101 protein-coding genes and 3 pseudogenes (2 of these 104 only partly in view) are annotated in these 115,343 nt (G+C 69.3%); 79 read left to right on the top strand and 25 right to left on the bottom strand.

Annotated elements, in window-relative coordinates; all coding sequences use genetic code 11:
* The 6 genes in view from BN4252_RS04435 to BN4252_RS04410 are tightly spaced (at most 56 nt apart) and all read left to right on the top strand, a layout consistent with a single transcriptional unit that may run on beyond the window.
* Positions 1-611, top strand: partial view of a glycosyltransferase family 4 protein gene (locus BN4252_RS04435; RefSeq protein WP_066526407.1) — the 3' portion only. The gene continues 529 nt to the left of window position 1, outside the view; 611 of the gene's 1,140 nt are visible here — the last part of the coding sequence; its start codon lies beyond the left edge, outside the window; the stop codon is at positions 609-611.
* 17 nt (positions 612-628) lie between these two features.
* Positions 629-1,621: an ROK family protein gene (locus BN4252_RS04430; RefSeq protein WP_066526402.1), complete on the top strand. Its 993-nt coding sequence runs from the start codon at positions 629-631 to the stop codon at positions 1,619-1,621.
* Between the two features lie 13 nt (positions 1,622-1,634).
* Positions 1,635-2,396, top strand: a complete 762-nt coding sequence (locus BN4252_RS04425) for a lysophospholipid acyltransferase family protein (protein WP_066526397.1) — start codon at positions 1,635-1,637, stop codon at positions 2,394-2,396.
* On the top strand, positions 2,397-2,621 hold the full coding sequence (locus BN4252_RS04420; RefSeq protein ID WP_066526392.1) for a hypothetical protein: 225 nt from the start codon (positions 2,397-2,399) through the stop codon (positions 2,619-2,621).
* Between the two features lie 15 nt (positions 2,622-2,636).
* Positions 2,637-3,170 carry a polyadenylate-specific 3'-exoribonuclease AS gene (locus BN4252_RS04415; RefSeq protein WP_066526385.1) on the top strand — a complete coding sequence of 178 codons (534 nt, stop codon included), beginning with the start codon at positions 2,637-2,639 and terminating at the stop codon, positions 3,168-3,170.
* Positions 3,171-3,226: 56 nt separating this feature from the next.
* Positions 3,227-4,615 (top strand): class II 3-deoxy-7-phosphoheptulonate synthase, encoded by a 1,389-nt coding sequence (locus BN4252_RS04410; RefSeq protein ID WP_066526374.1) that lies wholly within the window; start codon positions 3,227-3,229, stop codon positions 4,613-4,615.
* Positions 4,616-4,625: 10 nt separating this feature from the next.
* Here BN4252_RS04410 and BN4252_RS04405 read toward each other — a convergent pair whose 3' ends face one another.
* A complete protein-coding gene (locus BN4252_RS04405; RefSeq protein WP_066526371.1) occupies positions 4,626-5,816 on the bottom strand; it encodes a protein kinase domain-containing protein in 1,191 nt (396 codons plus the stop codon).
* A 63-nt stretch (positions 5,817-5,879) separates the two neighbouring features.
* On the opposite strand from BN4252_RS04405, the gene BN4252_RS04400 reads away from it, so the two are divergent.
* A complete protein-coding gene (locus tag BN4252_RS04400) occupies positions 5,880-6,254 on the top strand; it encodes an Rv2175c family DNA-binding protein (protein WP_066526365.1) in 375 nt (124 codons plus the stop codon).
* Positions 6,255-6,259: 5 nt separating this feature from the next.
* On the opposite strand, the gene BN4252_RS04395 is transcribed toward BN4252_RS04400, so the two are convergent.
* Together BN4252_RS04395 and BN4252_RS04390 are read right to left on the bottom strand one after the other, a co-directional pair.
* The gene (locus BN4252_RS04395; protein WP_066526702.1) at positions 6,260-7,336 is read right to left on the bottom strand and encodes a polyprenyl synthetase family protein; all 1,077 of its coding nucleotides are present in this window, start codon (positions 7,334-7,336) and stop codon (positions 6,260-6,262) included.
* A gap of 90 nt (positions 7,337-7,426) precedes the next feature.
* Positions 7,427-7,987, bottom strand: coding sequence for a GNAT family N-acetyltransferase (locus BN4252_RS04390; RefSeq protein ID WP_066526363.1), 561 nt, complete (start codon positions 7,985-7,987; stop codon positions 7,427-7,429).
* Between the two features lie 179 nt (positions 7,988-8,166).
* On the opposite strand from BN4252_RS04390, the gene BN4252_RS04385 reads away from it, so the two are divergent.
* From BN4252_RS04385 to BN4252_RS04285, 21 genes and pseudogenes are all read left to right on the top strand, one after another.
* A complete protein-coding gene (locus tag BN4252_RS04385) occupies positions 8,167-8,601 on the top strand; it encodes an SAV_6107 family HEPN domain-containing protein (RefSeq protein WP_066526361.1) in 435 nt (144 codons plus the stop codon).
* 114 nt (positions 8,602-8,715) lie between these two features.
* Positions 8,716-9,108 (top strand): DUF3040 domain-containing protein, encoded by a 393-nt coding sequence (locus BN4252_RS04380; RefSeq protein ID WP_066526357.1) that lies wholly within the window; start codon positions 8,716-8,718, stop codon positions 9,106-9,108.
* Positions 9,109-9,561: 453 nt separating this feature from the next.
* Positions 9,562-9,996 carry a division/cell wall cluster transcriptional repressor MraZ gene (gene mraZ / locus BN4252_RS04375; RefSeq protein WP_066526354.1) on the top strand — a complete coding sequence of 145 codons (435 nt, stop codon included), beginning with the start codon at positions 9,562-9,564 and terminating at the stop codon, positions 9,994-9,996.
* Positions 9,997-10,214: 218 nt separating this feature from the next.
* Positions 10,215-11,204 (top strand): annotated as a pseudogene (gene rsmH / locus BN4252_RS11045) (16S rRNA (cytosine(1402)-N(4))-methyltransferase RsmH); the annotation flags it as partial.
* Between the two features lie 868 nt (positions 11,205-12,072).
* Positions 12,073-14,040, top strand: a complete 1,968-nt coding sequence (locus BN4252_RS04365; protein ID WP_096877767.1) for a peptidoglycan D,D-transpeptidase FtsI family protein — start codon at positions 12,073-12,075, stop codon at positions 14,038-14,040.
* 40 nt (positions 14,041-14,080) lie between these two features.
* Positions 14,081-15,628: a UDP-N-acetylmuramoyl-L-alanyl-D-glutamate--2,6-diaminopimelate ligase gene (locus tag BN4252_RS04360; RefSeq protein ID WP_230208569.1), complete on the top strand. Its 1,548-nt coding sequence runs from the start codon at positions 14,081-14,083 to the stop codon at positions 15,626-15,628.
* Between the two features lie 5 nt (positions 15,629-15,633).
* The gene (locus BN4252_RS04355) at positions 15,634-17,187 is read left to right on the top strand and encodes a UDP-N-acetylmuramoyl-tripeptide--D-alanyl-D-alanine ligase (RefSeq protein WP_066526349.1); all 1,554 of its coding nucleotides are present in this window, start codon (positions 15,634-15,636) and stop codon (positions 17,185-17,187) included.
* A 14-nt stretch (positions 17,188-17,201) separates the two neighbouring features.
* Positions 17,202-18,308, top strand: a complete 1,107-nt coding sequence (gene mraY / locus BN4252_RS04350) for a phospho-N-acetylmuramoyl-pentapeptide-transferase (RefSeq protein ID WP_066526346.1) — start codon at positions 17,202-17,204, stop codon at positions 18,306-18,308.
* Entirely contained in the window at positions 18,305-19,702 is a 1,398-nt protein-coding gene (gene murD / locus BN4252_RS04345) for a UDP-N-acetylmuramoyl-L-alanine--D-glutamate ligase (RefSeq protein WP_066526341.1), read from the top strand. The genes mraY and murD overlap by 4 nt, the downstream gene beginning before the upstream one ends.
* A gap of 65 nt (positions 19,703-19,767) precedes the next feature.
* Positions 19,768-21,288, top strand: coding sequence for an FtsW/RodA/SpoVE family cell cycle protein (locus BN4252_RS04340; protein WP_066526339.1), 1,521 nt, complete (start codon positions 19,768-19,770; stop codon positions 21,286-21,288).
* Between the two features lie 31 nt (positions 21,289-21,319).
* Positions 21,320-22,408, top strand: coding sequence for a UDP-N-acetylglucosamine--N-acetylmuramyl-(pentapeptide) pyrophosphoryl-undecaprenol N-acetylglucosamine transferase (locus BN4252_RS04335; RefSeq protein ID WP_066526692.1), 1,089 nt, complete (start codon positions 21,320-21,322; stop codon positions 22,406-22,408).
* Positions 22,409-22,496: 88 nt separating this feature from the next.
* A complete protein-coding gene (gene murC / locus BN4252_RS04330; RefSeq protein WP_230208572.1) occupies positions 22,497-23,876 on the top strand; it encodes a UDP-N-acetylmuramate--L-alanine ligase in 1,380 nt (459 codons plus the stop codon).
* On the top strand, positions 23,876-24,526 hold the full coding sequence (locus tag BN4252_RS04325; protein WP_066526330.1) for a cell division protein FtsQ/DivIB: 651 nt from the start codon (positions 23,876-23,878) through the stop codon (positions 24,524-24,526). The genes murC and BN4252_RS04325 overlap by 1 nt, the downstream gene beginning before the upstream one ends.
* Before the next feature lie 147 nt (positions 24,527-24,673).
* Positions 24,674-25,930 (top strand): cell division protein FtsZ, encoded by a 1,257-nt coding sequence (ftsZ, locus tag BN4252_RS04320; protein WP_066526327.1) that lies wholly within the window; start codon positions 24,674-24,676, stop codon positions 25,928-25,930.
* Positions 25,931-25,947: 17 nt separating this feature from the next.
* Positions 25,948-26,676: a peptidoglycan editing factor PgeF gene (pgeF, locus tag BN4252_RS04315; RefSeq protein ID WP_066526324.1), complete on the top strand. Its 729-nt coding sequence runs from the start codon at positions 25,948-25,950 to the stop codon at positions 26,674-26,676.
* Complete coding sequence (locus BN4252_RS04310) at positions 26,677-27,372, top strand: YggS family pyridoxal phosphate-dependent enzyme (RefSeq protein WP_066526320.1); 696 nt, start codon at positions 26,677-26,679, stop codon at positions 27,370-27,372.
* A 48-nt stretch (positions 27,373-27,420) separates the two neighbouring features.
* Entirely contained in the window at positions 27,421-27,894 is a 474-nt protein-coding gene (locus BN4252_RS04305) for a cell division protein SepF (protein WP_066526315.1), read from the top strand.
* 9 nt (positions 27,895-27,903) lie between these two features.
* On the top strand, positions 27,904-28,212 hold the full coding sequence (locus BN4252_RS04300; protein ID WP_096877766.1) for a YggT family protein: 309 nt from the start codon (positions 27,904-27,906) through the stop codon (positions 28,210-28,212).
* Positions 28,213-28,273: 61 nt separating this feature from the next.
* On the top strand, positions 28,274-29,239 hold the full coding sequence (locus BN4252_RS04295) for a DivIVA domain-containing protein (protein ID WP_066526314.1): 966 nt from the start codon (positions 28,274-28,276) through the stop codon (positions 29,237-29,239).
* Positions 29,240-29,456: 217 nt separating this feature from the next.
* Positions 29,457-32,642 carry an isoleucine--tRNA ligase gene (gene ileS / locus BN4252_RS04290; RefSeq protein WP_066526304.1) on the top strand — a complete coding sequence of 1,062 codons (3,186 nt, stop codon included), beginning with the start codon at positions 29,457-29,459 and terminating at the stop codon, positions 32,640-32,642.
* A gap of 311 nt (positions 32,643-32,953) precedes the next feature.
* Positions 32,954-34,246, top strand: coding sequence for an HNH endonuclease signature motif containing protein (locus BN4252_RS04285; RefSeq protein ID WP_066526301.1), 1,293 nt, complete (start codon positions 32,954-32,956; stop codon positions 34,244-34,246).
* Here the strand turns inward: BN4252_RS04285 and BN4252_RS04280 are convergent.
* Positions 34,216-34,899: a metallophosphoesterase family protein gene (locus tag BN4252_RS04280; protein WP_066526299.1), complete on the bottom strand. Its 684-nt coding sequence runs from the start codon at positions 34,897-34,899 to the stop codon at positions 34,216-34,218. The two genes, BN4252_RS04285 and BN4252_RS04280, sit on opposite strands and share 31 nt — an antisense overlap.
* 24 nt (positions 34,900-34,923) lie before the next feature.
* On the opposite strand from BN4252_RS04280, the gene BN4252_RS04275 reads away from it, so the two are divergent.
* Positions 34,924-36,312, top strand: coding sequence for a DNA polymerase IV (locus BN4252_RS04275; protein ID WP_066526293.1), 1,389 nt, complete (start codon positions 34,924-34,926; stop codon positions 36,310-36,312).
* Here BN4252_RS04275 and BN4252_RS04270 read toward each other — a convergent pair.
* A complete protein-coding gene (locus BN4252_RS04270; RefSeq protein WP_066526292.1) occupies positions 36,309-37,211 on the bottom strand; it encodes an asparaginase in 903 nt (300 codons plus the stop codon). The genes BN4252_RS04275 and BN4252_RS04270 overlap by 4 nt on opposite strands.
* An 80-nt stretch (positions 37,212-37,291) precedes the next feature.
* Here BN4252_RS04270 and BN4252_RS04265 point away from each other — a divergent pair, with 80 nt between their 5' ends.
* Positions 37,292-37,855, top strand: a complete 564-nt coding sequence (locus BN4252_RS04265) for a hypothetical protein (protein ID WP_230208568.1) — start codon at positions 37,292-37,294, stop codon at positions 37,853-37,855.
* Here the strand turns inward: BN4252_RS04265 and BN4252_RS04260 are convergent.
* Positions 37,852-39,546, bottom strand: coding sequence for an ABC-F family ATP-binding cassette domain-containing protein (locus BN4252_RS04260; RefSeq protein ID WP_066526289.1), 1,695 nt, complete (start codon positions 39,544-39,546; stop codon positions 37,852-37,854). The two genes, BN4252_RS04265 and BN4252_RS04260, sit on opposite strands and share 4 nt — an antisense overlap.
* 4 nt (positions 39,547-39,550) lie before the next feature.
* Entirely contained in the window at positions 39,551-40,489 is a 939-nt protein-coding gene (locus BN4252_RS04255; RefSeq protein ID WP_143341164.1) for an oxidoreductase, read from the bottom strand.
* A 70-nt stretch (positions 40,490-40,559) separates the two neighbouring features.
* On the opposite strand from BN4252_RS04255, the gene lspA reads away from it, so the two are divergent.
* From lspA to dnaE, 6 genes are all read left to right on the top strand, one after another.
* Positions 40,560-41,054, top strand: coding sequence for a signal peptidase II (gene lspA / locus BN4252_RS04250; protein ID WP_066526278.1), 495 nt, complete (start codon positions 40,560-40,562; stop codon positions 41,052-41,054).
* Complete coding sequence (locus BN4252_RS04245) at positions 41,051-41,980, top strand: RluA family pseudouridine synthase (protein WP_066526274.1); 930 nt, start codon at positions 41,051-41,053, stop codon at positions 41,978-41,980. Before lspA ends, BN4252_RS04245 begins: the two co-directional genes overlap by 4 nt.
* 382 nt (positions 41,981-42,362) lie before the next feature.
* Positions 42,363-44,093, top strand: a complete 1,731-nt coding sequence (locus BN4252_RS04240; protein ID WP_066526266.1) for an efflux RND transporter periplasmic adaptor subunit — start codon at positions 42,363-42,365, stop codon at positions 44,091-44,093.
* Between the two features lie 121 nt (positions 44,094-44,214).
* Positions 44,215-44,913 carry an ABC transporter ATP-binding protein gene (locus BN4252_RS04235; protein WP_066526678.1) on the top strand — a complete coding sequence of 233 codons (699 nt, stop codon included), beginning with the start codon at positions 44,215-44,217 and terminating at the stop codon, positions 44,911-44,913.
* 1 nt (position 44,914) lies between these two features.
* Positions 44,915-46,186 (top strand): ABC transporter permease, encoded by a 1,272-nt coding sequence (locus tag BN4252_RS04230; RefSeq protein ID WP_066526261.1) that lies wholly within the window; start codon positions 44,915-44,917, stop codon positions 46,184-46,186.
* 80 nt (positions 46,187-46,266) lie between these two features.
* Positions 46,267-49,827: a DNA polymerase III subunit alpha gene (dnaE, locus tag BN4252_RS04225; RefSeq protein WP_066526670.1), complete on the top strand. Its 3,561-nt coding sequence runs from the start codon at positions 46,267-46,269 to the stop codon at positions 49,825-49,827.
* A gap of 6 nt (positions 49,828-49,833) precedes the next feature.
* Here the strand turns inward: dnaE and BN4252_RS04220 are convergent, their stop codons facing one another.
* Positions 49,834-50,202: a hypothetical protein gene (locus tag BN4252_RS04220; protein ID WP_143341163.1), complete on the bottom strand. Its 369-nt coding sequence runs from the start codon at positions 50,200-50,202 to the stop codon at positions 49,834-49,836.
* A gap of 136 nt (positions 50,203-50,338) precedes the next feature.
* On the opposite strand from BN4252_RS04220, the gene ilvA reads away from it, so the two are divergent.
* Positions 50,339-51,646 (top strand): threonine ammonia-lyase IlvA, encoded by a 1,308-nt coding sequence (gene ilvA, locus BN4252_RS04215; protein ID WP_187370919.1) that lies wholly within the window; start codon positions 50,339-50,341, stop codon positions 51,644-51,646.
* 25 nt (positions 51,647-51,671) lie between these two features.
* Here the strand turns inward: ilvA and treZ are convergent, their stop codons facing one another.
* Complete coding sequence (gene treZ / locus BN4252_RS04210) at positions 51,672-53,267, bottom strand: malto-oligosyltrehalose trehalohydrolase (RefSeq protein ID WP_078056758.1); 1,596 nt, start codon at positions 53,265-53,267, stop codon at positions 51,672-51,674.
* A 168-nt stretch (positions 53,268-53,435) separates the two neighbouring features.
* Here treZ and BN4252_RS04205 point away from each other — a divergent pair, with 168 nt between their 5' ends.
* From BN4252_RS04205 to BN4252_RS04195, 3 genes are read left to right on the top strand one after another with little or no spacing between them, the layout of a single operon-like run.
* Positions 53,436-54,077 (top strand): IMPACT family protein, encoded by a 642-nt coding sequence (locus BN4252_RS04205; RefSeq protein WP_066526255.1) that lies wholly within the window; start codon positions 53,436-53,438, stop codon positions 54,075-54,077.
* A gap of 35 nt (positions 54,078-54,112) precedes the next feature.
* Positions 54,113-54,349: a hypothetical protein gene (locus BN4252_RS04200; RefSeq protein WP_066526665.1), complete on the top strand. Its 237-nt coding sequence runs from the start codon at positions 54,113-54,115 to the stop codon at positions 54,347-54,349.
* Between the two features lie 18 nt (positions 54,350-54,367).
* Positions 54,368-54,757, top strand: coding sequence for an RNA-binding S4 domain-containing protein (locus tag BN4252_RS04195; protein ID WP_066526252.1), 390 nt, complete (start codon positions 54,368-54,370; stop codon positions 54,755-54,757).
* Between the two features lie 9 nt (positions 54,758-54,766).
* Here BN4252_RS04195 and BN4252_RS04190 read toward each other — a convergent pair whose 3' ends face one another.
* The 6 genes from BN4252_RS04190 to BN4252_RS04165 all read right to left on the bottom strand — a co-directional run bounded on the left by BN4252_RS04190 (position 54,767) and on the right by BN4252_RS04165 (position 63,377).
* Positions 54,767-55,828 carry a GTP pyrophosphokinase gene (locus BN4252_RS04190; protein ID WP_066526245.1) on the bottom strand — a complete coding sequence of 354 codons (1,062 nt, stop codon included), beginning with the start codon at positions 55,826-55,828 and terminating at the stop codon, positions 54,767-54,769.
* Positions 55,825-58,398, bottom strand: coding sequence for a malto-oligosyltrehalose synthase (gene treY / locus BN4252_RS04185; protein WP_066526241.1), 2,574 nt, complete (start codon positions 58,396-58,398; stop codon positions 55,825-55,827). The genes BN4252_RS04190 and treY overlap by 4 nt, the downstream gene beginning before the upstream one ends.
* A gap of 89 nt (positions 58,399-58,487) precedes the next feature.
* Complete coding sequence (locus BN4252_RS04180) at positions 58,488-59,081, bottom strand: hypothetical protein (protein WP_066526238.1); 594 nt, start codon at positions 59,079-59,081, stop codon at positions 58,488-58,490.
* A 60-nt stretch (positions 59,082-59,141) separates the two neighbouring features.
* Positions 59,142-60,560, bottom strand: coding sequence for an exonuclease domain-containing protein (locus BN4252_RS04175; RefSeq protein ID WP_066526235.1), 1,419 nt, complete (start codon positions 60,558-60,560; stop codon positions 59,142-59,144).
* Between the two features lie 62 nt (positions 60,561-60,622).
* Positions 60,623-62,785, bottom strand: coding sequence for a glycogen debranching protein GlgX (glgX, locus tag BN4252_RS04170; protein ID WP_066526231.1), 2,163 nt, complete (start codon positions 62,783-62,785; stop codon positions 60,623-60,625).
* A gap of 43 nt (positions 62,786-62,828) precedes the next feature.
* A complete protein-coding gene (locus tag BN4252_RS04165) occupies positions 62,829-63,377 on the bottom strand; it encodes a TetR/AcrR family transcriptional regulator (protein ID WP_066526229.1) in 549 nt (182 codons plus the stop codon).
* 176 nt (positions 63,378-63,553) lie between these two features.
* Between BN4252_RS04165 and BN4252_RS04160 the strand changes: the two genes are divergently transcribed.
* The 16 genes from BN4252_RS04160 to BN4252_RS04085 all read left to right on the top strand — a co-directional run bounded on the left by BN4252_RS04160 (position 63,554) and on the right by BN4252_RS04085 (position 79,317).
* Positions 63,554-64,285, top strand: coding sequence for a hypothetical protein (locus BN4252_RS04160; RefSeq protein ID WP_143341162.1), 732 nt, complete (start codon positions 63,554-63,556; stop codon positions 64,283-64,285).
* A 5-nt stretch (positions 64,286-64,290) separates the two neighbouring features.
* Positions 64,291-64,782, top strand: coding sequence for a hypothetical protein (locus BN4252_RS04155; RefSeq protein ID WP_066526223.1), 492 nt, complete (start codon positions 64,291-64,293; stop codon positions 64,780-64,782).
* A 289-nt stretch (positions 64,783-65,071) separates the two neighbouring features.
* Positions 65,072-66,382, top strand: a complete 1,311-nt coding sequence (hisD, locus tag BN4252_RS04150) for a histidinol dehydrogenase (RefSeq protein ID WP_066526220.1) — start codon at positions 65,072-65,074, stop codon at positions 66,380-66,382.
* The gene (locus tag BN4252_RS04145) at positions 66,379-67,476 is read left to right on the top strand and encodes a histidinol-phosphate transaminase (RefSeq protein WP_066526218.1); all 1,098 of its coding nucleotides are present in this window, start codon (positions 66,379-66,381) and stop codon (positions 67,474-67,476) included. Before hisD ends, BN4252_RS04145 begins: the two co-directional genes overlap by 4 nt.
* Complete coding sequence (hisB, locus tag BN4252_RS04140) at positions 67,469-68,071, top strand: imidazoleglycerol-phosphate dehydratase HisB (protein WP_066526210.1); 603 nt, start codon at positions 67,469-67,471, stop codon at positions 68,069-68,071. Before BN4252_RS04145 ends, hisB begins: the two co-directional genes overlap by 8 nt.
* Before the next feature lie 24 nt (positions 68,072-68,095).
* Positions 68,096-69,415 carry an MFS transporter gene (locus BN4252_RS04135; protein ID WP_230208567.1) on the top strand — a complete coding sequence of 440 codons (1,320 nt, stop codon included), beginning with the start codon at positions 68,096-68,098 and terminating at the stop codon, positions 69,413-69,415.
* 15 nt (positions 69,416-69,430) lie between these two features.
* Positions 69,431-70,075 carry an imidazole glycerol phosphate synthase subunit HisH gene (gene hisH, locus BN4252_RS04130; RefSeq protein WP_066526206.1) on the top strand — a complete coding sequence of 215 codons (645 nt, stop codon included), beginning with the start codon at positions 69,431-69,433 and terminating at the stop codon, positions 70,073-70,075.
* A 34-nt stretch (positions 70,076-70,109) separates the two neighbouring features.
* Positions 70,110-70,907 carry a bifunctional 1-(5-phosphoribosyl)-5-((5-phosphoribosylamino)methylideneamino)imidazole-4-carboxamide isomerase/phosphoribosylanthranilate isomerase PriA gene (priA, locus tag BN4252_RS04125; protein WP_066526203.1) on the top strand — a complete coding sequence of 266 codons (798 nt, stop codon included), beginning with the start codon at positions 70,110-70,112 and terminating at the stop codon, positions 70,905-70,907.
* 26 nt (positions 70,908-70,933) lie between these two features.
* A complete protein-coding gene (locus BN4252_RS04120) occupies positions 70,934-71,764 on the top strand; it encodes an inositol monophosphatase family protein (RefSeq protein WP_066526198.1) in 831 nt (276 codons plus the stop codon).
* Positions 71,755-72,528: an imidazole glycerol phosphate synthase subunit HisF gene (gene hisF / locus BN4252_RS04115; protein ID WP_066526195.1), complete on the top strand. Its 774-nt coding sequence runs from the start codon at positions 71,755-71,757 to the stop codon at positions 72,526-72,528. The genes BN4252_RS04120 and hisF overlap by 10 nt, the downstream gene beginning before the upstream one ends.
* Positions 72,529-72,891 (top strand): phosphoribosyl-AMP cyclohydrolase, encoded by a 363-nt coding sequence (gene hisI / locus BN4252_RS04110; protein ID WP_066526182.1) that lies wholly within the window; start codon positions 72,529-72,531, stop codon positions 72,889-72,891.
* Positions 72,892-72,894: 3 nt separating this feature from the next.
* A complete protein-coding gene (locus BN4252_RS04105) occupies positions 72,895-73,584 on the top strand; it encodes a TIGR02234 family membrane protein (protein WP_066526179.1) in 690 nt (229 codons plus the stop codon).
* A 64-nt stretch (positions 73,585-73,648) separates the two neighbouring features.
* A complete protein-coding gene (locus BN4252_RS04100; protein WP_066526172.1) occupies positions 73,649-74,479 on the top strand; it encodes an indole-3-glycerol phosphate synthase TrpC in 831 nt (276 codons plus the stop codon).
* Between the two features lie 46 nt (positions 74,480-74,525).
* On the top strand, positions 74,526-75,419 hold the full coding sequence (gene lgt / locus BN4252_RS04095; protein ID WP_066526170.1) for a prolipoprotein diacylglyceryl transferase: 894 nt from the start codon (positions 74,526-74,528) through the stop codon (positions 75,417-75,419).
* Between the two features lie 26 nt (positions 75,420-75,445).
* Entirely contained in the window at positions 75,446-76,873 is a 1,428-nt protein-coding gene (gene pyk, locus BN4252_RS04090; protein ID WP_078056757.1) for a pyruvate kinase, read from the top strand.
* A 26-nt stretch (positions 76,874-76,899) separates the two neighbouring features.
* Positions 76,900-79,317 (top strand): excinuclease ABC subunit UvrA, encoded by a 2,418-nt coding sequence (locus BN4252_RS04085; RefSeq protein ID WP_066526164.1) that lies wholly within the window; start codon positions 76,900-76,902, stop codon positions 79,315-79,317.
* Here the strand turns inward: BN4252_RS04085 and BN4252_RS11415 are convergent.
* The 5 genes and pseudogenes from BN4252_RS11415 to BN4252_RS04060 all read right to left on the bottom strand — a co-directional run bounded on the left by BN4252_RS11415 (position 79,314) and on the right by BN4252_RS04060 (position 85,927).
* A complete protein-coding gene (locus tag BN4252_RS11415; RefSeq protein WP_230208566.1) occupies positions 79,314-79,718 on the bottom strand; it encodes an aminotransferase class IV in 405 nt (134 codons plus the stop codon). The two genes, BN4252_RS04085 and BN4252_RS11415, sit on opposite strands and share 4 nt — an antisense overlap.
* Before the next feature lie 53 nt (positions 79,719-79,771).
* The gene (locus BN4252_RS11410; RefSeq protein WP_230208565.1) at positions 79,772-80,104 is read right to left on the bottom strand and encodes a hypothetical protein; all 333 of its coding nucleotides are present in this window, start codon (positions 80,102-80,104) and stop codon (positions 79,772-79,774) included.
* Positions 80,097-82,152, bottom strand: a pseudogene (locus BN4252_RS11630) (chorismate-binding protein). The gene BN4252_RS11410 and the pseudogene BN4252_RS11630 overlap by 8 nt, the downstream one beginning before the upstream one ends.
* Positions 82,153-82,162: 10 nt before the next feature.
* A complete protein-coding gene (locus tag BN4252_RS04065; protein ID WP_066526161.1) occupies positions 82,163-84,553 on the bottom strand; it encodes a glycogen/starch/alpha-glucan phosphorylase in 2,391 nt (796 codons plus the stop codon).
* Between the two features lie 51 nt (positions 84,554-84,604).
* On the bottom strand, positions 84,605-85,927 hold the full coding sequence (locus tag BN4252_RS04060) for a DUF4921 family protein (RefSeq protein WP_230208564.1): 1,323 nt from the start codon (positions 85,925-85,927) through the stop codon (positions 84,605-84,607).
* Between the two features lie 28 nt (positions 85,928-85,955).
* Between BN4252_RS04060 and BN4252_RS04055 the strand changes: the two genes are divergently transcribed.
* Entirely contained in the window at positions 85,956-86,354 is a 399-nt protein-coding gene (locus tag BN4252_RS04055; protein ID WP_066526648.1) for a hypothetical protein, read from the top strand.
* On the opposite strand, the gene BN4252_RS04050 is transcribed toward BN4252_RS04055, so the two are convergent.
* Positions 86,324-87,469, bottom strand: coding sequence for a glycerate kinase (locus tag BN4252_RS04050; RefSeq protein ID WP_066526160.1), 1,146 nt, complete (start codon positions 87,467-87,469; stop codon positions 86,324-86,326). The genes BN4252_RS04055 and BN4252_RS04050 overlap by 31 nt on opposite strands.
* Before the next feature lie 186 nt (positions 87,470-87,655).
* On the opposite strand from BN4252_RS04050, the gene gdhA reads away from it, so the two are divergent.
* The 8 genes from gdhA (at position 87,656) to BN4252_RS04010 (ending at position 94,411) form a co-directional block, all read left to right on the top strand.
* A complete protein-coding gene (gene gdhA / locus BN4252_RS04045; protein WP_066526158.1) occupies positions 87,656-89,002 on the top strand; it encodes an NADP-specific glutamate dehydrogenase in 1,347 nt (448 codons plus the stop codon).
* A 76-nt stretch (positions 89,003-89,078) separates the two neighbouring features.
* A complete protein-coding gene (locus BN4252_RS04040) occupies positions 89,079-89,912 on the top strand; it encodes an ATP synthase F0 subunit B (RefSeq protein WP_066526152.1) in 834 nt (277 codons plus the stop codon).
* A gap of 17 nt (positions 89,913-89,929) precedes the next feature.
* Entirely contained in the window at positions 89,930-90,466 is a 537-nt protein-coding gene (locus tag BN4252_RS04035) for a YceD family protein (RefSeq protein WP_066526144.1), read from the top strand.
* Entirely contained in the window at positions 90,463-91,227 is a 765-nt protein-coding gene (gene rnc / locus BN4252_RS04030) for a ribonuclease III (protein ID WP_066526143.1), read from the top strand. The genes BN4252_RS04035 and rnc overlap by 4 nt, the downstream gene beginning before the upstream one ends.
* A 3-nt stretch (positions 91,228-91,230) precedes the next feature.
* The gene (gene mutM / locus BN4252_RS04025) at positions 91,231-92,052 is read left to right on the top strand and encodes a bifunctional DNA-formamidopyrimidine glycosylase/DNA-(apurinic or apyrimidinic site) lyase (RefSeq protein ID WP_066526141.1); all 822 of its coding nucleotides are present in this window, start codon (positions 91,231-91,233) and stop codon (positions 92,050-92,052) included.
* Between the two features lie 22 nt (positions 92,053-92,074).
* A complete protein-coding gene (locus tag BN4252_RS04020; RefSeq protein ID WP_066526137.1) occupies positions 92,075-93,598 on the top strand; it encodes an alanine/glycine:cation symporter family protein in 1,524 nt (507 codons plus the stop codon).
* Positions 93,599-93,601: 3 nt separating this feature from the next.
* A complete protein-coding gene (locus BN4252_RS04015) occupies positions 93,602-93,898 on the top strand; it encodes an acylphosphatase (protein ID WP_066526130.1) in 297 nt (98 codons plus the stop codon).
* Positions 93,899-94,411: a flavin reductase family protein gene (locus tag BN4252_RS04010; RefSeq protein ID WP_222859806.1), complete on the top strand. Its 513-nt coding sequence runs from the start codon at positions 93,899-93,901 to the stop codon at positions 94,409-94,411. It begins immediately after the preceding gene.
* 83 nt (positions 94,412-94,494) lie between these two features.
* On the opposite strand, the gene BN4252_RS04005 is transcribed toward BN4252_RS04010, so the two are convergent.
* From BN4252_RS04005 to BN4252_RS03995, 3 genes are all read right to left on the bottom strand, one after another.
* Positions 94,495-94,956 carry a hypothetical protein gene (locus BN4252_RS04005; RefSeq protein WP_066526120.1) on the bottom strand — a complete coding sequence of 154 codons (462 nt, stop codon included), beginning with the start codon at positions 94,954-94,956 and terminating at the stop codon, positions 94,495-94,497.
* 2 nt (positions 94,957-94,958) lie between these two features.
* Positions 94,959-95,381 (bottom strand): helix-turn-helix domain-containing protein, encoded by a 423-nt coding sequence (locus BN4252_RS04000; RefSeq protein WP_230208563.1) that lies wholly within the window; start codon positions 95,379-95,381, stop codon positions 94,959-94,961.
* A 132-nt stretch (positions 95,382-95,513) separates the two neighbouring features.
* Positions 95,514-95,867, bottom strand: coding sequence for a type II toxin-antitoxin system RelE/ParE family toxin (locus BN4252_RS03995; protein ID WP_066526115.1), 354 nt, complete (start codon positions 95,865-95,867; stop codon positions 95,514-95,516).
* Between the two features lie 82 nt (positions 95,868-95,949).
* On the opposite strand from BN4252_RS03995, the gene smc reads away from it, so the two are divergent.
* The 3 genes and pseudogenes from smc to ffh all read left to right on the top strand — a co-directional run bounded on the left by smc (position 95,950) and on the right by ffh (position 103,562).
* Positions 95,950-99,447, top strand: coding sequence for a chromosome segregation protein SMC (gene smc, locus BN4252_RS03990; protein ID WP_066526112.1), 3,498 nt, complete (start codon positions 95,950-95,952; stop codon positions 99,445-99,447).
* Between the two features lie 576 nt (positions 99,448-100,023).
* The gene (gene ftsY / locus BN4252_RS03980; RefSeq protein WP_078056754.1) at positions 100,024-101,682 is read left to right on the top strand and encodes a signal recognition particle-docking protein FtsY; all 1,659 of its coding nucleotides are present in this window, start codon (positions 100,024-100,026) and stop codon (positions 101,680-101,682) included.
* A 243-nt stretch (positions 101,683-101,925) separates the two neighbouring features.
* Positions 101,926-103,562: pseudogene (gene ffh / locus BN4252_RS03975) on the top strand (signal recognition particle protein).
* Positions 103,563-103,569: 7 nt separating this feature from the next.
* On the opposite strand, the gene BN4252_RS03970 reads toward ffh, so the two are convergent.
* Positions 103,570-105,738, bottom strand: a complete 2,169-nt coding sequence (locus BN4252_RS03970; protein ID WP_066526102.1) for an acyltransferase family protein — start codon at positions 105,736-105,738, stop codon at positions 103,570-103,572.
* A gap of 372 nt (positions 105,739-106,110) precedes the next feature.
* On the opposite strand from BN4252_RS03970, the gene rpsP reads away from it, so the two are divergent.
* The 11 genes from rpsP to dprA form a co-directional block, all read left to right on the top strand.
* The gene (gene rpsP, locus BN4252_RS03965) at positions 106,111-106,614 is read left to right on the top strand and encodes a 30S ribosomal protein S16 (RefSeq protein WP_066526098.1); all 504 of its coding nucleotides are present in this window, start codon (positions 106,111-106,113) and stop codon (positions 106,612-106,614) included.
* Positions 106,615-106,696: 82 nt separating this feature from the next.
* Entirely contained in the window at positions 106,697-107,197 is a 501-nt protein-coding gene (gene rimM / locus BN4252_RS03960; RefSeq protein WP_066526632.1) for a ribosome maturation factor RimM, read from the top strand.
* An 8-nt stretch (positions 107,198-107,205) separates the two neighbouring features.
* The gene (gene trmD / locus BN4252_RS03955; RefSeq protein WP_066526095.1) at positions 107,206-108,282 is read left to right on the top strand and encodes a tRNA (guanosine(37)-N1)-methyltransferase TrmD; all 1,077 of its coding nucleotides are present in this window, start codon (positions 107,206-107,208) and stop codon (positions 108,280-108,282) included.
* Positions 108,279-110,531 carry a Tex family protein gene (locus tag BN4252_RS03950; protein ID WP_066526091.1) on the top strand — a complete coding sequence of 751 codons (2,253 nt, stop codon included), beginning with the start codon at positions 108,279-108,281 and terminating at the stop codon, positions 110,529-110,531. The genes trmD and BN4252_RS03950 overlap by 4 nt, the downstream gene beginning before the upstream one ends.
* Positions 110,532-110,643: 112 nt before the next feature.
* Positions 110,644-110,991, top strand: coding sequence for a 50S ribosomal protein L19 (gene rplS, locus BN4252_RS03945; protein WP_066526086.1), 348 nt, complete (start codon positions 110,644-110,646; stop codon positions 110,989-110,991).
* A gap of 82 nt (positions 110,992-111,073) precedes the next feature.
* A complete protein-coding gene (gene lepB, locus BN4252_RS03940; RefSeq protein ID WP_230208562.1) occupies positions 111,074-111,790 on the top strand; it encodes a signal peptidase I in 717 nt (238 codons plus the stop codon).
* Between the two features lie 4 nt (positions 111,791-111,794).
* Positions 111,795-112,454, top strand: a complete 660-nt coding sequence (locus BN4252_RS03935) for a ribonuclease HII (protein ID WP_066526080.1) — start codon at positions 111,795-111,797, stop codon at positions 112,452-112,454.
* Between the two features lie 6 nt (positions 112,455-112,460).
* Positions 112,461-112,769 (top strand): DUF2469 domain-containing protein, encoded by a 309-nt coding sequence (locus BN4252_RS03930; protein ID WP_066526074.1) that lies wholly within the window; start codon positions 112,461-112,463, stop codon positions 112,767-112,769.
* A gap of 118 nt (positions 112,770-112,887) precedes the next feature.
* Positions 112,888-113,352, top strand: coding sequence for a YraN family protein (locus BN4252_RS03925; RefSeq protein ID WP_230208561.1), 465 nt, complete (start codon positions 112,888-112,890; stop codon positions 113,350-113,352).
* A complete protein-coding gene (locus BN4252_RS03920; RefSeq protein ID WP_066526063.1) occupies positions 113,339-114,883 on the top strand; it encodes a YifB family Mg chelatase-like AAA ATPase in 1,545 nt (514 codons plus the stop codon). Before BN4252_RS03925 ends, BN4252_RS03920 begins: the two co-directional genes overlap by 14 nt.
* Positions 114,880-115,343, top strand: the 5' portion of a protein-coding gene (gene dprA, locus BN4252_RS03915) for a DNA-processing protein DprA (RefSeq protein WP_066526060.1). Its footprint extends 718 nt past the window's final position; 464 of the gene's 1,182 nt are visible here — the first part of the coding sequence; it begins with the start codon at positions 114,880-114,882; its stop codon lies beyond the right edge, outside the window. The genes BN4252_RS03920 and dprA overlap by 4 nt, the downstream gene beginning before the upstream one ends.

Raw genomic sequence — 115,343 nt, 5'->3', positions numbered from 1 at the left:
TCCGCCCCGCCACCCCGGCGCAGCGCGCCCGGACCCGGGAGGCGCTCGGGGTGGGGGAGGCCCCACTGATCGTCTGCGCGTCCCGCCTCGTCGCACGCAAGGGCCAGGACCAGCTCATCCGCGCACTACCGGAGGTGCGGCGACGCGTGCCCGGCGCGCGGTTAGTTGTTGTGGGCCAGGGCCCGTACCGTTCGCGCCTCGACCGCCTGGCCCGAGGGGTGGACGGCGTGTCCTTCACCGGCCCGGTTGAGCGCGAGCTGCTGCGCGACATTGTGGCTGCGGCCGATGTCTTTGCCATGCCCGCGCGCACCCGCGGCGGCGGGCTCGACGTTGAGGGCCTCGGCATCGTCTACCTTGAGGCGCAGTCTTGCGCCGTGCCGGTTGTCGCCGGCGATTCGGGCGGCGCGCCCGAGACCGTCACGCCGCGCACCGGGATCGTGGTGGGAGGCCGCGACATCCGCGCGTTGACCGAGGCTTTGAGCTCGTTGCTTGTCGACGCCCCCTTGCGCGCCGCCATGGGCTCCGCCGGCCGCAACTTTGTGGCGTCTGCGTACTCCTGGGAGGTGCTGGGCGACCGGCTGCGGGATGTGCTCGGAGGCGCGGCGCGGTGAGTCTACGATGTTGATTCATGGCTGGAGCTACGCGTGATCGATCTTCCCGGGAGCTGACCGTCGGATTCGACATCGGCGGCACGAACACCCGCGCCGGGGTGGTCACCCCCGACGGCGAGGTCCTGGACGTCCGCTCAGCGCACACGCCGCAGGACGCGGACGAGCTGGCCGCCACGATCGTGCGCATAGTTAACGAGCTGCGCGCTGAGTACGACATCGCCGCGGTGGGCTTGGCCATCGCCGGGTTCCTGGACCCGGACTGCGAGATCGTCCGGTTCGCACCCCACCTCCCGTGGCGCGACGACCGCCCGGTTCGCGCCGAGCTCGAGGCGGCCCTGGGCTTGCCCGTGCGGCTCGAGCACGACGCGAACTCGGCGGCCTGGGGCGAGTACCGCTTCGGCGCAGCGATCGACGCGGAGACCTGGGTGTTCTTCGCCGTCGGTACGGGTATCGGCGCCACGCTGATGCACCGGGGCGAAATCTACCGTGGCGCATTCGGCACGGCGCCGGAGTTCGGCCACCTCACCGTGGTTCCGGGCGGCCGGGTGTGCTCCTGCGGCAAGAAGGGCTGCCTGGAGCGCTACGCCTCCGGCACCTCGCTCGTGGACTGCGCCGTGGAAAAGGCCACCCAGGGCCGCTACGTGGACTGCGCCCTGTACCGCAAGGTGGTGGACAAGCGGGCCAGCGGGCAGGACGTGATGGCCGCGGCCCGGGCCGGCGACGCGCTCGGCCTGGCCGCCCTGTCCAGCTTTGCCACGTGGCTCGGCCGCGGCCTCTCCATCGTCGCGGACGTGCTTGACCCGTCGCTCATCGTCATCGGCGGGGGAGTGAGCGCGGACGCGGACCTCTTCTTGGACGCCGCGCGCGAGGAGATGGGGGCGAACATTGTCGGCGCAGGCTACCGGCCTGTTCCCCAGGTCCTGTGCGCGGAGCTGGGCCCGCAGGCGGGTATGATCGGCGTAGCTGATCTGGCCCGGGAGCGCCTGGGCCGCGCAACCGGTACGTGCTGAGGGAGTTCAACGCATGCACAACAAGTGGTACTCGTTCTTCAAAGCGACCCTCGGCCCGCCGCTCTGGTTGTGGAACCGGCCCACCATCGAGGGCGCCGAGAACGTGCCCGAGTCCGGCCCCGTCATCCTGGTGTCCAACCACCAGGCCGTGATGGATTCGTTCTACCTGCCGCTCATGCTTGCCCGGCAAATCCAGTTCCCCGCCAAAAAGGAGTACTTCACGGCACCCGGCATCAAGGGGCGGGTCCAGAAGTTCTTCTTCTCCTCGGTGGGCCAGATCCCCGTGGACCGCAGCAGCTCGAGCGCGGGCGGGGACCTGCAGCGCGCCGCCGAGGAGGTGCTCTCGCGCGGGGATGTCTTCGGCATCTACCCGGAGGGCACCCGCTCCCCGGACGGGCGCATCTACAAGGGCAGGACCGGCATGGCCAGGATCGCCATGTCCACCGGCGCGCCCGTTGTGTTGGTGGCCATGCTGGGCACCCGCGATGCGAACCCCATCGGCACGTCCGTTCCCCGTCCCGCCAAGGTGGGCATCAAGATGAGCGAACCGATCGATCCGCACGCCTGGGCGCAGCAGCACGGGTACGACCCGCACTCGCGCGAGGTGGCGCGCCCGTTCACCGACTACTGCATGCGCGCTCTGGCCGAGCTTTCCGGCAACCCGTACGTGGATCTCTACGCTTCGGACGTGAAGCGTGAGCTCGAGTCCACAGGCCGGTACCCGGAGGGCGCGGAGCCCGGCGGCCGCCTCGAAGAGCGTGGGGAGGCCAAGTAGATGAACAAGCAGCTCGGCATTCGGTTCGCGCTCGTCGCCGCGGTGGTGGCGCTCTACCTGGTTGCGTCGCACTACAACTTCCACAACTCTGTCCTCGCCCCCGCGTCCGTGGTGGCGGTTGCCCTGATCATGTTCTGGCCCCGTCGCGACCAGGAGGGTGGCGCGGGGGACGGGCGCTCCGCGCGCGCGGAACTCCACCGCGCCCAGGAGGAGGCCCGCCGTTAGGCCCGCGGGGAAGCGATGAGGTTCTTCTACGACACTGAGTTTATCGAGGACGGCTCCACCATCGAGCTCGTCTCCATCGGCATCGTGGCCGAGGACGGGCGGGAGTTCTACGCCGTCTCCACGGAGTTCGACCCGGCGGCCGCGAACGAGTGGGTGCGCCAGAACGTGCTGGACAAGCTTCCCGCCCCGGGCCACCGGGCGTGGATGCCGCGCACCCAGATCCGCGACGAGGTCTTCGCGTTCCTCACATCGGGCCGCACCCAGCCCGAACTGTGGGCCTGGGTTGGTGCGTACGACCACGTGGTGCTGGCCCAGTTGTGGGGTGACATGCGCGCGCTGCCGCGGGAGATGCCCCGGTACACCCGAGAGCTCAAGCAGTACTGGATCATGGCGGGGCGTCCGCGCCTGCCGCAGCTGCCGGCCGGCAACCACGATGCCTTGGTGGACGCGAGGCACAACCTGGCCAAATTCCGCGCATGCGCCGACGCGCTGCCGATGGACCGGGCCGGAAAAGTGTCCACACTGCGGAACGGCCATTCTGTACGGTGAAAAATAGCAGGTTATTAACCTGACTTTCGGCCCGCGTCCGTGGTACAACTGTATGCGTGAGTTGGACTGTAGATATCCCCAAAGAAGTGCTGCCGGACCTGCCCCCGTTGCCGGGCAACCTCAACGAGCAGTGGCTCGACGTCCTTTCCCGCGAGGCGAAGCAGCAGCCGTCTTGGGATCCGGATGAAGCGAACTACGTTCGCAAGATCCTCGAGTCGGTGCCGCCGGTTGTGCTCGCCCCCGAGGTGGAGAAGCTGAAGGCGCAGCTTGCCGACGTCGCCCTCGGCAACGCCTTCCTCCTCCAGGGCGGCGACTGCGCCGAGACGTTCGAGTCCAACACCGAGCCCCACATCCGCGCCAATATCCGCACCCTGCTGCAAATGGCAGCGGTACTCACCTACGGCGCCTCCCTGCCCGTGGTCAAGCTCGGCCGCATCGCCGGCCAGTACGCCAAGCCCCGCTCCTCTGACCGCGACGGCAACGGCCTGTTGAACTATCGCGGCGACATCGTCAACGGCGTGGAGCCCACGGAAGAGGCTCGCCGCCACGACCCGGCCCGCATGGTCCGCGCGTACGCGAACTCCTCGGCCGCCATGAACCTGGTGCGCGCGCTCGTGGGGTCCGGCACCGCCGACCTGCACAACATTAATGACTGGAACCAGGAGTTCGTGGCCAACTCCCCGGCGGGCGCGCGCTACGAGGCGCTGGCCCGAGAGATCACGCGCTCCCTGGCGTTCATGGATGCCTGTGGCGTGAACGACGAGCACCTGCGGTCCTCCGAGATTTACGCTTCCCACGAGGCGCTGCTGGTGGATTACGAGCGCGCGATGCTCCGCCTCTCCGAGAACGAGCGCGGGGAGAAGAAGCTCTACGATCTGTCCGCGCACCAGCTGTGGATCGGCGAGCGCACCCGCGGCATCGACGATTTCCACGTGAACTTCGCGGCGCTGATCGACAACCCGGTGGGCATCAAGCTCGGCCCGACCACCACCCCGGAGGAGGCCGTCGCCTACGCGGACAAGATCGACCCGAACCGCGAGCCGGGCCGCCTGACCATGATCACCCGCATGGGGCACGACAAGATCCGCTCCGTGCTGCCCGGCATCATCAAGGCGGTCGAGGCGTCCGGCCACAAGGTGGTGTGGCAGTCCGACCCGATGCACGGCAACACCTTCACGGCATCGAACGGGTACAAGACCCGCCACTTTGACAAGATCATCGACGAGGTGCAGGGCTTCTTCGAGGTCCACCGCGAGCTTGGCACGCACCCGGGCGGTATCCACGTCGAGGCCACCGGCGAGAACGTCACCGAGTGCCTCGGCGGCGCGCAGGACATCACCGACGTGGACCTACCGGGCCGCTACGAGTCCGCCGTTGACCCGCGCCTGAACACCGAGCAGGCGCTGGAGCTGGCGTTCCTCGTCGCTGAGATGCTGCGCTACTAGTAGCTGCCGGTTAGAGCCCGGCGATGAGGGGCGGAAGGATACCGTAGAGGCCCGAGCCGAACCACCATCCGCCTACGGCCACCGCCGCCGCCGCGACGATCGACAGCGCGAGAAACACGGCTAGGCCGACCCCGCTGCGGTTAGTCACCGGCTTGATCTGTGGCCGCGGGGCCGGCGGCGCCGCCGAGACTTCGGCGGGGGCTGCCGGCCGCGCCACTGGGGCTGGTGGCGTTGGCGGGGCTGGCGAGTCCGGGAAGAGGCGCGTCGACGCCACGTTTTCCGCAGCTTCCGGCAAGGGGTGGAAATGTGTCGGGTGCGCTGCGGCGCGATTCGCCGCCGAGTTGCGCGGTATCGGGACCGTAAAGGCGGGCAGCCCCAGCGCGCCCGCGACATCCTCCAACGCGGCGAGGAACTCGGCGGCGTCGCGGAACCGGTCTTGCGGGTGCCGGGCTGTTGCGGTGGCCACGAGCTCGTCGAAAAGCTTCGGCACACCCCCAATCAGCGCCGAGGGCGCGGGCACATCCCGGCTCAGCCGCGCGTACGCGTGCGCAAGCGGTGTCTCGCCGGCGAACGGCGTGCGGCCGGTGAGCAGCTCGAAGAGCACGATGCCGGCGGAGTACACGTCGGAGGCGCAGGTCATGGGCGAGCCGTCTACCTGCTCGGGGGAGAGGTACGCCACGGTGCCGATGATCTGGTCGGTGGAATGCGTCGCGTCCGCGGCGGCGCGCACCAGGCCGAAGTCCGCGAGCTTGACGCGGTGGTCCGCGTTGATCAGCACGTTGTCCGGCTTGATGTCGCGGTGGATCATTCCCTTCCCGTGAGCAACCGCCAGCCCGGTGAGCATGCCGCGCATCACGGCGGCCGCGGCGTGGGGCGGCATCGGCCCCCGCTCGTCCAAGAGCTCGCGGAGTGTGCCGCCGGTGATCAGCTCCATGATCAGGTAGACGGTCTCGCCCTGGGCGGAAAAGTCGTACACGTTGACCAGGTTGGGGTGGCTCAGCTGCGCCATCGCGCGCGCTTCCCTGCGGAACCGGTCGCGGAACACCGGGTCGTGCACGTACTGCTCGTGCATGACCTTCGCCGCCACCTCGCGGCCCAGCCGCACGTCCACGCAGCGGTACACGGTGGCCATCCCGCCGCGCGCGATCGCGCGGTCGATGACGTAGCGGTCCTCCAGATAGTCCCCAACTGCCAACTGCATGCAACCAGTATGGTCACAGCGCCCGTCGCGGGCCAACGCGAAACAGCGCTACACTTACGAGCCGTGACTTCCCCGCAGCAGCCCCAGCAGACCCTCGACGAGCTCCTCGCAGACGAGCAGCTCCTCACGTTCCCGGATGTCGCGGAGCTACTCGGCGTGCCGGTGACCCGCATCCACGACATCGTCGGCGCGAACAAGCTGGTTGTCTACCGCAAGGACGGCGTGCGCTACGTACCCGCGAAGCTGCTGGGGGACGGCGAGCTGTCCAAATTCGTCGCCGGTGCGATCACCGTACTGTCCGACGGGGGCTTTTCCGCTGACGAGATCCTTACCTTCTTCTACACCCCGGACGAGACCCTGCCGGGGCGCCCCATCGACGCCCTGCACGGGCACGGGGCGCGCGAGGTGATCCGCCGCGCGCAGGCGATGGCCTTCTAGGCGAGCTACATTCGGCGCGCGGTCGCCTTCACCGCGAGCTCGCGCAGGGATTCGGCGACGTCGTCGCCGATCGGCGCCCGCTCGAGGTGGGCGAGTCCGGACTCGGTGAGCTCGGTGATGCGCGCCTCCACCTTTTCCACCGCACCGCTTCGCTCGATGATGCCGGCGAGGTGGTTGAGCTCATCGGGCTCGGAGGCGGTGCCGATTCCTTCGCGGAGGGTGCGGGCTGCTGGATCCCCGGATGCGTCGAGAAGCAACAGCGCTTGGGCGAACAGGACGGTGCGCTTGCCCTCCCGGATGTCGTCGCCGGCGGGCTTGCCGGTAACGGCGGTGTCGCCGAAGACCCCCAGCAGGTCGTCGCGGAGCTGGAAAGCGAGGCCGATATCCCGGCCGTAGCCGCGGAAGGCGGCGATGACGTCGGGGCCTGCGCCGGCGAGGCTCGCGCCGAGGTGCAGGGGACGCTCGATGGTGTACGCGGCGGTTTTGAAGCGGTTCACGCGCTCCGCCATGTCGACGGACTCGCTGCCCTCGGCCTCGAGCGTGATGTCGAGGAGCTGCCCGCCGATGACCTCGGTGCGCATCCCGCGCCACGCCGCCTCCGCCCGCGCGAGCGCCTCGGCAGAGACGCCCGAGCCCCGCCACATGTCCTCGGACCACGCCAGCGCCAGGTCGCCGATGAGAATGGCGGTGTGCTCGCCGAACACCGCGGAATCACCGCGGTAGCCCAGACGGCGGTGATCCGCCTCCACCGCCCGGTGGACGGTGGGGTTGCCGCGGCGGGTGTCGGAGGCGTCAATGATGTCGTCGTGGATCAGGGCGCAAGCCTGGATCAGCTCGAGGGCGCTGATCGCGCGCAGCACCGCGCCGGAATCCTCCGCGCCCCGCTCCAGCCCGCCGCCGCCGACAAACCCGGCCCACCCGTACATGGGGCGGATGCGCTTGCCGCCGCCAAGCACGAAGCGCTCGAGGTGGGCCACTGCGTCGACCACCGGTTGGCCGATGGCCTGGACCTCCGCCGCCCGCTCGTCGAAGAACGCGCGGAGCTGTTCCTGGACAGCTGCGGGGATCTCGGTGAGGCTCATGGAACGGTCTTGCACGTGGTGCTCCTTTTGGGGGACGCTGGAAAAAGGATGCGCGGTATACCGGCACCACCCTACTGATGCGGCGGAACCCTAGGAGGACAACGGCAGAGGGCGGGCGAGGATGGCGAAGGGGCGGGGGTCCCCGGGGTAGAGGAAATCCCTGCCCACGTCCGTGAACCCGTACTTGCGGTACAGGCCGAAGGCGTTGTTGGCCTCCCCGTCCACCTCCGGGGTGGACAGGATGGCCCAGCGCGCTGGTGCGAGGCGAAGCAGCTCGCTGAGCAGGGCTGCGCCGATGCCCGCGCCTTGGCGGGCGGGGGAGACGTGCACCTCAGCCACCTCGAAATAGCTCTCCAGCATGTCCCTGTGCCGCGGCGTCAGGCCGCCGCGCTCCTCCATGCAGCGCACGAGCTGCTTATCCCACCAGCGCTCGCGGGCGCCGAGAAAGCCGTATGCCGCACCCACTACTTCGCCGCCGTCGACGGCCGCGACCGCGGTGAACCCCGGCCACCGAACTTCGCCGCGCCACACCCGTTGGCGCTGCGCGCGGATGGCGGGGTCATACTCCATCGCGTCGATGTAGATGTCCACGAGTTGCGGGACGAGCAGCGAGAACTCCGCCGGGCTCAGCCTCCTGATCTCCACAGTCACGCACACCACCTAACCACGGCGGCGTGCCCCGCCGCGCAAGATTGTTGGAGCAGTTTTGCCCCGAGTCGAACGGATATTCGAACGTGGTGAACGGGTGAGGGGTGAGGATCGTAGGTTTTTACTCAACGGATCGGGTCTCGCTGAGCCCGGTGTTCGAACCGATCAAGAGAGGAAATCCCATGAGCAGCGTTGTCTCCGCCACCACTTCCAAGACGTACGGTTCCGCGTCCCGCCCCTCCCGCCGGGACACTTTCCTGTCCTCCGCCGATTCGCTGCTGCTCGCCGCGCACGATGAGGTGGAGCGGGGGCAGTTTGACCTAGCGATGGAAAGCGCCTACCGCGCCGCCCTGCGCGTGGCGGGCGCGGTGTGTGCCGGGTCCGCGGCGGTGAAGAAGCGCAAGCGTCTACCCACTAGCGCCTGGGACAAGCTGGCACTGACCGGGGCGCAGGGGCAGCAGTGGGCGGCCCGGTTTCGGCAGTTCTCCCGCGAGCGGGGCCGGGTAGCGTCTGGCATCGAGGCGAGCCCGGACCCGGTGGTGGTGCTGGATCTGCTGGCTGCGGCCGAGGAGTTCTACTTCTGGGCGCACCCGTCATTTGCCCCGCTCGCCGCGTAAGGGTGGGAGCGGGGGAGCGGGCGGGCCGGGGGTGCGGGAACAAAAGGGATAGCATGGGCGTTTAAAGGGAAAGCAAGTCCGCCCATGAGCTGTGGAGTAAATCGGAGTAAATCAGTGTCTCTCTCTGAGCAAGAACAACGCGCGCTGCGTGAGATTGAACAGTCGCTGCTGGCTGAGGATCCGAGGTTTGGCAGCAGTGTGGCTGAGGAGTCCGGCTTTTCTCAGGGGCCCCGCACCGGCCAGGTAACCATGCGCAGCGTGGCCCTGTTCGTCCTCGGCTTGGTGCTCCTCATCGGCGGCGTGGCGCTGGCGTCGGTTACCATGTGGGCCGTCCTGCTGAGCGTCGCAGGGTTTGCGGTGATGATGGCCGGCGGCATCATGGCGCTGCGCACGCCCTCCCGTCCGGTGCCGCCATCGCGCTCCGGCGCCCGGGGCCAGCGCCCCCGCTCCCCGCGCAGTGCGGCGATGGAGGAGAGTTTCCGCCGGCGATTCGAAGATCGTCAGTAGTACCGCTAGCGCACTCCGCGAACGCAACCTTGTACCCGTTCGGGCCTCAACCGGCCCGGGCGGGTTTTTCGTGCGTGGGCCCTCCCCACTTTGCCCCACAAGAAATCCCCACTTTGCCCCACGGAGCCTCCGTGAGCTCCGAACAGCGGCCGGAGGTGGCGATCCTCCCACGCCGCAAATGCACTACAGGGGCTGGTGTGGCTCGAGGTGCAGTGTGAAACGGGACGGCAGCGGGCCGCCGCCCCACCAGAAACCTCCCACTTGCGCTGCGCAAATAGAAAATTAAAAGCCGAAAAACCCGCGGGGTGTGGCGCTGGTGGGGAGAAGTGGGTTAAAGTGGGGCGCAGCGGAGATACGTGGGGCCCGTGCTGACTACATGGGCCGTGCGGATCGAAGCGTCAAGAAAACTGCATGAGCTTCCAGTCTGAAGGTGAAGGAAAGGTAGGTCGCCCGATGTTTCTGGGAACCTACACTCCCAAGCTCGACGACAAGGGGCGCCTGACGCTGCCCGCCAAGTTCCGCGAGGACCTGGCGGACGGGTTGATGGTGACCAAGGGGCAGGACCACTCTCTGGCGGTCTATCCCCGCGAGGAGTTCGCCGCGCGCGCCCGCAAGGCGGCGGCGGCTTCTCGCACGAACCCGAAGGCGCGCGCGTTCATCCGCAACTTGGCTGCAAGTGCGGATGAGCAGGCGCTGGACGGTTCGGGGCGCATCACGCTGTCGCCGGCGCACCGTGAGTACGCAAACCTGTCCAAGGAATGCGTGGTCATCGGCTCGGTGGATTTTCTTGAGATCTGGGACGCAGAGTCCTGGGCGAATTACCAGCAAGAGACCGAAGCCGCCTTCTCGGCGGCGGACGATGACGACATTCTCTCCGGTCTGCTGTGAGGGCTGACTACCCACACTGCGGGCACTGACTACTGACGGAGAGCGTGTACGGACTCTGTCCGGGGCGTGGAGCGCTCTGGTGTACTTCCCCGACATCAGAGCAGCCGCCCCGGGCAGGGCTCTACCCGCTCCCCCTCGTGATAAGCACCGGCGGCCGACAACTCGTAGGGGGGTGAATTCCCGGTATGGCATCGCAGCAGTCTCCGCAGCCCGCGGACATGGAGTTTTCCATCGACGCGAACCACGGCCACGTGCCGGTTATGCGCGACCGGATGGCGGAGTTGCTCGCTCCCGCCGTGGAGCGCTTCGCGGATCGCGCTGTGCTTGTCGACGCAACCCTCGGAGCCGGCGGCCACACCGAGCACTTCCTCAACGTCTTCCCGGGCGCCCGTGTCATCGGCGTCGACCGGGATCCCGCGGCGCTCGAGCAGGCGTGCGCCCGTCTCGAGCGCTTCGGCGACAGGTTTGCGCCGGTCCGCGCCCGCTTCGATCACATTGCCGAGCCGATCCTCGGCGGCACCGGACCCGCCTTCGATGCCGTGCGCGAAGTCGGGGTTGCCGGTGCCCTATTCGACTTGGGTGTGTCCTCGATGCAGCTGGATCAGGAGGAGCGCGGCTTTGCGTACAAGGTGGACGCGCCCCTGGACATGCGGATGGACCCCACGGCGGGCATTACCGCCGCGGAGGTACTCAACACCTACTCGCACGGGGACCTCGCGCGCATTTTGAAAACGTACGGCGACGAGCGCTTCGCCGGCAAGATCGCGGCCGCCGTGCTCAGGGAGCGCGAGCGCGAACCGTTCGAGCGCAGCGGCCGCCTGGTGGAGCTGCTCTACGACACGATCCCGGCGGCCTCGAGGCGCACGGGCGGCCACCCCGCCAAGCGCACGTTCCAGGCGCTGCGGGTGGAGGTCAACCGCGAGTTGGAGGCGGTGGAGAACGCCGTGCCCGTCATCTGTGACTTGCTCGGCCCGGGCGGTCGCGTGGTGTTCATGAGTTACCAGTCGCTCGAGGACAAGATCATCAAGTCCGCCTTCGCCGAGCTGACCACCTCGACTACGCCGGCCGGCCTGCCGATGGATCTGCCCGGCAGCGCCGCGCGCTTCGCCCCGATCACCCGCGGGGCGGAGAAGGCGTCGGAGGCGGAGATCGAGCTCAACTCCCGCGCGGCGCCGGTGCGGGTGCGCGGCAGCGTGGAGGTGCGAGGGGCGGAGGCGATGTCGCGGACTGCCATGATGTCACTCTCTCCACCCCAGCCCCCGCACAACGACCCGAAAGAGAGTGACATCATGGCAGTCCGCGACATCGCCTCCGCCCCTCGCACCTCCACGCTGCCGCGCACCCGCCCGTCGCGCACGGCCACTCCCGCCCAAGCGCCGGGCCAAGCGCCGGGCGTGCGCCCGCACGTGCCGCACGGCAAATCCCGGGGGCGGCTCGGCTCGCAGCAGGTGGTCAGCGTCCGGGGGCGTCGAGTAGCGGGCCCCGTCCAAGAGAAGAACCCGCTGGTGAAAACCGGCGGCGTGGCCGTGGTGCTGCTGATCGTGGGCGTGGCCGTGGCGATGCTCCTTTCGGGTCTGTCCACGACGCAGACTTTTGCCATCCAGCAGCTGCAGTCGCAGGAGCGCACCCTAAAGAACGAGGTCGAATCCCTCAACCGCGACTTGGAGGACTTGCGCTCCACCGCGGAGATCGCGCAGCGCGCGGCGGAGTCCGGCATGCTCGTCGCCTCAGAGCCGGGCGTGGTGGATGTGGCCGCGGACGGCCGCGTGGAGCGCCGCCGCGAGTTCAACCCGGAGTCGGTCTCCCAGGTGCGCGACGTGAACGGTGCGCCGACGCGGGCGACCCGCGCGTCGAGCGACCAGCGCGCCACGAGCGAGCTGGGCGATTCCCTGACCCAGCTGCCGGGCGGCAACGTGCTGGGGCAACCGGGGAACGCGGGCCCGGCCGTGGACACCCTACTGCCGTACCAGCCAAACGTTCCCGCCAACTTCTAGCGTGTGATCCCGCCGATCCGGGCGGGCGGCGGGCAGTATGTGGTGGACGGCAAGCAGACAGTAGGACAGGCAGGTGGGCAGCGTGGTGAGAGGCGGTGGGCCGCGTGGGGGGCGTCGGCAAGCAAAAGCCCCCGAATCGCAGGCGCAGGTAACGAACCGCCGCGCGTTCTGGCTAGCGGTGGTCTTCCTCGCGGTCGGCGCGCTGCTGATCGGCCGCCTGTTCTGGGTGCAGGTGGTGTGGGGCTCGGACCTCCGCGTGCAGGCTCAGCACCAGCGCGAGCGCGTTTACGATGAACCCGCGCGCCGCGGCGAGGTGGTGGACCGCAACGGCAACCGCCTCGCGTACACCATGCAGGCCCGCTCCCTGACCGTTTCGCCGATGACCCTGCGCAAGGAGATCCGCGAGCAGCAGGAGCTGCAAATGCGTATCGACGGCGCCTCGAGGGAGGCCATCGACGCGCAGATCGACGCCCGGGTCGAGGACGTGCTGCGCACCATGGCCAACGAAATTCCGACCATGATCGGCGCGGAGGGCGGCCAGAGCACTGATAAGGAAAAGGACGCGGAGGCCGACCACACCCGCGTGGGCGACGTGAGCTCGCGGGAGATCCTGGACAAGCTGCGCGCGGACACCGACTACGAGGTGCTGGTGCGCAACGTGGACCCGGACGTGGCGCAGCAGATTGCGTCGAAGTTCCACGGCGTGGCGGCGGACCGCCAGGACATCCGCCAGTACCCCAACGGGGCGATCGGGGAGAACATCCTGGGCAAGGTCTCCATGGACGGGCACGGCCAGTTCGGCCTGGAGGCGTCCAGCGACGCGGTGCTCACCGGCATCAACGGGCGCTCTACCGAGGACGTCTCGGGCGACGGGCAGTCCATCCCCGGCACGCTGCGCGACGTGGTGCCGGCGGTGGACGGCGCCAAGATCGAGCTGACCATCGACCTGGACCTGCAGACGTTCGTGCAGCAGACCCTCGAGCAGGCGAAGGAGAACTCGCTGGCCAAGGACGCGCAGGCGGTGGTGCTGGACGCGCACACGGGCGAGGTGCTCGCGATGGCGAACACGGACACCATCGACCCGAACGGCAACCTGGAGAAGCAGCTGGCGCAGGGGCGCGACTTTGAAAACATCGCCATTTCCCACCCCTTCGAGCCGGGCTCGGTGGCGAAGATCATCACCGCTGCCGCCGCGATCGAGGAGGGGTTGACCGACCCGAAGCAGGTGCACCAGGTGCCGGGCTCGATCGACATGGCCGGCATCACGGTCAACGATGCCTGGCCGCACGGTGTCGCGCCGTACACCACGGCGGGCATCTTTGGTAAGTCCTCCAACGTGGGTACCCTGCAGCTCGCGCAGCAGCTGGGGGAGGACCGGTACTGGGACTACCTTCAGCGCTTCGGCATCGGCACAACCACCGGCATCGAGCTGCCCAACGAGTCCGCTGGCCTCGTCCCGGTGCGAGAGCAGTGGTCGGGCGGCACCTTTGCCAACCTGCCCATCGGGCAGGGCATGAGCTGGACCTCCCTGCAGCTAGCCAGCGTGTACCAGTCTCTGGCCAACGGCGGGGAGCGGGTGGAGCCGCGCATCATCTCCAAGGTGACCGGCCCGGACGGCCAGGAGGTGGCGCAGCCGGCCCCGGAGCGCACCCGTGTGGTGAGCGAGGAGACGGCGCGCACGGTGGTGGACATGTTCCGCTCCACCTTCCAGTCGGACCCGGCGGGGCTGCAGAACGGCACCGCAGGCGGCAGCGAGCTGGAGGGTTACCAGCTGGCCGGCAAGACGGGCACCGCGCAGAAGGTGAACGAGGAGACGGGCGCGTACTCCCAGAGCCAGTTCTGGATCACCTTCGCGGGCATCGCTCCGGCGGACGACCCGCGTTTTGTGGTGGCCATCATGCTGGACGAGCCCCAGCGCGGCCCGCTGCGCGGCGGCATGGGCGGCCAGTCGGCGGCGCCGGTGTTCAAGGAGATCGCTAGCTGGCTGCTGAACCGGGAAAACGTCCCGCTGAGCCCGCCGGCCGAGCCGTTCGTGCTCCAGGCACAATAGAGGCAGCACACACCACCCCAACGCGGAAGGAGACAGCACGGTGACACACGTGACACACGCGGCAGACGCGGACCGGGCAGCCGGGCCAACCCTGGCGAGGCTGGCGGAGATCGCGGGCGCCGAGCTGGTGCACGCGCCGCGGGCGGACTGGCCGGTTGCGTCGGTGAGCCTGGATTCCGCGGCCGTCGAGCCGGGCGGCCTCTTCGCGGCGCTGCCGGGCACGCGCGTGCACGGCGCCCGCTACGCCTTCGACTCCGCCGCCGGCGCGATCCTCACCGACCGGGAGGGCCTGGCCATCATCGCGGGCACCCCGGACACGCGCCCGGTCCTCGTGGTTGATGACGTGCGGCGGGTGCTGGGCGAGGTCGCGGCCGAGGTGTACGGGTGGGCGTCGAAAAGCATGAAGCTCATCGGCGTGACCGGCACGAGCGGCAAAACCACCACGACCTACCTCTTGGAGCGGGGCCTGACCGCGGCCGGATGCAGCGTGGGGCTGATCGGCACCACCGGCACCCGCATCAAGGGCGTGGACGTGCCTACCGCGCTGACCACCCCCGAGGCACCGACGCTGCAGGCGCTGTTCGCCCGCATGGCGCGCGAGGGGGTCACGCACGTGGTGATGGAGGTGTCCTCCCACGCGCTCATGCTCGGCAGGGTTGGGGGCACGCTTTTCGACGCAGCCGGTTTTACCAACCTCTCCCAGGACCACCTCGACTTCCACCCGACGATGGAGGACTACTTCGAGGCGAAAGCCCTCTTCTTTGACCCGGCCTCCCCGCTTCATGCTGAGCGCAGCGTGATCTGCGTCGACGACGAGTGGGGCGAGCGCATGGCCCGCGTGGCGCGCAACCCCGTCACAGTGGGCACGCGCGGCCAGGCCGGCGTGGATGTTGCCGCCACCCAGCTCGGCGCCGACGATTCGGGTGCGCAGGAGGTGGAGCTCGTGCTTGGCGACGCAACCTATGAGTTCACCTTGCCCCTGCCCGGCGCGTTCAACGTAGCCAACGCCGCGCTAGCCGTCGCGCTCGCCGCCGAGGTGGGGGTGGACCCGGAAGCGTTCATCTCGGGCCTCTCCGAGGCCAGCGTGCCGGGCCGGATGCAGCGCATCGACCGCGGTCAGGACTTCGTGGCCGTGGTGGACTACGCGCACAAGCCCGCCGCCGTGGCCGCTGTCCTGGACACGCTGCGCGGGCAGGTCAGTGGGCGCGTCGGGGTAGTGCTCGGCGCCGGCGGCGACCGCGACGCGTCCAAGCGCCCCGTGATGGGCCGCGAGGCCGCGGCGCGCGCCGACCTGGTGATTGTCACCGACGACAACCCGCGAACCGAGGACCCCGCCGCCATCCGCGCCGCGGTCCTCGAGGGCGCGCGGGAGGCGGCCGGCGCGGGCGTGGAGATCCGGGAAGTGGGCCACCGCGGCGAGGCCATCGATCAGCTTGTGGCCTGGGCCCTGCCCGGCGACGCGGTGATTGTGGTGGGCAAGGGCCACGAGGTGGGCCAGATTGTGGGCACCACCACGCACCACTTCGACGACAGGGAAGAGATGGCCCGCGCGCTGGAAGCGCGAGTGCACCGGATAGGTGGGGAGTAAGAGACATGATTACGCTTTCGCTGCAAGACATCGCGGACATCACCGGAGGTCGGCTTAGCCCCGAGGCGGACCCGGCCGCCCGCGTGAGCAGCTTCGTCGAGTTCGACTCGCGGAAGATCACCCCGGGCGGGCTCTTCGTCGCGCTCCCGGGCGCACGGGTGGACGGCCACGACTACGTCGCCGCGGCGGCGGCCAACGGCGCGGTGGCGGCCCTGACCACCCGCGAGGTGGGCCAGCCGGCAATTGTGCTGCCCAAGGTGCCCCGCCGCGAGGGCGACAATTCGGACTTGGCGGCGGGCGACCCGGACGGCTCGGCCGCCGGGGTGGTGGCCGGGATGTCGGCGCTCGCCGCCCACGTGGCGCGCGAGCTGACCGCGCACCACGGGCTGCGCATTACCGGGGTGACGGGCTCGGCGGGCAAGACCTCTACGAAGGACCTTATCGCCGCTGTGCTCGCGCGCGCGGGTGAGACGGTGGCCCCGCCCGGCTCCTTCAACAACGAGATCGGCCACCCGTACACCGTGCTGCGGTGCACCACGGACACGGACTTTCTGGTGGCCGAGATGTCGGCGCGCGGGGTGGGCCACATCGCCCACCTCGCCCGCATCGCCCCGCCCCAGGTGGGCGTGGTGCTCAACGTGGGATCGGCGCACCTGGGGGAGTTCGGCTCCCGGGAGAACATCGCGCTGGCCAAGGGCGAGCTGGTGGAGGCGCTCCCGCCCGCCGCGGACGGGGGAGTGGCGGTGCTCAACGCCGATGATGACCTGGTCTCCGCCATGCGCAGCCGCACCGCCGCGCGGGTGGTCACATTCTCCGCGGAGGGCAACCCGGCGGATTACTACGCCACGGACGTGGAGCTGGACGAGCTGGCGCGTGCGACCTTCACCCTGCACAGCCCGGACGCGCCGCCGCAGCGTGTTGAGCTCAACGTGTTCGGCGCGCACCAGGTGTCCAACGCGCTTGCCGCAGCCGCGGTGGGCATGGAGTGCGGCATCGACGCGGCAGTGGTGGCGGACGCGCTCAGCGGCGCACACTCGGTCTCGGTCAACCGCATGGACGTGAACACCCGCCCGGATGGGGTGACGGTGATTAATGACGCCTACAACGCCAACCCGGAATCCATGCGCGCCGGTATCGCTGCCTTGGGCTTCACCGCGGCGGCGCGTCCGGGCGTGCGCTCGGTGGCGGTGCTGGGCGAGATGGGGGAGTTGGGCGAGGACTCGGTGCGCGCCCACGCTGCGCTGGCGGAGGAGCTGGCGCGCTACCGCGTCACGCACCTGGTCACCGTCGGTTTCAACCCCGCCACGGAGGCGCTGGCGGAGGCCGCCCGCGGCGAGGGCGTGCACACGCTCGAGGTGGCCGACGCCGCCGGCGCTGCCGCTGAGGTGGAGACACTCCTCGCCTCGACGCCGGCCGGCGCCGAGGGCTGGCGTGAGCGGCGCGACCGGGACGTTGTGCTGGTTAAGGCCTCCAACGCGCTCGGCCTCTGGGCGGTGGCGGAGCAGCTCCTGCGCCCGCATACGCTAGGTAGCGCCGAAGAGAACGAAGCAGGACGGTAGAAAGCGACGGCACCATGGTTCAGCTCATCATCGCGGGGGTAGTCAGCTTCCTCGTCTCGATTTTCACCACGCCCCTCCTCATCAGGTACTTCCACCGCCGGGAGATGGGCCAGGAGATCCGCGAGGACGGCCCCCAGTGGCACGCCAAGAAGCGCGGCACGCCCACCATGGGCGGGCTGGCCATCCTGCTCGGCATTACCGTGGGCTACGTGGTCAGTGCCGCCGTCGCCGTGGCGCAGGGGCACGACGGATTCACCGCCTCCGGCCTGCTGGTGCTGGGCCTCACCCTGGCGCTCGGCATGGTCGGCTTCGCAGATGACGGCATCAAGCTCTTTCTCAAGCGCAACCTGGGCCTGAACAAGACGGCCAAGCTGATCTCCCAGTTCGCCATCGCTATCGTCTTCGGTCTGCTCATCCTCCGGTTCCCGGACGACAAGGGCCTTACCCCGGGGTCGACTTTCCTTAGCTTCGCCCGCGACATCGAGACGCTGAACGTGGACGGCTTCGGCGGCGTCCTCGGCACGGTTGTGTTCCTGCTGTTCATCTACCTCCTGCTCGCCGCGTGGTCCAACGCCGTGAACCTCACCGACGGCCTCGACGGCCTCGCCGCGGGCACCACGGCGCTGGTGATGGCGGCGTACACCTTTATCACCTTCTGGCAGTTCCGGAACTCCTGCGCCGCGGCGGCGGCCCCCGGCTGCTACTCGGTGCGCGACCCGCTGGAGCTGGCCGTGCTGGCCGCGTCCGGTTTCGGTGCCTGCATGGGCTTTCTATGGTGGAACGCCGCGCCCGCGAAGATTTTCATGGGCGACACCGGTTCCCTCGCACTCGGCGGCCTGGTGGCCGGCTTGTCCGTGTGCTCGCGCACCGAGCTGTTGATGGTGATCATCGGCGCGCTGTTCGTGATCGAGGCCGCTTCCGTGGTCATCCAGGTGGCGTCGTTCAAGACCACCGGCAAGCGCGTGTTCCGCATGGCTCCCTTCCACCACCACTTTGAGCGCAGCGGCTGGCCCGAGACCACCGTGGTGATCCGCTTCTGGCTCATCGCGGGGATGGGCGTGGCGATGGGCCTGGCCGCCTTCTACTCCGAGTGGCTCAGCCAGATCGGCGACGTGCTGTGAGGCCCGGGGTTCCTCCGGAGCTCCGCGGCGGCGTGATCGTCGCCGGCGCGGGCGTGTCCGGCATCGGCATGGCCAACCTGCTGCGCGACATCGGCGTGGCCGTGCTGGTTGCAGACGACAGGGACCCCGGCCGCGCACGCGCCGCGGCCGCCGGCCACCGCGCCGTCTCCACAGCCGAGGCTCGCGCCCACTTCGGCGAGGTGGGGGCGGTAGTGACCTCGCCCGGATGGCGGCCGAATTCGCCTTTGCTTGTCGACGCCTCCTTTGCCTCACTTCCCGTCCTCGGCGACGTGGAGGCCTGCTACCGCCTCGACCGGGCCGGCGTGTTCGGCCCGCCTCGGCAGTGGCTGGTGGTCACGGGCACGAACGGCAAGACCACCACCACCGGGATGCTCGCCGCCATGATGGCGCAGCTCGGCGCGGACACCGGCAAGCGAGCCCGCGCCTGCGGCAACATCGGCGTGGCGGTGGCCGACGCGCTCACCGCCGCCGAGCGCATCGACGTGCTGGTGGCCGAGCTGTCCAGCTTCCAGCTCTTCTGGTCCGACCAGCTCACTCCTGATGCCGGCGTGCTGCTCAACCTCGCCGACGACCACCTGGACTGGCACGGATCCTTCGCTCACTACGCTGCCGCCAAGGCGCGCGTGCTCACCGCAACCCACGCGGTTGCCGGTGTGGACGACGCGCACGTGCGCGAGCTCGTTGCGCGCACCGGCCGCGACGACATCGTGGGCTTCACCCTCGCCGAGCCCGGACCGGGCCAGGTGGGCGTGGCCGGCGGGCGCCTGGTGGCCAACCTCGGCGGCGAGCCGCGCGACCTCGCTTCGGCCGAGGGCATCGAGCCGGCGGGGGCGGCCGGCGTCCTCGATGCGCTGGCGGCATCCGCGGTGGCGTTGACCCAGGGCGCCCAGCCCCACCACATTCAGGCGGCGCTTCAGGCGTACCGCGTGGAGGGCCACCGGGGTGCGGTGGTCCACTCCAGCGGCGGGGTGGATTGGGTGGACAACTCCAAGGCCACCAACCCGCACGCGGCGGATTCCGCGCTCACCGGCGCGGGCACAGTGGTGTGGATCGCCGGCGGCCAGCTCAAGGGCGCGGCGGTGGAGGAGCTCGTGGCCGCCCACGCGGCCCAGTTCCGCGCCGTGGCGCTGTTGGGGGTGGACAGGGGGGTGCTCAGGGGGGCCGTCGAAAAGCTGGCTCCGCACGTGCCCCTGTTCGTCTCCGACGCCACCGACCCCGAGCGCGCGATGGCCGAGGTGGTGGACTTCGCGGCCAGCCAGGCGCAGCCCGGCGACACGGTGCTGCTCGCCCCCGCGGCGGCGAGCCTGGATATGTTTCCGGGAATGTCTGCGCGTGGCAACGCGTTCGCCGCCGCGGCAGTGCGACACTCCTAAGGAGTAACCTCAAGTAGAGGTTTAGACAGTCCGAGCGAATCAGAGCGAAAGGGCACGACGCACTCATGACGGTCCGCGGCACCCGCCACGCCACCCGCCCCGCACCCGCCCCTTCCCGCGGGGCGCAGCGCCCGCGCACGCCGGAGTCGGGCCTCGCCCGCTTCTCCCGCAAAGCCCACGCCGCCATGGAGGCGAGGCCGCAGCTGGATTACGCGGTGATCCGCACCGTGGTGCTCATCCTCGCCGGCCTGGGCGTGGTGATGGTCTTAAGCTCCTCCATGGCCACCTCCTTCGCCGACTCCGCCTCCGTGTGGTCCCAGGCCCTGCGCCAGACCGTCATGGTGCTCGGCGGCCTGTTCATGTTCTGGGTGGCGCTGCGCACGCACCCGGAGAGGCTGCGGCGCTTCTCCGGGGCGATCATGATCGTCGCCATCCTGCTGCTCATTGCGGTGCTGATCCCGGGCGTGGGCACCGGCCGAGAGGAGGTCGGCTCCCAGTCCTGGATCGTGGCGGGGCCGCTGCGCCTGCAGCCCTCCGAGGTCGCCCGCATCTCCATCGCTATCTGGGGCGCGCAGGTGCTCGCCGGCCGTGACCCGCGAGCGCTGTTCCGCGCCAACAACGGCTTCCCGCTCTTCCTTAGCGTGGCCACGCTCTGCGTCTTCCTCATCGCCATGCAGGGGGACCTGGGCATGGCCATGTCCTTCGCCATCGTTGTCGGCTTCATCCTCCTGTTCGCGGGCGTGACGTGGAAGACCATCGGCGCGCTCGCCGGGGCCGGCCTGCTAGTCATGGCGGTCGCGTTCTTCTCGGGCGGCTTCCGCTCTAACCGCTTCCACGTCTACTTCGATGCCCTGCGCGGCCACTTCGAGGACACCCGCGGCGTGGCCTTCCAGTCGCACCAGGGCTTTCTTTCGCTTGCCGACGGCTCCCTGTTCGGCGTCGGCCTCGGACAGTCCCGCGCCAAATGGTTCTACCTGCCGGAGGCCCGCAACGACTTCATCTTCGCGGTGATCGGCGAGGAACTCGGGCTGTGGGGCGGCGCGCTGGTGATCACCCTGTTCGCCCTCCTCGGATTCTTCGGCCTGCGGGTGGCGCGCCGGGCGCAGACCCAGTTCCAGTCGCTGATGGCCGCGGCGCTGACCGCCGGCGTGGTCTCCCAGGCTTTCATCAACATCGGCTACGTGGTGGGCCTACTTCCGGTGACGGGCATCCAGCTGCCGATGCTCTCCGCCGGCGGCACCTCCGCCATCATCACCCTCGCCGGTATGGGCGTGCTGGCCTCCGTGGCGCGTCACGAGCCGGACGCGATCTCGGACATGCAGAACCACGGCCGTCCCGCCTTCGACCGCATGCTGCTGATCCCGGAGCCGCGCCCGCTTTCCCAGCTGCGCGGCGCGTCCGCCGCGCCGCGCGGTGCCCGCGGCGCCCGCGGCGCCCGCGGCGCTCGCCCGGCGCGCACCGTGACCGCGGCGCAGCGCCAGGCCCGCTTCGGCACCCCGGTCACGGGCGGCCGCGCGCCCGTTCAGCGCTCGGCGGCGCCGCGATACGATGAGACGCGCCGGCGCGCGAACGCACGACGGATGTAGACGGATATAGAGGTAGGGCGCAATGCAAGACATGACCGAGAAGACGCTGAGCGTGGTGGTGGCCGGCGGCGGCACCGCCGGCCACATCGAGCCGGCGCTCGCGGTCGGCGAGGTCCTGCGCGACTCGTACGGCGCCAACGTGGTCGCCCTCGGTACCGAGCGGGGCTTGGAAACATCCATTGTGCCCGCCCGCGGCTTCGAGCTGCGCCTGATCGACCCGGTGCCCATCCCGCGTCGCAAGCCCTGGCTCCTTCCGGGTGTGCCCGTGAAGCTGACGCGCTCGGTGCGCCAGACCCGCCGGGTGCTGAAGGAGACGGGGGCCCAGGCCGTGTTCGGCACCGGCGGCTACGTGGCCGCCTCGGCCTACCTGGCTGCGGCCACGATGGGCCTGCCGTTCTTCGTGCTCGAGACGAACGCGCTGGCCGGCATGGCCAACAAGCTGGGCGTGCAGCTCGGCGGCGCCGGCTTCAACGCGGTGGCCAACTCCGGAATGCGCGGCGACGTGGTGGGCATCCCCGTGCGCCCGGGCGTGGGCGTGGACCCGGACGGGGTGAAGGCCGAGCGCGGCCGGCGCACCTGGAACCTGGACGAGAACCGGAAGACGCTGCTGGTCACCGGCGGCTCGCAGGGCGCGGTACGGATCAACGAGGCCCTCGCCGGGGCGGTGGAGCGCCTCACCGCGGACGGCTACCAGGTGTTGCACGCCTACGGCAGAAAGAACGACGCCCCTGCGCCCCACGAGGGCTACACCGCCCTGCCCTACATCGACGACATGGAGGCCGCCTACGCGGTTGCAGACCTGGTGGTGTGCCGTTCCGGCGCGATGACCGTTGCGGAGAACTCCGCCGCCGGCCTGCCGGCCATCTACGTGCCCCTGCCGCACGGCAACGGTGAGCAGGGCCTGAACTCCGCCCACCTGGTTTCCACCGGCGCCGCGCTGCGCATCGACGACGCGGCGCTGACCCCCGACACGCTCTATACCGCCGTGGCGGGCATCCTGGGCGACGACGAACGCCGCGCGCAGATGCGCAGCGCGCTCGAGCGCTCCGGCGCGGGCAACGTCGCCGAGGAGCTCGCCGCGCGCATCGCCCGCGCCGGCGGCGTGAAGCCCCGTTTGTGAGAAGGAGACAATGGCAGTGGCTGTGGCAGTGAATACCGGCACCGTGGACCTCTCGCGCGTCCACCTCATCGGCATCGGCGGCGCGGGCATGTCGGGCGTGGCCCACATCCTGCTGGACCGCGGCAGCGTGGTCACCGGATCGGACGTGAAGGATTCGCGCCCGGTGCGGGCGCTGCGCAGCCAGGGCGCCACCGTGGCGGTGGGCCACGCGCCGGAGAACCTCGAACTTGCGGGCGAGCTGCCCACGGTGGTGGTGACCAGCTTCGCGGCCATCCCCAAGGACAACCCCGAGCTGGTGCGCGCCGCCGCCGAGGGCATCCCGGTGATCCGCCGCTCCGACCTCCTCGCCGAGCTGATGGAGGGCTACACCCAGGTGTTGCTCGCTGGCACACACGGCAAGACGTCCACCACCTCCATGGCGGTGGTGGCGCTGCAGGCGGCGGGGGCGGACCCGTCATTCGCCATCGGCGGGCAGCTCAACCGCGCGGGCACCAACGCCCACCACGGCGCGGGGAGCGTCTTCGTGGCCGAGGCCGACGAATCGGACGCATCGCTTTTGCGCTACAAGCCGGACGTGGCGGTGGTAACCAACATCGAGCCGGATCACCTGGACTACTTCGGCTCCCGGGAGGCGTACTTCCAGGTCTTCGACGACTTCGCCGACCGCGTCACCGACACCGGCCACTTGGTGGTTTGCCTGGACGACGACAACGCCGCCGAGTGCGGCCGCCGCGCCCTCGCTCGCGGCGTGCGGGTACTCGGCTACGGCACCGCTGAGGCGGCGGCGCGCCACGCCGACATCCCCGCCGGGGCGGTGGTCACGGCAGAGAACCCGATCCGGGTGGATCTGCCGGGCCGCGGCAGCGTGGAGTACACGCTGACCATCCCGGGCCGGCACATGGTGCTCAACTCCGCGGCTGCCCTGCTCGCGGGCGCACTGGCAGGGGCGGACCCGGAGCGCCTGGCCGCGGGCCTGCGCGACTTCACGGGCGTGCGCCGCCGCTTCGAGCTCAAGGGCGAGGTGGCCGGCGGGCCGTACGCGGGCGCCCGCGTGTACGACGACTACGCGCACCACCCCACCGAGGTGGCGGCGGTGCTGCGGGCGGCGCGTGAGAAGGTGGCGTCGGAAGGCGGCGGCGCGCGCGTGGTGGTGTGCTTTCAGCCGCACCTGTACTCCCGCACGCAGGAGTTCGCGGCCGAGTTCGCTGACGCGCTTTCGCTTGCCGACGCCTGCGTTGTGCTGGATATCTACGGCGCCCGCGAGGCGCCCGTGGAGGGCGTGACCTCCCGCCTGATCACCGAGCGAATTGCCGGCGGCACCGAAGTACGCCTGGAGCCGGACTTCTCCGCCGCGCCTCAGGCCGTCGCGGCGCTCACCCGCCCCGGCGACATGGTGTTCACCATGGGCGCGGGCAGCGTGACGCTCTTGGCGGACGAGATCCTTGCCGTGCTTGCGGAGGCGCAGTAGTGCGGCGCAAGGCTGCGGGCGTCGCGGCCTCGGTGGTTGTCCTCGCGGGACTGGCCGCCGCGGTGCCGTTCACGCCGGTCATGCCCGTCAGCGGCATCGAGGTGGAGGGCAACCGTGCGCTGGACACCCGACGCGTGGAGGAGCTGAGCGGCATCGAGCCGGGCACGCCGATGGGCCGGGTGGACGTGCGCCGGGCGGCCGAGCAGGTGGCCGGGGACCCGTGGGTGAAGTCCGTGACCGTGAAGCGGGACTGGCCCAGCCACGTCGATGTCTTGGTGGAAGAGCATACGGCGGTGGCCTACATCACCCAGCCGGACGGGACGCACCTCATCGACAGCGACGGCAAGGACTTTTTGGTGGCGGAGCCGCCAGCGGACGCGGTGGAGCTGGTGGGCGCCGAGGTGGGGGACCAGGAGGCGCTGCGGGGGGCGGTGGCGGTGGCGGCGTCGATAAGCAATAGCTCCCGCGGGCAGATCTCCTCCGTGGAGGTGGGCAAGTACACCTACCAGCTGCGTACGGAGGACGGGCGCACCGTGGTGTGGGGCGCGCCTGAGGACAACGAGAACAAGGCGCTGGCGCTGGAGACGGTGCTGCAGATGGACGGCCGGGAGTTCAACGTCTCCAACCCGCACCTGGTCACGTCGCGCTGAGGCGGGGACAAAAGCCCAGGTCACAACCCTAAAGTAGAGGTTTAGGGTCGAGACACGCCGGCCGAGAACACGAAATTTCTCGCCGTGTCCCCGATTATTGGAGCAACCACACACGTTCCTTGAACCCTGAAAGGCGAGCATCCCCTCATGACCTCTCCCGCAAACTACCTCGCCATGATCCGCGTTGTCGGTGTCGGTGGCGGCGGCGTCAACGCTGTCAACCGCATGATCGAGGAGGGACTGAAGGGCGTCGAGTTCGTCGCCATCAACACCGACTCGCAGGCGCTCCTGTTCACTGACGCGGACACCAAGCTCGACATCGGCCGCGAGGCCACCCGCGGCCTCGGCGCGGGCGCGAACCCCGAGGTTGGCCGCACCAGCGCCGAGGACCACAAGCAGGAGATCGAGGAATCCCTGAAGGGCTCCGACATGGTGTTCGTCACCGCCGGCGAGGGCGGCGGCACCGGCACCGGCGCTGCCCCGGTGGTGGCCGGCATCGCCAAGAAGATGGGCGCGCTGACCATCGGCGTGGTCACCCGCCCGTTCACGTTCGAGGGCAAGCGCCGCACCCGCCAGGCGCTCGAGGGCATCGCGAACCTCAAGGAGGTCTGCGACACCGTCATCGTCATCCCCAACGACCGCCTCCTGCAGCTCGGGGACCCGGACTTGTCCATGATGGACGCGTTCCGCGCCGCCGACGAGGTGCTGCACAACGGTGTCCAGGGCATCACCAACCTCATCACCACCCCGGGCGTGATCAACGTGGACTTCGCCGACGTGCGCTCCGTGATGGCGGACGCCGGCTCCGCGCTCATGGGCGTGGGCTCCGCGCGCGGCGAGAACCGCGTGATGACGGCTACTGAGCAGGCCATCAATTCCCCGCTGCTCGAGTCCACGATGGAGGGCGCCAAAGGCGTGCTGCTGTCCATCGCCGGCGGCTCCGACCTGGGCATCAACGAGGTGCACACCGCGGCCTCCATTGTCTCCGAGAAGGCGGACGAGGACGCGAACATCATCTTCGGCACCATCATCGACGACAACCTGGGCGACGAGGTGCGCGTGACCATCATCGCCACCGGCTTCGACGAGAACGCGAACAAGCTGCCGGAGCTGCAGGCCGCCGACGCCAAGTCCGGCTCCACCGCCGTCAGCGTCGAACCCGCCTCCGAGTCGGTTACCCCCGCGCCGTCTGCGCGGTCGGGGCAGTCGGGGCAGACGCGCGGCTCGCTTTTCGACGATCGCCGCGAGCCCCGCGACTCCGGGGAGCACGCCGAGGAGTACCAGGCGCGCCACCGCTACGAGGCGCCGCAGCGCTCCGGCCTCTTCACCGAGCGCGAGGCCAGCCGCACCGACCACGGCTTCGACGACGACTTCGACGTGGACGTGCCCGACTTCCTGCGCTAAGCCGCTAGCCTGGGTGCATGGCAGATCTCAACGACCGCCCCGTCCGCATGGTGTTCACCTCCCGTGCCGGCGGGGTTTCGTCGTCCCCGTACAGCTCCTTCAACCTCGGCGGCCACGTGGGCGATGACCCCGCGAGCGTGGCCGCGAACCGTGCTCGCCTCGCCCGCGTTGTGGGCGTGGACCAGGAGCGCTTCGTATGGATGGAGCAGCTGCACACCAACACCGTCACCGTGGTGGAGGGGCCGCAGCGCACCCCCGTGGAGGCCACCGACGCGGTGGTCACCCGCGAGGTGGGACTTGCGCTGTGCGTGCTGGTGGCGGACTGCGTGCCCGTGCTCTTGGCGGACCACGCGGCGGGAGTGGCGGCCGCCGCGCACGCCGGCCGCCTCGGCGCGCGCAACGGCATCGTGGCAAAAACCGTCGAGGCGATGGTTGGGCTCGGCGCCACCCCCGGCAACATCCAGGTGCTGATGGGCCCGGCCGCCGCCGGCGAATCCTACGAGGTGCCGGCGGACATGGCCGCGGACGTGGAGCGCCGCCTGCCCGGCTCGCGCACCACCACCCGCAAGGGCACCCCTGGCCTGGACATCCGCGCGGGCCTGGTGCGACAGCTGCTCGGCCTCGGCGTGACCCACGTGGACGCGGACCCCCGCGACACCGTCACCGACACGGATTTCTTCTCCTACCGCCGCGACGGCGTGACCGGCCGCCAGGCGGGCGTGATCTGGTTGACGGGGGCGAAGTAGATGGAGCGGCTGGCCCAGAACCTCGAGGCCGTCCGCGGGCGCATCCGCGAGGCGGAACGCGCCGCTGGCCGCCCGGAGGGGAGCGTGTCGCTTTTGCCGGTGAGCAAGTTCCACCCCGTAGAGGCCGTGCAGGCGCTCGCGGATCTCGGCGTGGACTTGGTGGGGGAGAACCGCGAGCAGGAGGCCCGCGAGAAGGCCGCCCAGCTGCGCGGTTGCGGCATCGCGATGATCGGCCAGATCCAGACCAAGAAGGCCAACGCCGTGGCGCGCTGGGCGGCGCAGGTGCACTCGCTGGACTCGGTCAAGCTGGCCCGCGGCCTCGACCGCGGCGTGGCGCTCGCCCTGGAGCGCGGCGACCGCACCTCGGCCACGCTGCCGTGCCTGATCCAGGTGTCGTACGACGGCGACACTTCGCGGGGCGGCGCGGCGCGGGAGGACGTCGACAAGCTCGTGCTCGAAGTGGAAGAAGCGGCCCACCTCGAGCTCGCCGGGATTATGGTCGTGCCCCCGCTGGGGGCTGATGCGCAGCGTGTGTTTAGCGAGGTGCGTTTGCTTGTCGACGACTACTCCCAACGCCTCTCCCGCCCGCTCGCGTTCTCGGCGGGCATGTCCGGGGACTTCGAAACGGCGATCGCGTGCGGCTCGGACATCGTGCGTGTCGGAACAGCGGTGTTCGGCCCCCGCCCCGTAGTCTGACCCCGGACGGCGAATTACACCCACGGCATTTCCAGCGAGGAGCACCCCATGTCTTTCATCGGCAGCGCGAAGGAATTTTTCGGCTTCGGCCCGTACGACGACGGCGAGGACGCCTACTACGACGACCAGCAGTACCGCGAGCCGCGCGAGACCGCCGCGGTCGAGGCCCCCGCCCGCGCCGAGCGCACCCACGCGCCGGCCCCGCAGCGCGCCACCTCCTACGCCCCGCCCGCCAGCTTCACGCCGGAGATCGTCTCCACCGCGCCGCGCTCCTACAACGATGCGAAGGAGATCGGCGAGCCCTTCCGCGACGGCGACGCCGTGATCATGGACCTGACAGACCTGGACCCGGCGGATGCGAAGCGCGTGGTGGACTTCGCCGCGGGCCTCTGCTTCGCACTGCGCGGCAACATGTTCAACCTGGCCCGAAACACCGGCTCGCGCCGCCGCGTGTTCGCCATCGTGCCCGAGAACGCCCGCATCTCCGAGAGCGAACTCAAGCGCGTCGCCCGCCTGGGCTAGCCTTAAGCCGTGGCTTATTTCGGAGCGATTCTGTACGCCCTTGTGGGGCTCTACATGCTGGTGGTGGTCATCCGCATCATCGTGGAGATGATCGAGGCCTTCTCCAAGCAGTTCGACCCGCCGCGGTGGTTCATGCTCACCGCGGAGCCGCTTTTCCGCATCACCGACCCGCCGGTGAAGGCCCTGCGCCGCCTCATCCCGCCGCTGCCCATGGGCGGCGGCATCGGCTTGGACGTCAGCGTGATTGTCCTGTTCCTGATTTTGATGGTGGCCCAGGCGCTGATCGGGGGCCTGATGGTGCGTCCGGCTCTCGCCTGAAAAGGCGACTTCGGGGTATAACTTGTAAAAGCATGAAAAACACGGATCGAAGGGAACGCCAATGCCGTTGACACCAGCAGACGTGCACAATGTCGCATTCAGCAAGCCGCCGATTGGCAAGCGCGGCTACAACGAGGACGAGGTTGACCAGTTCCTCGACCTGGTGGAGGACACGCTCGCGCAGCTGCAGGACGAGAACGACGACCTGCGCGCCCGCGTCGAGGAGGCCGGCAACGGCGCCCCCGCGGCCCCCGCGGCCGCCGCCCCCGTGAAGTCCGCCGATGAGGCCGCCATCCGCCGCGACGTTGAGGCCAAGCTCCGCGGCGAGTACGAGGAGCGCCTGGCCAAGGCGAAGCAGCAGCAGGAGCAGGCGGAGTCCGAGCTCGCCGCCGCCCGCGAGGAGGCCAAGGCCGCACGCCAGCAGGCGGCGGAGGCGAAGAAGTCCGCGCAGCCGCAGCAGCTCGCCGGCGCCACCAAGGTCGCCCCCGCCACCCCGGCAGCCGCCACCGCGGACACGCACGTGCAGGCCGCCAAGGTCCTCGGCCTAGCCCAGGAGATGGCGGAGCGCCTCACCTCCGATGCGCAGTCCGAGGCCCAGACCATGCTCGCGGACGCCCGCAGCGCGGCCGAGCGCCAGCTCACCGAGGCGGACCAGTCCTCCAAGAAGCAGGTGGCGGACGCCCAGAAGAAGGCCGAGCAGACCACCCGCGACGCGGAGCAGCGCGCTCACCAGCTCGTCTCCGAGGCCGAGAAGAAGGCCCAGGATGCGACCACCGAGGCCAACACCCGCGCCGAGGCGCAGATCCGCAAGGCCGAGGAGCAGGCGAAGCAGCTGCAGGCGGACGCCGAGCGCAAGCACACCGAGATCATGAACACGGTGAAGCAGCAGCAGACCGCGCTGGAGAACCGCATCGCCGAGCTGCGCACGTTCGAGCGCGAGTACCGCACCCGCCTGAAGACGCTGCTCACCTCCCAGCTCGAGGAGCTGGAATCGCGTGGTTCCTTTGCGCCGAACGGTGACAAGTAGACCGTCGGCAAGCAAACTGCGCTAAACTAAAACCGCTTTGATCCGGCCATCACCGGGGAGCGTTCCGGAAGAACGGGCTTGCCTCAGTAGAACCGGACGTTAAAGGGAGACGTCACATCCTTCACAAACGAAGCGGGGCCCCGCACCGGGGCCCAAGCAGGGTGGTACCGCGAGGCCGGCTCGGTCGCGTCCCTGCCAAACGTTGTGGAGGATTGACATGGCAGTAGGTGGCGTTTACCCCAAGGTCGACATGACCGGCGGCAGCTCCAGGTTCCCCGATATGGAGCGCGTGGTGCTGGACTACTGGAACAGCGACGGCACGTTCCAGGCATCGTTGCAGAACCGCGCGGGCTGCGAGGAGTACGTCTTTAACGACGGGCCGCCGTTTGCCAACGGCCTGCCGCACTACGGCCACCTGCTCACGGGCTACGTCAAAGACATCGTTCCCCGCTACCGCACGCAGCAGGGCTACCACGTTCCGCGCGTGTTCGGGTGGGACTGCCACGGCCTGCCCGCGGAGCTGGAGGCGGAGAAGCAGCTCGGCATCACCGACAAGGCCCAGATCGAGGAGATGGGCCTGGAGAAGTTCAACGAGTACTGCGCCAAGTCCGTCATGCACTACGCGGACGAGTGGGAGGACTACGTCACCCGGCAGGCCCGCTGGGTGGACTTTGAGAACGGCTACAAGACCATGGACCCGGAGTACATGGAGTCTGTCATGTGGGCGTTCAAGGAACTGTATGACAAGGGCCTGATCTACCAAGGCTTCCGCGTCCTGCCGTACTCCTGGGCTGAGCACACTCCGCTGTCGAACCAGGAGACCCGCCTGGATGACTCCTACCGGGAGCGCCAGGACCCGACCGTGACCGTCGCGCTGCCGGTGCGCGGCGCGCGGCAGGGGTTCGCGGCCGAGCGCACGCTGCAGGAGCACGCATTGCTTGCCGACGCATCCCTGATCGCCTGGACCACCACCCCCTGGACCCTCCCGTCCAACCTTGCCCTGGCGGTTCACCCCGCGGTCGAGTACGCACTCGTGCGCGTCGGCGAGGACGGCGCCGAGGGCTTCGCCGGCCAGCTGCTGGTGCTGGCCTCCGACCTGGTCGGCGCGTACGCCAAGGAGCTCGGCGAGTCCCGCGAGGTGGTAGATACCTTCACCGGCGCTGAGCTGGAGGGCCTGGAGTACGAGCCGGTCTTCGACTACTTCCGCGACACCGAGAACGCGTTCATGGTGCTCAACGCCGACTACGTCACCACCGAGGACGGCACCGGCGTGGTCCACCAGGCGCCCGCCTTCGGCGAGGACGATATGTACACCTGCCAGGAGTACAACATCCCCCTGGTGATCCCGGTCGACGCCGACGGCAAGTTCACCTCGCTGGTGCCGGACTATGCGGGCAAGCTGGTCTTCGACGCCAACCGCGACATCATCCGCGACCTGCGCGCCGCCGGCCGCGTGGTGCGCGACCAGACCATCGTGCACTCCTACCCGCACTCCTGGCGCTCCGGCGAGCCGCTGATCTACATGGCCCTGCCGGCTTGGTTTGTGAAGGTCACCGACGTGCGCGACCGGATGGTGGAGCTGAACCAGGAGATCGACTGGATCCCGTCCCACATGCGCGACGGCCAGTTCGGCAAGTGGCTCGAGGGCGCCCGCGACTGGAATATCTCCCGCACGCGCTACTGGGGCTCGCCGGTGCCGGCGTGGGTGTCGGACAACCCGGAGTACCCGCGCGTGGATGTCTACGGCTCGCTGGACGAGCTGGAGCGCGACTTCGGCGTGCGCCCGCAGTCCCTGCACCGCCCGCACATTGACGAGCTGACCCGCCCGAACCCGGACGACCCGACCGGCCAGTCCACCATGCGCCGCGTTCCGGACGTGCTGGACTGCTGGTTCGAGTCCGGCTCCATGCCGTTTGCGCAGTACCACTACCCGTTCGAGAACGCGGAAGAGTTCGAGGCCCGCCAGCCCGCGGACTTCATCGTGGAGTACTCCGGCCAGAGCCGTGGCTGGTTCTATGTCCAGCACGTGCTGTCCACGGCGCTGTTCGACCGCGTCGCTTTCAAGAAGGTGGTCGCGCACGGCATCGTGCTCGGCAGCGACGGCCTGAAGATGTCCAAGTCCAAGGGCAACTACCCCAACGTCAACGAGGTGTTCGACCGGGACGGCTCGGACGCGATGCGCTGGTTCCTCATGTCCTCGCCGATCCTGCGCGGCGGCAACCTGATCGTCACCGAGCAGGGCATCCGTGACGGCGTGCGCCAGGCCATCCTGCCGATCTGGAACGCCTACACCTTCCTGCAGCTGTACTCGTCCCGCGACGCGTCGTGGTCCGTGGACTCCACCGACGTGCTCGACCGCTACATCCTGGCCAAGACGCACGATATGGTCGCTGCGGTGGGGGAGGCGCTGGACGACACCCGCATCGCCGACGCCTGCGACGAGATCCGCCGCTTCGCCGACACGCTGACCAACTGGTACGTCCGCCGCTCCCGCGACCGCTTCTGGGAGGGCCAGGAGGCGCACCCCGAGGCGTTTGACACCCTCTACACCGTGCTCGAGGTGCTCACCCGAGTTTCCGCCCCGCTGCTGCCGTACATCTCCGAGGTGATCTGGCGCGGCCTGACGGGTGAGCGCTCGGTCCACCTCACAGACTTCCCGAGCGCCGAGGAGTTCCCGGCGGACGCGGATCTGGTTACGGCGATGGACGCCACTCGTGCGGTGTGCTCGTCGGCGTCGTCGGTACGCAAGGCCCGCAAGCTGCGCAATCGCCTGCCGCTGCCGAAGCTCACGGTGGCGATGCCGAATGCCGACGCGCTGCGCGATTTCGCGCCCGTGATCCGCGACGAGGTGAACGTGAAGGAGATCGACCTCACCTCCGACGTGGATTCCGCCGGCTCCTTTGAGGTGGTTGTGAACGCGAAGGCGGCCGGCCCGCAGCTGGGCCGCGACGTCCAGCGCGCGATCAAGAACGTCAAGGCCGGAAATTACGTCCGCGAGGGTGAGAACGTTGTGGTGGACGGTGACATCGTGCTCACGCCCGAGCTGTACACCGAGCGCCTTGTCGCCGAGGATCCGGATAGCACCGCGCGCGTGGAGAGCGCCGACGGCACGGTGGGCCTGGTGGTCCTCGACACCCGCGTGACAGAGGAGCTCGAGGCCGAGGGTTGGGCCGCCGACGTGATCCGCGGCCTGCAGGACGCCCGCAAGCAGGCCGGCCTCGAGGTGTCGGACCGCATTGCCGTGCGCCTGTCCGTGCCCGCCGACCGCGCCGAGTGGGCCGAGCGTCACGCGGACCACATCGCGGCCGAGACCCTGGCCACCGATTTCGTGGTGGTCACGGATCCGCTCGGCGGCGGTGTCCAGGTCATCGACGGTGTCACCGCGACCGTGACCAAGCAGTAGGGGGCTGTTGCTTCTCGACGTTTTCCGCCCGGCGGAACACCCTCAAGCACCACTTGAAGGTTTTCCGCCCGGCGGAACTGTGGCCGCGAACCGGGCGTAGATCGAACGCCGCCCGCGTTGCCCGTCGCCCGTTGTTCCGCCGGGCGGAACACTCTCAACCTCTGGTTCAGGGTATTCCGCCGCGCGGAAAATGGCGCCTGGGTGTAGCCTTGTGTTCGAACATGTGGTCGAACGTCCGAACATCGTGTCGGCGCGCTCCTCTAATGTCTCCCCCAAGACAGCCGCAACAGCACACCACCGGGGGAAACACCATGACTGTCACCACCGCACCCGACCCGTCGAAAGTAGCCAGCCCACCGAGCGAGGAGGCCCGCGAGCTCGCCGAAACCATCCGCACCCACCACCGGGCGGTCAACAGCGAAAAGGCGCTCCTGCTCGAGCACATCGCCCGCTTCGACGAGGAGGATCTGGCGGAGCACTTCGGCGCCGTCAGCACCGCAAGCTGGCTGGCCAGAGAGCTCAACTACGCCACCACCACGGCCTACGAGTACGTGCAGGTGGGCACGGCGCTCCGGCGCTTTACGCTGATCGGGGAGGCGTTTGCCAAGGGAGAGCTGGACTACACCACCGTCCGGCTGCTCACGAAGTACCTCACCGAGGAGAACCAGTCCCACCTGCTCGCGCTGGCCACCACGCTGTGCCGCTCCGAACTCATGGCGGCGCTCGCCGGGGCGGAGAAGACGGAGAAACGGGATCCGACCGAGCCGTACCTCCGGTTCCGCACGCGGGAGGACGGGATGCTCAAAGGCGAGTTCCTGCTCCCGGCCGTGGCGGGCCAGGAGTTCGTGGCCGCGCTGAAGGTGGCCGAGCTCGCCGCCAGCGGGAAGAGCGCGGAATCGGCGGCGGGTGAAGACGACGGGGAGGAAGAGGAGGCGTGCCCCGCAACTATGGAGGCTCCGCCGAGGCCGAGAACCAAGATGAGCGCGGAGGATATCCTCCGGCTGCCCTCGCGCTTCGGCCCGCCGCTGAAGGACCAGCTGTATGACGCTTTCATCACCATGATCGGCATGGTGCGCACAAACCCGGCGAGCCCGCTGCGCGCCCCCGGCGCGCACGTGAACATCATCTGCACGGAGGACGGCCGGGTGTGGATGCCGCAGAACCCGCAGGCGCCCTCGAGCGTGATCAGGGGATTCGTGGCCAACGCAGTGGCGCGGGGCCACCTGCTGGACGGGGACGGGCTGAACTTGTACGTCGGTAGGCAGCAGCGCCTCGCAACGGATGCCCAGGTGGCGGCCCTGCTCGCGGTGTGGGGCCACCAGTGCGCGATGCCCGGGTGCACGCACAGCAGATTTATCCAGATCCACCACATCCGGGATTGGGCGGCAGGGGGCGAGACGAACGTGAGCAACCTGATCCCGCTGTGCTCGAGCTGCCACTCCAAGGTCACGCACGGGCTGGCGCACATCCACATCACGTCCGGCCAGATCGAGTTCCAGTTCATCGACGGATCCCGCTACGTCACCCAGAACCGCTGCCTGCCCGCCCGGGTGCCGGGCGGAGACGGGGCCGGCTATGACCCGACGGACCTCACCTTTGCGTGATCTGTCGGGATCTCGCGGATGTCCACGCCGCCCGCGGCCCCGGGCGAGACCGCGAGGGCGCGGCCCATGCCCACCCAGCCGATGAACGGCCGCTGGGAGAGCGTGACCGGCTGGTGCACGTGGCCAAGCAGCCAGGCGTCGTAACCAAGGGCGGTGAGCTCCTCGGTGGTGCAGGGCAGGCAGGGGTTGTTGCTGTACTCGCCGGTGACGCTGCTGTGGAGGAGGCCGAGGTTCAAGGTGGCGTCGAAAGGCAAAGGAAAGCTCCGAGCGAGCCGCCGCGGGTCGCGGTCCACCTCCACAGCAGCGGTGTGGAGCGCCCAGCCGCCGGCGCGGTAGGTGGCGGGGCTCGACCCGGCGGCGGTCACGCCGGGCGGCAGCGTGAGGGTGTGGTGCGCGTCGTGGTTGCCGGCGGTGAACAAGACGGTGTCGAAGAGCTCGACGCCCCGGCGGAAGAACTGGTCAACCTCGGCGTAGGTGTGCTCGGTGAACCGCTTGCGGTCGATGATGTCGCCGAGCATGACAAGGTGGCCGCAACCGGCGTCCGCGGCCCGCTCCATCGCGCGCAGCGCCCAGTCGAGGCCGGGGCCGAGCTTCCTGTCCCCGGTCTGCTTCCGGCCGAGGTGGACGTCTGCGAGCGCGAGAATGGGTTCCATGCAGCCCACGGTAGCGTAAGGGACATGTCACGCTGGGTGCTGCACATTGATATGGACGCGTTCTACGCGTCGGTGGAGCAGCTGACCCGGCCCACGTTGCAGGGCAGGCCCGTGCTGGTGGCGGGGGTGTCGGGCCGCGGGGTGGTGGCGGGTGCGAGCTACGAGGCGCGCAAGTTCGGCGCGCGCTCGGCGATGCCCACGCACCGGGCGGCGCGGCTCGTGGGGCCGCAGGCGGTGCTGGTCGCGCCGCGCAGGCCCGTGTACTCGGCGGCGTCGCGGAGGGTGTTCGAGATCATCTCGAGGCGAGTGGACGTGGTGGAGCAGCTCTCCATCGACGAGGCGTTTTTGGAGCCCGAGCTGCTTGTCGACGCGACCCCGGAGCAAGTCACCGCATGGGCTAACGAACTGCGCGCGGAGATCAAGGAGGAGACGGGGCTGCCGAGCTCGATCGGTGCGGGCAGCGGCAAGCAGTACGCGAAGATCGGCTCCGGGCTTGCCAAGCCGGACGGGGTGTTTGTGATACCGAAGGAGGAGCAGCTGGCGATCCTGCACCCGCTGTCCGTCGGCGAGCTGTGGGGCGTGGGGCCCGTGACTGGGGCGAAACTGTCGGCGGCGGGGATCGAGACGATCGGCGACCTCGCGGCGCTGAGCGAGCGCGAGGTGGAGATCGCGCTCGGCGGGGTGGTGGGCAAGCAGCTGTGGCAGCTGGCGCGCGGGGTGGATGACCGCCCGGTGGCCCCGCGCGCGGAGTCGAAGCAGATTTCCTCGGAACACACGTACCCGCAGGACCTGACCACGGCGCCGGAGGTGGACGAGGCCCTGAAGCGCGCCGCGGCGGAGTCGCACAGGCGCCTGCTTCGCGACGGTCGCGGGGCACGCACCGTCACCGTCAAGCTGAAGATGAGCGACTTCCACATCGAGTCCCGCTCGGCGACGCTGCCGTACGCGACGGACGACCAAGAGACGCTGCTGGCCACCGCGTTCAAGATCGTGCGCTACCCCGACGAGGTGGGGCCGGTCAGGCTGGTCGGGGTGTCCTACTCTGGGCTGGAGGAGTCGCTGCAGGACGTGCTGTTCCCGGAGCTGGATCAGGCCATAGTGAAGCCGGCGCGGGAGACGGTGGACTACGAGGCCGGGGTGAGCGACGGTGCGGCCCGGGTGGAGCTGGTCAGTGAGCCCGCGCCGCAGGCTGGGCGGTGGCAGGCGACGCAGGACGTGGACCACCCCGAGTACGGGCACGGTTGGGTGCAAGGTGCCGGGAAGGGCTGGGTGACGGTGCGGTTTGAGACGCGGGCGAGCGGGCCGGGGCGGGTGCGCAGCTTCCGGGCAGATGACCCGCAGCTTGCGCCCGGCGACCCGCTGGACTCGCTGGACTGGGGCGATTGGCTCGCTGGCCGGGAGGAGGGCGACTAGAAGAGGGCGCGGGGGTCGGTACCGGACGCCAGCGCGGTGATCAAGGCCATGCGGGCCTGGCCGGGGCTGAGCGCGCCGGCGGCGATGGCGCCGCGCTCGCCGAGGGTGGCGCCCCCGCCGGCGCCGCCGTAGTCGAAGTGGACGCCGCCGCGCGGGACGGAGGTTGCCACCACAACGGGCACCCCGGCGCCGAGGGCGCGCGCGAGCTCGCTGCCCATGGCGTCGGAGACGTTGCCGGAGCCGAGGGCCTCGACGACGATGCCGTCCACGCCGGCGCCGACGACTGCACGGACCAGCTCACCGCTCGCGCCGGGCCAGGCGCGGAGGATGGGCACGCGGATCCCGTCCAGCGGGCGCCGGGCGACCGGGGCGGGCCGCGGCGGCGCGTTGTTGGGCGCTGCGAACGCATCGAGGTCCTCGGTGGATGCCTTGATAAGGCCGCGGGCGGGAAGGGTGCGGCCGGCGAAGTGGACGACAACGCCGCGGCCGCGAAGCCGCGGGTCCGCGGCGGCGGCGACGGCACCGCGGAGGTTGGCGGGCCCGTCCGCGTCCGGGTGGTCGGCGGGTAGCTGGGCGCCGGTGAGGACGAGGGGGCGTGGGTCCCTGTGGATGAGGTCGAGCGCGAGGGCGGTCTCGGCCATGGAGTCGGTGCCGTGGGTGAGGACGAGGCCGGCGAGGGAGGCGTCGGCAAGCGAATGCTCAATACGGGCGGCGAGCTCGTCGATGTCGGCGAGGGTGATGGAGGAGGAGTCGAGGTTCGCTGCGTCGAGGGCGCGGGCGGGGGCGCCGCTTGCGCGCACGAGCTCGGCGCCGGAGAGGGTGGGCACGCGCGCGCCGGAGGCGTCGGTGGTGGAGGCGATGGTGCCGCCGGTGGCGATCACGAGAACGGGGTGGCTCATGCGCACCACAGTGCCAGTTGGGACGGGGCGGGCGCGAGTGGGTACGCTGAACGAAAAGCTCAAACCACAAAGGAGTACACGTGCACGCACCGAAGATCGTCGCCGCCGCTACCGCATTCGGCATGGGACTCGCGCTGGCGGGCTGCTCCGGCAGCGAAGAAACGGAGCAGCCCACCTCCACGAGCACGGTGGCCGCCGCCACCACCCAGGCGGCTCCCGCGGCGGACCTGCCCACGGTGGAGGAGCTCAACGGCGTGCTGCAGCGGGCGGCGGACCCGAACCTGCCCATCGAGGAGCGGATGCTAACGGTGCAGGGCGGGGAGCAGGTGCCGGAGCTTTTCGACGTCATGACGCAGTCCCAGCAGGAATCCGGCGCGAACTTCCAGGTGGTGCCGCCGGTGCTGCCGGACTTCGAGCCCAACCAGGTGCTCGCCGCGGTGAACCTCACCGCCCCGGGCGAGGAGCCGACCCTGATCAACGACGTCAACTTCGTGTTCGAGGACGGCCACTGGAAGCTGTCGCAGCGCTGGGCGTGCAACCTCATCTCAGGCACCCTGCCGGCGGACCAGGTGCCGGCAATGTGCGCGGCGAACGCGCCCGTGGCACCCGCTCCGGTTGACGCGGCGCCGGCGCCGGCCCTCTAGCTGCCGTCGCGCCAGAGCTCGCCCGTCCACATGGTGGTCAGGGTGAGGATGCGGGCGCGCTGATCGCCGTGGTCGATGCGGCGGCGCCACTGCCGGCGCACCCATCGGTCGTGGCTGGTGATGATCACCGTGCCGGCGAACGTGGTCAGCGCCTCCTCCAGTTCTTCGGCGAGGGCGAGGGAGAGGTGGTTGGTGGGCTCGTCGAGAAGCAGCACGTCCGGCGGCGAGGCCAGGATGATGCCGAGCGACACGCGACGGCGCTGGCCCAGGGAAAGGTCTGAAAGCGGCTTGCGCGCCTGCTCTTCGCTCATGAGCCCCATCTCCACCAGCGAGGGGGCCGAGGCAGGGGTGTTGGCGGCGAAAACGTCGGCCGCGGTAGCGTCGAGGTTCTGCCACGCGTCGTCCTGCTCGAGGCGGGCGATGGAAAGCTCCTCCGGGATGATGAGCTCGCCCTCGTAGCCGGTGAGCGTGCCGTCGATGATCTTGAGCAGAGTGGACTTGCCGGAGCCGTTGGGGCCCTCCACGAGCAGCTGCTGCCCGGGCTGGACTTTGAGGCTCAGCGGCATGAGGCGGTCCGGCACGCGCAGGTTGCGGGCCGTCACCGCGGGCACGCCGATGGAGGTGGCGGTGTGCGGCGGCAGGCCGAGGAAGCGCAGCCGCTCGGGCGGGGCAGGGATGGCGGCGCGCTCCAAGTTATCTAAGCGCTGCTCGGCCGCGCGCCGCCGGTTGCCCACCGTCTTGGCCGCCCGGTCCGCGTAGAACTTCGCCCCGGCGCGGGCCTCGGTCTTGTTCTCCTGCGAGTGGAAGACGTCCTCCGCGGACTGCTTGGCGGCCTTCTCCAGGCGGGCGCGCTCGTGCTCCTGGGCCGCGTAGTCCGTCTCCCACCGGCGGCGCCTCGCCTCGCGGGCGGCGAGGTAGTCGCTGAAGCTACCGGTGAACTTCGCACCCTGGCGGGTCTCCTCGCCGAACCCGCCCTCGGGGCCGAGGCCGGGGTCCAGGTCCACGATGCTGTCGCATGCGGCGTCGAGGAAGTAGCGATCGTGCGAGGCGGCCAGCACAGGTCCCTTGAACGCGGTGAGCTCGTCGACGAGGAAGTCCACCGCCTCGTCGTCGAGGTGGTTGGTGGGCTCATCGAGCACCATGGCGTCCACGGGGCGCAGCAGCAGGGTGGCTAGGGCAAAGCGGCGCCGCTGCCCGCCGGACATCTCTCCCAGCGGCGTGTCCAGCGCCACGTTGGCCAGGCCGAGGCCCGCAAGGACGGTGGCGATGCGGGCGTCGAGCTCCCACACGCTGGAGTTTTCGGCACGGGCGAGGGCGCGGTCAAAGGCCTCCGCCAGCGAAGGGTCGTCCGGCTGCTGCGCCATGCGTTCCGAGATCGCGGTGATGTCGTGCTCCACCTGGCGCAGTTCGGCCACGGCTGCGTCGATAAGCGAGCGCGCGGGAGCGGTGAACGGCAGCGACGTCTCCTGGGCGATGAACCCGGTCACGGGCGGGGTGATGAGCGTGCCGGTGCTGGGGGTGAGCTCGCCGGAAATGATGCCCAGAAGGGTCGACTTGCCGGCGCCGTTCTCGCCGATCAGGCCCGTGACGGAGCCGGAGGGTACGGCGAATGAGATATCCGTGAGCACCCGGGCGCCGCCGGGGTAGGAGAAGGAAATGCCGTCCAGGCCGATGTGCAGGGGAGCGACCACGGCTCTACTCCTTGCCGTACGTCACCGCGGAGGTGACGTCCTGGACGATGCGCACGTCGCCCTCGCCGGCGTAGACGAGCCGGGTGGTGGCGGCCACGCGGCCCGCGACGGGTAGCGGGCGGGCGAGGTCCACGGTGAGCTCGGCGTCGGAGGTGGTGGCGGTGCTCTCCACGCGCAGCGTCTGGCCGTTGAGATCGCCCGCTGCCGGGTTGTCGATAGATAAGGTCTGCTCGGTGGGGCGCTCCGACACCTCCGCGCGCAGGTCCACGCGGTCTCCATCTATGGCGGTGATCGTGTAGGTGGTGGTGCGCACCATCGAGGCGCTGCCCGTGACCCTGCCCTCCACCGACCACGAGCCGCCCACGCCCACCGGCGCGTCCGGGAAGACCACGGCGGCCGACATCAACGACAACAGCGAGCGCTCCACCACGCGCCTGCCGTCTTCGGTCGAGCCCTCCGGCGCGAGCATCTTCACGCTGGAGATCAGACCGGTCTCGGCCGCGCGCCATCGCATGAGGAAGTCCTCGGCGGACGCCAGCTCCTCGTTGAAAGCGAGGTCCGAGTGCGTCGGCGTGCCCACCTGAAGCTCCACCTGGCGGGCGGCGGGGGCTTCGCCGCTGCCTGGCTCGCCGGCGTCGGCCGGGGCGACCGCGAGCGGCAGCGTCACCTCCTCCACGTCGCCCCCGGCTGGCGCGGCGGGGTCCACGTCCGGGCCGGCGGCGGACTGGGCGATGCCGCTGGACACCGTCACGACGGTGTCGTACGGCTCGGCCGCGTCGGTGTAACGCAGCGGGCGGGGGTTCTCGCCGGCGGAGAGCAGGGACACCTTCGGCGCGTCGACGGGGAACGCCGGCACCCCGGCCAGGGGGTCGTCCTCCCCGGCGGCGCAGGCGGTGACGAGGGGCACGACGGCGAGCGCGGCGGCGGCTCGGCGCAAGGACACGGGCGTTTTCAGCACCCCTCGAACCTACCCCACGCCCCTGTGGCACCCACGGACTACAGTATTGGCGGTGATGAACCGGCAGAGACGACGCGTGGCGGCCACCATGGCGCTGATAGCGGTGGTGGACCAGGCGGTCAAGCAGCTCATGCTCTCCTGGCTCGAGCCCGGAGTGCCGATGCCCGTGATCGGGGACTGGTTCCGCTTCTACCTCCTGTTCAACTCCGGCGCGGCGTTTTCCATGGGGGAGAATCTGACGTGGCTGTTCACCACCATCCAGCTCGCGTTCGTGGTCGGCGCGCTCATCGTGGCGCCCAAGCTCGCGGGCCGCTGGGAGGTGCTGGGCGTGGCGCTGATCGCGGGCGGCGCGCTGGGCAACGTCATCGACCGCCTCTTCCGCGCGCCGGGCTTCTTCTTCGGCCATGTGGTGGATTACATCTCCGTGGGCAGCTTCGCCGTGTTCAACATCGCCGACGCCTGCATCACCGTGGGCGTGGCGGTGCTGCTCGCGGCGATGTTCTTGCCTGAGCGCACTGAGCACACTGAGCACACTGAGGCGGGCCGATGAGCGGCGGGTTCCGGTCCCTGCCCGTGCCGGAGGGCCTCGACGGCATGCGGGTGGACGCGGCAATTGCGAAGCTCTTCGGCGTGTCGCGCGCCGTAGCGGCGGAGATGGCGCAGGGCGGCGACGTGCTGATCGGTGGGAGGCCCGCGCAGAAATCGGACCGCGTGGTGCCGGGCGCGATGCTGGAGGCCACTCTGCCGGCGCCAAAGGCCGCACCCGAGCCCGTGGCGGAGCACGTGGAGGGCCTGACCATCCTCTACCAGGACGACGACGTGATTGCGGTGGACAAGCCGGTGGGGGTTGCGGCTCACCCCACGCTCGGCTGGGAGGGGCCGACCGTGGTGGGCGGCCTGCAGGCCATGGGCTTCACGCTGCCGGACGCGGGCCCGCCGGAGCGCAAGGGCATTGTGCAGCGCCTCGACGTGGGCACCTCCGGCGTGATGGTGGTGGCCGCGAGCGTGCCCGGCTACTCGGTGCTCAAGCGGGCGTTCAAGGAGCGCACCATAGACAAGACGTACCACGCCATGGTGCAGGGCCTGCCGGACCCGATCGTGGGCACCATCGACGCCCCCATCGGCCGCCACCCCTCCTCGGGCTGGAAGTTCGCCGTGGTGGATGATGGCCGCCCAAGCGTGACCCACTACGAGGTTACCGAGGCGTTCAGGCGCGCGAGCCTGCTCGAGGTGCACCTGGAAACTGGTCGCACCCACCAGATCCGCGTCCACATGTCCGCGGTGGGCCACCCGTGCGTGGGCGACCCGATGTACGGTTGCGACCCGAACCTGGCGCGCGAGGTGGGCCTGAACCGGCAGTGGCTGCACGCCACCAAGCTCGGCTTCAACCACCCGCGCACGGGCGAGTACATGGAGGTCTCCTCCCCGTACCCGCAGGATCTGCAACACGCTCTCGACGTGGTTCGGGGGGCGTAGGTGCGGGTGCGCGCGAGGTCGCTTGCGTGGGTGCTCGCCGGCATCGCACTGGCGCTCGGCGGGGTGTACTCGGTGGGCATGGTCACGCCCGCGCACCACCACGGCGGCTAAGCGGCCCGGGTCCAGCTCCACGCCGTTGCGCTCGGCGGCGGTGGCCACGCGCTGCGCGCCATCGCCGCGGACCCGGGCGTAGAGGCCGTGGAGGCCCTGCCGCCTGACGCGGCGTGGGGGGCCTTCGGCATCAGCCCCGTTTCCTCGTTCTAGCGCCGCGCTCACACCGTTCCAGCAGGGGAGGAGGGGGTGCGCGGTGTATAGTCTGGCAAAGTTGCACGCCCCACTTATCAGAGGAGTGACCTTGCCTTATCGTCCATACAACCCCGGAATGAAGCGCGCGGTGCTCGCCGCCGTGGTCTCGGCGAGCCTGTTCACCGCCGCGTGCGGCAGCGCCGGCGAGAAGGATCACGGCGAGGGCCTTGCGCCGGGCGATTACACCATTGCCACGGCGGAGGGCGTGTCGGATTCCGTGGTGGTCAACGGCAAGATCGCGCCCGCGCGGGCCATCAACATCACCACGCCGCTGCAGACCGAGGTGGAGCGCATCGCCGTGGCGCCGGGCGACCGCGTGAAGGCCGAGCAGTTCCTCGCCTCCCTGAACGTGGACCAGCTGCAGAAACAGCTCGACGTCCAGCAGCGCCAGCAGGCGAACGCGCAGGCCGACGCCATGCAGACCGTGGAGACGGCACAGGCGCAGCTCAACGTGCTCAACGAGCAGATCAACAACGGCACCTACCCCGCCATCGCGGCGGCGCAAAGCCAGCTGAGCCAGGCACAGGCCGCCTACAACGCGGCCGCTGGAGCGAACGGAACCGCGGGCGTGGTGCTCGGCGCCGTGCGTGTGGCCACACAGATGGCGGGCCACATTTCCTCTCAGGTGGACCAGGCCGTGAGCAACCACCTGCCCGGCGGCACGCTGCCGGGGGTGCCCCAGCTGCCCCAGGTGCCGCAGGTTCCGGCGCAGGCGCCGCAGGTGCAGGTGCAGCTGCCGCAGGTGCCGGCGCAAGCCCCCGCTCAGGGGCTCACCGCCGAGCAGCTGGCGCAGCTCGCGGGTGCGGGTGCGGGTGCTGGTGCCGGCGCGGGTGCGGGCGCGGGCGTGAGCACCGACCAGGCCTACGCCGCGCTGCAGGAGGCGAAGGCGAACTTGGCCGCGGCGCGCTCCCAGGCCGAGCAGGAGCGCCTCCAGGCCCAGGCGCAGGTCGACTCCGCGTGGCGGGCGGCCGAGAACGCGAAGCTGGGCGACGGCGACGGAACCCTGGAATACCAGGTGCAGGAGGCGACCATCTACTCGCCGATCGCCGGCGTTGTCACCCGCGTTGACGTGCAAGAAGGCGACATCCCGCAGGGGCGCATCCTCAGCGTGGCGGACGATTCCCGCCTGCTCATCCGCGCCGACGTGCGCGAGGCGGACGTGCCGAACATTGCCAAGGACAACCCCGTGCGATTCACCTCCACCGCAACGGGCAAGAAGGAGTTCACCGGGCGCGTGGTGCGCGTCTCCCCGGCCGGGGACTCCGAGTCCGACACCGCCGCCGCGGCGGCCATGGCGCAGGGCGGGCGAGGCGGCGATTCCACCGTGACGTTCCCGGTGGAGATCGAGGTGACCGGCGACAAGGAGGGCCTGCTGTTGGGCGGCAGCGTGCGCGCCGAGATCGTCACCGCCGAGTCCAAGGACGCGCTCAACGTGCCAGTTGACGCCGTGTTCGAGGACGGCGGCAAGCAGAAGGTCCTGGTGCTGGCCACAGACAAGGACGGTGACCGCTCCGGCAAGGTGGAGGAGCGCGTGGTGGAGACCGGCGCCGCCAACGACGTGGATATCGCCGTGACCGGCGGCGAGATCAAGGCTGGCGACATCGTGATCAACTGGCCTGAGGATTACCGCGGCAAGGTGGGCCAGAAGGTGGAGATCACCGACTCCGGGTTCGACCCGGCAGAGGTGGAGGAAGCCAAGAAGACCCGCGAGCGCACCACCGCCACCGTGACCGTGACCAGCACCCGCAAGCCGGCCGGCACGCCGGCGGAGCAGCCGGCGGCGGAACCCGCCCCGGCAGCGAACTAGGGGAGGGTACGTGAGCACGCCGTTTTCCAACATGCGGGGCAAGCACCGGCGAGTCGAACCGGAGGCGGCAGCGCCTGCGGCGCCGGCGGCCGGGTTGGCGGACACCGGGTTGCTGATCGACATGCGCAACATTGTGAAGACCTACAACGTGGGCGAGCCGAGCGAGCTCACCGTCCTGCACGGCATCGACTTCCACGCCGAGCAGCGCGAGTTCGTCTCCATCGTCGGCCCGTCCGGCGGCGGCAAGTCCACGCTGATGAACCTCATCGGCATGCTGGACCGCCCCACTGAGGGGGCCTACGCCTTCAACGGCGAGCCCGTCTACGCCAAGACCGACCGCGAGCTGGCGGCTTACCGCAGCGGCAACATCGGCTTCATCTTCCAAAACTTCAACCTCATCGGCCGCATGGACGCGCTGCAAAACGTGGCCATGCCCATGATGTACGCAGGCGTGGACAAGAAGGAACGCGACGCCCGGGCGGAGGAGCTGCTCGGGATGATGGGCATGGGCGACCGCATCCACCACCAGCCCAACGAGCTCTCCGGCGGTCAGAAGCAGCGTGTGGCCATCGCGCGCGCCCTGGCCAACGACCCGGACCTCTTGCTTGCCGACGAACCCACTGGCGCCCTGGACTCCAAGACCGGTCGCCTCGTGATGGACCTGTTCCACCAGCTGCACGAGGAGATGGGCAAGGCGATCGTCTTTATTACCCACAACCCCGAATTGGCGGAGGAGACCGAGCGCATCGTGGAGATCATGGACGGCCGCATCACCGACGTGCGCCCCACCGCCGGTGCGCGCGCGGGGGAGGCCAGCTGACGTGGATATCCGTGAATCGATCAGGCTCGCCGCGTCCAGCCTGAACACCAACAAGCTGCGCTCTTTGCTCACGCTTCTGGGCATCATCATCGGCATCATGGCCGTGATCATCATCATGACGCTTGGCCGCGGCCTGGAAAACCAGGTGCTGAGCGGCCTCGAGGGGGTGGGCACCACCACGCACCCGGTGGTGGTGCACGAGCGCCCCGACGAGGAAGCCGAGTCCGACGACCCGTTCGCGGCCCTGTCGATGGCGCCGCCAACTCAGGAACGCGACGGCGTCACCCTGGACCAGCTCCAGGAGCTGCAGCGCTCGTTCGACGGCCGCGTGCAGGCCGTGGACATTGACGTCAGCGGCGCGGGCGACGTGACCTACGGCGACACCACTGCCAGTGCTGACGTGAACGCCGTGCTCGCCGGGTCGCTAGACATGCGCGGCATGACCGTCGAGTACGGCCGCGGCATCACCCAGGACGACCTGGACGGGCAGCGCCCGGTGGCGGTGGTCTCCCGCGAGTTCGTCGACGCCCTCTTCGGCGACGACGAGCGCGCCGCCATGGGCAAGCGGTTCGATGTTGACGTGGACGGCCAGCCGGCGGTCTACACCGTGATCGGGGTGCTGGAGGAGCACAAGTCGGGCGGCATGCTGGGCGGGCCCCAGTCCTTCGCCGAGATTTTCATCCCGGTCTCGTCCGCGGACCGCGTGGGCTTGGAAAACAGCTGGGTGTCCAACTTCCAGGTGCAGTCCGCGCCGGACGAGGACACCGCCACGTTCCAGGCGGACCTGCAGTCCTACCTGGACCGGCTCTACCGCGGCAACCAGGATTACGAGGCCGAGGTGCTCGACCTCTCCTCCTCTTTGGAGGAGCTCACGGGAGTGTTCCGCATCATGTCCAGCGTGCTCTCCGCCATCGGCGGCATCTCGCTGCTGGTGGGCGGCATCGGCGTGATGAACATCATGCTGATCACCGTCACCGAGCGCACCCGCGAGATCGGCGTGCGCAAGGCGCTGGGAGCCACCCAGAACGACATCCGCGTCCAGTTCATCGTGGAGGCCATGATGGTCTGCCTGATCGGCGGCGTCATCGGCGTGATCCTCGGCGGGGCGATCGGCATGATCGCCACCGCGTCCTTCGACGCCTTTGTTTGGCCGCCGCTTAGCGCCATCGCACTCGCACTGGTGTTCTCACTCGCCACGGGCGTGTTCTTCGGCGCGTACCCCGCCTCGAAGGCCGCAAAGATGCAGCCTATTGAGGCGTTGCGGTACGAGTAGGGGGATCGTCGAAAAGCACAAGCTCGTGCTAATCGACGATCATTTCTGAGCGCGTCGGCACCGCCGATATGATGGCGGGCATGGCCAAACACTCCTCCTTCGTGCACCTGCACAACCACACCGAGTTCTCCATGCTCGACGGCATGGCCAAAGTGGACCTGCTGGCGGAGGAGGTCGCGCGCCAGGGTATGCCCGCGGTGGGGATGACCGACCACGGCAACATGTTCGGCTCCAACGCGTTTTACCGGCGCATGGTTGACGCCGGTATCAAGCCGATCATCGGCATCGAGGCGTACATGGCGCCCGGCAGCCGCTTTGACAAGAAGCGCCAGCTCTGGGGCACGCCCGACCAGAAATCCGACGACGTGTCCGCCTCCGGTGCGTACCTGCACCAAACCATGCTGGCGGAAAACGCGACGGGGCTGCGCAACCTGTTCAAGCTCTCCTCGCTGGCGAGCTACGAGGGGCAGCTGGGCAAGTGGCCGCGGATGGACGCGGAGCTGATTGCGGAGCACGCCGACGGCATCATCGCCACCACCGGCTGCCCCTCGGGCGACGTACAGACTCGGCTGCGCCTGGGGCAATACGACCAGGCGCTCGAGGCGGCCGCGATGTGGCAAGACATCTACGGCAAGGACAACTACTTCCTCGAGCTGATGGACCACGGCCTGCACATCGAGCGCCGCGTGCGCGAGGACCTGCTGCGTATCGGCGAGACCCTGGGGCTGCCGCCGTTGGTGACCAATGACTGCCACTACGTGCTCGAATCCCAAGCGCCCGCGCACGAGGCAATGTTGTGCGTGCAGACGGGCAAGACGCTGATGGACCCGGACCGCTTCAAGTTCGACGGCACGGGCTACTACATCAAGTCCGCCGAGCAGATGCGCGAGCTGTGGGATTCCACGGTGCCGGACGGGTGCGACAACACGCTGTGGATCGCGGAGCGCGTGGGCGACTACGGGGAGCTGTGGGAGGAGCACCCGCACGACCGCATGCCCATCGCCGACGTGCCCGAGGGGCACACGCCGACCTCCTGGCTCATGGAGGAGGTCATGAGGGGCCTCAAGGACCGCTTCGACGGTGGCGAGGTGCCGGAGGAGTACGTCTCCCGCGCCCGCTACGAGGTCGAGGTCATCGACATGAAGGGCTACCCCTCCTACTTCCTCATCGTGGCCGAGCTGATCAAGCACGCGCGCGAGGTGGGCATCCGCGTAGGTCCCGGCCGTGGATCGGCCGCGGGCTCGTTGGTGGCGTATGCGCTGACCATCACCAACATCGACCCCATGGAGCACGGCCTGCTCTTCGAGCGGTTCCTGAACCCGGAGCGCCCGTCAGCGCCCGATATCGATATCGACTTCGATGACCGCCGCCGCACCGAGATGATCAACTACGCCGCCCAGCGCTGGGGCGAGGACAAGATCGCCCAGGTGATCACGTTCGGCACCGTGAAGACGAAGCAGGCCATCAAGGACTCGGCCAAGGTGAACTTCGGCCAGCCCGGTTTCCAGATGGCGGACCGCATCAACGCGGCGTTGCCGCCGACCATCATGGCCAAGGACATCCCGCTGGCCGGCATCACCGACCCGAAGCACGCGCGCTACGCCGAGGCCGCCGAGGTACGTTCATTGATCGAGACCGACCCGGACGTGTCGAAGATCTACGAGACCGCCCGCGGCTTGGAGGGCGTGGTACGCCAGGCGGGTGTGCACGCCTGCGCGGTGATCATGGCGTCGGTGCCCCTGATGGACCACATCCCGATGTGGAAGCGCCCTGCGGACGGCGCGCTGATCACCGGCTGGGACTACCCGGCGTGCGAGTCCATCGGGCTGTTGAAGATGGACTTTCTGGGCCTGCGCAACCTGACCGTGCTGGGCGACGCGCTGGAGAACGTGGAGAAGAACCGGGGCGAGACCCTCGACCTGGAGGGCCTGGACACCGACAACGAGAAGGTCTACGAGCTGCTCTCGCGGGGCGACACCCTCGGCGTGTTCCAGCTCGACTCGGGCGGCATGCAGGAGCTGCTCAAGCGGATGCGCCCGACCGGCTTCAACGACATCGTGGCCTCGCTGGCGCTCTACCGCCCGGGCCCGATGGGCGTGAACGCCCACTGGGACTACGCGGATCGTAAGAACGGGCGCAAGCCCATCACCCCGATCCACCCGGAGTTGGAGGAACCGCTGCGCGAGATCCTGGACGAGACGTACGGCCTGATCGTCTACCAAGAGCAGATCATGCGCATCTCACAGAAGGTGGCCAACTATACGGCCGGCGAGGCGGACGGCTTCCGCAAGGCCATGGGTAAGAAGAAGCCCGAGGTGCTGGCGCAGCAGTACGAGAAGTTCTCCCAGGGCATGTTCTCCAACGGCTACTCCAAGGACGCGGTGGACGCGCTGTGGGGCACGATCGAGCCCTTCGCGTCCTACGCGTTCAACAAGTCCCACGCCGCCGGCTACGCCCTGGTGTCCTACTGGACCGCCTTCATGAAGGCGAACTACACCGCCGAGTACTTGGCGGCGCTTTTGACGTCCGTGGGGGACAAGAAGGACAAGTCCGCCATCTACCTCGCGGATTGCCGGCACATGGGTGTGAGCGTGTTGCAGCCGGACATCAACGAGTCGGAGGAGAACTTCGTCGCTGTGGGCGAGGACGTGCGCTACGGCCTGGCCGCGATCCGCAATGTGGGCTCGGAGGTGGTGGAATCCATCAAAGAGACCCGCCGCACAAAGGGCAACTTCACCAGCTTCTCCGACTACCTGGACAAGATCGAGCTGCTGGCCTGCAACAAGCGCATCACCGAGTCCCTGATCAAGGCCGGCGCCTTCGACTCCCTCGGCCACCCGCGCAAGGGCCTCATGCTGATCGAGGAGGACGCCGTCGACTCCGTGCTCTCCACCAAGAAGGCAGCAGACAAGGGCCAGTTTGACCTCTTCGCGGCCCTCGCCGGGGACGAGGAGGGGGCGGGATCCGCCTTCGCCATCGAGGTCCCTGACGACGAGTGGGACAAGAAGCACAAGCTCGCACTCGAGCGCGAGATGCTCGGCCTCTACGTCTCGGGCCACCCGCTCGACGGCTTCGAGGAGGCGCTCGAGGCCCAGACCGACACAGAGCTGACCACCGTCCTGGCGGGCGAGCTGCGCCACGGCGCGGAGGTGACCATCGGCGGCCTCATTTCGTCGGTGGACAGGCGCTTCTCTAAGAAGGACGGCTCGCCGTGGGCGATCGTGACCATCGAGGACCACCACGGCGCGCAGGTGGAGGTGCTGCTGTTTAACAAGGTCTACGCCCTGGTGGCACCGCAGATTGTGGAGGACAACATCATCCTGGTCAAGGCGCACGTGTCCATCCGCGACGAGCGGATGAGCCTGTTCGGGGACGACGTGAAGGTGCCCGAGCTCGGGCCTGGGAACGGTGCCGGCCTGCCCCTGCGGCTCACCATGCGCACGGACCAGTGCACGGTGGAGAACATCGCCAGGCTCAAGCAGGTGCTGTCGACCAACCCGGGCGACACCGACGTCTACCTCAACCTGGTCAACGGGGACCGCAGTCAGCTCCTCGTGCTGGGCGACCACCTGCGCGTGGACCGCTCCGCCAGCCTGATGGGGGACCTGAAGGCGACCATGGGCCCCGGCATCCTGGGGTAGCGGCTACTAGAAGCGGATGCCCATCTGGTTCAGCCAGTTGGTGATCTGCACGGCCACATCCACGCCGATCTGCGGGTTCGCGGCGACAACGATGGCCGCGACCTGGGTGAGGCCGCCGAGGACCGCGATGACGGTGCTCAGCACGGTGAAGAACTTCTGGCCCTCCTCGCTCAGGGTGCTGGCGGCGACGATCTTGTCGCTGACAGTCGGGTCCTTGGTCACCGTCACCGTGGACGTGGGGGCTACCTCAGTGACCGTGGTGGTAGACGTGCTGCTAGCGACGGGCGTGGTGGTGCCGTCGGCGTGGGCGGTGGCAACGCCGCCGAGGCACAGGCCCGCGGTGGTCAGCACGGCGAGAGCGGTACGGGAATTCATGAACATCTACCTTCTGGGAACAAGGGGAGTGCGTCAAACCTGGCTAGAAACTTAGCAGTATTGGTGGGGAAATACAGTGACGGGGAGCGTCGGCAAGCGAAAGCCCCCGTTTGGCGAGGGTTTAAGATTGGTCCCCATGAGCACAGGCATGGAGCAGGACAGCACCCACGCAGCGGCGTTCGAGGCGGTGCGCGCCGCTGACATCCAGGCGGCGCAGGCCCGGATTTCCTCGGTGATCGAGCCGACGCCGCTGCAGTACTGCCCGCGCCTGTCCGAGAAGTTCGGTGCACGCATCTACCTCAAGCGCGAGGACCTGCAGGACGTGCGCTCCTACAAGATCCGGGGCGCGTACTACAACATCTCGGGGCTGAGCCAGAAGGACCGGGAGGCGGGCGTGGTTGCGGCGTCGGCGGGCAACCACGCCCAGGGCGTGGCCTACGCCTGCCGTGTGCTGGGCATCCAGGGCAAGATCTTCGTGCCCAAGCCCACGCCGAAGCAGAAGCGCGACCGCATCCGGGTGCACGGGGGCGACAACATCGAGCTCGTGGTCACCGGCAACACCTTCGACGAGGCCGCCCAGGCGGCGCGGGCGGACGCGATCGAGCGCGGGGCGACGATCGTGGAGCCCTTTGACGCCCGCGACACCGTGATCGGCCAGGGCACGGTGGCGGCGGAGGTGCTCGCGCAGCTGACAGTTCTCGGCCGCGAGCTGGACACCATCGTGGTGCCAGTGGGCGGCGGCGGGCTGCTGGCCGGCATCACCTCCTACGTGGCGGACATGTCGCCGCGCACGGCGGTGGTGGGCGTGGAGCCGAGCGGTGCGGCGTCACTGCAGGCGGCCATAGCGAACGGCGGGCCGGTCACGCTCGAGCGCATCGACCCATTCGTAGACGGCGCCGCGGTCAAGCGCATCGGCGACTTCCCCTACGAGGTGGCGGAGCGCAACCAAAGCCGCATCGACCTGCGCCGCGCCGAGGAGGGTGCGGTGTGCACCGAGATGCTGGCGCTGTACCAGAACGAGGGCATCATCGCCGAGCCCGCGGGCGCGCTGTCGGTGGCGGGCCTGGAGAAGTTCGACATCAAGCCGGGCTCCACGGTGGTGTGCGTGATCTCCGGCGGCAACAATGACGTGCTGCGCTACGCCGAGGTGATGGAGCGCTCGCTGGTGCACCAGGGGTTGCGCCACTACTTTTTGGTCAACTTCCCGCAGGAGCCGGGGCAGCTGCGCTCCTTCCTCACGGACATCCTCGGCCCGGACGATGACATCGTGCTCTTTGAGTACCTGAAGAAGAACAACCGCGAGACGGGCGCCGCGCTCGTGGGCCTCGAACTGACCCGGGCGGCGGACCTCACCCCGCTTCTCGATCGCATGGAAGCGTCGCCCATCGAGTGCCGCCGCCTCGAGCCGGGCACGCCGGAGTACGAGTACATCGTCTCCGGCTAGCGGCTAGCGGCTGCTTACCGGGTGCTTACCGGGTACGCAGCACCGCGAACCCCCACGGGTCCAGCACCGTTTGCGCCTCGCCGACGCGCGGGCTTGTGAAGGAGTACAGCAGCTCGCCGCCCGCCGGCACCTCAACGTCCGCGCCGGAGTAGTTGGCGGCGAAGACCACGTCGCCGCCGCGCTCGCGCATGGTCAGCCACGCCCCGCCGTGCTCGACCTCCAGCTCGCGGAGGTCGTCGCGGTTGAAGCCGTGGTCGCGCCGGATCTTAAGCAGCCGCCGGTACGCCTCGAGCATCTCGCGCTGCTCCGCGTCGAAGTCCCAGTCAAGCTTGGCGGATTCGAACGTCTCCACCGCGCTCGGGTCGGGCATCTCGGCGCCGCCCGCGCCCCACTCCCGCATGCGCCCCTCACGAGTCAGGCGGTTGAGCTCCGCGTCGGAGTGCGACACGAAGAAGGGGAACGGGGTGCGCGCCGCGAACTCCTCGCCCATGAACAGCATGGGGGTAAAGGGGGAGAGGAGGATCGTCGCCGCCCGCAGCGCGAGCTGGTGGGGCTTCATGCTTTGCGACGGCCGGTCCCCAGCCGCCCTGTTGCCCGTCTGGTCGTGGTTGGTGGTGTACGTGACCATGCGCCACGGCGCGACATGGGAGAGGTCGAGCGGGCGGCCGTGGGTGCGACCCCGGAATGTGGAGAACGTGTCGCGGAAGCGGTAGGCGTGGCGCAGCGTGTCGGCGAGGATGTCCACCGTGCCGTAGTCCACGTAGTAGCGCTCCCGCTCGCCGGTGAGCAGGGTGTGCAGGGCATGGTGGACGTCGTCGAGCCACTGGGCGGACAGGCCGTAGCCGCCGCGGGATTCGTCGTTGACAATGCGCGGGTCGTTCTGGTCCGTCTCGCCGATGATGGTGCGGGGGATGCCCGTCGCCGCGGCCACCTCGTCCGCCACGGCGCGGATCTCCTCCATGATGGAGAAGGCGCGGCGGTCGTCGTAGGCCTGCACCGCGTCGAGGCGCAGCCCGTCCACGTGGAACTCGTTCAGCCACTGGCGCACCGCGTCGAGGATGTAGGCGCGCACCTCGTCGGACCCGCTGCCGGAGATGTTCACCACGTTGCCCCAGCCGGTATTGCCGGCGGTGAGGTAGGGGCCGAACGCCTCGTTGTAGTTGCCCTCCGGGCCGAAGTGGTTGTACACCACGTCCAGCAGCACGGCGAGGCCGCGGGCGTGGGCCGCGTCCACAAACCGCTTCAGCCCCGCCGGCCCGCCGTAGGCTTCGTGCACGGCAAACCAATCCACGCCGTCGTACCCCCAGTTCCGGGCGCCCGCGAAGGGCTGCACCGGCATCAGCTCCACCGCGTTGACGCCCAGCGCCACAAGGTGGTCGAGCTTGGCCGCCGCCGCGTCGAAGGTGCCCTCCGGGGTGAAGGTGCCCACGTGCAGCTCGTAGAGCACCTGATCCCGCAGCGGGATGCCGCGCCAACCCCCGTCCGTCCAGGCGAAGTCCGCGGGCACCACCTCGGAGGGGCCGTGCACGCCGTTGGGCTGCAGGCGGGTGCGCGGGTCCGGCAGGGGGGCGGTCCAGGCGGTGCCGTCGAAAAGCGCGAAAGCGTAGCGCTGGCCGGGCACCGGCGTCTCCTGGCTTTAGATAGCATCTAAAATAAGTTGATTCGAACTGTATATTAATGGATTTATTTTCAAATACTACCTGACTCAATTTGTATGTGATACCCTCACTAACAACTTTGAAACGCGTCAGATCTTCGGCAGCGTAAGATGTATAGGATTGAGCGCACCATGCTCACCTCATACGAACTGCCCGCCGAGGGCCTTACCACCCACGAGTTCGAGGTGAAGCGCTCCCGCTTCATCACCTGGATCGACCGGGCGCGCAGCGAGGACGATGCCCGCGCGCTGATCCACGCCGCGCGCGAGTCGTACCCCGACGCGCGCCACCACTGCTCCGCCTTCGTCGTCCACGTGGAGGGGGCGCAGCCCATCGAGCGCTCCTCCGACGACGGCGAGCCCTCCGGCACCGCCGGGCGCCCCATGCTCGAAGTGCTCAAAGGCTCCGGCATGCTCGACGTGGCGGCCGTGGTGATCCGCTACTTCGGCGGCGTCAAGCTCGGCACCGGAGGGTTGGTCAGCGCGTACACCGACGCGGTGGCGGACGCGTTACCGCAGGTCCGCCGCCGGCGCCGCGTGGTGCGCGAGCTGGTCACCGTCAACCTGCCGCACGCCGAGGCAGGGCGCGTAGAGGCCGAGCTACGCGTCCACGGCGTGGACGTTGTGGGGGTGGAGTACGGCTCGCTCGCGCGCTACACCCTCGCCTTCGCGCCGGGGGAGCGCCCGCTTATCGACGCCCACCTCGCAGCCTCCACCCAAGGCCAAGCCGAAGCCAAGGCAGCCGGCCACAGATGGATCGAGGTTGACGCGTAACCGGCGGCGCTGGCGGTGCTACTAGAATGGCGGCCATGACCATGCAGCCCCGCCCCAATAACCCCATCGAGCAGCGCAAGCAGCAGATGCGCAAGTACATGAACTCCGCGGTCGCCTGGGCCGGCGGCGGCCTCGCCGGCGGCGTGATCCTGTTCTTCCTGGCCAACCACTCCTGGTTCCTGCTTATCCTCGGCTTCATCGTGGCCGCGGTGGGCGGGTTTGTGAACTACAACCGCGCGCAGCAGATTGTCAACCACGTCGACGAGTACTAGGCCGCGGGCAGGCCGTTTGTGACCGCGAACCAGCCAACCGGTTCCGCCGTTCGCATCGACGTCTGGCTGTGGGCCGTGCGCATCTTCAAAACGCGCAGCCAGGCGGCCGAGGCTGTGCGCGCCGGGCACGTGAAACTCAACGAGCAGACCGTGAAGGCGGCCGCCCAGGTGGTGCCGGGCGACGCTGTGAGGGTGTGGAAGGACCACCGCTACCTCGAGTTCGAGGTGGTGGCCACCGTGAAGAAGCGCGTGGGCGCGCCGATCGCCCGCCAGTGCTACATCGACACTTCGCCGCCCCCGCCGCCCATGGACATCTTTGCCACGCTGCCCCAGCGCGACCGCGGCGCCGGCCGGCCCACCAAGAAGGAGCGCCGCGAGACCGACCGCCTGCTGGGCCGCGGCAACTGAGGGGCGCCGTTACTCGCGCGGCGGCTCGCCGCGCAGCGTGGCTAGGCGCCGCGTGAGCTTGCTGCGCCGCAGCTTCGGGCGGTTGCCCGCGTCCCAGGTGCGCTCGATGTGCTCGGAGCCGAAGCGGTTGAGCAACAGGTCGTCTACAAGCCGCACCTGGCCCGGGTTGAAGGGGTAATCGAGCGAGTTGGACACCGCCTCGATATCGGCGGCGCCCAGCAGCTCGGCCAGATCGCCCACCTCCTCCACGCCGTGGATGCGCAGAAGCTCGAGCAGGAACCGGTAGTCCGCCGCCCGCGAGATGGGGAAGCGGGTGCCCAGCAGGATGGTGAGGATGCCCGGCAGCGTCTCGGCCGTGAGGTCCGCGTCCGCCGCGTCGCCGAGGCCCGCCACGCCCTCCTCCCGAGGGCTGGTAATTTCCGCGATCTGGTCGAACTGCTGGTCCGCCAGCTCGATGAGGCCCGCCGCGAGGGTGAAGGCCCGGTCCACTTGCGGGTCCAGCGTCTCTCCGGCCGACCGCTTGTAGCGGATGTCGTGCTCGAACTCCGCCCACGCGTGCTGCAGGACCGTGCGCACCTGCACCTCGAAGACCGTGCCCGCGAACTCTTCCAGGCCCTCGGATTGCTCCTCCACGCGCAGGACCAGGTGGTGCGAGCCGTAGCCGAAGGCGCCCGCCACCCGGGTTTCCTGTGCCTTGTCCACGCTGCGCAGCACCTCGAACTGGTCCGCGAGGAGGCGCTGCACCGCCGGTATCTCGGTGGAGTGCAGTACCGTGATGCGCGCGCCCACGATGTCCTTGATGTCGTTCCACGGGTCGGGGTACATGGGTGAGCCGTCCGCGCGCAGCTTACGGGCCTTTGCCTTCAGCGACGGCCACGTCTTCACCCGCACGTCGACCCTGTCGAAGTTCACGCCCGCGTCGCGCATGAGCTCGTGCAGCGCCCCGCGGAACGTCGGGGCGAGGTCCTCGTGCGCCCGCACCCACGCAAAGTAGGTGGAACCCAGCCGGGCGATGGTTGCGTCCGGAACCTTCCCGGGCCGCTGCTCCGGTTTCCGCTCGCTCCCGCTCACAGCCGCGCGGCCTCCGTTAGCCGGGTGGACACTAATAGGGCGGTGGGCAGCGTGTCCAGCAGATCGGCCACGCGCACCACACCGGTGAAGACCCGGCCGGTAAAACGGTCGGCCCACTCGCCGCTAGGAAGCTGCAGCGTCGTTTCGCCCCAGCCGCCGCGCTCGTGCAGCGCGAGCGGCAGGCGGGTGGCCACCGCGATGACGCCGAGCCCCTCCGCGGAGCCAGGAGCTGAGGTGGCGCCGCGGGCGAGGCCCACCAGGTGCTCGTCTGCCTCCCCAACCGCGAAGACTGCCTGGTGCCCGCCCTCGAGGAAGAGGTCCGGGTGCTCGCGGCGCAGCTGGAGGCCCTCGCGGGTGATGAGCTGCTTGGCCAAGCTCGCGCCCTCGCCCGCGAGCCAGGTGTAGCCGGCGGCCCCGCCCGGTTCCGCCTCGGCGCCGAGGAATGCGCGCAGGTTGAAATCGCCCTCCCCCTCGCGCTCACCGTCGCCTTCGCGCTGTGCGAGGTAGCCATCCAGGGCGTCCGCGCGAGCTGCGTAATCCACAAACCTGCGGTTGTCCGGGTCCACCAGCGAAAAGTCGAGGAACTCCTGGCCCTGGTAGGTGTCCGGGACACCCGCGCCCGCCAGCTGGAGCGCCTTGCGGCCGAGCGACACCTGGACGCCGCCGCGGTGCAGGAGGGAGGCAAAATCCGTGATGATTTCCGCCGCCGGACCGTCGAGCAGCGCATCTACCCAAGCAAGCACCTGCTGCTCGAAGCCGTCCTCGACATCGAACCAGGTGGTGTGCACCCCGGCCTCGCGGATAGCCTTGGTGGCGTAGGCGTGGAGCCGCTCCCGGAGCGCCTCGTTGGTCGCGCCGTCCGCGGGCCACACCCCAACCACGTTCTGCAGCAGGAAGTGCCCCGTGGCGGCATCCGGCGGCGGGACCATGGAGAAAACCTCGCGGGTGAACTTGGCAAAGGCGTCCGGCACCTCCGCCATCTCGAGCATCCTGGCCCGCGTGTCCTCGGTCCGCTTCGTGTCGTGGGTGGTCAGTGACGTCATCGCGTGCGGCCACAGCTGCGCCCGCTCCTGCTGGAGCAGGTGGAACTCCGCCGGCCCTACGCCGAAGCGGCCCGGGGCGCCGCCAACCTCTTGGAGCGCGACGAGCCGGCTGGCGCGGTAGAACAGCGTGTCCTCCACGCCCTTGGCCATCACCGCGCCGCAGACCTGCGCGAAGCGCGTCTTCGCCTCGCCCTCCGCCAGCAGCGCCGCCGCGATCAGGTCGAGTGCGTCGCTGCGCTGGGGGAACTCCCGGCTCATCTCGGCGATGACGCTCGCGGTGATGCGCGACAGGGAGCGGTAATCGGCCCGGTACACCGGGATCGTGGCCACCAGCTCCATCACGGTGTCGGCGAGGTCTTCGTCCGAAACGTCTTGGCCCGCGGTGGAGAAGTTGTCGCGCCGGATTGCGCGCACCAGGCGGCGGATCTCCGCCCACAACTCGTACTTGGCCACCTTCGCCTTGAGCTGGCGCTCAGCCACCGTAATGGCCGCCTCGTCCCAGGTGGAGCCGCTCTCCTGCAGTGCGAGCATGCCCAGGGCGTCCTCGGCCCGACGGTTCACAAAAACGCCGTCGAGCTCTCGCATCGCGTCGTAGCCGGTAGTGCCGTCGATGTTGAGGCGGGGATCCAGCGGCTCGTCCGGGCTGAGGATCTTCTCCACCACCAACCAACGGTCCTGCCCGATGACCTCGCGCAGGCGGGTGAGGTACTCGAATGGGTCGGCAAGGCCGTCGGGGTGGTCCACCCGGACGCCGTCAATCAGGTCCTCCGCGATGAGCTGGCGCAGCACGCGGTGGGCGTGCTCGAACACGAGCGGGTCCTCCTCGCGCACGCCCGCAAGCCCGTTGACCGAGAAAAAGCGGCGGTAGGAGATCACCCCGTCGCGCCAGAACATGAGCCGGTAGGGCTGCCGCTCGTAGACCTCGCGGGGATCATCGCCCAAGCCCTCGTAGGTGCCGGGGGCGAGCGGGAAGTAGCTGTCGAAGTACTTCAGCACGTCCTCGCCGTCCGGGGCGTCGCCCTCGGGGAACTCGTCCGCGGCCAGGTGGACGAGTTCCAGCTTGTCCTCGTCGCCCTCGCGGGCGAGTACCGGCAAGCCCAGTTTCCCGCCCGCGCCGTTATCCTCGTGCCAATCGATGTCGAAGTAGGGCTCAAACTCCGACTCCTGGCCGTGTTTCAACACGTCCCACCACCACTTGTTCATTCGCGGCGTTTCCACCCCGAGATGGTTGGGCACGATGTCCAGCACGAGGCCCAGGCCAGCGTCGTGCGCGGCGCGCGCCAGCTCCCGCAGCCCGTCGATCCCGCCCAGCTCCGGGTTCACGGTGGTGGGGTCGGTGACGTCGTAGTTGTGGTTCGACCCCTCGGGGGCGGTGAAAATGGGGGAGAGGTAGAGGTGCGACACGCCCAAGGCCCGCAGGTAGGGAATCTGCTCTGCGGCCTCGGCAAACCCGAACCGGCGCCCCTCGGGGTCGGCGGCTCGGCCGCGCAGTTGCAGGCGATAGGTGGATGTGATGGGCCGGCGCATGATGGTGGGTGGACTCCTTTTTGACTCTCAACGCACCGGCGTGGAACGGGGGAGCACGCGGCGCACCCCGCCAACCCTACTTCCACCCGCTACGCGGCCGCCGCCTCGCGGTGCGCCAGCAGCGGAAAGCCCAGGGAGTAGCGGATCAGCGGGTGCTCGCCGAGCGCAGCGGCCACCTCGTGCTCGGGCGCGGTGAAGACGAAGAGCTCGCGGTCGTCCCGGCTGAAGAAGGTCAGCTGCCCCTCCGCGGCGAAGACTGCGGCGCAGTGGGCGTGAAGCGCGTTGAAGGTGCGCGGGTGAGCCAGCCACGAGGCGGCGGGAACGGCGCCGCCGCGGATCTCGAACCCGGCCGGGGCGAGGTGGCCGAGGGATGCGCGGGCGGGGCGGACCCAAAACTCCAGGTTGGCGCCCCGGGACGCGGTGCTCAACAACGTGTCGGCGGATGCGTTCCACGCCTGCTGCACGCTCATGCCCCTCGCCCCGATGGACTGGTGGGTGAGGCCGCGCTCCCCAGGCGCGTCAAAAACGCACACGAGGCCGGGAGACAGGCTGATGAAGGCGGTCGAGGCCCCGAACTCGGGCGTCACCCACTCGCGGGACCTGATTGAGGAGACCGCGGCGCGCCGGGCGAGGCGGGGCGTGATGAATTGGGGCGAGGGGCGGTACGGAGCATGAGCGGGCATGTGTATTAGACGCGCGCGCGGCGCCTCCGGTTCCCTCGGGCCCCAAAGGTCTTGCCGGATTCAGGCGTCGAGGCCGAGGGCGTCCAGTAACTGGGCGGCCTGCCAGATCTTGATGTCCTGGCCCTTGTCCCGCAGCTCCCGGGCCCGCTTCTCTTTGCTGGTCATGGTCGCCCACTCGCCGGCCACCAGGATGGTGGTTTTCTTGGTCACGTTCTTACCTACCTGGCCGCCCAGCTCGGCGATGCGGGACCACAACTCGCCCTTGTCGTGGGGCTCGAAGTCCCCGGTGAGCGTGACGTTCTCGCCGTAGAGCGGTGAATCCGGGTCCGCGTCTGGGTTGGGGTCGGGCACCGTGTCCGGGGTGGCCACGGCCTGCCACGGGGCCGGGCCGCGCTGGTTTCCCCCGCTGCTCTCCACGCCGCGTCCGCGTCCGCGCGTCGCGGGGGCGTCGCCGGGGCCGTCCTGGTTGCTACCCCGCGGCTCCACCACCGCGTTGACGGCGGCGGCGGTGTCGCCGGTGGCGGCCACCCGGCTGGCCTGCAGGGCGCGGGTGGCGCCGGAGCGGTCGCGCAGCACCGGGGTGACGCGGTCCGCATCGATAGAGCCGAGTGCGAAGCCCGCGTCGTGCACGAAGCTCATCAGCGAGCCTTCATGGGCGGCGCGGCGCGCCAAGCCGACCATAATCCCTGCGCAGGCGGCGGCGTCCGCCGCTGCGTCGTGGTGGTTGTCCAGCGCCACGCCGAAGAATTCCGCGAGCGTTGGCAGCCGGTGGTTGACCACCTCCAGCTTGGTGGCGCGGGCCTGGGCGAGGGAGCAGGCGAACATGAGTTCCGGCACCTCTCGGCCGGCGGCCACGCACGCAGTGCGCAGCGCCGTCGCGTCGAACTGCGCGTTGTGGGCCACCAGTGGCAGCTCGCCGACGAACTCGCGCAGCTGTCCGATGAGCTCGCCCACCTCGGGCGAGCCGGCCACCGCCTCGGCGGTGATGCCGTGGATGCCCACGTTGAAGGGGTCGAACTCGTCCATGCCCGCTGGTGGGCGGCACAGCCAGGATTCGCGCGCCACCTCCTCGCCGTCCACGATGCGCACCAGGCCGATTTGGCAGATGGAGCCCCAGTTCTGGTTGGCCGTCTCCACGTCGAGCGCCACGAAGTCGAAGCCGGGGATGCCCGCGCCGCCCGCCACCGGCTCGGCATCCGGGGCATCACCCCGGCACGCCCCCGCAAGCAACGCGGCAAGCGCCGCTGGGCCCTCCGCATCCCCGGGGGAAAAGCGCACCGTGCGCTCGCCGTCCTCGGTGGTGATGCGCAGCGCATAGGGGGTCCAGGCGTCGCCCTCCACCACGGCGGTGCCGGTGATGGCGGCGACGGGGATGCGGGTGTCGCCCGAGTTGCCGGCGAGGGAGGCGGTCAGCGCGGTGGGCGTGAGAATCACGTCCTCATGTGTCACGGAAACTCGTGTGCCGTGTGCTGCAATCACTTCTCGCCTTCCTTCTCGCTGGTGTTCGCCCACTCAGGGTAGCGTCGCCAAGCAGAAGCCCCCTACTCCGCCTGTTTGAGCACGAGCGTGGAGCGGGCCGGCACCACCGTGGTGTCCCCGGCGGCCAGGGAGACCGCCTCGGATGGGTAGCCGAGCGGCTCGGTGGTGTCTACCAGCACCTCCCAGCGGGCCCCGAATTCCGCCGGCGGAACGGTGAACTCAATGTCCTCGAAGTGGGCGTTGAACATGAGGATGAACGAGTCGTCCGTCACGCGGCGGCCCCGGCGGTCGGTCTCGGTGATCGCCTCGCCGTTGAGGTAGACCGTCAGCGCCTTGCCGAAGGCGGAGTCCCAGTCCTCCTGCGTCATCAGCCGGCCGTCCGGCACCAGCCAGGCAATCTCGCGGTCGCCCGCGTCGGTGCCCAGCGCGCCGCCCGCGAGGAAGCGGCGGCGGCGGAAGATCGGGTGCTCGCGGCGCAGGGAGATCAAACGCTTGGTAAAGCCGTGGAGTTGCTCGGCCTCCTCCAGGCGGTCCCAGTTCATCCACGCGATCTCGTTGTCCTGGCAGTACACGTTGTTGTTGCCGCCCTGCGTGCGCGCGAACTCGTCGCCGTGCGCGAGCATCGGCGTGCCCTGGGAGAGCAGCAAGGTGGTGAGGAAGTTACGGCGCTGCTGCGCGCGAAGGCGCTGCACCTCCGGGTCGTCCGTCGGGCCCTCCACGCCGCAGTTCCAGGAGCGGTTGTGGCTCTCGCCGTCCCGGTTGTCCTCGCCGTTGGCCTCGTTGTGCTTCTCGTTGTAGCTGACCAGGTCGTTGAGGGTGAAGCCGTCGTGCGCGGTGATGAAGTTGATGGACGCCGTGGGGCGGCGGCCGTTGTGCTCGTAGAGGTCGGACGAGCCGGTGAGGCGGGAGGCGAACTCGCCCAGGGTGGAGGACTCGCCGCGCCAGAAATCGCGCATGGTGTCGCGGTACTTGCCGTTCCACTCGCTCCACAGCGGCGGGAAGTTGCCCACCTGGTAGCCGTTCTCGCCCACGTCCCACGGCTCGGCGATGAGCTTGACCTGGCTCACAATCGGGTCCTGCTGAACCAGGTCGAAGAAGGTGGCCAGCCGGTCCACGTCGGAGAACTCGCGGGCGAGGGTTGAGGCGAGGTCGAAGCGGAAGCCGTCCACGTGCATCTCGGTGACCCAATAGCGCAGCGAGTCCATGATCAGCTGCAGCGAGTGCGGGTCGCGCACGTTGAAGGAGTTGCCGGTGCCGGTGTAGTCCATGTAGTGGAACTTGTCCCCGTCAACCAGGCGGTAGTAGGCCTCGTTGTCGATGCCGCGGAAGGCGATGGTGGGGCCCATGTGGTTGCCCTCGGCGGTGTGGTTGTACACCACGTCGAGGATGATCTCCATGCCGGCCTCGTGGTAGGCGCGCACCATGTGCTTGAACTCCGCCACGGCGTCGCCCGGTTTGCCCGCCGAAGCGTAGTCATACTCCGGGGCGAAGAAGCCGAAGGTGTTGTAGCCCCAGTAGTTGCGCAGGCCCAAGTCCCGCAGCCGGTCGTCCTGGTAAAACTGGTGCACCGGCAGCAGCTCCACGGAGGTCACGCCCAGGTCTTTCAGGTACTCCACCATCGCCGGGTGGGCCATGCCCGCGTAGGTGCCGCGCAGGTGCTCCGGCACATCCGGGTGGGTCTGCGTCATGCCCTTGACGTGGCACTCGTAGATCACCATCTCCTCGTCGGGGATGTTCGGCGAGCGGTCATCGCCCCAGTCGAAGAACGGGTTGATCACCACGGAGCGCATGGTGCGGCCGAGCGAGTCCTCCTCGTTGCGGCCCTCGCCCGGCTCCTCGGCGTTCGGGTCGTACGAGAAGAGGGAGGAATCTTTTTCGAACTGCCCGTCAAAGGCCCGGGCGTACGGGTCCACCAGCAGCTTCGACGGGTCGCAGCGCTTACCGTTCTGGGGGTCCCACGGGCCGTGGACGCGGTAGCCGTAGCGCTGGCCGGGCGCCACCCCGGGTAGGTACGCGTGCCAGACGTGGTTATCCACCTCGTCCAGCTCAACGCGCGTTTCCGCGCCCTCCCTATCAATGAGGCACAGCTCCACCCGTTCGGCGACGGAGGAGAAGATGGCGAAGTTGGTGCCCGCACCGTCGTAGGTCGAGCCGAGCGGGTACGCGGAGCCCGGCCACACCTCGATGGGGTCTGCGTGCTGGGCCTCGTTGGGAGTTTCAGTCATGCCGTCTAATCGTAGTGCACACCCCCGACACGTCCCGTGTGGCTCACTCGAGCCCGCTGAGCAGGAGCGTCACGGCGCGCGAGTGGTCGGCCGCGAGCTCGTCCGCGTCTACCGGCCCACCCTCGCCGGTGGCGGCGGCGAGCTGCGCGCCGGATTGCTGCACCGCGGTGCCGCCGAGCGTGAGGTGGAGGAGCCCGCGTGCCGCCGCGCGCAGATCGCTTGTCGACGCCCCCTTTGGAGCCGCCGCCGCCACCGCCGACTGGAATGCCCTGTCCAGCCCCGCGCCCACCCCGGAATGCGGCTGCGAGATCGCGGCTACCACGATCTCGGCGCCGTCGCGCACCGCCAGCACGCACTCCCTGAGGCGCTCGCTCAGCTGCGCGGGGTCGGCTGGCGGTGCAGCCAAGAGGGGGGCCACGATCGCCTCCGCCATCCACGCCACGAGCTCCTGCTTGCTCTCCACGTGCCAGTACAACGCTCCGGGGGCCACACCGAGGTTCGAGGCGATGCGGCGCATGGAGACGTCGGCCAAGCCGAACTCGGCGAGGATTGCCAACGCCGTGTCGGTGATGGAATCCCGGGACAGCTGCATGCCTGCACACTCTAGGCCACCGCGGGCGGCGCCCGGGCCAGCTCTGCCTGTCCGCGAGCTCACAGAAACTAGGCAGACAATTGTCAAGGGGGGGGCACGCGGCTGCCAGTGGGGCGTTGTTACACTCTCGGTCACGGCCCCGCCGCAACTACTGCCAAAACTGAGGAGAAGATCTAGTGAGGCTTTCGAACACCCCGATGCGGACGGCCGCAGCGGCACTGTCCGTGTGCGCGATGGCGCTCACCGTGAGCGCGTGCGGCTCCGAGGAGGAGACGCAGTCCGGGGGGCTTTCCACCGCGGCGACCGCGCCGGGCGGGGCGACCAACCCCGCCGAGCCTGCGGCCCAAAATGGCGGCGAGGGCGGCGAGGCGGACGCTTCGAAGCCCGCTGACGGCTCGGGGGCTGCGTCGACAAGCAAGGCAAAGAACAAGGGCGACAACCCGGGCGAGCCCCAGGGCGGCAATGGTGACCCGGCCGCTATTCCCTCCCTGGTCAACCCGTTCGCGGAGGGTGACCTGCAGGTACCCACCTACGAGCCGATCTCGGGCGGCAAGGAGGGCTCCGAGGCCGACCGCCGCCAGATGGAGGAGACGGTGCGGGCCATCACCAACCCGGACTCCTTCGCCACCTGGACCCGCACGATCCTGGACAACTCCTGCGCCGCCGTGCGCGAGCCGGCAATGAAGCAGTTTGAGAGCCAGGGCCTCACCCTGGACATGGTCGAGCAGATCATGCAGCAGCAGGGTGAGGGCATCGAGATTCCCAAGACCGAGGTGAGCCTGTCCGACGTCCGCGTGGACGGCAACCGCGCCTCCGCCACCGTGACCTCGAACACCCCGAGTGGCCCGGCCTCCCAGGTGCAGCTGTTTGCCAAGGAAGACGGCCGTTGGAAGGTCTGCACCGACTAGCGGATATGACCAACCAGCCCACGCGAGTCGAGCCCCCGCACCGCCCCCGCATCCCGCGGGAGATCGGCGAGGGGGCCGGTTTGCTTGCGGCGGCGCTCCTGCTGGCGCTCGCGGGCGGCGTGGTCTGGGCGCTGGTTCGACCGGCCTACACGGTGCGCCTGCATGACGGCGCGGCGGTGGTGGATCAGGCGGCGAGCGGGAACAACGTCGAGTTCGCGGCCCTAGGGTGGTTCGCCGTGATCACCGCGGTGATCGGCGTGCTGCTGGCCGCCATCGCGCTGCGGCAGGAGCGGGTGGGATCTACCCGCAGCGGGCTGGCGCAGCTATGGTGGCTCCTGCTCGCGGCCGCGGCCGCGGCGCTGACCGCGTACGCCTGCGGGGACATCGCTGCGCGGATGTTGCACCCCATCCCGGGGCACGGGGGGCACGGGGAGCACGGTGCGGCGGGGGGGGGGCGCCAGTCTTGGCGAGTGCTGGAGGGAGCTGGACGTGTGTGATCAGTGTGATGATTACGGCCGGGACCGCACGCGCGTGCGGGGTGGGGGCGGCGCGTAGGGTCGTCGGCAGCGTCAGGTGGGTATAAGAGACTGGGGGGCACGGGGAGCACGGTGCGGCGGGGGAGAGCGGGCCGTTTACGGTTGCCCCGAGCGTGGCGCCCGGGGTGGTGCTTTTGGTCGCGCCGTTTACCGCGTCCTTGCTCTACTGGGTTAGCCGAGTCATGCGTGTGGGGGAGGGCCACTAGTATCGGGTGAGTTAGCTAACTCACTCTATGCGCTGGGAGGCACCATGCTGCGCGTCACCGATCTGCGGGGGACAACCCCCACCACCTCCGAGTTGCGCAGACTGCTCCCGCGCGGCGGCACGGACGTCAATGCCGTGCTGCCGGCCGTCGCCCCGATCGTGGAGGCGGTGCGCGAGGGCGGTGCCGAGGCGGCCCTGGGCTACGGCGAGCGGTTCGACGGCGTCCGCCCGGAGTCGGTTCTGGTGCCGCGCGAGGTGATCGAGGAGGCGGAGCGCGGGCTCGACGGCGCGGTCCGCGAGGCCCTGCACACGGCCATCGGCCGCATCCGCGCCGTCCACGCCGCGCAGAAGCCCGAGCCGCACACCACCACGCTGGCGGACGGGGCGACGGTGACCGAGACCTTCGTGCCGGTTGCCCGCGTGGGCCTCTACGTGCCCGGCGGCAAGGCCGTCTACCCCTCCAGCGTGTTGATGAACGTCATCCCCGCGCAGGAAGCCGGGGCGCAGTCCATGGTGGTCTGCTCGCCCCCGCAGGCGGAGTACGGCGGCTGGCCGCACCCCACCATTCTCGCCGCGTGCGCCCTGCTGGGCGTGGACGAGGTGTGGTCCGTGGGCGGCGCCCAGGCGGTGGCGCTCATGGCCTACGGCGACGACGCGCGCGGCCTCGAGCCGGTGGACATGGTCACCGGGCCCGGCAACGTGTTCGTCGCGGCGGCGAAACGCGTGGTCAACGGCGTCGTGGGCATCGACGCCGAGGCCGGCCCCAGCGAGATTGCGGTGCTGGCCGACGAGACCGCGGACGCGCGCCTGGTCGCCCTGGACATGATCTCCCAGGCCGAGCACGACGAGAACGCGGCCAGCGTGCTGATCACCGATTCGGAGGAGTTGGCGGAGCGGGTGCAAGTAAGCGTCGGCAAGCATGCTGCGCACACCCTGAATGCCGAGCGGGCCGCGTCCGCGCTGGGCGGGGAACAATCCGGCATCGTGCTGGTCAGCGACCTAGACGCCGCGGTCGCGGCCGCGAACGCGTACGCCGCGGAGCACCTCGAGATCCACACGCGCAACCCGCGGGAGGTCGCCGCGCGCATCACCAACGCCGGCGCGATCTTTATCGGCCCTCACACCCCGGTGCCGCTGGGGGATTACGCCGCCGGCTCCAACCACGTGTTGCCCACGTCCGGCACCGCGCGGTTCAACGCGGGCCTGTCCACCCACACCTTTCTCAAACCGGTGAACCTCATCGAGTACAGCCGCGAGGCGCTGGGCGAGATCGGCCAAGACATCATCACCCTCGCCGCCGAGGAGCAACTGCCGGCGCACGGCGAGGCCATCGCGGTGCGAATGGAGCAGGAATGACAACAGCAATCACCCTTGCCGACCTGCCGCTGCGCACCGAACTGCGCGGCAAGAGCGCGTACGGCGCGCCGCAGCTCGAGGTCCCAGTGGCGCTGAACACCAACGAGAACCCGTACCCGCCGTCGCAGTTGCTTATCGACGATCTGGTGGAGCACACCGCCAAAGTGGCCAGCGGCCTCAACCGCTACCCGGAGCGCGACGCGACCGCGCTGCGCGACGCGCTCGCGGCCTACGTCTCGCGCCAGACCGGGGTGGCCGTCACCCGCGAGAACGTGTGGGCGGCCAACGGCTCCAACGAGGTGCTGCAGCAGCTGCTGCAGGCCTTCGGCGGTCCGGGCCGTAGCGCCATGGGCTTCACGCCGAGCTACTCCATGCACCCGATCCTCGCCGCCGGCACGCAGACAGAGTTCATCGCCGTGCCCCGCGGGGCGGACTTCCGCATCGACGTGGACGCGGCGCTGGAGGCCATCCGTGAGCACCAGCCCGACATCGTCTTTGTCACCTCACCCAACAACCCGACGGGGGATGTCACCGCGCTCGGCGACATCGAGCGTATCGCGGCCGCGGCGCCGGGCATCGTGATCGTGGACGAGGCGTACGCCGAATTCTCCCCGTCCGCCTCCGCGGCGACGCTGTTGGACCGCTACCCGGCGAAGCTGGTGGTCTCGCGCACCATGAGCAAGGCCTTCGACTTCGCCGGCGGGCGCCTGGGCTACTTCGTGGCGCACCCGGCCTTCATCGAGGCGGTCATGCTGGTGCGCCTGCCGTACCACCTCTCGGTGCTCTCCCAGGCCGCCGCGATCGTGGCGCTGCGCCACGCCGACGAGACCCTGGCCACCGTGGAAAAGCTGGCCCGCGAGCGCGACCGCGTCCAGGCGGAGCTTGGCGCCATCGGCTACGATGTCGTGCCGAGCGAGTCGAACTTCCTGTTCTTCGGGCAGTTCGACGACGCGCACGCCGCCTGGCAGGAGTTCCTGGACCGCGGCGTGCTGATCCGCGACGTGGGCGTGGCCGGCCGGCTGCGCGTCACCATCGGGCTTGACCACGAGAACGATGCCTTCCTGCAGGCCGCCAAGGAGGTTTTTCATGGCTGAGAGAATCGGTGCCGCGCACCGCACCACCAGCGAGTCTGACATCGAGGTCAAGCTCAACCTCGACGGCAGCGGCAAGGTGGACGTGTTCACTGGGCTGCCGTTTTTCGACCACATGCTCAACGCCTTCGGCACGCACGGGGCGTTCGACCTGACGGTGAAGGCCACGGGCGACATCGAGATCGACGCGCACCACACGGTGGAGGACACCGCGATCACGCTGGGTTGGGCGCTGGCGGACGCGGTGGGGGATAAGGCCGGCATCCGCCGCTTCGGCTCCATGGCGATGCCGATGGATGAGGCGCTGGTGGAGGCGGTGGCCGACATCTCCGGGCGGCCGTACTTTGTCATGCACGGCGAGCCGGAACACATGCAGTGGCAGAACATCGGCGGCCACTACGCCACGGTGATCAACCGGCACTTTTTTGAGACGCTGGCCTACAACGCCCGCATCACCCTGCACGTGAACGTGCGCTACGGGCGGGACCCGCACCACATCACGGAGGCCGAGTACAAGGCGGTGGCCCGCGCGCTGCGCGAGGCTGTGAGCATCGACCCCGGCATGCGGGGCATCCCATCGACGAAAGGCGCGCTCTAAGCGCCGGAAAGGAAGGTCCGTTTCGTGGCTGGCAGGATCGCGCGATCGCGCGCGCTACTGACCCGAGCGGAAGTTGACTCGCTGCCCAGCGTGTGGCGCGCCCGCGGCCTTATCCCCGTGCTCATCGCGGTGGGTTCGGCGTTCGGAGCGTGGTCGTTCCTCCTGCCCGTGGTTCCCACCGCGGTGATTGACGCCGGCCTGCCCGAGACCCTGGCGGGCGCGAGCACCGGCGTGTTCATGCTGGCAACCGTGCTAACCCAGGTGGTCACGCCCTGGCTGCTGCGGACGGCGGGGTACCGGGCCGTGATGGTGGCGTCCTCCCTGCTGCTGGGGGCGCCCGCCTTCGGCTACATGCTGGGGATGGAGCCGGGGATCCTGCTCACCATCAGCGCGGTGCGCGGCGTCGGCTTCGGCGCGCTGTCGGTGGCGGAGGCCGCGATCATCGCCGAGCTCGTCCCGCTGCGGCTGCTCGGCAGCGCCACCGGCGCGCTGGGCTTGGTGGTGGGCGCGGCGCAGATGGTCGCCCTGCCGCTCGGCCTCGGCCTCGTTTCCGTGGTGGGGTACAACGGCGTGTACGCGATCGGCGCCACCGTCGCCCTGATCTCCCTGTTCGCCGCGTTGCTCATCCCGGCCATCCCCGCGCCCGAGGAGGAACCCGCCGCGGCGGGTGCGGTGCGCGTGCCCACGTGGCACCTCGTGCTGGTGCCGGCGCTGGCCCTGATGTTCATCACCACGGCCTACGGCGCCATCACCAGCTTCCTGCCCGCCGCGATGCGCGACCTCGACCCCGCGCGCGGCGCCGCGCTCGGGGGCCTGCTGCTCGGCGTGCTCAACTTCGCCGCCATGGTTGCCCGCTACTTCGCCGGCCGCGTCATGGACCGCAAGGGCGAGCCCGGCACCGTGCTCATCCCGTTCCAGATCGCCGCGGCAACCGGCGTGCTCATGATGGCCGTCATCCTCGTCATGCAGCTGCCAGTGTGGACCATGTTCATCGCCGCCGCGTTCTACGGCGCCGGGTTCGGAGCGACGCAGAACGAGTCGCTGACCATGATGTTCTACCGCCTGCCGCGATCGAAGTCCTCGCAGGCCTCCGCCATCTGGAACATCGCCTTCGACGGCGGCACCGGGCTCGGCTCCACCTTCTACGGCATGCTGCTGACCACCATGGCCTTCGCCCCGATGTTCGGCATCGCCAGCGGCGTCATCGTCCTCGGCCTGGCGGTCACGCTGCTTGACCGCCGCCTCGGCCGCCACCGGGTGGTGGAGGTGGGGAACCTGGCCGCGCGCCTGAAGTCGGTGCAGGCGCCGCGGCGCTACCGCACCGCCCAGCAGCCCCGCGAGTAGCTACACTGGCTGCCCATGAGTGAGCAACCGTCCGTGGCGCTTTTAGACTACGGCGCCGGCAACATCCGTTCCGCCCAGCGCGCCCTCGAGCATGTGGGCGCGCGAGTCGAGGTCACCGCGGACCCGTCCACCGCCATCGAGGCCGACGGGCTGCTTGTCCCGGGGGTGGGCGCATTCGCGGCCTGCATGCGCGGCCTCAACGCCGTGTCGGGCGCGCGGATCGTGGGCCAGCGGCTGGCCGGATCCCGGCCGGTGCTCGGCATCTGTGTGGGTATGCAGGTGCTCTTCGAGCGCGGTGTGGAGCACGGGGTTGATGCTGCGGGGTTGGGGGAGTGGCCCGGGAGCGTCGACAAGCTCGAAGCCCCCGTTTTGCCCCACATGGGCTGGAACACCGTGGAGGTGGCGCAGGGCAGCGAGATGTTCGCCGGGCTCGCGCCGGACACGCGGTTCTACTTCGTGCACTCGTACGCGGCGAGGGAGTTCCCGCTGGAGCGCGACGAGTACATCGCGTACCCGAAGGTGACGTGGGCCCAGCACGGGCCGAGCCGGTTTGTGGCGGCGGTGGAGAACGGGCCGCTGTGGGCCACCCAGTTCCACCCGGAGAAATCCGGGGACGCCGGGCTGGCACTGCTGGAAAATTGGGTACGCACGCTGAGCTAGCAGGGCTCGCGGGCGAGCAGCTACCATGAGCCGCATGAGTTTCACACTGCTGCCCGCCGTCGATGTGGTCAACGGCCAGGCGGTGCGCCTGGACCAGGGTGCCGCCGGCACCGAGAAGGAGTACGGCTCGCCGCTCGAGGCGGCGCTGCGGTGGCAAGAGCAAGGGGCGCAGTGGCTCCACTTCGTGGACCTCGACGCGGCGTTCGGCCGCGGCTCCAACCACGAGCAGATGGCCGAGATCGTGGGCACGCTCGACATCGCGGTCGAACTCGCCGGCGGCATCCGGGACGACGCTTCGCTTGAGCGCGCGTTGGCCACGGGCGCGCGGCGCGTCAACATCGGCACCGCCGCGCTGCGGGACCCGGCGTGGGCGCAGCGGGTGATCGAGCGCTACGGCGACAAGGTGGCCATTGACCTGGCCGCGCGGGTGGAGGACGGTCAGTGGCGCGCAAAGTCCGAGGGCTGGACCGCGGACGCGGGGGATCTTTGGGAGGTGCTCGAGCGTTTCGACGCCGCCGGGTGCGCCCGCCTGGTGGTCACCGACGTGAGCAAGGACGGCACCCTTGCCGGGCCGAACGTCCAGCTGCTGCGCGACGTCTCGGCGGCCACCGACGCGGCTGTCACCGCCTCCGGCGGCATCTCCAGCGTGGACGACGTGGTGGCACTGGCCCGCCTCGAGCACGAGGGCATCGACGCAGCCATCATTGGCAAGGCGCTCTACGAGCAGCGCTTCACCCTGGCCGAGGCCCTCGCCGCCGTGGAGGCAGCAGGGGAGGCCGCAGGGGATGCCGCTGGCGGGGCGGGCGTTGCCGGCGCGCCCGGGGCCGAGTAGGAATCGCGCGGGAGTTGACGGGGCACATGGGCGGCCGCGGCGCCGAGCTCGCGCGCTACGCGGCGGTAGCCGAGGCAGCGGTGGATGAGGCGCGCGGCATCTTCGTCTCCCACCTTGGGGCCGCGCCCGCCCTGGCAAAGGATAAGGGTGACTTTGCCACCCAGGCGGACCTGCAGATCGAGGCGTTGCTTCGTGAGCGGCTCGCCGCATCCACCGGGATCGACGTGTACGGCGAGGAACACGGCGGCCGGCTCAACCCCGACGCCTGCTGGGTGGTGGACCCCATTGACGGCACGTCGAACTACTCCTCCGGCAACCCCAACTGCGCCATCCTGGTGTCCCTGATCCTGGGCGGCCAGCCGGCGGTGGCGGTGACCGATATCCCGCTGCTGGGGATGCGGATAGCGGCCGAGGCCGGTGGCCCCCTGCGGCTGAACGGAGAGGCCCTGCCCCCGCTGAGCGAGGCGAACCGGTCCGCGGCCGCGCAGGTGGGCGTGGGCTCGGTGGGCTCCGATGACAGGCAGCAGTTCCCGGCCCCCGTGCGCCTCGCCCTGATTGGCCAGCTGGCGGAAACCGGGTTGCGGCCCCGCATCTCCGGCTCTGTGGGCGTGGACCTTGCGTTTGCGGCGCTGGGCATCTACCGGGCCTCGGTGAGCTTCTCGCCCCACGTGTGGGACAACGCCGCAGGTGTCCTGCTCGCCCGCAGCGCTGGCGCCGAGGTGACCGACGCGGCCGGGAAGCACTGGGAGCTCGGCTCGGTGGGAGTGATCGCGGGAGCGCAGGCGGCGCACCGTAGTGTTGCGGATACGATGAACCGCGTTCAGCGCGACAGCACGCAAGGAGCACGATGGCAGTAGCAGTGAGGATCATCCCCTGTCTCGACGTGGACAACGGGCGGGTGGTCAAGGGCGTGAACTTTGCCAACCTGCGCGACGCCGGGGACCCGGTGGAGCTGGCGAAGCGCTACGGCGAGGCCGGCGCGGACGAGCTGACCTTCCTCGACGTCACCGCCTCGAAGCAGGGCCGCGGCACCATGCTCGAGGTGGTGCGCCGCACCGCGGAGCAGGTGTTCATCCCCCTCACCGTGGGCGGCGGCGTGCGCTCCACTGAGGACGTGCGCGAGCTGCTGCGCGCCGGCGCGGACAAGGTGAGCGTGAACACCGCAGCCATCGCCCGCCCGGAACTGCTGCGGGAGCTGAGCTCCCAGTTCGGGGCGCAGTGCATCGTGCTCTCTGTCGACGCGCGCCGGGTGCCTGAGGGCGGTACGGCCCAGCCATCGGGCTTCGAGGTGACCACGCACGGCGGCACCCGCTCGGCGGGCATCGACGCCGTGGAGTGGGCGCGCACCGGCGAGCGCCTCGGCGTGGGCGAGATCCTGCTCAATTCCATGGACGGGGACGGCACCAAGGAGGGCTTCGACCTGGAGCTCATCCGCCGCGTGCGCGAGGCGGTGTCGATCCCGGTGATCGCCTCCGGCGGCGCCGGCCGGGCGGAGGACTTCCCGCCGGCGGTGGAGGCGGGCGCCGACGCGGTGCTGGCCGCGTCCATTTTCCACTTCGGCGAGGTGTCCATCGCGGAGGCGAAGGCGCAGCTGCGGCGCGCGGGATACGAGGTGCGCTAGATGGCACAGCAGACCAACCCCGCGGACTACGAGCTGGACCCGGCAATCGCCGCGCGGCTGAAGCCGAACGAGCGCGGCCTCGTGCCGGCGGTGGTGCAGGCGGCGGGCACCGGCGAGGTGCTGATGATGGCGTGGATGGACGAGCACGCCCTCGCGCATACCCTGGCCACCCGCCGCGGCACGTACTACTCGCGCTCGCGCGGCGAGTACTGGGTTAAGGGCGCGACCTCCGGAAACGTGCAGCACGTGGAGTCGGTGGCGCTGGACTGCGACGGGGACACGCTGCTTATCCAGGTCACCCAGACGGGCGGCGCGTGTCACACCGGGGACCGCACCTGCTTCGACGCGGACGTGTTGTTGTAGCGCATGGCGGGAAGGGAGATGCAGGTGGATAAGGGCCTCAGCCGGCCGGGTGCGGCACTGATCGGTGCCGGCGCGGTGCTGCTCGGCGCGTTTTCGCGCGGCACGTGGGTCACGGCGCAGTACGCGGACCCCCTCGCCGGCGGCGGGTCTGCCGCGATCCGCGGCGCGGAGTGGTCTACGGAAACCACGGCGGTTGCCCTCCTGCTGTTTGTGGCCGCGATCGGAGCTTTTGCTTTTCGACGCCCCCTTCGCCGCGCCTCCTCCGCCATCGCCGCGCTCGGCGCTTGTGGGGCCGCCATCCCGCCGGCGTTGCTGCTGGCAAGCGGCGCGGACACCGGCCGCGTGCACGCCCTGCTCACCGCGGGGTCCGACGCCGCGCAGACCGGGCCGGCCTCCAGCGGCATCTCCGAGTGGGCCGAGATCACCCAGGCCTCGGTGAGCGCGCTGGGCCCCGCCCTGTCTGTGGCGGGCTGCGCCCTGGCGGCCGTGGGCGGGGTGGTTGTGCTGGTGCGCCCTGGCCGGGACGCGCCGAAGCAGAACAAGTACGAAAAAGAGGCAGTGCGCCGCGCCCGCCTCGAGGAGGACATCCAGGCGCGGCCGGATTCGGGCCGCGTGATGTGGGACGCCCTCGACGCGGATATTGATCCGACTGAGCAGGGGCCGGGGGGCTCTGGCAAGCAACAAGCTCCCTAATTTCGGGATCGGCTGCGGCGCCAGCTAACGTGGGGAGTGCATACCCTGGAAGAGGGAGGTGGAGATGCTCGCCCCGAACGCCGACCCCGACACCGCAAGCGCCGTGGTTGCCGGCGTGCTGCGGGACGTGGCCAAGCGCGAAGCCGCCGTTTCCTTCCGGGAAATCAAGGCGCGCTCGCGCGCCATGCCCCCGACGCGCGACGCGCGGGCGGCGCTTTTGCGCGGCGGCTGCGGGGTGATCGCCGAAATCAAACTCAGTTCGCCCGTGTTTGGGCCCACGGGCGTTGCGAGGGGGGATATTGCGGACGTGGCCCGGGCGATCGAGGAGGGCGGCGCGCACCTGATCGCCTGCCAAACCGAGCGGTTGCGGTTCGACGGCTCGCTGCAGGACATGCGGCTGGCGCGGGAGGCGGTTGAGCTGCCGATGGTGTGCCGCGACGTGATCGTGGACCCGTACCAGATCCACGAGGCCCGCTGCTACGGCGCGGACATGGTGCCGCTGCAGGTGGGAATCCTGGAGGAGGCGCGGCTGAGCGCGCTGCTGGACCGCGCCGAATCCCTGGGCATGGTGGTGATGGCCGAGGTGCGCACCCCGGAGGAGGCGGACCGGGCACTGAAGGTGGGGGCGAGCGTGATCGCCGTGAACTCCTGGACCTTCGACACCAACGACCTGCACCGCGGCGCGTTCGCCGAGATCGCGCCCGGGCTGCCCAGTGAGGTGATCAAGATCAGCCTCGGCGGCGTGCAGACCCCGCGCGATCTGATCGACGCCGCCGCGTGCGGCGCGGACGCGGTGCTCGCCGCGGAAGCCATCATGAGCGGCGACAACGTACGCGCCGCCACCCGGGCGCTGGCCGCTGCGGGGCAGCACCCGGCCTGCCCGTCGCGCCGCTGAAGGGCGCGGGCCGGGACCGCGGGGAGGGTCGGGCATACTGTGTGGCGTGGAAACGATGATCCTGGCTAATATCCCCTCGCCGCCGCAGGGCGTGTGGCACATCGGGCCGGTGCCCATCCGCGCCTACGCGCTGTGCATCATGGTTGGCATCGTGGTGGCCATGTGGATCGGCGTGCGCCGCTACGAGGCGCGCGGCGGCGACCCGGACACGGTGTGGGACGCGGCGATTGTGGCGATCCCGGCCGGCATTATCGGCGGCCGCCTCTACCACGTGATTACGGACCACCAGAAGTATTTCGGCGAGGGCAAGAACCCGTGGCAGGCGTTCAACATCAGCGCCGGCGGCCTGGGCATCTGGGGGGCGGTGGCGCTCGGCGCGCTCGCGGTGTGGGCCTTGATGCGCCACAAAGGGCTCCCGTTTGCGCCGCTTGCCGACGCGCTGGCGCCCGGCGTCATCCTCGCTCAGGGCATCGGCCGGCTAGGCAACTGGTTTAACCAGGAGCTCTACGGCGCACCCACCGACGTGCCGTGGGCGCTGGATATCTACCAGCGCGTCGACGAGGCGGGCCGCTACGCGCCGCTGACGGGCCGCTCTACCGGGGAGGTCATCGCCAGCGTGCACCCCACCTTCCTCTACGAGCTCGTGTGGAACGTGGCCGTCTTCGCGCTTTTGATCTGGGCGGACCGCCGCTTTCGGCTGGGCCGCGGCCGGGTGCTGTGGCTCTACGTGGCTGGCTACACCTTCGGGCGCTTCTTCATCGAGTTGATGCGCGCGGACGAGGCCACTCTCATCCTGGGCCTGCGGGTGAACACCTGGGTCTCGGGCATCCTGTTCATCGTGGCCGTGGCCATGTTCCTGCGTACCCGCGGCCCGCGCGAAACGCCGCAGGAAGTTGACCCGAACGGGCCGCTGAGCGCCACTTCCGCCGCCGAGCGCTGAGGGCAAATCTGAGTAAGGTGGGCGGCGTGAATAGAAGAACGAAGATCGTATGCACGCTCGGCCCGGCTGTGGCGAGCAAGGACGCTATCTTGGGGCTCGTTCGCGAAGGCATGGATGTGGCCCGCCTGAACTTCTCGCACGGCGATTACCCCGACCATGAGCAGAACTACCGCTGGGTGCGCGAGGCCACGGACGAGTCCGGCCACGCGGTGGGCATCCTGGCGGACTTGCAGGGGCCCAAGATCCGCCTCGGCCGCTTCGAGGGCGACGGCAAGACGGTGTGGGAGACGGGCGAGATCGTCCGCATCACCGTGGATGACGTGGAGGGCACGCACGACCGCGTTTCCACCACCTACAAGAATTTGGCGCAGGACGCGAAGCCGGGGGACCGCCTGCTGGTGGACGATGGCAAGGTGGGCTTGATCTGCCGCGAGGTGGACGGCAACGACGTGGTCTGCGAGGTCACCGAGGGCGGCCCCGTCTCCAACAACAAGGGCGTGTCCCTGCCCGGCATGGATATTTCCGTGCCGGCGCTGAGCGAGAAGGACAAGGAGGACCTCCGTTTCGCACTGCGCCTCGGCGTGGACATGATTGCCCTGTCCTTCGTCCGTTCGCCGTCGGATGTGGATCTGGTCCACGAGATCATGGACGAGGTTGGCCGGCGCGTGCCCGTGATTGCCAAGCTGGAGAAGCCCGAGGCGGTGGACGCACTCGAGTCCATCATCTTGGCCTTCGACGCGGTGATGGTGGCCCGCGGCGACCTCGGTGTGGAGATCCCGCTGGAGCAGGTGCCGCTGGTGCAGAAGCGCGTGATCCAGATCGCGCGGGAGAACGCGAAGCCGGTGATCGTCGCCACGCAAATGCTCGACTCCATGATCGAGAACTCCCGCCCGACCCGCGCCGAGGCCTCCGACGTGGCGAATGCGGTGCTGGACGGCGCAGACGCGGTGATGCTCTCCGGCGAGACCTCGGTGGGCGTGAACCCGCGCAACGTGGTCCGCACCATGAGCCGCATCGTCCGCTCCGCCGAGAGCATGGGCAGCGTGCCGCCGCTGAACCACATCCCGCGCACCAAGCGGGGCGTGGTGTCCTACTCCGCCAACGACATTGCCCAGCGCCTCAACGCGAAGGCGCTGGTCACCTTCACCACCTCAGGCGACACCGCCCGCCGCGTGGCGCGCCTGCACCCGGAGCTGCCGCTTCTGGTTTTCACCCCGGTGCAGCAGGTGCGCTCCCAGCTCGCGGTGACGTGGGGCGTGGAGACGTTCCTGTGCGCGGACGTGCACAACACCGACGACATGCTGAGAACGGTGGATGACATCCTGCTGGCGATCGACGAGTACAAGGAGGGCGACACGATGGTGGTGGTCGCGGGCATTCCGCCGGGGGTTACGGGCACCACGAACACCATCCACGTGCACCAGCTCGGCGAGGACACGCGCAACCCGCTGTAGTGCCCCGCGTGGGTAGGTTGGGTGCCATGCCTGATTTCCCAGCCATTCAGATTCGAGACGCCCACCTGCACAACCTGCGCAACGTGGACGTGGACATCCCCCGTGGCGCGCTCGTCGCCGTCACCGGCGTGTCGGGCTCGGGGAAGTCCTCCCTCGCATTCGGCACGATCCACGGCGAGGGGCAGCGCCGCTACTTCGAGTCCGTCGCCCCGTTCGCCCGCCGGCTTATCGGCTCGGCGGTAGACCCGCAGGTGAGCCAGGTGGAGGGCCTGCCGCCCACGGTGGCGCTGCAGCAGTCCACCTCCGGGGGTGGGGCGCGCTCCACCGTGGGGACTATCTCGGCGCTGTCCAACAGCGTCCGCTTGCTCTACTCCCGCGCCGGCGACAACCCGCACGGCCTGTACTCGGACTCATTCTCGCCGAACACCCCCGAGGGCATGTGCCCCACGTGCCAGGGCACGGGCGTGGTGCACGAGCCCACGGAGCGCTCGATGGTGCCGGACCCCACCAAATCCATCGAGGAGGGCGCGATCGCGGCGTGGCCCGGTGCTTGGGCGGGCAAGAATTTCCACGACATCCTGGCCGAGCTGGGCTTTGACCTGGATTCGCCGTGGCAGGACCTGCCGGAGCGGGACCGGGAGTGGATCCTGTTCACCGACGAGCGCCCGGTGGTGACGGTGAAGCCGCACCGCGGCGCGGATCAGATCCAGCGCAACTACCAGGGCACGTGGCGCTCGGTGGCCAGTTACCTGACCAAGACGCTGGCGGAGACGCAGTCCGAGCCCCTGCGCAAGCGCACCCTGTCCTTCATGGAGTCGCGGGTGTGCGAGACGTGCGGCGGCCGCCGCCTGAACCCGCTCGCGCTCGAGGTCACGTACGCGGGCCTGGCCATCGACGAGCTGGGCGCGCTGCCGCTGGAGCGGGTGGCGGAAATTTTGGGTGAGCGCACCGCGCCGGAGAATTCCGCGGAGCACCTGCTGCTTCGCCAAATCGTGCCGGCGCTGCAATCCGCCCTCGACCTCGGCCTGGGCCACCTGAGCCTGGACCGCCCGGCGCAGACCCTCTCCGCCGGCGAGCTGCAGCGCATCCGGCTGGCATCCCAGTTGCGCTCCGGCCTCTTCGGGGTGGCGTACGTGCTGGACGAGCCGTCCGCCGGCCTGCACCCCACCGAGCGCGAGGCGGTGCTTGAGACCTGCCGTCGCTTCATCGACGCCGGCAATTCCGTGCTCCTAGTGGAGCACGACATGGACCTCGTGGCGCAGGCGGACTGGCTGGTGGATGTCGGCCCGCTCGCCGGCGAGCTCGGCGGCCGCGTGGTGTATTCGGGCCCGGTGGGCGAGTACGACGCCGATACCCCGACCGCCCGCGCGCTCGCGAATAGGGGGCTTTCGCTTCTCGACGCCCCCCGCGCCGCCACCGCATCCCTCACCCTGCACGCCACCAACGCGCGCAGCATCGAGGACCTGGACGTGAGCTTCGGCCTGGGCCAGTTCACCGCGGTGGCGGGTGTGTCCGGCTCCGGCAAGTCCACCCTGGTCAGCACGGTGCTGGCCGGCGTGCTGCGCCAGGCCGCGGCCGCCGACGATGAGGAGGACGAGCTGGAGTTCGGCCAGGAGGAACGCTGGTCCGTCGCCTCCGCCGACGGCCTCGACCAGGTGAGCCGCATGGTGCAGATCACCCAGAAGCCGATCGGGCGCACCCCGCGCTCGACGTTGGCCACCTACACCGGGCTCTTCGACGACGTGCGCAAGCTCTTCGCCGCCACCGACGAGGCGAAGCGCCGCCGCTGGACCGCCTCGCGCTTCTCGTACAACGTCAAGCAGGGTCAGTGCCCCACCTGCGGGGGCGCCGGACAGATCGAGGTGGAGCTGGTCTTCCTCCCCGGCTCCTACACCACGTGCCCGGATTGCGGCGGCGCGCGCTACAACGACGAGACCCTCGAGGTGACCTGGAACGGCCGCACCATCGCGGACGTGCTGGGGCTCACCGTGGACGAGGCGGCCGAGGTGTTCGCCGAGGAACCTCGGGTGCTGCGCGCGGTGGAGACGCTACAGGCGGTTGGCCTGGGCTACCTGCGCCTGGGCCAGGGCGCGCCGGAGCTCTCCGGCGGTGAGGCGCAGCGCATCAAGCTGGCCACGGAGCTGCAGCGCTCCCGCAACTCCCGCCGCGGCCACACCGTCTACCTGCTCGACGAGCCCACCACCGGCCTCCACCCGGCGGACGTGGCGCTCCTCGTCACCGAGCTCAACAGCCTGGTCGACGCGGGCCAGACCGTCATCGTGGTGGAGCACGACCTGTCCGTGCTGGCCCAGGCGGACCGGGTCATCGAGATGGGGCCGGGCGCGGGCGCGCACGGCGGGCGTATCATCGCCGACGGCACCCCGGCCGAGGTGGCGCAGGGCGACACCGCCACCGGCGCCGCGCTGCGCTCCCGCGCGGTCTAGGCAAACCCGCCCCACCACCAGGACTGCCACTCGGCGACGTCCGGGTGTGCGGGCGGGCGCACGGTCACCCCACCAGCCGCGCGCAGCTCGGTGACGGGGCTGATGCCGTGTAGGGAGTTCAGGAACCACAGGGGGTGCGAGGCCGCGAACTCGGGCGTGAAGCGGCGCCGCTCGACGCGCGCCCCCGCCTCCCGCGCGCGGCGGGCGACCTGGCGCAGGGTCACGCTCGGCAGCCACACACCGTCCGGCACCATAAGCGCCGCGCCGTCCCAGGCGGCGAGCGCGCCGGTGGTGGTCTCCAGCATCGCGCCGGTGGAGTCCACAATCACCGTGTCGTCGGTGCCCGCGAGCTGGTGGCGGGTGCGGAAGGCGCGCAGGGCGCCGAAGTCTGGCCCCTTCACCTCGGGGCGTGTGCGGGGGTCGCCGGCGCGCGGGGAGGGGGGGCGGGCGGCCCTTATTCACATCTTGCGCCGCCCGCGAGCCTTAGCGGGTAGGGGGCTGGGGGGGGCGCGTCGCCGAGGTGCGCCCGCCCGCACACCCGGACGTCGAGAAGCAAAAGCCCCCCGCTTTGCGCAATGCGGGGGAAGAGCTCCCCCTCGGCGATCAGCGGGAGCATGGCGTCGACGAAGCCCGCCGGCAGCGGGCCGGCCGCGGCCTCGAAGCGGGCGAGGTGCAGGTCCAGGCCGTTGGCGCGGCCGTGCGAGTGCCGCCACGAGTCAGCGACCTCGAGCGGCGCGCCGGGGAAGTCGCGGGGGACGAACCCGCCGTGCCAGGCGTAGCTACGCATCCCAGGCCCCCAGCACGGAGCTGGCCTTCAGGTCCCGCTCGGCCAGCTCGGCCGCGGGGTCGGAGTCCAGGACGATCGCGCCGCCCGCGCCGACGGTCACCTCGCCGGCACCCGAGCGCACCGCGGCGCGGATGACCACGGAGAGGTCAGCCTGCCCGTCGAAGCCGAAGTAACCGAGCGCGCCCGAGTACACCCCGCGCGGCCCGGTCTCGAGCAGGTCGATGATCTCGCAGGTGCGCACCTTCGGCGCCCCCGTCATGGACCCGGGCGGGAACGCGGCGCGCACGGCGTCCACCGCGCCCACGCCCGTGCGCAGCCGGCCAGTGATAGTGGAGACCAGCTGGTGCACCGTGGCGTAGCTCTCCACGGCCATGAGCTTCGGCACGCGCACGCTGCCGGGCTCGCACCCGCGCGAGAGGTCGTTGCGCAAAAGGTCCACGATCATGAGGTTCTCGGCGCGCGTCTTCGGGTCCGCGGCGGGCCGCGCCGGGTCCTCGCCCGCCGCGAGCGTGCCCTTGATCGGCTTCGTCTCCACCGCGCGCCCGCGCACGGTGAGGAAGCGCTCGGGCGAGGCGCTGGCCACCTCCACGCCGTCGAACACCAGGTGCGCGGCGTACGGCGCTGGGTTGTGGGCGCGCAGCGCTGGGTAGAGCTCGCCCTCGGCCCGCGCTGTGTACGTGTCCGTCAGGCACACCTCGTAGCTCTCGCCCGCGCGCAGCAGTTCCTGCGCCCGCTCGATGCGCTCGAGGTATCGCTCGCTGCGCCAGGAGCCATTGCTTATCGACGCCCCCTCCGCAGCCGTATCCATCCGCACCGTGATCCTGCCGCGTGCCGCACACCAAAACAGTGATGTATAACCCGTCTATGAACCTCTTGCGACCCGTATTCGATCTTTTCAAATCCGTACTGCACATCCCCCACAACCGACCCCGCGTTCCCTAGCCGGCAGCGTCAGTTGTGGAAACGAGACGGCCCGCCGCTTCCGCCGCCTGCACCACCCGCTCGAGCCGGTCCAGCAGGGCGTCGCTCTCGCGAGTCCCTGGGCTGTGCGCGTGCTGCAGGCAGCACAGGTGCGCCGTCTGCGAGGCGTGGTCGTAGACGATGAAGGACTGCGGGCGCACGAAGTAGGCGTCCGGATACGGCGAGCGGGGCGACAACCGCACCGGCAGGGGGAGCTCGGCGCACTCGTAGCCCAGGGAGCCCACAACCCCGCCCGTGAACGGCAGGTCCGGCGCGTCCGCCACCCGCGCGGCCAGCTCGCGTTCGAGGGTGTCGAAGATGTCCGGGGTGTCCCCCAGCCGGTAGCGGTAGCTGCGGCTGAGCTCCCCGGCGGTGTCGCCCAAGATGGAGAAGCGCCCGCGCGGATCCGCGGAGTCCAGGAAGAAGGCGTCGCGCCCGCCGCCCTCGGCGCGCAAGCCCTGGAACACCCGCTGGCAATCGAGCGGGCCCGCCACCTCGCGCCGGACGAGGCGATAACCCCCGAGGAAGTTGCGCATCATGGTCGCGCCGTGCTCGGTGAGCACCGACTCCGGGTGGAACTGCACGCCCCAGTGGGGCAGTCCGTTCACCTTCAGCGCTTGCACCACGCCGTCCTCGCTGCGCGCGTGCACGGTGCACCCGGGCACCTCGCCGACGTGCAGTGAGTGGTAGCGAACCACCTTGCAGCCCTGCGGCACGCCCGCGAAGATGCCCTCGCCGGAGTGCGTCAGCGTGGAGACGAAGCCGTGGCGCGGCTCGGGCGCGCGCGTGACCTCGGCCCCTGCGAGCATGGCCAGCCCCTGGTGGCCCAGGCATACGCCCAGCAGGGGCACCTCCGCCTGTGCCGCGGCCTCGATCACGCGCCGGGATGCGCCGAAATCCTCCTCCCGCTCGGGGGTGCCGGGGCCGGGGGAGATGACCACGTGGCTGAACTCGCCCGCGCGCACGCGCTGCGGCAGTCCGGCGGCCTCGCCGGCGGGCACCACCAGCGGCTCGCGCCCCGCCGCCTCGGCGATGAGGTGGGCCAGGTTATACGTGTAGGAATCGTAATTGTCTACGAGCAGGATCATGCAGGCGCGGCTACTTGATCGGCGCCGGCTCGATCTTCCACACGTCCTGCGCGTAGTCGCGAATGGTGCGGTCGGAAGAGAAGCGCCCGGATTCGCAGATGTTCACCCAGCACATGCGGGCCCAGTGCTCCGGGTCCCGGTAGTAATCCTGCGCCATGCGGTCGCGCGTGGCGCGGTACTCCGCAAAGTCGCCGATGACGTAGTAGACGTCGGGGGCTGAGCCACCGTGGCCGTCGAAAAGCGATGCCCTGATGTTGGCAAACGCGCCCGTGCCCCGGTCATCCAGCGTGCCGTCGGTGAGCGCGTCGATGGCGCGCATCAGCCCCGGCGTGTCCTGCGCCACCTGGTGCGGGTTGTAGTTGCGCTTCAGCTCGGGCAGCTCATCCTCCAGCGCGCCGAAGATGTAGGCGTTGTCCTCGCCCACGGCCTCCACGATCTCCACGTTCGCGCCGTCCATGGTGCCGAGGGTGAGCGCGCCGTTCATCATGAACTTCATGTTGGAGGTGCCTGACGCCTCCTTGCCCGCGGTGGAGATCTGCTCGGAGACGTCCGAGGCGGGGATGACGTGCTCGGCGGGGGAGACGTTGTAGTTCTCCACAAAGACGACGTGGATGTACTCGGACACCGTGGGATCGTTGTTGACCAGCTCCCCGATGGTGTTGATCAGTTTGATGATGCCCTTGGCCATGTCGTAGCCAGGCGCGGCCTTCGCGCCGAAGATGAAGGTGCGCTTCGGTACGTCGCGCTCCCCGTCCTCCTTGATGCGGAAGTACAGGTCCAGGATGTAGAGGGCGTTCATGAGCTGGCGCTTGTACTCGTGCAGGCGCTTGATCTGGGTGTCGAAGATCGACTCGGGGTCGATCTCGACGCCCTGGCGCTCGGCGATCCACTCGGCGAAGTCCCGTTTGTTGGCGGCCTTGATCTCGCGCAGCTCGCGCATCACGTCCGCGTCGTCGCCGTACGCGCGCAGCTCCTTGAGCTTGGACAGGTCCGTCACCCACGCGTCCGAGCCGGACAGGCGGTCCAACAGCTCGGACAGGCGCGGGTTGCACATGCGCAGCCAGCGGCGCGGGGTCACGCCGTTGGTCTTGTTGTTGAACTTCTCCGGGGCGAGGCCATACCAGAACGCGAGCGTCTCGCGCTTGAGAATCTCTGTGTGCAGCGCGGCCACGCCGTTGATGGAGTAAGCGGCGTAGCAGGCAATCCAGGCCATGTGCACCGAGCCGTCGTGCACCGGGGAGTAGTGGTGCGCCGTTGCCGGGTCAACGCCGCGGGCCTCCATGTCGATGCGGTAGCGGCGGTCAATCTCCTCCACGATCTGCCAGATGCGCCAGAACAGGCGCTGGAAGATGGAGACCTCCCAGGTCTCCAGCGCCTCCTGCAGCACCGTGTGGTTGGTGTAGGCGAACGCCTCGGTGGTGACCTTCCAGGCCTCGTCCCAGCCCAGGCCGTGCTCGTCCATCAGCAGGCGCATGAGCTCGGGGATGCCCAGCACCGGGTGCGTGTCGTTGAGCTGGATTGAGTTGAAGCGGGCGAAGCCGGTCAGGTCCTCGCCGTGGTGCTCGATGTAGGTGTCGATCATCTCCTGCAGCGAGGCGGAGACGAAGAAGTACTGCTGGCGCACGCGCAGCATCTTGCCCTCGTAGGAGGAATCGTTGGGGTAGAGCACGCGGGTGATGTCGTGCACGGCTTCGCGCTCCAGAATCGCGTCGGAGAAGCGCTGGGAGTTGAAAGCGTCGTAGTCGAATTCGTCGACCGGCTTGGCGTCCCACAGGCGCAGCGTGCCCACGTTCTTGGTGCCGTACCCGGTGATCGGCATGTCGTAGGGCACCGCGCGAACCGTCATGTCGTCGAACTTCACCGTGCGCTGCTGCGTGCCGCGGCGGATGATGAACGGGTAGAAGCTCTCCTTCCACGCGTCCGGGAGCTCCTTCTGGAACCCGTCCGCGAACTCCTGGCGGAACAGCCCGTAGCGGTAGAGCAGGCCGTAGCCCGTCACCGGGTAATCCTGCGTCACCGCGGAATCCAGGAAGCACGCGGCTAGGCGGCCCAAACCGCCGTTGCCTAGCGCGGCGTCGTGCTCCGCCTCCAAGACGTCGCTGAGCTCGTGGCCGTTCTCGCGCGTGACCCGCTCCGCCTCCTCAACCAGGCCCAGGTTGGTGAGGTTATTCAGCAGCGCGCGGCCCTGCAGGAACTCAGCGGAAAAGTACGCCTGCTGGCGGGTGGCCGCGTACGTCTTCCGGGTTGCGTCCCAGTCATCGGCAATCTGCTCGATGACCGCGGCGGACAGGCCCGTCCAGAACTTCTTCGGCGTGGCGTTGCTCGGCTCCCGGCCGGCGAACGAGCGCACGTGCCCGCCGACGGTGGTGTCAAAGGGGGGTGGAGTCATCGGGTTGTTCATGCCTCACAGGGTACCTGGGCATCCCGCGCGCGCCCGCCGAGCCGACTCCCGCTACAGCAACGGGTTGTACTTCAGCACGTTGCGCGCCGGGCCGCACTCCTGCGCGATGCGGATGCCGTCGGCGATGCGCCCCTCGCCCCGCAGCCGGTAGAGGTTGGACACCAGCCGGTCGCGGACGTCGAAAGGCGAGAGCGTGTTGACGTAGATCTTCGTGCCGCCCTCGAACCCGGCAACCGTGGACAGGCGCCACTTCACGTTTACCCGCCACGGCATCGGCACGTCCAAATCCACCGGGCGGTAGTGCCACTCCTCGTTGCAAGCCACGTCCGCGCCCGTGGCGGCGTGGGCGGCGTGCAGCAGGTCGGAGAAGCCCCGCACCTCTTCCGCCGTCTGCTTCCACGGCTCGCAGGTGGCGGACTTCGAGTACACGCTGACGGTGGGGTAGCGGTGCCCGATGCCAGCCACCAGTACCGCCTCATCGTTCTCCGCGATGACCAGGTTGTGGTACGAGGCGTAGTTCACGCCCCACTCGTTGTAGAGGTTCAGGTTGCGACGCAGCTTGGATATCTCCAAGTCGGCCTGCACTCCCCGCTCGTCGATGGCCACCAGCTGCTTGTGCAGGTGGTCGAAGGACGCGCCGGCGGGGGAGAGCCAGTTCTGGAACACCACCACGTACGGGGTGTAGGGGTTGGCCTCGAGCAGCTCGCGCAGGGCGTCCACGGTGAAGGAGATGAACGCGCCGTGCTCGTCCGGGGTAAGCGTGCCGGAGCTGGCCAGTTGCGAGTCATCCACAGCGCCGTCGATGAAGTGGCGGCGCGCGATGATCACGTCGTGCCCGCCGCCGAAGTAGGCGGGCACCACCTCCAACAGCTCGTCCTCGGTCTCGGGCTCCCCGGCGCCCGAGGCGCGCAGCCTGGTGCGCGCGATGTCGTACACGTGCTCCCGCCCGGCCGGGTCCGCCAGGTAGTCCTCCATGTGCGCCCGCTGCGCCTCGGGCATCTGGTAGCCGTAGTTTCGCACCCAGTAGTCGTAGGAGACGATCTCGAAGAGGTTTGGCACGCGCCGGAACTCCGCCCGCGTCTGCGCCAGCTGGTCGGGGTGGAGGTTGCGCAGGATCTCCCAGCCGCGTTCGGTGCGCACCGCCCGCGCCTTCTCTGGCGGGGTGGCCAGCTGCTTGGCTTCGCAAAAGTTGCAGGTGTGGGTGAGCGCGCTCTCGCCCAGCGGTTCGGGCTCCTTGGGGTGGTGCGACAGTGGCCGGTTGCCGCGCCCAGGCACCGTCCACACCTGCGTGCCGGAGAACGGGCTGACCTGTTTGACGGTCCCGTCCGCCATCGTGGTGAGCCAGCGGGAAGCGGAATGCGCTGCGTAGGGCATGCCGCCGAGCGTACTAGCCTTGGGGCCCATGCCAACGATTCGTTTCGACGTCCTCTGCCCACCGCCAGCCGCCGCCGAGATCGGGCTTGCGTTCCAGCGCGCCCTAGACATCTTGGTCAAGCGCGGGCGGTTGGCGTCGGGCAGCGCGCGCAGCGAGGGCATTGTGCTTGTCGACGCCCCCGTTGCCGCCCAACTCGCCTCCACCTACGAGCAAGACCGGGGGAGCGACCCGGACGAGGACGGCGCCCAGGTGCACCGCTTCGCCATCCAGGCGGAGGGCGCGGCCAGCTACAACAGCCTGGCCATGGGGCTCTCTCGCATCCTCACCCCCAAGGCAGAGCTCCCGCGCGACCCGGTCCTGCTTGAGCAGCAGGACCGCTTCGAGGAGGCCGCGATCTACCCCTGGACTGTGGAGGTGCTCAGGTAGGCGACGGCGATCTCGGCACCGGCGCGGCGCAGCTGCTCGGCGGGGTCGGCGATGGCCGGCAGGCTCACGGCAATGGTGCCCGCGCCGGGCTGGGCCCCGAACGAGCCCGCCGCCACCGCCGCGGCCACGCCCGCCTCCTTAGCCAGCTCGAGCACAGTGGCTGCGACCTTGCCGCCGGCGGTCTGCTCGTCGAAGCGGCCCTCCCCGGTGATCACCAGCGAGGCACCCTCGAGGGCCTTGGCCAGCCCGTTTGACTCGGCCACCACCCGCGCGCCGGGTACCAGGGTGACGTGGGAGGCGTCACCGTGCAGCAGCGTGGACAGCCAGGTGATGCCGATGGCGGCCCCGCCGGCGGCGCCCATGCCCGGGGTCGCGGGGTCGATCCCGGCGACGCGGCATAGCGCGGCGAGGCCCTGCTCCAACAGCTCGACGTCGTCCGGGCCCGCGCCCTTCTGCGGGCCGAACACGGCCGCGGCGCCGGCCTCGCCGGTGGCGGGGGCCGAGACGTCGGTAAGCAGCACCCAATCCACCGCCCCGGCCGGGATGTTCACCTTGGCCGTATCCAAATCCGCGATGTCCTTGAGCGCGCCGCCGCCCGGGCGCAGCTGGTAGCCGCGCGCATCCAGCGGGTTCGCGCCCAGGGCCACGAGGATGCCGGTGCCGCCGTCCACCGTGGCGGAGCCGCCGAGCCCGAGCACGATGCGCGTCGCGCCGCGGGTCTGCGCGTCCGCGATCAGCACGCCGGTGCCGTACGTGTCGCCGGTGAGCGGCACGGGTGTATCGGCCACGGCGGGGAGCCCGGAGGCGGCCGCGATGTCGATGAACGCGGTGGACGTCGCCGCGTCGAAGGTGTAGGTGGCCTCGGTGAGCCGGCCGGCCGCGTCGGTGGTGGGCAGGGTGATGCGTTCGCCCTCGAACAGCTCGGACGTGCCCTCGCCGCCGTCCGCCATCGGGGTGAGCCGGATGTCCGCGTCCCGGACGATCTCCCGGAATCCCTCGCCCAGCCACTGCGCCGCCTGCTGCGCGGTGGCGGTGCCCTTGAAGGAGTCGGGCGCGATGACCACCTTGGCCGGGCGCGGTTCGGCAGACTGCTGGGTGGGGGAGGGAGTACTCATATCTGCAGCAGTGTAGCGCCGCGGGGGTAGGGCAGGACCCGCCCCCGGTTTCTGGCAACTGGCCCCCGCACAGGTGGCAAAAAGCAACAAAGTGTCGTGCCGTGTGGGCCGCGGCGGTAACCTAACGCGTCGAATAGCTGGCCCGATCCGCGCCAGCTCACTCTCACCCATAGGGAAGGAAGCGCTATGAACGCAATCGACCAAGAAGTTGCTGGGTATTACGACCGTTTGCTGGAGCGCAACGCGGGTGAACCGGAGTTCCACCAGGCCGTGGCCGAGGTGCTCGATTCGCTCAAGATCGTGCTGAGCAAGGATCCCCACTACGCGGACTACGGCCTGATCGAGCGCCTGTGCGAGCCGGAGCGCCAGATCATCTTCCGCGTCCCGTGGTTGGACGACAACAACAACGTGCGGGTCAACCGTGGCTTCCGCGTCCAGTTCAACTCCGCCCTCGGCCCCTACAAGGGCGGCCTGCGTTTCCACCCGAGCGTGAACCTCGGCGTGATCAAGTTCCTGGGCTTCGAGCAGATTTTCAAGAACTCCCTGACCGGCCTGCCCATTGGCGGCGGCAAGGGCGGCTCCGACTTTGATCCGAAGGGTAAGTCGGAGGGCGAGGTTATGCGCTTCTGCCAGTCCTTCATGACGGAGCTGTGGCGCCACATCGGCGAGTACCGCGACGTGCCCGCCGGCGACATCGGCGTGGGCGGCCGCGAGATCGGCTACCTCTTCGGCCAGTACCGCCGCCTGGCCAACCAGCACGAGTCCGGCGTGCTCACCGGCAAGGGCCTCGAGTGGGGCGGTTCGCTGGCGCGCACCGAGGCCACCGGCTACGGCTGCGTGTACTTCACCCAGGAGATGATGAAGGCCAACGGCGAGGAGCTCTCCGGCGCCAAGGTGATCGTGTCCGGATCCGGCAACGTGGCCATCTACGCCATCCAGAAGGCCCAGGAGCTCGGCGCCACCGTGGTCGGTTTTTCCGACTCGTCCGCGTGGGTGGAGACCCCGAACGGCGTGGACGTTGAGCTGCTGCGCGACGTCAAGGAGCGCCGCCGCGAGCGCGTCTCGGCGTACGTGGACGAGACCCAGGGCGCCACCCTGCACACCGACGGCTCCATCTGGGACCTCGCCGCCGACGTGGCCCTGCCGTGCGCCACGCAGAACGAGCTGGGCGGCGACCACGCCCGCTCGCTGGTGTCCAACGGGGTGCGCTACGTGGCGGAGGGCGCGAACATGCCGTCCACCGCCGAGGCCATCGAGGTGTTCCGCGAGGCCAAGGTCAACTTCGGCCCGGGCAAGGCCGCCAACGCCGGCGGCGTGGCCACCTCGGCGCTGGAGATGCAGCAGAACGCGTCGCGCGACAAGTGGACCTTCGAGTACACCGACGAGCGCCTGCACAAGATCATGTCCAACATCTTCAAGATGACGGCGGAGACCGCGGCGGAGTACGACCACGAGGGCGATTTCATCGTGGGCGCCAACATCGCCGGCTTCAAGAAGGTCGCGGACGCCATGCTGGCGCAGGGTGTGATTTAAGGGTGTGATTTAGGGGTTTGCTCCGTGCGGAGCGTCGCAAAGCAAAAAGCCCCTTGTTCGCCGTACGCTTGACGCCATGTACCGCGTCTTTGAAGCCCTCGATGAACTCGTCCAGACGGTGGAGCAGGCCTACGGCGTGCCCATGACCTCCAACTGCATGGTCCCGCGCAACGAAATGCTCGCCCTGCTGGACGATCTGCGCAACGCGATCCCCGAGGAACTCGATGACGCGCAGGACGTGCTGGACAAGCAGGACGAGATTCTGCGCGGGGCGCAGGAGCGCGCCGACGAGTTGGTTGGCGACGCGCAGGTGGAGGCGCAGCGCGTGGTGGAGGACGCGCACTCGCAGTCCGAGAGCATGCTTACCGACGCACAGTCGCAGGCCACCCTCATGGTTTCCAACGCCGAAGCCGACGCGGACGACATGGTCACCCGCGCGCGCGACGAGGCCGACACCACCGTGGCCAACGCCCGCCGCGAGGCGGACCGTCTGGTTGAGTCCGGCAACCAGGAGTACCAGCGCAGCGTGGACGAGGGCTTGGCGCAGCAGGAGCGCCTGATCTCCGAGTCCGAGGTCATGCGCCGCGCGGACGAGGAGGCGCACCGCTTGGTGGAGCAGGCGCACTCCGAGTCCGCCCGCCTGCGCGCCGAGTGCGACGATTACGTGGACGCGAAGCTGGCGGACTTCGAGGAGTCCCTCTCCTCGGTCCTGCGCACCGTCTCCTCGGACCGCACCGCCCTGCGCCGCGGCGCCGGCGTCTCGGGCGTGCAGCGCGACGGCGGCTACGAGCGCGGCGAGCGGGTGGAGCGCGGCGAGCGCACCGAGCGCACTGAGCGCTACGGCCACCGCGAGCGCACCCGCCGCCCCCGCTCGAACCAGGGCCAGGAGAGCTACCCCGACGAGTACTAAGTACGCTAGGCGGTGCTATGAGTGACAACCCCTTTGTTTTCAACGTCGCCGAAGCACTGCGCGGCGACGGCGCGCCCATCACCGTGACCCAGACCGGGCCTTCGCCCTCCCGTATCGGCCCAGTCATGATCGCCCTCCCCGAGGGTGATGAGGTGGAGGTCGAGGCAACCATCATCCCGCTCGGCAACGGCGTGCTGGTGGATGCCACCATGCGTGCGGAGCTGACGGGCCAGTGCGTGCGCTGCCTGAAAACGCTCCACCCGGTGGAGACCGTGCGCGTGGAGCAGGTGTTCTCCGCCTCCGACACCTTCATCACCGGAGACGACGAGGTGGACGAGGATCTCGGGTCGGGCGACGAGATCCAGCGTGTGGTGGACGACACCGTGGATTTGGAGCAGGCGTTCGTGGACGAGGCTGGCCTGAACTGGCCCTTCAATCCCACCTGCGAGCCCGAGTGCGAGGGAGACACCGACGTGCCCGCGCCGGACGGGATCTCGGGCGAGGAGCAGGACAGGGTGGACCCGCGCTGGGCAGGCCTGGAGAGGTTTCTGTGAGCCGCTCCCGCAAGCACAGGGTGACCGGCGAGGAGGCCTGGGAGCAGGCGTTCCGCGCGGTTGACCACGCCCCGCTACTCGCCGCCCTCGGGGTGGAAATCCGCCCGGACCTGCTGCGCCTCGCGCTCACGCACCGCTCCTTCGCCAACGAGCATGGCACGCTGCCCAACAACGAGCGCCTCGAGTTCGTCGGCGACGCGGTGCTGGGGCTGTCGGTGGCGTACGAGCTGTTCGAGCGCTTCCCCGCCAAGCCGGAGTCCGAGCTCTCCCCGATGCGCTCACGGGTGGTGTCGCGCTACGCGCTGGCGGACGTGGCCCGCGAGATCGGCCTCGGCACCCACGTGATTGTGGGCCAAGGCGAGGAGCTTACCGGCGGCCGCGACAAGGGCTCGATTTTGGCCGACACCACCGAGGCGCTTCTCGGCGCGATTTACCACCAGCACGGTTTCGCCGCCACGCGAGAGGTGGTGCTGCGCCTGTTCGCGGGGAAGATCGAGGAGTCCGTGAACTCGCACGACTGGAAGACGGAGCTGCAGGAGCGCGTCGCCGAGCTCGGCGGGCAGTCGCCGGCGTACGTCTCCACCTCCGAGGGCCCGGAGAACGAGAAGGTGTTCACCGCAGACGCCGTGATCGAGGGCGAGTCCCGCGGCACCGGCCGCGGGCAGAACAAGAAGACCGCAGAGCAGAACGCCGCGCGCGAGGCCTTCTTCTTTCTCAAGGACCACCCGGAGGCTATCGCGCTCGGGCGGAAAGGGCAGTAGCGCGTGCCGGAGTTGCCCGAGGTTGAGGTGGTGCGCCGCGGCCTTGACACCCACCTGGTGGGCCGCACCTTAGGCGAGGTCGAGGTGCTCCACCCGCGCGCGGTGCGCGGCAACGAGGAGGACCTCGCCGCCCTGCTGCCCGGCCTGACCGTCACCGGCACCGGCCGCCGCGGGAAGTTCATGTGGCTCGAGCTTTCCGACGGCGCCGCGCTGGTGGTCCACCTGCGCATGAGCGGCCAAATGCTCCTGGACGCGCCGGGCCGCATTGCTAGCCCCCACGTGCGCATCCGCGCCCGCATGGGGGAGATCGAGCTGAGCTTTGTGGATCAGCGCACGTTCGGCCTGTGGCAGTACGCACCGCTTGTCGACGGCTTCCCAGCCACCATCTCCCACATCGCCCCCGACCCATTCGAGGCGGCCTTCGACGCCCAGGAGGCAGCGCGCGCGATGCGGCGGCGCAACTCCCCGCTGAAGTCGGTGCTGCTGAACCAGGAGGTGGTCAGCGGCATCGGCTCGATCTACGCCGACGAGGCGATGTGGGCGGCGCGCCTTCGGCCCTGGCGCAATGCGCGCACCATGCGGCAGCGCGACGCCGTCCGCGTGCTGGAGGAAGCGCGCGACGTGATGGCCCGCTCGCTGGAGCAGGGCGGCACGAGCTTCGACTCGCTCTACGTCAACGTCAACGGCGCCTCGGGCTCCTTCTCCCGATCCCTCAACGCCTACGGCCAGGCCGGCGCACCGTGCCCCCGGTGCGCAACCCCAATCGAGCGCACGGTGGTGGGCGGGCGCTCCAGCTATTTCTGCCCGGCTTGCCAGGTTCTTTGAATCTCCGGCTAGAATCCCGCCCATGGATGCAGCGCTTGACTTTGTCGACGGGACCCTTAACGGGGTCATCTGGAAGGTTGTCCCCTGGGCCCTGATCGGCGCGGGCCTCTACTTCGGCCTGCGGACCCTGTTCGTGCAGATCCGCATGTTCCCGGACATGCTCAAGGCGGTCGCCGAGACCCCGAAGGGCAAGGACGCCCAGGGACGCGACCTGGACGAGGAGTACGGCGGCATCTCCGCCTTCAAGGCCTTCACCATCTCCGCCGCCTCACGCGTGGGCACCGGCAACATCGCCGGTGTAGCGCTGGCGATCTCCATCGGCGGCCCGGGCGCAGTGTTTTGGATGTGGATGTTGGCGCTGCTGGGCGGCGCGACCTCCTTCATCGAATCCACGCTGGCGCAGCTGTGGAAGACGAAGGACGAGGAGGGCAATTACCACGGCGGTCCGGCCTACTACATGACGCGCGGCCTTGGCTGGCGCCGCCTCGCGGTCCTCTTTTCGCTGTTCCTGGCCATCACGTACGGCTTTATCTACAACGCCATCCAAACCAACTCCATCGTCGCCGCGGTGGGTACCTCGCTGGACAACGACTCGTTTGCCCTGAAGGCGATCATCGCCGCGGTCCTGGCGGTGCTCACCGGCCTGGTCATCTTTGGTGGTGTCACGCGCATCGCGTCCTGGACGCAGGTCATCGTGCCGTTCATGGCCGGCGCCTACATCCTGCTCGGCGTGTGGGTGCTGATTGTGAACGCCAGCGAGATCCCGGGCATGTTCTCCATGATCGTCGAGCACGCCCTCGGCCTGAAGCAGCTCGCGGGCGCCGGCATCGGTGCGGCGTTCATGCAGGGTATGCGCCGCGGTCTGTTCTCCAACGAGGCCGGTATGGGTTCCGCCCCCAACGCGGCGGCCACCGCCACCGTGTCCCACCCGGTCAAGCAGGGCCTGGTGCAAACCCTAGGCGTGTACTTCGACACCCTGATCGTGTGCACCATCACCGCGTTCATCGTGCTTCTCGGCCCGGCCGTGAACTACGGAGCGGACGACGTCCAGGGCGTCTCCCTGACACAGTCCGCGCTCGCCGATTCCGTGGGCGCGTGGGGCGCGCACGCCATCACCTTCATCCTGTTCTTCCTGGCGTTCAGCTCCGTGATCGGCAACTACTACCTCGCGCAGACCAACCTGGAGTACCTCACCGACTCGAAGACGGCGATGACGGTTTTCCGCGTCGTGGTCATCGGCTTCGTCATCTTCGGCGCTTTCGGCTCCGTGCCCCTGGTGTGGGCGCTGGGCGACACGATGGCGGGCCTTCTGGCCATCTTCAACATCGCGGCCATCGTCCCGCTGGGCGGGGTGGCCATTAAGCTGCTGCAGAACTACAACGAGCAGCGCCGCAAGGGGATGGACCCGGTCTTCCACCGTGAGATGCTGCCGGAAATCCGCAACGTGGAGTTCTGGGACGGCTCCGACCCGGTCACCCGCCGCAGCCTGGAGGACCGCATCACGGCCCGCGAAGCCGGGGAGGCCAACCCTCCCGTGGAGGGCTAGGGCATGGCTGAGCCAAGTACGCAGCAGCGGATGACGGCCCACGTGCACGGCAAAGTGCAGGGGGTCGGATTTCGGTGGTGGACCCGCTCCCGCGCCCTCGAGCTGGGCCTTGCGGGCTACGCCAAGAACCTGGCGGACGGCCGCGTGGAGGTGGTGGCTGAGGGGGACGGCGCGAGCGTCGATAAGCTTCTTGAGCTCCTGCGGGAGGAACCCACGAGCACGAACCGCCCCGGGCGCGTGGACCACGTGCAGGTCCAGTACACCGACCCGAAGGGTGCCGAAGGTTTCGAGGAGCGTTAAGTGGATCAGCAGCGTTTCAAAGACGCGATGAGCCAGCTCGCCGCTGCCGTCGCGATCGTGACCACCGGCGCGGAGGACGCGCCCCACGGCACGACGGTCAGTGCGTTTATGTCACTTTCGCTCAACCCGCCGATGGTGCTCGTCTCCCTCGACCGCCGCTCGTCGCTGCTCGCTGAGCTTCATGTCGGCTCGCCGATCGGCATCAACGTGCTCTCCACGCAGCAGGGTACGCTCGCGCGCCGATTCGCCGATAAGGGCGTGGACCGCTTCGCAGGCGTGGAGTGGGAGATGGCCGACGGCGCGCCGAAGTTGCCGTGCAACCACACCTGGGTCGCCGGTACCGTCTCGCAGTTGATGAAGGCGGGCGACCACGTGCTGGTGCTCATCGATGTCACAAGCGCCGAGGTGAATTCCAACCAGCCGCTGCTGTATTGGCAGCGCGAGTTTGGCACCCACGGCACCATCGAGCCAGGCGAGGTCCACGCGCAAGCGGTGGACGCGACGCGGCCGTAAGGTTTCTGCGGGGCTGTCTAGAGCTGGTTGATGTAGGTATCAACTGGAGCGTGCCCCGCGGCGGCATGGACGACATCTTCCAATTAACGTCTTAGCAAATCTAGAACAAGCACCGGTAGGCCCATACGGCGGGTCGCATCGGAAAAGAATTCTCGTGCGTAGGGATAAAGCGCAAAAATTCCGGTTGTGTCAGCGAACGCATCGAGCTCGTCTTGGGTCGGCTCGTCCTCTAAGCAGTTCTGGAAGGCGGCAGTGAAGCTGCAGGATATTGCAGCGAGAGCAGGGTTTGCATCATCGGCAGCATCGGAATCTGCTGCTTTGATCGTCACAGCGAAGTCCGCGTTGACTAGAAGCAGGCTTGCGCCGTCCTCCGTAGCTGACGTCTGAGCACTCGGCGAGATCTTCAGGTCGACGTCGAGTTTTGCATCGGCAGCCGGAATGGAATGCAGCTCAGAAACTGACTTAGTTAAGCGGATGTCGAATAGGTTCGTGCTACCGGCTATCTTGCCAGCCAAAACCCTGCGCTCGGCGTGGTCGCTGTTCATTGTTAGCTCACTCGGATGTGGTTGTAGGAGGGTACGGTGCGCAACGAGGGTCGGGCGGCTTCGTGGGTGGGTTCAGCTACCTCCTGCGAAATACTTCGGTAAGCAGAACCGGGTGCGGAGGAGGTCTGGTTCTGCATCACCACGAAGACCTTCAGGCGCCCACCAGTTGCGCGGGCGTAACGCTGCAGGGTGGACAGCTGCGGATCGGTGTCGCCGCGTTCAAGATCCGACACGGCGGACTGGGTTGTACCCATCGCGTTCGCCACTTCTTTCTGGGTGAGACCGGCAGCTTTCCTTCCCGCCCGCAGCGAATCGGTGACGGAGAGGCGAACTTCGGCATCATCCATGGCGGCCTGAATTTCAGGGTCCTCCAACAGCTCGTCGAAATCGAACTCGACGGAGTTGTGGTCGCGGTAGTTTGCCATCTCCATGTCGCTCCTCTTTTCGTTTGTGGCGAAGTGTCCGACCCAGCTTCACGGATCGGTTGTAACCGATATCCCTAGAGTAATCGGCTGAAACCGATAAAAGCAACTGGATCCGCCAAGGCGGAAGATGCCCTATTGAGCGGCAGACGCGTTCCGCCACCGCCTAAGCCGCTGCTGCGCTTTTTCCAGTTCCTGCTTTGGAGTCTTGTTCTGGTTCTTGTAAAAGCACGATAAAATAATGAAGTGCACCGGTGAATCCTGGATCACCATGGCACGGAAGTGGTTGTTTCCAACTTGGGTCCGGATCTCGTAGATCTCGCCTTGGACGTGGCGCAGATCTTGTAATCCGATTTCCGCTTTGGCTAATCGCTTGATCTTGGTCGCGAGTGCAGCCTGGCCCTCCTTGGATAGAGATTTGAACTCGCGCTTGCTCACAGGTTCAGTCTCACCGCCGGGCGCGAACCACCGGATCTGGTTTTGCGGCATAGCCCCCCTTTCCTTGTGCCTTGAATCGTATACCCTCCCTCGCACATCGATCGGGTGCGAGTCGCGCTGTAACATCAGGCAAGTGCACCTGAAATCGCTGACCCTCAAAGGATTTAAATCCTTCGCGTCGGCGACCACGATGAAGTTCGAGCCCGGCATCTGTGCCGTGGTGGGGCCCAACGGTTCCGGCAAGTCCAACGTGGTGGACGCGCTGGCGTGGGTGATGGGGGAGCAGGGCGCCAAGAACCTGCGCGGCGGGAAGATGGAGGACGTCATCTTCGCCGGCGCGGGCGAGCGCAAGCCGCTGGGCCGCGCGGAAGTGACGCTGACCTTCGACAACACAGACAAGCGTCTGCCCATCGACTACACGGAGGTGGCGATCACCCGCCGCATGTTCCGCGACGGCGCCTCCGAGTACGAGATCAACGGGGCGAAGGCCCGGCTCATGGACATCCAGGAGCTGCTGTCGGACTCGGGCATCGGGCGTGAGATGCACATCATCGTGGGCCAGGGCAAGCTCGCCGAGATCCTGGAATCCCGTCCCGAGGAGCGCCGCGCCTACATCGAGGAGGCGGCCGGCGTGCTCAAGCACCGCCGCCGCAAGGAGAAAGCGCAGCGCAAGCTCACGGGCATGCAGGCAAACCTGGACCGCCTCACGGACCTCACTGAGGAGCTGGGCAAACAGCTCAAACCCCTCGCCCGCCAGGCCGAGGCCGCCAAGCGCGCGGCCACGGTTCAGTCCACGCTGCGCGACGCGCGATTGCGCCTCGCAGGGCACCAGGTGGTCACCCTCCGCGCATCGCTTGGCGACGCCACCCGCCACGCCGCCATCCTCCAGCAACAGGTGGAGGAGGCGACGGCCGCGCTCGAGGAGGCCACCGCCACCCAGGAGCAGATCGAGGCGGAACAGGCCGAGGTCCAACCCGCGGCCGACGAGGCGCAGCAACTCTGGTTCGCCCTCTCCACCCTGGCGGAGCGGGTGAGCGCCACCGCCCGTATTGCCTCCGAGCGCACCCGGGGCGCCGGCGCCGCGGTGCCGTACGCGGGCCAGGACCCGGAGGAGCTCGAGGCGCGGGCGCGCGTGGCGGACGAGCAGCAGGCCGCGGCGCTCGAGGCCGCCGAGGAGGCGGCCGAGCGCCTCGAGGTGGTGCGCGAGGAGGTGGCGCAGGCCCAGGAGGCCTTCGACGCCGCCGAGCGCGAGCACATGGCCACACTGCGCGCCATCGCGGACCGCCGCGAGGGCGTGGTCCGCCTGCTCGCGCAGGAGGAGTCGCAGAAGGCCGCGGTCGAGGCCGCGCTGGAGGAGGCCGCGCGCCTGGCCGAGACGCTTGAGGAGACTCGTGCGCGGGCCCAGGCAGCGCGCCGCGAGGCCGAGGAGGTGAACGCGAAGCTCGCCGAGATCGAGGCAGCCCGCGGGCCCCTGGACGAGGCGCACGTGCGCGCCCACACCGAGTCCGACGCGGCCGAGAAGCGCCTGGACCAGCTGCGCGCCGAGCAGCGCGAGCGCGAACGCGCCGTGTTCACGCTCGAGTCCCGCATCGCCACGCTGGCCGAGCAGGCCCCGAAGGCGCCCGCCCGAGAGCTACTCGGCGGTCTCGCCCCGCTCGCGGAGCACGTCACCGCCGAACCCGGCACCGAGCGCGCCCTGGCCGCGGCGCTGGGCGCGGCTGCGGAGGCGCTCGTGGGCGCGGTCGGCGCGGTGGGCGAATCCACCCTCGAGGCCCTCGCCGCGGCGGAGCGCACCGTGGTGGTCGAGGCGCGCGGCGGCACCACCTGGCGACTGGACACGGACGCCAATGTGGACTGGTTGCTCGATCACGTGCGGCTCTCGCCGGAGGTCCGCGGCCCGGTGACGCGCATGCTTGCCGACGTCCCCCTCGCCCCACATCCCGCCGCCGCGCGCCGCATCGTCGGGTCAGACCCCCGCCTGCGCGCCGTGACCCCTGACGGGGTCCTCGTCGGGGAGGGGTGGGTGGCCGCCGGCTCGGGTACGACCACCACGGTGGAGGTCAGCGCCCAGATCGAGTCCGCGCGCGGCGAGCTCGAGATCGCGCAGGCGCAGCTCGAAGAGCTCGCAGGCACCCTCGAGGGCGCGCGCCTGGCGGCCGACGACGCCCGCGTGGCCGCCGCCGCCGCGAAGGCGGCCCTGCGCGAGCACGATGCGCAGGCCGAATCCTGGCGCCGCGACGTGGCGCGGCTGACCAAGCAGGCCGAGGTGAACGCGGCCGAGCACGCCCGGGCGGCGGAGCGCGTGGATGGGGCTGAGGCGCGGGCGAGGGAGCGTCGACAAGCGTTGGCCCACACCCGGGACCGGCTCGCCCGCGTGGAGGAGGAGCCGGGCGGAGAGGAGCCGTCCACCGCCGAGCGCGACCGCGCACAAGCCGCGTTGAACCAGGTCAAGGCCGTGGAGCTGGAGGCGGTGCTCGCGGCGCGGAGCGCCCAGCAGGCGGCCGAGCAGACGGCCGGGCGCGGGGACGCGCTGCGTCGCCAGGCGGAGCACGAGCGCCAGGCCAAGGCCCGCCACGACGCAGCGATGGCCCGCCGGCGCGCCGAGGCCGAGCTTGCCGAGGCCGTGGCCGGGCACGCGCGCGACCTTGCGGCCCGGGTGGACGATGCGCTCGCCCGCGCCGCGGCCCGCCGCGACGAGCTGGCGGGCCGGGTACAGTCCCTGCGCGCCGGGCAGCAGCAGGCCCGCAGCGCGGTGTCGGCGGCGCGGCAGCACCTTGCGCGGTTGACCGATTCGGCCCACGCCTCCGAGATCGCGCGCTCGCAGGCGCAGGTGCGCATCGACGAGGCCGAGGCCAGCGTGGTCGAGTCCCTCGGCATCGCGGTGGCGGACCTGGTGGCCGGCTATAGCCCCGCCGAGGACTTCGACGAGGCCGCCGAGCGCGCCCGCCTCGCCCAGGCCGAGAAGGACCTGCGCGCCCTGGGCAAGGTGAACCCGCTGGCCCTGGAGGAGTTCAAGGCGCTGGAGGAGCGCTACTCGTTTCTGAGCACGCAGCTTGACGACGTCATCCAAGCACGCAAAGACCTCACCGGGGTGATCGAGGACGTGGATGCGCAGATCCTCACCCTCTTCACCGAGGCGTGGCGCGACGTGGAAGCCGAGTTCCCGCGCGTTTTTGCCACGCTGTTCCCCGGCGGCGAGGCGCGCCTCATCCTCACCGAGCCGGACAACATGCTCACCACCGGCATCGAGGTGGAGGCGCGCCCGCCGGGCAAGCGCGTGAAGCGCCTGTCGCTGCTCTCCGGCGGCGAGAAGTCCCTGACCGCGCTCGCCTTTTTGGTGGCCATCTTCCGCGCCCGGCCCAGCCCGTTCTACGTCATGGACGAGGTTGAGGCCGCTCTCGACGACGTCAACCTGCGCCGCCTCATCGCCCTGTTCGAGGAGCTGCGCCAGGAATCCCAGCTCATCGTGATCACCCACCAGAAGCCCACGATGGACGTGGCCAACGTGCTCTACGGCGTGACCATGCGCGGCGACGGCGTGACCCGCGTCCTGTCCCAGCGCATGCAGCCCGCCGGCGCCGTTAACAGCGCCGACGCCGGCGCCGTTAACAGCGCCGGCGCCGTCAAATAGTTCACGGCCCCGTGAACTATTTGACGCAAACCGTGTCAGTTTGTTCATTTCCCCAGTTCGCAGCGCAGCTCTCGTAAGATAGTTCACTCGTCGCCGGGGTGACAGTGAACTTTCTTACTCGTGGGTCGCTGGGAGGCGCCGAAGCATGTAACATCATCCGAAAGTTGTAGAGAGGATGGGCTATGTCTTCGGTTCGGGTTGCGGGCGCGGTAGGAGCTATTGTCGCAACGCTGTGTCTCGGTCTCGTTGGTTGCTCGGGCTCGTCTGACTTGGACGGGACCTACACCAGGATCGAGTCCAGCAACGATTCCTCGCTCGAGAGCACTCTGACAATTGACGGGGGCGATTGCGCGTTCCACCACGTCGCAGAGCCTGGAGGTGAGCAACAGGACGAGGAGTGCTCGGTCGACGGGGACTTCCTGGTCTTTACCAAGGACGGCAGCGAGGCGCGGATTCCCGTAGACCGCGCCGACGGGGACAGCCTGCGGGTTGGCTCAGGTGACGGGGAGCTGTACCAGCGGGCCTCGTAGCCACTGACCGCCACACGTGCGACTGTTTCCGCGCGCGGCTGGCACTATGGACATCATGGATACGACCGTCTTTACGAGTAACCCAGTCCTTTGGATCGTTATCGCCATAGCCGTGCTCGCGCTGATCATCGTCGGCGTGATCGTGGCGGGCAATAAGCGCAAGAAATCGAAGACCGTTTCCTTTGAGAAGCCGGCCGAGATCGCCGAGCCGAAGCAGCTGACGCAGCAGGAAAAGTCCGGCAACTACCAGGCCAAGGGCGGTTTCAACTTTGCCCAGGCCGATGCGCAGCCCGCTAAGCCCGAGCCGGTGCGCCGCAGCGCGCCCGCGCCCGCGCCTGAGCCGGTGGAGCGTGTAGAGCCGGTGGAGCGTGCGGAGCCGGTGGAGCGTGTGGAGCCAGCCCCGCCGTCAGCTGCTGCGTCGCCGGTCCAGCCCATCCAATCGGTCCAGCCTGCGGAGCCCGCCGAGGAACTGCAGCGCGAGGTAGCGCAGGAGGAGCCGAAGCCGTTCCCGGTGGATGAGGAGCGCGGGGAGCCGGTGGAGCCGGTGGAGCCGGTGGAGCCGGTGGAGCCGGTGGAGCCGGTGCGGCCTGCAGAGGATGACGAGCCGGTGGGGGATGAGGTTGGTGAAGGGGGCGTCGAGAAGCAAAAGCTCGAAGCCGAGGAGGCGGCGGAAGCCGCGGCTGCCACCGCCGAAGCTGCGGAGGAGGCCCGGGCCGAGGGTGCGGAGGTCTCCGAAGACGCCATCGTGGCGGAGCCCGAGCCGGCCGCGGAGATTGAGGAGATCGCGCCGGCTGCGGGGCGCATCGGGAAGCTGCGCGGACGCCTGTCGCGCTCCCAAAACGCCATCGGCCAGGGCCTGCTGGGCATTCTGACCGCGGGCGACCTGGATGATGACGCCTGGGAGGAGGTCGAGGACACGCTGATTATGGCGGACCTCGGCACCGAGCTGACCATGAAGGTCACCGAGAACCTGCGCGAGAAGATCGCGGAGCGCGGCGTGTCCAGCGAGGCGGAGGCACGTGCGATGCTGCGCGAGACCCTCATCGAGGCCGGCCGCCCGGAGATGGACCGCTCCATCAAGGCGATGCCGAATGACGGCAAGCCGGCCGTGATCCTTGTGGTGGGTGTGAACGGCACCGGTAAGACCACCACCACCGGCAAGCTCGCGCGCGTGCTTGTGTCCATGGGCCACACCGTGGTGCTCGGCGCGGCCGACACCTTCCGCGCAGCCGCGGCTGACCAGCTTGAGACGTGGGGTCGCCGCGTGGGTGCGACCACCGTGCGCGGCAAGGAGGGTGCGGACCCGGCCTCCGTCGCGTTCGATGCCGTAGCCACCGGCGTGGACCAAGGCGCAGACGTGGTGGTTGTGGACACCGCTGGGCGCCTTCACACCTCTACCGGCCTGATGGACCAGCTCGGCAAGGTGAAGCGCGTGGTGGAGAAGAAGAGCAACGTCGACGAGGTGCTCCTTGTCCTCGACGCGACTGTGGGCCAGAACGGCATCATGCAGGCGCGCGTCTTCCGCGAGGTGGTGGACATCACCGGCGTGGTGCTGACCAAGCTCGACGGCACGGCCAAGGGCGGCATCGTGTTCCAGGTGCAAGAGGAGCTCGGCGTTCCCGTCAAGCTCGTCGGCCTCGGCGAGGGCGCCGACGACCTCGCCCCCTTCGAGGTGGAGAGCTTCGTCGACGCCCTGTTGGGGTAGTGCCTTTAGGTGCCTGAAGGCTTCGGCAGGCCATTTTCCGCCCGGCGGAATACCTTCAAGTAGCGGTTGAGGGTTTTCCGCCTGGCGGAATCTCAGTGCAATACCGGCGGATTCGTGTCTCTATTTCGGCGGCTACCGGCGGAACCATTTTCGGGCGAATGGAACCTAGAGGCTAGGCTTGGCTGCGATCAATCTAGGTAGATCAATATAGGTAAACGCCCCGACTTCACAGGAGGACTCGACGTGTTTGAGTCATTGTCCGACCGCTTGCAATCTGCCCTCGGGGGCCTGCGAGGCAAAGGCAAGCTCACCGAGGAGGACATCAACGCCACCGCCCGCGAGATCCGTCTCGCACTGCTGGAGGCGGACGTGTCCCTGCCGGTGGTGAAGGCGTTTATCAAACGGGTGAAGGAGCGCGCGCTCGGGGCGGACGTTTCGGCGGCGCTGAACCCGGCTCAGCAGGTAATCAAGATCGTCGATGAGGAGCTGACCAACATCCTCGGCGGCGAGACGCGTCGCCTGAACCTGTCCAAGAACCCGCCGACCGTGATCATGCTGGCCGGTCTACAAGGTGCGGGTAAAACCACGCTCGCCGGCAAGCTGGCGAAACACCTGGCCAAGGACGGGCACACGCCGATCCTCGTGGCCTGCGACTTGCAGCGCCCCGGTGCGGTGCAGCAGCTCCAGATCGTGGGCGAGCGCGCTGGTGTGCCGACGTTCGCGCCCGACCCGGGCACCTCCATCGACTCTCTGGACCACGAGATGGGCACGTCGCACGGCGACCCGGTGTCCGTGGCGCTGCAGGGTGTCGAGTACGCGCGGCAGAACAAGAACGACGTGGTGATCATCGATACCGCGGGTCGTCTGGGCATCGACGAGACGCTGATGACCCAGGCGCGCAATATCCGTGATGCGGTCAACCCGGACGAGGTTCTGTTTGTTATCGACGCGATGATCGGCCAGGACGCGGTGATGACCGCCCAGGCGTTCGCGGACGGCGTGGATTTCACCGGCGTGGTGCTGACGAAGCTCGACGGCGACTCCCGTGGCGGCGCTGCCCTGTCTATCCGTGAGGTGACGGGTAGGCCGATCTTGTTTGCGTCGACAGGCGAAAAGCTCGATGACTTCGATGTCTTCCACCCGGACCGCATGGCCAGCCGCATCCTCGGCATGGGTGACCTGCTCTCCCTGATCGAGCAGGCCGAGCAAACATACAACGAGGAAGACGCGGAGGCGGCGGCCAACAAGCTGGCTTCCGGCGAGCTGACCCTCGAGGACTTTCTCGACCAGCTGCTGATGGTGCGGCGCATGGGACCGCTGGGCAACCTGCTGAAGATGATGCCTGGCGGCAAGCAGATGAACCAGATGGCAGACATGGTGGACGAGAAGCAGCTCGACCGCATTCAGGCCATCATCCGCGGCATGACGCCGCAGGAGCGCCAAGACCCGAAGATCCTGAACGCCTCGCGCCGCAAGCGCATCGCCAACGGCTCCGGCGTGACCGTGGCCGAGGTGAACCAGCTGGTGGAGCGCTTTTTCGAGGCGAAGAAGATGATGGGTCAGATGGCCAGCCAATTCGGGCTGTCGGGCATGCCGGGGATGGGTGGCGGCCGCTCTGCGACGAAGAAGAAGCCGAAGGGCCGTAAAGGCAAGAACGGCAAGCGCAAGCCGCCGAAGCGCCAGGGTGGCGGAATGCCCAACATGCCTGGAGGAATGCCCGGAATGCCCGGAAGCCCGGGATGCCCGGGATGCCCGGCGGCATGCCGGACATGAAGGACCTGGAGAAGCTACAGGAGCAGCTGCCGGCGGGTATGCAGGGCCTGGATCTGAATAACCTCGACTTCAACGAGGCGATGAAGCGGATGGGCAAGGGCAGGTAGGCCCGGTCTATCCAACGGTGGCAACGGGGGCGGCGGGAGCGGCCGGCTCGGCGTAGGGGATGCCGAGCCGGTCGAAGATGGGGGCGAGCTCGCGCCACAGCAGGGGGGCGAGGGTGGCGGCGTAGGCGTTTGAGATGTGGTTCTGATCCCGGTACACGTACACGTTGCCGATCTGGGGCGGGCATACCTGACCGGTGCAGTACCAGCCGGAGGTGTCCACGCTGAAGAGGTTGTCGGTGCCGTCGAGGTAGCCGGCGGCTGGGTCAGGCAGCGGGTAGACGTCCTCGATGCGCATGGAGCAGTCGGCCTCGGAGTTGCCGGCAACAACGCAGTAGTTCGGGTCCATGGGGGCCGCGGCGCCGCTGAAGAACCAGGGGTTGTCGCGTAAACCGAGGAAGGCGATGCCGTCGTCCGCGAGGTTGCGCCACAGGTTGGCGTACGCGTCCGGCACCGTGTCCTCCGCGGTGGCAACCGCGCCGGCGTGGCCGGCGGGGCGGGTGGAGGTGGAGATCACCAGATCCGGGTCCAACTCCAGGATGCGGGCGTATGCGTTCAGGCCCCACTCGGCGCAGGTTTCGGAGACGACGTCGAGGAGGTCCTCGCCGCCGATCACCAGGGGGCACTCCTGGCGCACGAACGGCACAACCTTGAACCCGTGCTGCTTGCCCAGCGCGTCGAGGGGCACCACGAACGGCTCGATGTGCGAACCGCCGGCCATGACCACGGTCGTCTTCGCCTCCGGGTCGCCGTAGACACAGTCGGGCCGCGGCATGGCGTCGGGGCCCTCGGGCAGGAAGATCATGCAACCTTCCTCGCCGATGGGCGGGAAGATGCCGCCGATCAGGCTCGGGTCAGGCTGGGGCTTGACGGCGGGGACCTCGGCGCCCTCGAGCGCCATGGCGCCAGGATAGGTAGCCGGGTCCAGCGGCCGATCGGCGGACTGCACCCGCTGGTTCCAGAGCGGCTGGATACAGAGAGCGCCGACGAACATGGCGGCGATCACCGCGCCTCCGGCCGCGCGGGCGGCGCCCGCAGGGGTGCGCAACGAGGCCTTGGCATCGGCGACGGGCGTGTCGGTGGCCAGCGGGCGCCGGCTGTGCTGGCGCAGTGGATCCTCCAGCAGCGCGTGCGTGACGTGGGCCAGGGCCAGGGACGCGGCGATCACCCCGACGCCGACGAGCGGGGGCGGGCGGTGGAAACCGCCCGATGCGGTGACGATGATCAGCAGCGGCCAGTGCCACAGGTACAGGCTGTAGCCGATGCCGCCCAACCACGTCATGGGTGCGGAGGCGAGGACCGCGGAAACCGGGTTGGTGTTGCCGCTGAGGATCACCAGCGCGGCGCCGGTAATCGGCAGCAGCGCTAGGGGCCCGGGGAAGGCGAGGGAATTGGCGATGAAGATGCCCGTCGAGGTGATCATGACCAAGCCGAGGCCCGCGCTCACGCCGGCCCACTCGCGGGGCACGAACCAGTGCTCGGGGGCGAAGGCGAGCAGGGCCCCGAGGGAGAGCTCCCACCCGCGGGAGAAAGTGGAGTAGTAGTTCGCCGGGGTGCCGTAGAGCCCGAAGCGCGCGGCGTACACGAACGACGCCACGGTGACCGCGGCCAGCAGTGCGACGGCGCCGCGGCGCGCACGGTCCGCGTCGGTGCGGGACGTGCTCACCAGCCACGCCACCGCGGTGCCGAGCAGGATGCCGAAGACGTAGAACTGGCCCTGCACGGACATGGACCACAGGTGTTGCAGCGGCGAGGTGGTGTCGCTGGCCGCGGCGTACGCCGCGTTCTGCGCCGTCAGCTCCCAGTTCTGGTAGTAGAGCAGGGAGGCGGTGAACTGGTGGGCCAGGTCGTCGTTCAGCAGCTCCGGCGCGATGAGCACAATGCCGCCGAGCGTGGCCAAAAGCACCACCACCAACGCCGGCACCAAACGCCGGATGGTGCGCCACAACGGCCACCACGGGTTCAGGCTCGGGTTGGGGCGCAGGGCGTAGCGCAGCTGCCCGCCGAGGAAGAAGTAGCCGGAGAGGAACAGGAACACGTCCACGCCGCCGGAGACGCGCCCCACAAAGACGTGGAAGATCACCACGAGTGCGACGGCGTAGCCGCGCAGCCCGTCCACATCCACCCGGTAGGCGCTTGAGCCGCGTGCGCGGCCGGTGCGGGGTGGTGCAGCGGACATACGGGAAATGGCCTTACTCTGGCTGGACTCTGGCTGGGGTTACGGCAGGGGCTGCCATGGATCCGGTTCACCATACCGCCGAACGCCGTGGAACTTGCTACGCACCCGCGCGGTTTGGGGAGCGCGGGTGCGGGCGGGGACACTTTCCCAGGTTGAATGGCCGCTTGGCCGTTCGGCGTGCACGCGCGCGCGTGTGCACAAGTACAAACACAAGTACATATCTGCGTGCGAGCCGGGGCCGTCGCCAAGCAATTGCCCATGGCAAGGGTGTCGCCCGGCCGGTCACGCGCAGGTGAAAATCAAGGGTTGACCCGGCCCGCCGAGAAGCGGCGGGTGTCTGCACTGCCCGGTGACCGTGAAGGAAGTAACAACATGGCTGTAAAGATCAAGCTGCAGCGCCTCGGCAAGATTCGCAACGCGCAGTACCGCGTGGTGGTCGCTGACGCCCGCACCCGCCGCGATGGCCGCGTCATCGAGAACATCGGCATCTACCACCCGAAGGAAGAGCCGTCGCTGATCCGCATCGATTCCGAGCGCGCCCAGTACTGGCTGGGTGTCGGCGCGCAGCCGACCGAGCCGGTGGAGAAGCTGCTGAAGGTGACGGGCGATTGGCAGAAGTTCAAGGGTCTTGAGGGCACCGAGGGCACCCTGAAGGTTGCCGAGGAGAAGCCGTCCAAGCTCGACCTGTTCAACCAGGCGCTGGAGGAGGCCAACAACGGCCCGACCGCCGAGGCCATCACCGAGAAGCGCAAGAAGGCCAAGGAGGACGCGGAGGCGAAGGCCGCCGCCGAGGCTGAGGCTGCTGCTGCCGCCGAGGCTGCGGAGGCCGTCGAGGAGGCTCCGGCCGAGGAGACTGCGGAGACCGAGGAGGCCTAAACTCCCGCCCGCGATGCCCAGCCTTGTGCTGGGCATTTTGCTTTTCGACGCCCCCTTTGCCGCCTTGCTACCCTTACTCGCCATGGAACTGTTGATTGGCAAGGTGGCCAAATCGCACGGCGTGCGCGGGGAAGTGGCCGTGGAAGTCCTCACGGACGAGCCGGAGCTACGCTACGCCGTGGGCGAGGTGCTGCACGGCAAACAGGCCGGCAAGGAGCGCGACCTGACCATCAAGACGGTCCGCCCGCACCAGCAGCGCCTCCTGATCAGTTTCGAGGAGGTGCCGGACCGCACCGCGGCGGATTCCCTGCGCGGCATGCAGTTCTTCGCCCAGCCCCTCGAGCGCGAGGAGGATTCGGAGGAGTTCTACGACCATGAGCTGATCGGGCTGAAGGTTCGTCGCGGAAGCGAAGAGATCGGCGAGGTCACCGGCGTGATGGACACGCCCAACCGCAAGATCCTCGAGGTGGCCTACCAGGGCCGTGAGGTGCTCGTGCCGTTTGTGATGGACATCGTGCCCGAGGTGGACCTCGAGGCCGGGTACCTGGAAATCACCCCGCCGGAGGGGCTGCTGGAGCTGTGAGCCGCACTATGCGCATCGACGCGGTGACCATCTTCCCCGAGTACCTCGAGCCCCTGCGCCACGCACTGCTGGGCAAGGCCATTGAGCAGGGGATCTTGGAGGTGGGGGTGCACAACCTGCGCGACTTCGCCAGCGGCAACCACAAGTCCGTGGACGCCCCGCCGCTGGGGGGTGGGCCGGGCATGGTGATGAAGCCGGAGGTGTGGGGCCCGGCCCTAGACGCGGTCGCGGAAGGGCGCGACGTGGAGGCCTTGACTACGGCGGCGGCGCACCGCAACGACAAGCTGCGCCACGACGAAGTAGCCGAGGTGGCCGCGCGCCCGTATGCGGAGCGCGACGTGCGCGCCGGGGAGGACCCGGGCGCGCCGCTGCTCCTGGTGCCCACCCCGGCCGGCGCGCCCTTTACGCAGGCGCAGGCGCGGGCGTGGTCCAACGAGGAGCACATCGTCTTCGCCTGCGGGCGCTACGAGGGCATCGACCAGCGTGTTTTCGAGGATGCGGCGCGGCGCTACCGGGTCCGAGAGGTCTCGATCGGCGACTACGTGCTCATCGGCGGGGAGGTGGCGGTGCTGGTGATCGCGGAGGCCGTCACTCGCCTCATTCCGGGCGTGCTGGGCAACACGGAGAGCCACGAGGAGGACAGCTTCTCCGACGGCCTGTTGGAGGGCCCGTGCTACACCAAGCCCAGGACGTGGCGCGGCATCGCGGCGCCGAAGGTGCTCACCTCGGGCGACCACGCCAAGGTGGGGCGGTGGCGCCGCGAGCAGTCCATCCTGCGCACGCGGGCCGTGCGGCCCGAGCTGCTCGCGCGCGCCGACCTCGCCGACGAGGACCGCTTCTTTCTCGCTTCGCGGCCCGTGATCACGCGGCTGGAGGTGGGGGGTGCGCAAGGGGGCGTCGGAAAGCAAGTGCGAAAAGCCCTGCGAACCGGCCCCTACCGGGCGCAAAGCGTGGAGTTCGACGGGCAGATCCTGACCGTGCGGGGGCGCACCACGCTCGAAGCGGAGCAGGCCACGGAGGCGGTGGCGGCAGCGCTGCCCGGCGGCGCGGCGTGGTCCGGCGCAACGCTAGACTGCTCCGAATGACTATCCCAGCAACAATCGCGACAGAACTCGGCGTGCGGGCGGGGCAGGTCGAGGCGGCGCTGAAACTCCTCGCGGAGGGCAACACCGTGCCGTTCATCGCCCGCTACCGCAAGGAGGCCACCGGCGGCCTGGATGATGCGCAGCTGCGCCACATCGAGGAGCGCAACACCTACCTCACGGAGCTCGAGCAGCGCCGCGCCGCGGTACTGGAAGCCATCGACGAGCAGGGCAAACTCACCGACGGGCTACGCGCGCAGATCGCCGCCGCGGACACCAAGGCCCGCCTGGAGGACCTCTACGCGCCGTACAAGAAGCGCCGCAAGACCAAGGCCGACACCGCCCGAGAGGCGGGACTCGGGGCGTTGGAGCAGCTGCTTATCGACGCCCCCTCAAGCGACCCCGAAACCCTCGCCGCCGACTTCACCTCCGAGGCGTTCCCGGACGCGAAGGCGGCGCTCGAGGGCGCGCGAGCCATCCTGGTGGACCGCATCGCCCTCGACGCGGACTTGGTGGGCCAGGTGCGCGCCCGGGTGTACGAAACCGGCACGATGCGCGCCGGCGTGGTGGAGGGCAAGGAGGCCGAGGGTGCGAAGTACGCGGACTACTTCGACTTCGCCGAGCCCTTCGACCGCCTGCCCAGTCACCGCATCCTGGCGCTTCTGCGCGGTGAGGCCGAGGGTGTGCTCAGCCTCACCCTGGACCCGGGCGAGGACGCCGTCTACGAGGGCATGATCGCGGAGGCCTTCGACCTGCCGGTCAAGGACAGCGAGTGGCTGGCCAAGGCGGTGCGGTGGGCCTGGCGCACCAAGCTGCAGGTGTCCGCCAACCTGGACACCCGCATGCGGCTGAGGGAGAAAGCCGAGGCGGGGGCGCTGGAGGTGTTCAAGACCAACCTGCGCGACATCCTGCTCGCCGCGCCGGCCGGGCAGCGGGCCACGCTCGCGCTGGACCCGGGCTACCGCAACGGCGTGAAGTGCGCAGTGGTGGACGGCACTGGCAAGGTGCTGGCCACCACCATCGTCTACCCGCACCAGCCGCAGAACCGCTGGGACGCGACTCGCGCCGAGCTGGCGTCTCTGGCCGCGGAGCACGGCGTGGAGCTCATCGCGGTGGGCAACGGCACGGCCTCGCGCGAGTCGGAGAAGCTGGCGGGGGAGGTGGCGGACCTCATCGCGGCAGCGGGCGGTGCGCGGCCCACCCCGGTGGTGGTGTCCGAATCCGGCGCGTCCGTCTACTCCGCCAGCGAGATCGCGGCCCGCGAATTCCCCGGCATGGACGTCTCGCTGCGTTCCGCGGTCTCCATTGCCCGGCGCCTGCAGGACCCGCTGGCGGAGCTGGTCAAGGTGGACCCGAAGGCCCTGGGCGTGGGGCAGTACCAGCACGACGTGAACCAGGCGGCGCTCGCCTCAACCCTGGACGCCGTGGTGGAGGACGCGGTGAACTCCGTGGGCGTAGACGTCAACACCGCCTCCGCGCCGCTGCTGGAGCGGGTGGCGGGGGTGAGCGCGACCATCGCCGCGAACATCGTGGACTACCGCGACGAGCACGGCTCCTTCACCACCCGCAAGGAGTTGGCCAAGGTGCCGCGGCTGGGGCCGAAGGCCTTCGAACAGGCCGCGGGTTTCCTGCGCGTGCAGGGCGGGCGGAACCCGCTGGACGCCTCCGCCGTGCACCCGGAGGCGTACCCCGTGGTGGAGCGCATCGCCGCGGCCACCGGGCTTGCCACCGAGGCGTTGATCGGCAACACCGCCGTGCTCACGCGCCTCGCGCCCGCGGACTTCGCCGACGACACTTTCGGCGTGCCCACGGTCACCGACATCATCGCCGAACTGGACAAGCCGGGCCGCGACCCGCGCCCGGAGTTCAAGACCGCCGCGTTCAAGGAGGGCGTGCACGAGGTCAAGGACCTCGCCCCGGGCATGATCCTCGAGGGCACCGTGACCAACGTGGCGGCCTTCGGCGCCTTCGTCGACGTGGGCGTGCACCAGGACGGCCTCGTCCACATCTCCGCCATGAGCGACTCCTTCGTCGCGGACCCGCACGACGTGGTGCGCTCCGGGCAGGTGGTCAAGGTCAAGGTCATGGAGGTCGATGTCGAGCGCAACCGCATCGGGCTGAGCCTCAGGCTTGACGACGCCCCCGGCGCGCCATCCCCCAAGAAGCGGGCCGCCACGCCGGCGCGGGGGAGGCGTCGACAAGCAAACGGCTCCATGGCGGATGCCCTCAAGAAGGCGGGATTTGGGAAGTAACCGCCGGATCTGTACACTTCCTGGGGTTATTGCACACGACACGAACCAGTCGAGGCCGGAGAAGTCCGGTGCCGCTAGGGTCCTCTGTCCGTAACTGAAAAGGAATGCTGCTATGAGCAACGGCATCATCGACCTTGTCGACGCAGGTCAGCTGCGCGACGACATCCCGAACTTCCGCCCCGGCGACACCCTCGACGTGCACGTCAAGGTTATCGAGGGCAGCGTCACCCGTACCCAGGTCTTCACCGGCTTCGTCGTGCGCCGCCAGGGCTCCGGCATCCGCGAGACCTTCACGGTGCGCAAGATCTCCTTCGGCATCGGTGTCGAGCGCACCTTCCCGGTGCACTCCCCGAACATTGAGAAGATCGAGGTTGTCCGCCGCGGTAAGGTCCGCCGCGCCAAGCTGTACTACATGCGCGACCTGCGCGGCAAGGCTGCCCGCATCAAGGAGCGCCGCTAGTTCTCGCGCCGTACGCCCCAGCGATCGAGCCCCGCTCGACCGCTGGGGCGTTTCGCATTTTCGTAGTGTTAGAGTGTTGCGGGTGACTAACCCAAGCGAGAAGCAGGAAACCCCCTGGTACGTCGAGATTCCGGTGGTCATCCTCCTCACCCTGGCCATCATGTTCGTGCTCCAGACGTTCATCGGCCGCCTCTACGTGATTCCGTCGGCGTCGATGGAGCCCACGCTGCACGGCGAGAACGGCTCGGGCGACCGCATCTTCGTGGAGAAGGTGAGCTACTACTTCTCCGACCCGGAGCCGGGCGACGTTGTGGTGTTTAAGGGCACCGATTCCTGGAACACCGGCTTTAGCTCCAACCGCTCTGACAACACGTTCGTGCGCGGCATGCAGGAGGTCGGCTCCTGGGTGGGGTTGGTGCCCAAGGACGAGAACACGCTGGTGAAGCGCATTGTGGCGACTGGCGGGCAGACCGTTTCCTGCCAGGAGGGGGACCCGGCGGTGATGGTGGACGGAAAACCCATTGACCAGTCCTACGTGCTGCAGCCGAACTTCTACCCGGTGGACCCGGCCACGGGCTCGGACGCGTGCGGCGGCAAGTACTTCGGCCCCGTGACCGTGCCGGAGGGCAACTACTTCATGATGGGCGACAACCGCACCAACTCCGCGGACTCCCGCTACCACATGGGCGACGAGTACCAGGGCACGATCCCGCGCGAGAACCTCCGCGGCAAGGTCGAGGCCGTGGTCTTCCCGCTCGGCCGCGCGGGCGGTGTCGCCGACCCGAACATCCAGCGCTAGCGCGGTGCGCCGCCTAAAGCAGCTGCGCACCTACGAGGTGGCGCTGGATAAGGCCGGCCTCGGGCCGGTGGCGGGCGTGGACGAGGCGGGCCGCGGCGCCTGCTTCGGCCCGCTCACCGTCGCCGCCTGCATCCTGCCGACGCGCCCGCTCGCCGCGCTCGAGGGCCTGACCGACTCGAAGAGGCTCACCGCGCGCAAGCGGGCATTGCTTTTCGACGCCATCTGCGACCACGCCCTCGCCCACGCCATCATCCACATCCCGGCAGCCGACATCGACCGCCGGGGCGTGCAGGCCGCCAACCTCGACGGGGCCCGGGCCGCCGTGGCCCAGCTCGCGCCGCACCCCGGATACGTGCTCATGGACGGCTTCCGCATCCCCGGCCTCCCCGTGCCGCAGCTGCCGGTGGTGGGTGGCGACTACTCGGCGCGCTGCATCGCCGCGGCCAGTGTACTGGCCAAGGTGAGCCGCGACCGGCTGATCACCGAGATGGCCGAGCGCTACCCGCTCTACGGTCTGGAGGGGCACAAGGGCTACTCCACCCGCGCCCACATGGACGCGGTGCGCCGCCACGGTCCCAGCGCCGAGCACCGTTATAGTTATGCAAACGTCCAAGCGGCGGCCAAGGTCTACGCGGAGAATGCACTGAAATGCACGGAGGGATGACGGCGGATGAGCGCTGAGGAGCTGGAGAACTACGAGGCCGAGGTCGAACTCTCCCTCTACCGCGAGTACCGCGACGTGGCCAGCCAGTTCTCCTACGTGGTGGAGACGGACCGGAGGTTCTACCTGGCCAACGCCGTGGAGCTGATCCCGCACACCGACGGCAAGGACGTCTACTACGAGGTCCGCATGTCCGACTGCTGGGTGTGGGACATGTACCGCGCCGTGCGGTTTGTGCGCTACGTTCGCGTGATCACGTACAAGGACGTCAACATCGAGGAGCTGGACAAGCCCGAGATCGCCTTCCCCGAGCGTTAAAACTTTTTTACGGAAATTTCGGCTGCGAGGGAACCGGACGGCCCAAACGTCAGTCTAAGTGAGTACAGCAGTTTCACTGCCCGCCATGTGCCCACCGACCTGACAAGGGGGAACCGCCGTGTCCAGCCGGCCTATCGCCACCGTCCCACGCCACCCGATTAGCCGCACCGCCAGGGGTGATACCAGCGGCCCGCCACCGCACCCCGAAAGTGAGTTCGCGGATCAGTACGCCCTCGGGCGCGCCGGCGAGGGGGCCGCGGTGTGCTGGTACGAAGAGGACGGCTACACCTACCTCGCCTCGCGTGTTCGCTGCCGCGCGGGCGAGCTCGATGCGGTCATGCTCGCCCCCGACGGAACCGTAGTGTTCGTCGAAGTCAAAACGCGCCGCGGCGGCCAGTACGGCGGCGCGGAGGCGGTGGGGGCGAAGAAGCTCGCAACCATGCGGCGCTGCGCCGCGGAGTGGCTCGAACGCCGTCCGGAGCAGGGCTACGCGCCCGTACGCTTCGACGTCTGCGAGCTGATCTTCGACGCAGGCGGGTTTCGCGCCCGCCGGTACGAAGGGGTGGAAGATGGCGCTTGCTAGCACCCACACGGCAACCGTGGAAGGTGTTGCCGCCCACATGGTCACTGTGGAGGCCAACGTGGGGCCCGGGCTGCCGGGCATGCACATCGTGGGCCTGGGAGACGCCGCGGTGAAGGAGTCGCGCGATCGCATCCGCACCGCCCTGGCCAACACCGCCATGCCGTGGCCGCGCACGAAGATCATGGTTTCGCTCTCACCCGCCCACCTGCCCAAGGCCGGCTCCCACTTCGACCTGCCCATCGCGTTGACGGTGGTGGGCAGCCTGGATCCCCGGGCGCAGGCAAGGCTTAAGCGGACCATGTTCATGGGCGAGCTCGCCCTTGACGGCACGTTGCGCCGCGTGGAAGGAATCCTGCCCATGCTGCTGCGATCCCGCGCGCCCGGGGGCGACGATGGCCCGGACACCGTTGTGGTGCCGCGGGCGAACGCGGCCGAGGCGGCGCTGCTCGGCCGCGGCGACATCTTGGTGGCGGGCACACTCCCTGAGGTGTGGCGGTGGGTGGTGGGGGAGGGCCACCTCGACCCGGCCCCGGCCGCTTCGCGCGGCGGCGCCCCGGCGGGCGCGGCGCCGGATTTCGCGGACATCGCCGGCCAGTTGCTCGAGCGCGACGCGATGGAGATCGCCGCCGCCGGCGGCCACCACGTGATGATGGTGGGCCCGCCCGGCTCGGGCAAGTCCATGCTGGCGGAGCGCCTGCCCGGCATCCTGCCCGAGATGAGCGTGGGCGAGCAGATCGAGACCACCGCCTTGCATTCCGCCGCTGGAATCTCTCGCGGCCACATCGTCGCGCACCGCCCCTTCATCGCTCCGCATCCCTCCCTGACCCGGGTCGAGCTCATCGGCGGGGGATCCGGGGTGCCGCAGCCGGGTGCGGTGAGCCAGGCCCACAACGGCGTGCTCTTTCTCGACGAGGCCTCCGAGATCGCGGCCGGCGTGCTCGATTCCCTGCGCATTCCACTCGAGACGGGCCGCGTGGTGCATCGGCGCAGCCGGCGCGAGGTGATCTACCCGGCGCACTTCCAGCTGATTCTGGCCGCTAACCCCTGTCCGTGCGGGAGCGCGGGCGAGCGCTGCTCCTGCCAGCCCGGACAGCGGGCGCGGCATTTGGCCAACATCTCCGGGCCGCTGCGAGACCGGATGGACATCTTCATCCCCACCACGGCGCAATCCGCCGTGGTCAGCCCCCGGGGCTCGGAATCCTCCGCCGAGATCGCCCAGCGGGTCGCGGCGGCGCGCGACCGGGCCCAACACCGCTGGGCGCGCGCCGGGGTCTCCGCAGCGGTCAATGCGCGGGTGAGCTCCACCGTGCTGCGCCGGGACTTCCCGCCGGATGAGGAGACCGTGATCACGCTGCAGGGGTTGCTCAAAGACGGGGAGCTCACGCAGCGCGGGGTGGATAAGGTGCTCAAGCTGGCCTGGACGGTGGCGGACCTCGCGGGGGAGGACCAGCCGCGCATCGACCACCTGGACCGGGCGCTGGCCCTGCGCGCCTCCCACATGGTGGGTGCGGGAGCGGGGGCGGTGGCATGAGCAGCATCGAATCCTGGGCATACTTGAGCCGGGCAATCGAGGGGCCATCCGTGCACCTCCAGGCGCTGCTTCGTGCCGGGCGGGACGCCGACGAGATCGCCCACGGAGTGCGAACCCGGGCGAGCTGGCTCGGCGGGCTGACCAGGCAGACGGAGGCCCGCTACGCCACCAACCGGGCGGTAGCTGACCTCGAAGAAGCGCAGAAACACGGCTACACTCTGCTCACCCCGGACAGCGCCGGCTGGCCCACCGCGGCGCTGCAGACGAGCTTCGGCGCCTTGGAATCCATCAGCACGGACGCCGAGTGCCCGCCGCACGCGCTGTGGGTGAGGGGCAGCCGCGACCTGCCGGGTCTCTTCGAACGATCCGTGGGCGTGGTGGGCACGCGTGCCGCAACCGCCTACGGGCACCAGGCCACCGCGAACTTGGTGGACGGGCTCGGCGGACACCGCTATACCGT

It is taken from the genome of Corynebacterium bouchesdurhonense (assembly GCF_900078305.2).
Classification (GTDB): domain Bacteria; phylum Actinomycetota; class Actinomycetes; order Mycobacteriales; family Mycobacteriaceae; genus Corynebacterium; species Corynebacterium bouchesdurhonense.
This window is presented reverse-complemented; position numbering and strand designations above follow the sequence as displayed.

Excerpts from the sequence above, each read along its gene's own strand:
- BN4252_RS04240 (WP_066526266.1), top strand. The coding sequence starts at position 42,363 with ATGAAGCGCGCGGTGCTCGCCGCCGTGGTCTCGGCGAGCCTGTTCACC.
- BN4252_RS04155 (WP_066526223.1), top strand. The coding sequence starts at position 64,291 with ATGACCAACCAGCCCACGCGAGTCGAGCCCCCGCACCGCCCCCGCATC.
- BN4252_RS04000 (WP_230208563.1), bottom strand. The coding sequence starts at position 95,381 with ATGGCAAACTACCGCGACCACAACTCCGTCGAGTTCGATTTCGACGAG.
- hisD (WP_066526220.1), top strand. The coding sequence starts at position 65,072 with ATGCTGCGCGTCACCGATCTGCGGGGGACAACCCCCACCACCTCCGAG.
- BN4252_RS04120 (WP_066526198.1), top strand. The coding sequence starts at position 70,934 with ATGGGCGGCCGCGGCGCCGAGCTCGCGCGCTACGCGGCGGTAGCCGAG.
- BN4252_RS04430 (WP_066526402.1), top strand. The coding sequence starts at position 629 with ATGGCTGGAGCTACGCGTGATCGATCTTCCCGGGAGCTGACCGTCGGA.
- BN4252_RS04335 (WP_066526692.1), top strand. The coding sequence starts at position 21,320 with ATGACCGAGAAGACGCTGAGCGTGGTGGTGGCCGGCGGCGGCACCGCC.
- BN4252_RS04040 (WP_066526152.1), top strand. The coding sequence starts at position 89,079 with ATGTACCGCGTCTTTGAAGCCCTCGATGAACTCGTCCAGACGGTGGAG.
- BN4252_RS04245 (WP_066526274.1), top strand. The coding sequence starts at position 41,051 with ATGAGCGGCGGGTTCCGGTCCCTGCCCGTGCCGGAGGGCCTCGACGGC.
- hisH (WP_066526206.1), top strand. The coding sequence starts at position 69,431 with ATGAGTGAGCAACCGTCCGTGGCGCTTTTAGACTACGGCGCCGGCAAC.
- BN4252_RS04420 (WP_066526392.1), top strand. The coding sequence starts at position 2,397 with ATGAACAAGCAGCTCGGCATTCGGTTCGCGCTCGTCGCCGCGGTGGTG.
- BN4252_RS04035 (WP_066526144.1), top strand. The coding sequence starts at position 89,930 with ATGAGTGACAACCCCTTTGTTTTCAACGTCGCCGAAGCACTGCGCGGC.
- BN4252_RS04295 (WP_066526314.1), top strand. The coding sequence starts at position 28,274 with ATGCCGTTGACACCAGCAGACGTGCACAATGTCGCATTCAGCAAGCCG.
- BN4252_RS03950 (WP_066526091.1), top strand. The coding sequence starts at position 108,279 with ATGACTATCCCAGCAACAATCGCGACAGAACTCGGCGTGCGGGCGGGG.
- BN4252_RS04285 (WP_066526301.1), top strand. The coding sequence starts at position 32,954 with ATGACTGTCACCACCGCACCCGACCCGTCGAAAGTAGCCAGCCCACCG.
- BN4252_RS04165 (WP_066526229.1), bottom strand. The coding sequence starts at position 63,377 with ATGCAGCTGTCCCGGGATTCCATCACCGACACGGCGTTGGCAATCCTC.
- mraY (WP_066526346.1), top strand. The coding sequence starts at position 17,202 with ATGGTTCAGCTCATCATCGCGGGGGTAGTCAGCTTCCTCGTCTCGATT.
- BN4252_RS03920 (WP_066526063.1), top strand. The coding sequence starts at position 113,339 with ATGGCGCTTGCTAGCACCCACACGGCAACCGTGGAAGGTGTTGCCGCC.
- BN4252_RS03995 (WP_066526115.1), bottom strand. The coding sequence starts at position 95,867 with ATGCCGCAAAACCAGATCCGGTGGTTCGCGCCCGGCGGTGAGACTGAA.
- hisF (WP_066526195.1), top strand. The coding sequence starts at position 71,755 with ATGGCAGTAGCAGTGAGGATCATCCCCTGTCTCGACGTGGACAACGGG.
- BN4252_RS04395 (WP_066526702.1), bottom strand. The coding sequence starts at position 7,336 with ATGAGCCTCACCGAGATCCCCGCAGCTGTCCAGGAACAGCTCCGCGCG.
- BN4252_RS04385 (WP_066526361.1), top strand. The coding sequence starts at position 8,167 with ATGAGCAGCGTTGTCTCCGCCACCACTTCCAAGACGTACGGTTCCGCG.
- BN4252_RS04310 (WP_066526320.1), top strand. The coding sequence starts at position 26,677 with ATGGAGCGGCTGGCCCAGAACCTCGAGGCCGTCCGCGGGCGCATCCGC.
- BN4252_RS04405 (WP_066526371.1), bottom strand. The coding sequence starts at position 5,816 with ATGCAGTTGGCAGTTGGGGACTATCTGGAGGACCGCTACGTCATCGAC.
- BN4252_RS04280 (WP_066526299.1), bottom strand. The coding sequence starts at position 34,899 with ATGGAACCCATTCTCGCGCTCGCAGACGTCCACCTCGGCCGGAAGCAG.
- mraZ (WP_066526354.1), top strand. The coding sequence starts at position 9,562 with ATGTTTCTGGGAACCTACACTCCCAAGCTCGACGACAAGGGGCGCCTG.
- BN4252_RS04020 (WP_066526137.1), top strand. The coding sequence starts at position 92,075 with ATGGATGCAGCGCTTGACTTTGTCGACGGGACCCTTAACGGGGTCATC.
- rplS (WP_066526086.1), top strand. The coding sequence starts at position 110,644 with ATGAGCAACGGCATCATCGACCTTGTCGACGCAGGTCAGCTGCGCGAC.
- BN4252_RS04005 (WP_066526120.1), bottom strand. The coding sequence starts at position 94,956 with ATGAACAGCGACCACGCCGAGCGCAGGGTTTTGGCTGGCAAGATAGCC.
- gdhA (WP_066526158.1), top strand. The coding sequence starts at position 87,656 with ATGAACGCAATCGACCAAGAAGTTGCTGGGTATTACGACCGTTTGCTG.
- ftsZ (WP_066526327.1), top strand. The coding sequence starts at position 24,674 with ATGACCTCTCCCGCAAACTACCTCGCCATGATCCGCGTTGTCGGTGTC.
- lspA (WP_066526278.1), top strand. The coding sequence starts at position 40,560 with ATGAACCGGCAGAGACGACGCGTGGCGGCCACCATGGCGCTGATAGCG.
- dnaE (WP_066526670.1), top strand. The coding sequence starts at position 46,267 with ATGGCCAAACACTCCTCCTTCGTGCACCTGCACAACCACACCGAGTTC.
- BN4252_RS04050 (WP_066526160.1), bottom strand. The coding sequence starts at position 87,469 with ATGAGTACTCCCTCCCCCACCCAGCAGTCTGCCGAACCGCGCCCGGCC.
- ftsY (WP_078056754.1), top strand. The coding sequence starts at position 100,024 with ATGGACATCATGGATACGACCGTCTTTACGAGTAACCCAGTCCTTTGG.
- BN4252_RS04415 (WP_066526385.1), top strand. The coding sequence starts at position 2,637 with ATGAGGTTCTTCTACGACACTGAGTTTATCGAGGACGGCTCCACCATC.
- BN4252_RS04085 (WP_066526164.1), top strand. The coding sequence starts at position 76,900 with ATGCCTGATTTCCCAGCCATTCAGATTCGAGACGCCCACCTGCACAAC.
- treY (WP_066526241.1), bottom strand. The coding sequence starts at position 58,398 with ATGCGCCGGCCCATCACATCCACCTATCGCCTGCAACTGCGCGGCCGA.
- BN4252_RS04425 (WP_066526397.1), top strand. The coding sequence starts at position 1,635 with ATGCACAACAAGTGGTACTCGTTCTTCAAAGCGACCCTCGGCCCGCCG.
- BN4252_RS04145 (WP_066526218.1), top strand. The coding sequence starts at position 66,379 with ATGACAACAGCAATCACCCTTGCCGACCTGCCGCTGCGCACCGAACTG.
- BN4252_RS04065 (WP_066526161.1), bottom strand. The coding sequence starts at position 84,553 with ATGAACAACCCGATGACTCCACCCCCCTTTGACACCACCGTCGGCGGG.
- BN4252_RS04060 (WP_230208564.1), bottom strand. The coding sequence starts at position 85,927 with ATGCCCTACGCAGCGCATTCCGCTTCCCGCTGGCTCACCACGATGGCG.
- BN4252_RS03930 (WP_066526074.1), top strand. The coding sequence starts at position 112,461 with ATGAGCGCTGAGGAGCTGGAGAACTACGAGGCCGAGGTCGAACTCTCC.
- BN4252_RS04200 (WP_066526665.1), top strand. The coding sequence starts at position 54,113 with ATGACCATGCAGCCCCGCCCCAATAACCCCATCGAGCAGCGCAAGCAG.
- murC (WP_230208572.1), top strand. The coding sequence starts at position 22,497 with ATGTCGGGCGTGGCCCACATCCTGCTGGACCGCGGCAGCGTGGTCACC.
- BN4252_RS04180 (WP_066526238.1), bottom strand. The coding sequence starts at position 59,081 with ATGCCCGCTCATGCTCCGTACCGCCCCTCGCCCCAATTCATCACGCCC.
- BN4252_RS04235 (WP_066526678.1), top strand. The coding sequence starts at position 44,215 with ATGCGCAACATTGTGAAGACCTACAACGTGGGCGAGCCGAGCGAGCTC.
- BN4252_RS04275 (WP_066526293.1), top strand. The coding sequence starts at position 34,924 with ATGTCACGCTGGGTGCTGCACATTGATATGGACGCGTTCTACGCGTCG.
- BN4252_RS04305 (WP_066526315.1), top strand. The coding sequence starts at position 27,421 with ATGTCTTTCATCGGCAGCGCGAAGGAATTTTTCGGCTTCGGCCCGTAC.
- hisB (WP_066526210.1), top strand. The coding sequence starts at position 67,469 with ATGGCTGAGAGAATCGGTGCCGCGCACCGCACCACCAGCGAGTCTGAC.
- pgeF (WP_066526324.1), top strand. The coding sequence starts at position 25,948 with ATGGCAGATCTCAACGACCGCCCCGTCCGCATGGTGTTCACCTCCCGT.
- ileS (WP_066526304.1), top strand. The coding sequence starts at position 29,457 with ATGGCAGTAGGTGGCGTTTACCCCAAGGTCGACATGACCGGCGGCAGC.
- glgX (WP_066526231.1), bottom strand. The coding sequence starts at position 62,785 with ATGACTGAAACTCCCAACGAGGCCCAGCACGCAGACCCCATCGAGGTG.
- rimM (WP_066526632.1), top strand. The coding sequence starts at position 106,697 with ATGGAACTGTTGATTGGCAAGGTGGCCAAATCGCACGGCGTGCGCGGG.
- BN4252_RS04105 (WP_066526179.1), top strand. The coding sequence starts at position 72,895 with ATGGCGGGAAGGGAGATGCAGGTGGATAAGGGCCTCAGCCGGCCGGGT.
- trmD (WP_066526095.1), top strand. The coding sequence starts at position 107,206 with ATGCGCATCGACGCGGTGACCATCTTCCCCGAGTACCTCGAGCCCCTG.
- BN4252_RS04220 (WP_143341163.1), bottom strand. The coding sequence starts at position 50,202 with ATGAATTCCCGTACCGCTCTCGCCGTGCTGACCACCGCGGGCCTGTGC.
- BN4252_RS04340 (WP_066526339.1), top strand. The coding sequence starts at position 19,768 with ATGACGGTCCGCGGCACCCGCCACGCCACCCGCCCCGCACCCGCCCCT.
- hisI (WP_066526182.1), top strand. The coding sequence starts at position 72,529 with ATGGCACAGCAGACCAACCCCGCGGACTACGAGCTGGACCCGGCAATC.
- BN4252_RS04100 (WP_066526172.1), top strand. The coding sequence starts at position 73,649 with ATGCTCGCCCCGAACGCCGACCCCGACACCGCAAGCGCCGTGGTTGCC.
- ilvA (WP_187370919.1), top strand. The coding sequence starts at position 50,339 with ATGAGCACAGGCATGGAGCAGGACAGCACCCACGCAGCGGCGTTCGAG.
- BN4252_RS04205 (WP_066526255.1), top strand. The coding sequence starts at position 53,436 with ATGCTCACCTCATACGAACTGCCCGCCGAGGGCCTTACCACCCACGAG.
- priA (WP_066526203.1), top strand. The coding sequence starts at position 70,110 with ATGAGTTTCACACTGCTGCCCGCCGTCGATGTGGTCAACGGCCAGGCG.
- BN4252_RS04015 (WP_066526130.1), top strand. The coding sequence starts at position 93,602 with ATGGCTGAGCCAAGTACGCAGCAGCGGATGACGGCCCACGTGCACGGC.
- BN4252_RS04055 (WP_066526648.1), top strand. The coding sequence starts at position 85,956 with ATGCCAACGATTCGTTTCGACGTCCTCTGCCCACCGCCAGCCGCCGCC.
- rpsP (WP_066526098.1), top strand. The coding sequence starts at position 106,111 with ATGGCTGTAAAGATCAAGCTGCAGCGCCTCGGCAAGATTCGCAACGCG.
- BN4252_RS11410 (WP_230208565.1), bottom strand. The coding sequence starts at position 80,104 with ATGCGTAGCTACGCCTGGCACGGCGGGTTCGTCCCCCGCGACTTCCCC.
- BN4252_RS04270 (WP_066526292.1), bottom strand. The coding sequence starts at position 37,211 with ATGAGCCACCCCGTTCTCGTGATCGCCACCGGCGGCACCATCGCCTCC.
- BN4252_RS03970 (WP_066526102.1), bottom strand. The coding sequence starts at position 105,738 with ATGTCCGCTGCACCACCCCGCACCGGCCGCGCACGCGGCTCAAGCGCC.
- BN4252_RS04355 (WP_066526349.1), top strand. The coding sequence starts at position 15,634 with ATGATTACGCTTTCGCTGCAAGACATCGCGGACATCACCGGAGGTCGG.